This is a genomic window from Quadrisphaera sp. DSM 44207 (assembly GCF_900101335.1).
In the GTDB taxonomy this organism is placed as follows: Bacteria; Actinomycetota; Actinomycetes; order Actinomycetales; family Quadrisphaeraceae; genus DSM-44207.
Map to the genome: position 1 here is coordinate 110,566 of NZ_FNKA01000004.1, position 112,527 is coordinate 223,092.

The 112,527-nt window shown below is 76.9% G+C and carries 104 protein-coding genes, 4 tRNA genes, 2 pseudogenes and 1 riboswitch (2 of these 111 cut by a window edge); of the genes and pseudogenes, 39 read left to right on the top strand and 71 right to left on the bottom strand.

The genetic code is table 11. From position 1 onward, the window contains the following. Positions 1–286, bottom strand: the 5' portion of a protein-coding gene (locus BLS82_RS14485; protein WP_092867300.1) for an aldo/keto reductase. It extends 575 nt beyond the left edge of the window; 286 of the gene's 861 nt are visible here — the first part of the coding sequence; its start codon is at positions 284–286; its stop codon lies off the left edge, out of view. Positions 287–415: 129 nt separating this feature from the next. Here BLS82_RS14485 and BLS82_RS14490 point away from each other — a divergent pair. The 3 genes from BLS82_RS14490 (at position 416) to BLS82_RS14500 (ending at position 699) form a co-directional block, all read left to right on the top strand. After that, a tRNA-Glu gene (locus BLS82_RS14490) sits at positions 416–488 on the top strand. Positions 489–525: 37 nt separating this feature from the next. Further along, positions 526–599 (top strand) — tRNA-Asp (locus BLS82_RS14495). 24 nt (positions 600–623) lie between these two features. Next, positions 624–699 (top strand) — tRNA-Phe (locus BLS82_RS14500). 131 nt (positions 700–830) lie between these two features. Here the strand turns inward: BLS82_RS14500 and BLS82_RS15455 are convergent. Beyond that, positions 831–1,166, bottom strand: coding sequence for a site-specific integrase (locus BLS82_RS15455; RefSeq protein ID WP_143028876.1), 336 nt, complete (start codon positions 1,164–1,166; stop codon positions 831–833). A 552-nt stretch (positions 1,167–1,718) separates the two neighbouring features. Further along, a complete protein-coding gene (locus tag BLS82_RS14510; protein ID WP_092867304.1) occupies positions 1,719–3,236 on the bottom strand; it encodes a carboxylesterase/lipase family protein in 1,518 nt (505 codons plus the stop codon). Between the two features lie 106 nt (positions 3,237–3,342). Between BLS82_RS14510 and BLS82_RS14515 the strand changes: the two genes are divergently transcribed. Continuing rightward, entirely contained in the window at positions 3,343–3,945 is a 603-nt protein-coding gene (locus BLS82_RS14515; RefSeq protein ID WP_092867306.1) for a TetR family transcriptional regulator, read from the top strand. Between the two features lie 122 nt (positions 3,946–4,067). Beyond that, on the top strand, positions 4,068–5,276 hold the full coding sequence (locus tag BLS82_RS14520) for a cytochrome P450 (RefSeq protein ID WP_092867308.1): 1,209 nt from the start codon (positions 4,068–4,070) through the stop codon (positions 5,274–5,276). A 32-nt stretch (positions 5,277–5,308) separates the two neighbouring features. On the opposite strand, the gene BLS82_RS14525 is transcribed toward BLS82_RS14520, so the two are convergent. Then, entirely contained in the window at positions 5,309–6,277 is a 969-nt protein-coding gene (locus BLS82_RS14525; protein ID WP_092867310.1) for a GlxA family transcriptional regulator, read from the bottom strand. 190 nt (positions 6,278–6,467) lie between these two features. Here BLS82_RS14525 and BLS82_RS14530 point away from each other — a divergent pair, with 190 nt between their 5' ends. Both BLS82_RS14530 and BLS82_RS14535 read left to right on the top strand, forming a co-directional pair. Beyond that, positions 6,468–7,136, top strand: a complete 669-nt coding sequence (locus BLS82_RS14530; protein WP_092867506.1) for a DJ-1/PfpI family protein — start codon at positions 6,468–6,470, stop codon at positions 7,134–7,136. Continuing rightward, a complete protein-coding gene (locus BLS82_RS14535; RefSeq protein ID WP_218123975.1) occupies positions 7,133–7,477 on the top strand; it encodes a hypothetical protein in 345 nt (114 codons plus the stop codon). The genes BLS82_RS14530 and BLS82_RS14535 overlap by 4 nt, the downstream gene beginning before the upstream one ends. A 287-nt stretch (positions 7,478–7,764) precedes the next feature. Here the strand turns inward: BLS82_RS14535 and BLS82_RS14540 are convergent, their stop codons facing one another. After that, entirely contained in the window at positions 7,765–9,258 is a 1,494-nt protein-coding gene (locus BLS82_RS14540) for a M1 family metallopeptidase (RefSeq protein WP_092867314.1), read from the bottom strand. Positions 9,259–9,510: 252 nt separating this feature from the next. On the opposite strand from BLS82_RS14540, the gene BLS82_RS14545 reads away from it, so the two are divergent. Then, complete coding sequence (locus BLS82_RS14545) at positions 9,511–10,809, top strand: PP2C family protein-serine/threonine phosphatase (protein WP_092867316.1); 1,299 nt, start codon at positions 9,511–9,513, stop codon at positions 10,807–10,809. Here the strand turns inward: BLS82_RS14545 and bldC are convergent. Then, positions 10,740–10,955: a developmental transcriptional regulator BldC gene (bldC, locus tag BLS82_RS14550; RefSeq protein WP_092867318.1), complete on the bottom strand. Its 216-nt coding sequence runs from the start codon at positions 10,953–10,955 to the stop codon at positions 10,740–10,742. The two genes, BLS82_RS14545 and bldC, sit on opposite strands and share 70 nt — an antisense overlap. Before the next feature lie 346 nt (positions 10,956–11,301). Between bldC and BLS82_RS14555 the strand changes: the two genes are divergently transcribed. Beyond that, complete coding sequence (locus tag BLS82_RS14555) at positions 11,302–11,502, top strand: DUF3073 domain-containing protein (protein ID WP_092867320.1); 201 nt, start codon at positions 11,302–11,304, stop codon at positions 11,500–11,502. Positions 11,503–11,526: 24 nt separating this feature from the next. Here BLS82_RS14555 and purM read toward each other — a convergent pair whose 3' ends face one another. The 11 genes from purM to BLS82_RS14610 all read right to left on the bottom strand — a co-directional run bounded on the left by purM (position 11,527) and on the right by BLS82_RS14610 (position 21,542). Next, positions 11,527–12,657, bottom strand: a complete 1,131-nt coding sequence (gene purM / locus BLS82_RS14560) for a phosphoribosylformylglycinamidine cyclo-ligase (protein WP_092867322.1) — start codon at positions 12,655–12,657, stop codon at positions 11,527–11,529. Continuing rightward, positions 12,654–14,204 (bottom strand): amidophosphoribosyltransferase, encoded by a 1,551-nt coding sequence (gene purF / locus BLS82_RS14565; RefSeq protein WP_092867324.1) that lies wholly within the window; start codon positions 14,202–14,204, stop codon positions 12,654–12,656. Before purF ends, purM begins: the two co-directional genes overlap by 4 nt. Positions 14,205–14,236: 32 nt before the next feature. Continuing rightward, the gene (locus tag BLS82_RS14570) at positions 14,237–14,503 is read right to left on the bottom strand and encodes a hypothetical protein (RefSeq protein WP_092867326.1); all 267 of its coding nucleotides are present in this window, start codon (positions 14,501–14,503) and stop codon (positions 14,237–14,239) included. Next, on the bottom strand, positions 14,484–14,894 hold the full coding sequence (locus tag BLS82_RS14575; protein WP_092867328.1) for a sterol carrier family protein: 411 nt from the start codon (positions 14,892–14,894) through the stop codon (positions 14,484–14,486). The genes BLS82_RS14570 and BLS82_RS14575 overlap by 20 nt, the downstream gene beginning before the upstream one ends. Positions 14,895–14,908: 14 nt before the next feature. Then, on the bottom strand, positions 14,909–15,712 hold the full coding sequence (locus BLS82_RS14580; protein ID WP_176819129.1) for a MerR family transcriptional regulator: 804 nt from the start codon (positions 15,710–15,712) through the stop codon (positions 14,909–14,911). A 329-nt stretch (positions 15,713–16,041) separates the two neighbouring features. Then, a complete protein-coding gene (purL, locus tag BLS82_RS14585; RefSeq protein WP_092867508.1) occupies positions 16,042–18,363 on the bottom strand; it encodes a phosphoribosylformylglycinamidine synthase subunit PurL in 2,322 nt (773 codons plus the stop codon). 41 nt (positions 18,364–18,404) lie between these two features. Beyond that, on the bottom strand, positions 18,405–18,947 hold the full coding sequence (locus BLS82_RS14590; protein WP_255378367.1) for a SigE family RNA polymerase sigma factor: 543 nt from the start codon (positions 18,945–18,947) through the stop codon (positions 18,405–18,407). Further along, on the bottom strand, positions 18,944–19,843 hold the full coding sequence (locus BLS82_RS14595) for a hypothetical protein (protein ID WP_092867332.1): 900 nt from the start codon (positions 19,841–19,843) through the stop codon (positions 18,944–18,946). Before BLS82_RS14595 ends, BLS82_RS14590 begins: the two co-directional genes overlap by 4 nt. Positions 19,844–19,899: 56 nt before the next feature. Beyond that, positions 19,900–20,457, bottom strand: a complete 558-nt coding sequence (locus BLS82_RS14600; protein ID WP_092867334.1) for an AMIN-like domain-containing (lipo)protein — start codon at positions 20,455–20,457, stop codon at positions 19,900–19,902. A gap of 102 nt (positions 20,458–20,559) precedes the next feature. Next, positions 20,560–21,255 (bottom strand): phosphoribosylformylglycinamidine synthase subunit PurQ, encoded by a 696-nt coding sequence (purQ, locus tag BLS82_RS14605; RefSeq protein ID WP_092867336.1) that lies wholly within the window; start codon positions 21,253–21,255, stop codon positions 20,560–20,562. Beyond that, complete coding sequence (locus tag BLS82_RS14610) at positions 21,255–21,542, bottom strand: phosphoribosylformylglycinamidine synthase subunit PurS (protein ID WP_092867338.1); 288 nt, start codon at positions 21,540–21,542, stop codon at positions 21,255–21,257. The genes purQ and BLS82_RS14610 overlap by 1 nt, the downstream gene beginning before the upstream one ends. Here BLS82_RS14610 and BLS82_RS14615 point away from each other — a divergent pair. Then, positions 21,541–21,822 carry a helix-turn-helix domain-containing protein gene (locus tag BLS82_RS14615; protein WP_092867340.1) on the top strand — a complete coding sequence of 94 codons (282 nt, stop codon included), beginning with the start codon at positions 21,541–21,543 and terminating at the stop codon, positions 21,820–21,822. The genes BLS82_RS14610 and BLS82_RS14615 overlap by 2 nt on opposite strands. Positions 21,823–21,836: 14 nt before the next feature. On the opposite strand, the gene BLS82_RS14620 is transcribed toward BLS82_RS14615, so the two are convergent. From BLS82_RS14620 to BLS82_RS14630, 3 genes are read right to left on the bottom strand one after another with little or no spacing between them, the layout of a single operon-like run. Next, positions 21,837–22,694: an ABC transporter ATP-binding protein gene (locus BLS82_RS14620; protein WP_092867512.1), complete on the bottom strand. Its 858-nt coding sequence runs from the start codon at positions 22,692–22,694 to the stop codon at positions 21,837–21,839. After that, positions 22,691–23,737 (bottom strand): FecCD family ABC transporter permease, encoded by a 1,047-nt coding sequence (locus BLS82_RS14625; protein ID WP_092867342.1) that lies wholly within the window; start codon positions 23,735–23,737, stop codon positions 22,691–22,693. The genes BLS82_RS14620 and BLS82_RS14625 overlap by 4 nt, the downstream gene beginning before the upstream one ends. Next, positions 23,734–24,840, bottom strand: coding sequence for a FecCD family ABC transporter permease (locus BLS82_RS14630; RefSeq protein ID WP_092867344.1), 1,107 nt, complete (start codon positions 24,838–24,840; stop codon positions 23,734–23,736). The genes BLS82_RS14625 and BLS82_RS14630 overlap by 4 nt, the downstream gene beginning before the upstream one ends. Positions 24,841–25,025: 185 nt before the next feature. Here BLS82_RS14630 and BLS82_RS14635 point away from each other — a divergent pair, with 185 nt between their 5' ends. Beyond that, on the top strand, positions 25,026–25,694 hold the full coding sequence (locus BLS82_RS14635; protein WP_092867346.1) for an MBL fold metallo-hydrolase: 669 nt from the start codon (positions 25,026–25,028) through the stop codon (positions 25,692–25,694). Positions 25,695–25,896: 202 nt separating this feature from the next. Then, the gene (locus BLS82_RS14640) at positions 25,897–26,112 is read left to right on the top strand and encodes a hypothetical protein (RefSeq protein ID WP_092867348.1); all 216 of its coding nucleotides are present in this window, start codon (positions 25,897–25,899) and stop codon (positions 26,110–26,112) included. Here BLS82_RS14640 and BLS82_RS14645 read toward each other — a convergent pair. The 4 genes from BLS82_RS14645 to BLS82_RS14660 are packed head-to-tail and all read right to left on the bottom strand — an operon-like array spanning position 26,100 to position 31,132. Next, positions 26,100–27,581, bottom strand: coding sequence for a dihydrolipoyl dehydrogenase family protein (locus BLS82_RS14645; protein ID WP_092867350.1), 1,482 nt, complete (start codon positions 27,579–27,581; stop codon positions 26,100–26,102). The genes BLS82_RS14640 and BLS82_RS14645 overlap by 13 nt on opposite strands. Positions 27,582–27,612: 31 nt before the next feature. Next, on the bottom strand, positions 27,613–28,533 hold the full coding sequence (locus BLS82_RS14650) for a phosphoribosylaminoimidazolesuccinocarboxamide synthase (protein WP_092867352.1): 921 nt from the start codon (positions 28,531–28,533) through the stop codon (positions 27,613–27,615). Then, positions 28,530–29,834 carry a phosphoribosylamine--glycine ligase gene (purD, locus tag BLS82_RS14655; RefSeq protein ID WP_092867514.1) on the bottom strand — a complete coding sequence of 435 codons (1,305 nt, stop codon included), beginning with the start codon at positions 29,832–29,834 and terminating at the stop codon, positions 28,530–28,532. The genes BLS82_RS14650 and purD overlap by 4 nt, the downstream gene beginning before the upstream one ends. Positions 29,835–29,842: 8 nt before the next feature. Further along, positions 29,843–31,132: an adenylosuccinate synthase gene (locus BLS82_RS14660; protein ID WP_092867516.1), complete on the bottom strand. Its 1,290-nt coding sequence runs from the start codon at positions 31,130–31,132 to the stop codon at positions 29,843–29,845. A 138-nt stretch (positions 31,133–31,270) separates the two neighbouring features. Between BLS82_RS14660 and BLS82_RS14665 the strand changes: the two genes are divergently transcribed. After that, entirely contained in the window at positions 31,271–32,182 is a 912-nt protein-coding gene (locus tag BLS82_RS14665; protein ID WP_176819130.1) for a diacylglycerol/lipid kinase family protein, read from the top strand. 152 nt (positions 32,183–32,334) lie between these two features. Here the strand turns inward: BLS82_RS14665 and BLS82_RS14670 are convergent, their stop codons facing one another. Together BLS82_RS14670 and BLS82_RS14675 are read right to left on the bottom strand one after the other, a co-directional pair. After that, a complete protein-coding gene (locus tag BLS82_RS14670) occupies positions 32,335–34,854 on the bottom strand; it encodes an ABC transporter permease (protein ID WP_092867354.1) in 2,520 nt (839 codons plus the stop codon). Between the two features lie 3 nt (positions 34,855–34,857). Further along, a complete protein-coding gene (locus BLS82_RS14675) occupies positions 34,858–35,604 on the bottom strand; it encodes an ABC transporter ATP-binding protein (protein ID WP_092867520.1) in 747 nt (248 codons plus the stop codon). 357 nt (positions 35,605–35,961) lie between these two features. Between BLS82_RS14675 and BLS82_RS14680 the strand changes: the two genes are divergently transcribed. Next, the gene (locus tag BLS82_RS14680) at positions 35,962–36,651 is read left to right on the top strand and encodes a GOLPH3/VPS74 family protein (protein WP_092867356.1); all 690 of its coding nucleotides are present in this window, start codon (positions 35,962–35,964) and stop codon (positions 36,649–36,651) included. A gap of 136 nt (positions 36,652–36,787) precedes the next feature. Here the strand turns inward: BLS82_RS14680 and BLS82_RS14685 are convergent, their stop codons facing one another. Further along, on the bottom strand, positions 36,788–37,744 hold the full coding sequence (locus BLS82_RS14685; protein ID WP_092867358.1) for an EamA family transporter: 957 nt from the start codon (positions 37,742–37,744) through the stop codon (positions 36,788–36,790). A gap of 83 nt (positions 37,745–37,827) precedes the next feature. Here BLS82_RS14685 and BLS82_RS14690 point away from each other — a divergent pair, with 83 nt between their 5' ends. Then, positions 37,828–38,370, top strand: coding sequence for a CGNR zinc finger domain-containing protein (locus tag BLS82_RS14690; RefSeq protein ID WP_092867360.1), 543 nt, complete (start codon positions 37,828–37,830; stop codon positions 38,368–38,370). 145 nt (positions 38,371–38,515) lie between these two features. Then, positions 38,516–38,689, top strand: a pseudogene (locus tag BLS82_RS16855) (GNAT family N-acetyltransferase); the annotation flags it as partial. A 162-nt stretch (positions 38,690–38,851) separates the two neighbouring features. Here the strand turns inward: BLS82_RS16855 and BLS82_RS14695 are convergent. From BLS82_RS14695 to BLS82_RS14710, 4 genes are all read right to left on the bottom strand, one after another. Continuing rightward, on the bottom strand, positions 38,852–39,472 hold the full coding sequence (locus BLS82_RS14695; RefSeq protein WP_176819131.1) for a dihydrofolate reductase family protein: 621 nt from the start codon (positions 39,470–39,472) through the stop codon (positions 38,852–38,854). 157 nt (positions 39,473–39,629) lie between these two features. Beyond that, a complete protein-coding gene (locus tag BLS82_RS14700) occupies positions 39,630–40,631 on the bottom strand; it encodes an NAD(P)/FAD-dependent oxidoreductase (protein WP_092867364.1) in 1,002 nt (333 codons plus the stop codon). 19 nt (positions 40,632–40,650) lie between these two features. Next, positions 40,651–41,100: a DUF3151 domain-containing protein gene (locus BLS82_RS14705; RefSeq protein ID WP_255378370.1), complete on the bottom strand. Its 450-nt coding sequence runs from the start codon at positions 41,098–41,100 to the stop codon at positions 40,651–40,653. 19 nt (positions 41,101–41,119) lie between these two features. Next, entirely contained in the window at positions 41,120–42,688 is a 1,569-nt protein-coding gene (locus BLS82_RS14710) for a DEAD/DEAH box helicase (protein WP_255378371.1), read from the bottom strand. Positions 42,689–42,939: 251 nt separating this feature from the next. Between BLS82_RS14710 and BLS82_RS14715 the strand changes: the two genes are divergently transcribed. Then, positions 42,940–43,311: an STAS domain-containing protein gene (locus BLS82_RS14715; protein ID WP_092867370.1), complete on the top strand. Its 372-nt coding sequence runs from the start codon at positions 42,940–42,942 to the stop codon at positions 43,309–43,311. A gap of 40 nt (positions 43,312–43,351) precedes the next feature. Here BLS82_RS14715 and BLS82_RS14720 read toward each other — a convergent pair whose 3' ends face one another. Further along, positions 43,352–45,910: a SpoIIE family protein phosphatase gene (locus BLS82_RS14720; RefSeq protein WP_255378386.1), complete on the bottom strand. Its 2,559-nt coding sequence runs from the start codon at positions 45,908–45,910 to the stop codon at positions 43,352–43,354. 107 nt (positions 45,911–46,017) lie between these two features. Between BLS82_RS14720 and BLS82_RS14725 the strand changes: the two genes are divergently transcribed. Further along, positions 46,018–46,437 carry an STAS domain-containing protein gene (locus BLS82_RS14725; RefSeq protein WP_218123976.1) on the top strand — a complete coding sequence of 140 codons (420 nt, stop codon included), beginning with the start codon at positions 46,018–46,020 and terminating at the stop codon, positions 46,435–46,437. A 39-nt stretch (positions 46,438–46,476) separates the two neighbouring features. Here BLS82_RS14725 and fbaA read toward each other — a convergent pair whose 3' ends face one another. From fbaA to BLS82_RS14745, 4 genes and pseudogenes are all read right to left on the bottom strand, one after another. Beyond that, positions 46,477–47,499: a class II fructose-bisphosphate aldolase gene (gene fbaA, locus BLS82_RS14730; protein WP_092867374.1), complete on the bottom strand. Its 1,023-nt coding sequence runs from the start codon at positions 47,497–47,499 to the stop codon at positions 46,477–46,479. Positions 47,500–47,712: 213 nt separating this feature from the next. Further along, positions 47,713–48,317 (bottom strand): annotated as a pseudogene (locus BLS82_RS14735) (TrmH family RNA methyltransferase). Positions 48,318–48,472: 155 nt separating this feature from the next. After that, the gene (locus BLS82_RS14740) at positions 48,473–48,691 is read right to left on the bottom strand and encodes a DUF2283 domain-containing protein (RefSeq protein WP_255378387.1); all 219 of its coding nucleotides are present in this window, start codon (positions 48,689–48,691) and stop codon (positions 48,473–48,475) included. Between the two features lie 16 nt (positions 48,692–48,707). Further along, entirely contained in the window at positions 48,708–49,418 is a 711-nt protein-coding gene (locus tag BLS82_RS14745) for a DUF4258 domain-containing protein (RefSeq protein WP_092867380.1), read from the bottom strand. A gap of 462 nt (positions 49,419–49,880) precedes the next feature. Here BLS82_RS14745 and BLS82_RS14750 point away from each other — a divergent pair, with 462 nt between their 5' ends. After that, a complete protein-coding gene (locus tag BLS82_RS14750; protein WP_092867524.1) occupies positions 49,881–50,621 on the top strand; it encodes an HAD-IIA family hydrolase in 741 nt (246 codons plus the stop codon). 33 nt (positions 50,622–50,654) lie between these two features. Continuing rightward, positions 50,655–51,308 (top strand): DedA family protein, encoded by a 654-nt coding sequence (locus BLS82_RS14755; protein ID WP_218123977.1) that lies wholly within the window; start codon positions 50,655–50,657, stop codon positions 51,306–51,308. A gap of 95 nt (positions 51,309–51,403) precedes the next feature. Here BLS82_RS14755 and pyrE read toward each other — a convergent pair whose 3' ends face one another. Further along, on the bottom strand, positions 51,404–51,958 hold the full coding sequence (pyrE, locus tag BLS82_RS14760) for an orotate phosphoribosyltransferase (protein ID WP_092867382.1): 555 nt from the start codon (positions 51,956–51,958) through the stop codon (positions 51,404–51,406). Positions 51,959–52,157: 199 nt separating this feature from the next. Here pyrE and BLS82_RS14765 point away from each other — a divergent pair, with 199 nt between their 5' ends. Beyond that, positions 52,158–53,432, top strand: a complete 1,275-nt coding sequence (locus BLS82_RS14765) for a multidrug effflux MFS transporter (protein WP_176819132.1) — start codon at positions 52,158–52,160, stop codon at positions 53,430–53,432. A 9-nt stretch (positions 53,433–53,441) separates the two neighbouring features. Here the strand turns inward: BLS82_RS14765 and BLS82_RS14770 are convergent, their stop codons facing one another. Both BLS82_RS14770 and BLS82_RS14775 read right to left on the bottom strand, forming a co-directional pair. Beyond that, entirely contained in the window at positions 53,442–54,263 is an 822-nt protein-coding gene (locus tag BLS82_RS14770) for an SDR family NAD(P)-dependent oxidoreductase (RefSeq protein WP_255378374.1), read from the bottom strand. A gap of 62 nt (positions 54,264–54,325) precedes the next feature. Then, positions 54,326–56,809 (bottom strand): aminotransferase class I/II-fold pyridoxal phosphate-dependent enzyme, encoded by a 2,484-nt coding sequence (locus tag BLS82_RS14775; protein WP_092867385.1) that lies wholly within the window; start codon positions 56,807–56,809, stop codon positions 54,326–54,328. Positions 56,810–56,919: 110 nt separating this feature from the next. Here BLS82_RS14775 and BLS82_RS14780 point away from each other — a divergent pair, with 110 nt between their 5' ends. The 4 genes from BLS82_RS14780 (at position 56,920) to BLS82_RS14795 (ending at position 63,255) form a co-directional block, all read left to right on the top strand. Further along, complete coding sequence (locus BLS82_RS14780) at positions 56,920–59,910, top strand: ATP-binding protein (RefSeq protein WP_092867387.1); 2,991 nt, start codon at positions 56,920–56,922, stop codon at positions 59,908–59,910. Further along, on the top strand, positions 59,907–61,460 hold the full coding sequence (locus BLS82_RS14785) for a response regulator (RefSeq protein ID WP_092867389.1): 1,554 nt from the start codon (positions 59,907–59,909) through the stop codon (positions 61,458–61,460). Before BLS82_RS14780 ends, BLS82_RS14785 begins: the two co-directional genes overlap by 4 nt. A 74-nt stretch (positions 61,461–61,534) precedes the next feature. Beyond that, complete coding sequence (locus BLS82_RS14790; protein WP_092867391.1) at positions 61,535–62,323, top strand: exodeoxyribonuclease III; 789 nt, start codon at positions 61,535–61,537, stop codon at positions 62,321–62,323. A gap of 5 nt (positions 62,324–62,328) precedes the next feature. Continuing rightward, positions 62,329–63,255 (top strand): alpha/beta fold hydrolase, encoded by a 927-nt coding sequence (locus BLS82_RS14795; RefSeq protein ID WP_176819133.1) that lies wholly within the window; start codon positions 62,329–62,331, stop codon positions 63,253–63,255. Here the strand turns inward: BLS82_RS14795 and BLS82_RS14800 are convergent. From BLS82_RS14800 to gndA, 7 genes are all read right to left on the bottom strand, one after another. Then, positions 63,240–64,136: an SDR family oxidoreductase gene (locus BLS82_RS14800; protein WP_255378375.1), complete on the bottom strand. Its 897-nt coding sequence runs from the start codon at positions 64,134–64,136 to the stop codon at positions 63,240–63,242. The two genes, BLS82_RS14795 and BLS82_RS14800, sit on opposite strands and share 16 nt — an antisense overlap. Positions 64,137–64,339: 203 nt before the next feature. Further along, on the bottom strand, positions 64,340–66,958 hold the full coding sequence (gene clpB / locus BLS82_RS14805) for an ATP-dependent chaperone ClpB (protein ID WP_092867395.1): 2,619 nt from the start codon (positions 66,956–66,958) through the stop codon (positions 64,340–64,342). A gap of 119 nt (positions 66,959–67,077) precedes the next feature. Beyond that, a complete protein-coding gene (locus BLS82_RS14810) occupies positions 67,078–68,583 on the bottom strand; it encodes a carboxyl transferase domain-containing protein (protein WP_092867532.1) in 1,506 nt (501 codons plus the stop codon). Between the two features lie 32 nt (positions 68,584–68,615). Then, positions 68,616–69,794, bottom strand: a complete 1,179-nt coding sequence (locus BLS82_RS14815; RefSeq protein WP_092867397.1) for a CaiB/BaiF CoA transferase family protein — start codon at positions 69,792–69,794, stop codon at positions 68,616–68,618. An 11-nt stretch (positions 69,795–69,805) separates the two neighbouring features. Then, positions 69,806–71,260, bottom strand: coding sequence for an SLC13 family permease (locus BLS82_RS14820; protein WP_092867399.1), 1,455 nt, complete (start codon positions 71,258–71,260; stop codon positions 69,806–69,808). Between the two features lie 89 nt (positions 71,261–71,349). Continuing rightward, complete coding sequence (locus tag BLS82_RS14825; protein WP_092867401.1) at positions 71,350–73,341, bottom strand: 3-oxoacyl-[acyl-carrier-protein] synthase III C-terminal domain-containing protein; 1,992 nt, start codon at positions 73,339–73,341, stop codon at positions 71,350–71,352. A 732-nt stretch (positions 73,342–74,073) separates the two neighbouring features. Then, positions 74,074–75,582 (bottom strand): NADP-dependent phosphogluconate dehydrogenase, encoded by a 1,509-nt coding sequence (gndA, locus tag BLS82_RS14830; protein WP_092867403.1) that lies wholly within the window; start codon positions 75,580–75,582, stop codon positions 74,074–74,076. Positions 75,583–75,733: 151 nt separating this feature from the next. Here gndA and BLS82_RS14835 point away from each other — a divergent pair, with 151 nt between their 5' ends. Further along, the gene (locus BLS82_RS14835; protein ID WP_092867405.1) at positions 75,734–76,030 is read left to right on the top strand and encodes a hypothetical protein; all 297 of its coding nucleotides are present in this window, start codon (positions 75,734–75,736) and stop codon (positions 76,028–76,030) included. A gap of 153 nt (positions 76,031–76,183) precedes the next feature. Here BLS82_RS14835 and BLS82_RS14840 read toward each other — a convergent pair whose 3' ends face one another. The 12 genes from BLS82_RS14840 to BLS82_RS14895 all read right to left on the bottom strand — a co-directional run bounded on the left by BLS82_RS14840 (position 76,184) and on the right by BLS82_RS14895 (position 86,851). Then, positions 76,184–76,816 (bottom strand): PKD domain-containing protein, encoded by a 633-nt coding sequence (locus BLS82_RS14840; RefSeq protein WP_255378388.1) that lies wholly within the window; start codon positions 76,814–76,816, stop codon positions 76,184–76,186. A 206-nt stretch (positions 76,817–77,022) separates the two neighbouring features. After that, on the bottom strand, positions 77,023–77,601 hold the full coding sequence (locus BLS82_RS14845; RefSeq protein ID WP_143028878.1) for a DUF6318 family protein: 579 nt from the start codon (positions 77,599–77,601) through the stop codon (positions 77,023–77,025). Positions 77,602–77,743: 142 nt separating this feature from the next. Further along, on the bottom strand, positions 77,744–78,109 hold the full coding sequence (locus BLS82_RS14850; protein ID WP_092867411.1) for a type II toxin-antitoxin system VapC family toxin: 366 nt from the start codon (positions 78,107–78,109) through the stop codon (positions 77,744–77,746). Beyond that, positions 78,106–78,390, bottom strand: a complete 285-nt coding sequence (locus BLS82_RS14855) for an AbrB/MazE/SpoVT family DNA-binding domain-containing protein (protein ID WP_092867413.1) — start codon at positions 78,388–78,390, stop codon at positions 78,106–78,108. The genes BLS82_RS14850 and BLS82_RS14855 overlap by 4 nt, the downstream gene beginning before the upstream one ends. 61 nt (positions 78,391–78,451) lie before the next feature. Then, positions 78,452–78,961 (bottom strand): heat shock protein transcriptional repressor HspR, encoded by a 510-nt coding sequence (locus BLS82_RS14860; RefSeq protein WP_092867415.1) that lies wholly within the window; start codon positions 78,959–78,961, stop codon positions 78,452–78,454. Next, positions 78,958–80,001 carry a DnaJ C-terminal domain-containing protein gene (locus BLS82_RS14865; RefSeq protein ID WP_092867417.1) on the bottom strand — a complete coding sequence of 348 codons (1,044 nt, stop codon included), beginning with the start codon at positions 79,999–80,001 and terminating at the stop codon, positions 78,958–78,960. The genes BLS82_RS14860 and BLS82_RS14865 overlap by 4 nt, the downstream gene beginning before the upstream one ends. 163 nt (positions 80,002–80,164) lie before the next feature. After that, entirely contained in the window at positions 80,165–80,833 is a 669-nt protein-coding gene (gene grpE, locus BLS82_RS14870) for a nucleotide exchange factor GrpE (protein WP_092867419.1), read from the bottom strand. After that, entirely contained in the window at positions 80,830–82,719 is a 1,890-nt protein-coding gene (gene dnaK / locus BLS82_RS14875; RefSeq protein ID WP_092867421.1) for a molecular chaperone DnaK, read from the bottom strand. Before dnaK ends, grpE begins: the two co-directional genes overlap by 4 nt. Before the next feature lie 144 nt (positions 82,720–82,863). After that, on the bottom strand, positions 82,864–83,568 hold the full coding sequence (locus BLS82_RS14880) for a GNAT family N-acetyltransferase (RefSeq protein WP_092867423.1): 705 nt from the start codon (positions 83,566–83,568) through the stop codon (positions 82,864–82,866). Positions 83,569–83,662: 94 nt separating this feature from the next. Next, entirely contained in the window at positions 83,663–84,463 is an 801-nt protein-coding gene (locus BLS82_RS14885) for an energy-coupling factor transporter transmembrane component T family protein (RefSeq protein WP_218123978.1), read from the bottom strand. Between the two features lie 28 nt (positions 84,464–84,491). Further along, a complete protein-coding gene (locus BLS82_RS14890; protein ID WP_255378377.1) occupies positions 84,492–86,042 on the bottom strand; it encodes an ABC transporter ATP-binding protein in 1,551 nt (516 codons plus the stop codon). A gap of 8 nt (positions 86,043–86,050) precedes the next feature. Further along, positions 86,051–86,851, bottom strand: coding sequence for an ECF transporter S component (locus BLS82_RS14895; RefSeq protein ID WP_092867425.1), 801 nt, complete (start codon positions 86,849–86,851; stop codon positions 86,051–86,053). 61 nt (positions 86,852–86,912) lie between these two features. Then, positions 86,913–87,018: riboswitch (TPP riboswitch) on the bottom strand. Between the two features lie 112 nt (positions 87,019–87,130). Between BLS82_RS14895 and BLS82_RS14900 the strand changes: the two genes are divergently transcribed. From BLS82_RS14900 to BLS82_RS14915, 4 genes are all read left to right on the top strand, one after another. Further along, positions 87,131–87,409, top strand: coding sequence for a DUF4235 domain-containing protein (locus BLS82_RS14900; RefSeq protein ID WP_092867427.1), 279 nt, complete (start codon positions 87,131–87,133; stop codon positions 87,407–87,409). A 74-nt stretch (positions 87,410–87,483) separates the two neighbouring features. Then, positions 87,484–87,630, top strand: a complete 147-nt coding sequence (locus tag BLS82_RS15885; RefSeq protein ID WP_176819134.1) for a hypothetical protein — start codon at positions 87,484–87,486, stop codon at positions 87,628–87,630. 106 nt (positions 87,631–87,736) lie between these two features. Further along, entirely contained in the window at positions 87,737–89,035 is a 1,299-nt protein-coding gene (locus BLS82_RS14910; protein WP_092867431.1) for a hypothetical protein, read from the top strand. A gap of 1 nt (position 89,036) precedes the next feature. Beyond that, positions 89,037–89,732 carry a class F sortase gene (locus tag BLS82_RS14915; RefSeq protein WP_218123979.1) on the top strand — a complete coding sequence of 232 codons (696 nt, stop codon included), beginning with the start codon at positions 89,037–89,039 and terminating at the stop codon, positions 89,730–89,732. Between the two features lie 22 nt (positions 89,733–89,754). On the opposite strand, the gene BLS82_RS14920 is transcribed toward BLS82_RS14915, so the two are convergent. Next, a complete protein-coding gene (locus BLS82_RS14920) occupies positions 89,755–90,771 on the bottom strand; it encodes a hypothetical protein (RefSeq protein ID WP_092867432.1) in 1,017 nt (338 codons plus the stop codon). A gap of 9 nt (positions 90,772–90,780) precedes the next feature. Continuing rightward, positions 90,781–91,359, bottom strand: coding sequence for a dCTP deaminase (gene dcd / locus BLS82_RS14925; protein ID WP_092867434.1), 579 nt, complete (start codon positions 91,357–91,359; stop codon positions 90,781–90,783). Positions 91,360–91,462: 103 nt separating this feature from the next. Here dcd and BLS82_RS14930 point away from each other — a divergent pair. Next, positions 91,463–91,533, top strand: a tRNA-Gly gene (locus BLS82_RS14930). A gap of 10 nt (positions 91,534–91,543) precedes the next feature. Here the strand turns inward: BLS82_RS14930 and BLS82_RS14935 are convergent. Beyond that, positions 91,544–92,284: a hypothetical protein gene (locus BLS82_RS14935; RefSeq protein ID WP_092867436.1), complete on the bottom strand. Its 741-nt coding sequence runs from the start codon at positions 92,282–92,284 to the stop codon at positions 91,544–91,546. 88 nt (positions 92,285–92,372) lie between these two features. Between BLS82_RS14935 and BLS82_RS14940 the strand changes: the two genes are divergently transcribed. Then, on the top strand, positions 92,373–93,422 hold the full coding sequence (locus BLS82_RS14940) for a YihY/virulence factor BrkB family protein (protein WP_092867438.1): 1,050 nt from the start codon (positions 92,373–92,375) through the stop codon (positions 93,420–93,422). A 101-nt stretch (positions 93,423–93,523) separates the two neighbouring features. On the opposite strand, the gene BLS82_RS14945 is transcribed toward BLS82_RS14940, so the two are convergent. From BLS82_RS14945 to BLS82_RS14960, 4 genes are all read right to left on the bottom strand, one after another. Next, on the bottom strand, positions 93,524–94,612 hold the full coding sequence (locus BLS82_RS14945) for a DNA polymerase domain-containing protein (RefSeq protein WP_092867440.1): 1,089 nt from the start codon (positions 94,610–94,612) through the stop codon (positions 93,524–93,526). Between the two features lie 148 nt (positions 94,613–94,760). Continuing rightward, complete coding sequence (locus tag BLS82_RS14950) at positions 94,761–96,731, bottom strand: NHL domain-containing thioredoxin family protein (RefSeq protein ID WP_092867442.1); 1,971 nt, start codon at positions 96,729–96,731, stop codon at positions 94,761–94,763. Then, on the bottom strand, positions 96,728–98,779 hold the full coding sequence (locus tag BLS82_RS14955; RefSeq protein ID WP_218123980.1) for a bifunctional copper resistance protein CopD/cytochrome c oxidase assembly protein: 2,052 nt from the start codon (positions 98,777–98,779) through the stop codon (positions 96,728–96,730). The genes BLS82_RS14950 and BLS82_RS14955 overlap by 4 nt, the downstream gene beginning before the upstream one ends. Before the next feature lie 36 nt (positions 98,780–98,815). Then, positions 98,816–99,670 (bottom strand): nitrilase-related carbon-nitrogen hydrolase, encoded by an 855-nt coding sequence (locus tag BLS82_RS14960; protein ID WP_092867444.1) that lies wholly within the window; start codon positions 99,668–99,670, stop codon positions 98,816–98,818. Between the two features lie 20 nt (positions 99,671–99,690). Here BLS82_RS14960 and aroQ point away from each other — a divergent pair, with 20 nt between their 5' ends. Next, entirely contained in the window at positions 99,691–100,128 is a 438-nt protein-coding gene (gene aroQ, locus BLS82_RS14965; protein ID WP_092867446.1) for a type II 3-dehydroquinate dehydratase, read from the top strand. Between the two features lie 12 nt (positions 100,129–100,140). Here the strand turns inward: aroQ and BLS82_RS14970 are convergent, their stop codons facing one another. From BLS82_RS14970 to BLS82_RS14985, 4 genes are all read right to left on the bottom strand, one after another. Further along, positions 100,141–101,637: a dihydrolipoamide acetyltransferase family protein gene (locus tag BLS82_RS14970; protein WP_092867448.1), complete on the bottom strand. Its 1,497-nt coding sequence runs from the start codon at positions 101,635–101,637 to the stop codon at positions 100,141–100,143. A 48-nt stretch (positions 101,638–101,685) separates the two neighbouring features. Next, the gene (locus BLS82_RS14975; protein ID WP_092867450.1) at positions 101,686–102,720 is read right to left on the bottom strand and encodes an alpha-ketoacid dehydrogenase subunit beta; all 1,035 of its coding nucleotides are present in this window, start codon (positions 102,718–102,720) and stop codon (positions 101,686–101,688) included. Beyond that, positions 102,717–103,877: a pyruvate dehydrogenase (acetyl-transferring) E1 component subunit alpha gene (pdhA, locus tag BLS82_RS14980; RefSeq protein WP_255378378.1), complete on the bottom strand. Its 1,161-nt coding sequence runs from the start codon at positions 103,875–103,877 to the stop codon at positions 102,717–102,719. The genes BLS82_RS14975 and pdhA overlap by 4 nt, the downstream gene beginning before the upstream one ends. Before the next feature lie 165 nt (positions 103,878–104,042). Beyond that, complete coding sequence (locus tag BLS82_RS14985; protein WP_092867453.1) at positions 104,043–105,155, bottom strand: histidinol-phosphate transaminase; 1,113 nt, start codon at positions 105,153–105,155, stop codon at positions 104,043–104,045. Positions 105,156–105,213: 58 nt separating this feature from the next. On the opposite strand from BLS82_RS14985, the gene BLS82_RS14990 reads away from it, so the two are divergent. Further along, complete coding sequence (locus BLS82_RS14990) at positions 105,214–106,689, top strand: sugar porter family MFS transporter (protein WP_092867455.1); 1,476 nt, start codon at positions 105,214–105,216, stop codon at positions 106,687–106,689. Positions 106,690–106,724: 35 nt separating this feature from the next. Here BLS82_RS14990 and BLS82_RS15890 read toward each other — a convergent pair whose 3' ends face one another. Further along, positions 106,725–108,308: an alpha/beta hydrolase family protein gene (locus BLS82_RS15890; protein ID WP_176819135.1), complete on the bottom strand. Its 1,584-nt coding sequence runs from the start codon at positions 108,306–108,308 to the stop codon at positions 106,725–106,727. Next, positions 108,305–108,598 carry a hypothetical protein gene (locus BLS82_RS15000; protein ID WP_143028880.1) on the bottom strand — a complete coding sequence of 98 codons (294 nt, stop codon included), beginning with the start codon at positions 108,596–108,598 and terminating at the stop codon, positions 108,305–108,307. Before BLS82_RS15000 ends, BLS82_RS15890 begins: the two co-directional genes overlap by 4 nt. A gap of 191 nt (positions 108,599–108,789) precedes the next feature. Between BLS82_RS15000 and BLS82_RS15005 the strand changes: the two genes are divergently transcribed. From BLS82_RS15005 to BLS82_RS15025, 5 genes are all read left to right on the top strand, one after another. Beyond that, complete coding sequence (locus BLS82_RS15005; RefSeq protein ID WP_143028881.1) at positions 108,790–109,278, top strand: hypothetical protein; 489 nt, start codon at positions 108,790–108,792, stop codon at positions 109,276–109,278. Further along, the gene (locus tag BLS82_RS15010; protein ID WP_255378379.1) at positions 109,275–109,895 is read left to right on the top strand and encodes a molybdenum cofactor biosysynthesis protein; all 621 of its coding nucleotides are present in this window, start codon (positions 109,275–109,277) and stop codon (positions 109,893–109,895) included. Before BLS82_RS15005 ends, BLS82_RS15010 begins: the two co-directional genes overlap by 4 nt. A 308-nt stretch (positions 109,896–110,203) precedes the next feature. Then, complete coding sequence (gene purB / locus BLS82_RS15015) at positions 110,204–111,601, top strand: adenylosuccinate lyase (protein WP_092867461.1); 1,398 nt, start codon at positions 110,204–110,206, stop codon at positions 111,599–111,601. After that, entirely contained in the window at positions 111,598–112,158 is a 561-nt protein-coding gene (locus BLS82_RS15020) for a low molecular weight protein-tyrosine-phosphatase (protein ID WP_092867463.1), read from the top strand. The genes purB and BLS82_RS15020 overlap by 4 nt, the downstream gene beginning before the upstream one ends. After that, positions 112,155–112,527, top strand: the beginning of a protein-coding gene (locus BLS82_RS15025) for a CPBP family intramembrane glutamic endopeptidase (RefSeq protein WP_255378380.1). 419 nt of this gene lie beyond the right edge of the window; the window shows 373 of its 792 coding nt (coding positions 1–373); it begins with the start codon at positions 112,155–112,157; the stop codon falls past the right edge of the window. The genes BLS82_RS15020 and BLS82_RS15025 overlap by 4 nt, the downstream gene beginning before the upstream one ends.

The window sequence follows — 112,527 nt, forward strand, 5'->3', positions numbered from 1 at the left end:
ACCCGTCGCCGGGCCGCAGGTGCCCGCCCTTGGTCGCCACCAGCACCGCGGAGGCGTCCCCGCCCCAGGTGCGCAGGGCCTCGGCGACCAGCTCCTCGTTGTGCCCGACCTCGTCGGCGTGCAGGTGGTACGCGTCCGCGGTGTCGATCAGCGTCACCCCCGCGTCCAGGGAGGCGTGGATCGTCGCGATCGACCGCTCGCGGTCCGGGCGGCCCTCGATCGACATGGGCATCGCGCCCAGCCCGACGGCCGAGACGGTGGTGTCACCGATGGTGCGGGTCCTCATGGTGGGTGCTCCTCGGGATGGGGGGAGGTCTGCTCGGGCCTGTTGCCGCTACCCGCCCGAACACCCGCTATGCTCGTGCCCGTCCTCGACGGTCCGACGTCCCGGGCCCGCTCGCCAGGGGGCGTCCCAGCCCCCATCGTCTAGCGGCCTAGGACACCGCCCTTTCAAGGCGGCAGCGCGGGTTCGAATCCCGTTGGGGGTACGGCACCACCGGTCACGCTGGGCTCACGCCCTCGCAAGGCCCCGTAGCGCAGTTGGTTAGCGCGCCGCCCTGTCACGGCGGAGGTCGCGGGTTCAAGTCCCGTCGGGGTCGCTCCGCACGCCTCGTGCTCCACGAGGCCAGGTAGCTCAGCTGGCAGAGCGTCCGACTGAAAATCGGAAGGTCGGCGGTTCGATCCCGCCCCTGGCCACCACAGCGCGTGACGCTGACCGGCGGGGATGGCACTCCGTGAGCGGCAGTGCCCGCCCCATCGGGCCCAGGTGCAGCAACGGGTGCAGCCACCGCTCGGCACGGATCGACTGCTGAGGCGCCCCTCGAGCCGGTTCAGCGCCGTCCGCTGCTCGTCGAGGACGACGGAGGCGTGGATCTCCGTCGTACCGTGGTGGTGAAGACCAGGCCGCAGCCCGGGGTGCCGGCGGCGAGCAGCTCTGCGGCCTGGTGGGCCCGATGGGCCTCGAGGGCTCGGACGCAGACACCGGGCAAGGGCACCTGCCGGTCGGAGGCCCGCGACTCGGTCGGCACCGGCTGCAGCTCGGCGTTGACCCGCTGGAGGCTCTGGCGGACCTCGAGGACCCCGCGGTCGAGGTCGACGGCGTCCCAGGACAGCCCCAGCAGCTCCGTGCGGCGCAGACCGGGGTGGAGCGCGAGGACGTACAGCACCTCGAGTCGGTCACCCTCGGCGTGGTGGAGCAGGTGCCGGCTCCGCCCGATGCTCAGGCCCCGGTCGACCTGGTAGCGAGGGCCCGGGAGGCGGTCCTCCGGCTCGATGAAGTGGCCAGCGTCATCGTGAGGTCCGTGCCCTGACCTGGGCCGGGCAGCTGTGCGGGCCCCCGGCGCGTCCGACGGGCACCGCGAGGAGGGTCCCCGCAAGCATCGGCGACTCCTCGGCGACCTCGGCCCGGCGGACGGCATCGACTGGGGTTGGTTCTGCTCAGCGGCGCCGGCCCGCCCCTGCCCGCTCAGCACACCGGCTGCCGTGGTGTCGACGACTGACGTGCCCGGGGCCTGTCATCGTTGATCCTCAACACCACTCGTCGACGCGCCTGACCTGTGCCGACGCGGTCGCCGCCGTGAGCGTCGGCGACCCGTCGTCTTCCACCGCAGACGAGGGTCGCCGGAGCACGTCCTGGCGAGCCGCCACCCCTGCCCCCCACAGTCGCTGCGCGCGCGAGGCGGCGGTCGACGACGGCTCGACGCGAGGCCTCGCCGAGGTCATACCTGCTGGAGGTGAGGTGCGGCCGGTGTGAAGGCGGCTGCTGGCATGATCGGCTCGCGCCGGATCGCCCGCGCTGAGAGGTGGTAGACGCCGCGGGCGTCGCGGTCGAACTCGGGCCAGGGCAGTGTGCCGTCGGTGGCGTAGGAGACCCAGAGGCCGTGGACGTGGTCGGCCAGGTCCTGGGGCGGGGCGGTGCCGGTCAGGCCGCGGGGTCCGGTGGTGGTGTGCAGGGTGTCGAAGACGAACGGCAGGTCGACCCCGTGCGCCGCGCCGAGCCGCCCACCGGCTGCGGGCGACCTCCAGTCGAGCTCGTAGACGTGGGTGCGGCCCTGGTGCGCCTCGGCGTACTGGCGTGACGGCCAGCGGAAGGCCATGTCGGTCAGGACGCGGGCGAGGACCTCCCCGCCGCGCTCGCCGGGCCCGCCGGGCCCGTGGTCGGCGTAGGCGGCGAACAGGGCGCGGGAGCGGGGGGCCACGCGCCCGAGCAGCCACCGCGCGGCCCACCGCGGCAGGAGGTCGAGGCGGGTGGGGGCGAACCAGGAGTTCGCCTCCTGCGCCGTCGTCCCGATCAGGACATCGACGTCGGCGCCCGCTCCCGCCGCCAGGGCTTCGAGCGGGTGGCGGGGGAGGACGTCGTCGCCGACCACGGGGTTGACCACGCCGAGGCCGAAGGAGGGGTCGACGCCGTCCTCGTCCCGCAGGTCCACCCGCCCCGGGCGTGACACCCGGCTCAGCGCGGCCACGCAGCGCTCGGCGTCCGCGGAGCCGAAGCCCTCGACGTCGGCGGGCACACCCAGCACCCGGGCGACCGCGGCGACGGTGCGGCGCGCCACGTGCAGGGAGTAGACCGCCGATCCGTGCCCGCTCTGGATGACGGCGCGCCGGAAGAGCTCGGTGGTCAGGGGGCTGGTGACCAGGCAGGCGACGGCGATCCCACCGCCGGACTCCCCGAAGACGGTGACGTTGGCCGGGTCGCCGCCGAAGGCTGCGATGTCGTCCTGGACCCAGGTGAAGGCGGCGATCGTGTCGCGCAGCCCCAGGTTGGTCGGCGCACCGGGGATGGGCAGGAACCCCTCGACGCCGAGGCGGTAGTTGAGGCCCACGGCCACCACGCCGTCGCGCGCGAAGGCGGTGCCGTCGTACGCCGGCGCGTCCTTCGTGCCCAGCACCAGGCCGCCACCGTGGACGTAGACCACCACCGGGCGCGACCGGCTCCCGGTCGGCGCCCACACGTTGAGGGTCAGGAAGTCGTCCCCGCGCCGCCACCGAGCCCCCGAGACCGGGAAGACGTCGAGGCTTGCGAGGGAGGTGCTGGCCCGCTGCGGTGCGCTCGGCCCGGGCTCGAGCGCCTCGCGCACCCCCGACCACGCCGGCACCGGTCGGGGCTCGGCGAAGCGCAAGGCACCGACCGGTGGCGCGGCGTACGGCACCCCCAGGAAGGTCGCGACGCCGTTCGTGGACCTCCCCCGCACGATGCCCGAGCTCAGCGCGACGTCGATCGGTGTCCTGCCCATGGTGATCGCCTCATTCCGATGGAGTGCTGAATCCAGGCACTCCGCGCCAAGGTGGCACTTGGTATCAAGACGGTGCTGAGTGCCAGTGCGACGGTAGGGTGATCGCATGAGCGAGCAGGTGGTCGCGGGCGGCCGCCTGTGGGACCGCACCCGGCGTGCGGTGCAGGAGCAGGTGGTGGAGGTCGCGCTGTCGCTGTTCGCCGATCAGGGCTTCGACGCCACGACGATCGACCAGATCGCCCGCGCCGCGGGGATCTCCCGCCGCACCTTCTTCCGCTACTTCGGCACCAAGGAGGACCTCGTCCTCGGCGACACCGACGAGCAGCGCCGGGTGCTGGCCGCGGCCCTGGAGGCCAGGCCACCGCACGAGGACCCCTGGACCGCCCTGCGGCGCGCCGCCGAGGCGCTGCCCGAGGCGCAGGTGCCTCCGGCACGGGCCCTCGCCGTCGCCCAGCTGGTCGTCACCAGCGCGTCGTTGGAGGCGAGGCACCTGCAGAAGCACGCGGCGTGGCAGGAGGTGCTGGCCCCACTGGTCGCCCGCCGCATGGGCCTCGACACCTCGCCGGCCCCCGACGTGCGCGCCACGGCCGTCGTCGCCGCCGCGCTGGCCTGCCTCGACGTCGCCACGCGCGCGTGGCTGGGCAGCGGGGGTCGCCGCTCGCTCGAGGACCTCTACGCCGATGCCGTCGACGCTGTCAGGGGCAGCTGACGCCAGCCGAGCAGACGTTGCAGGCACGACTCGGAGATCCCGAAGCGCGGGCGGACGACCGTGGACTCGCACTAATGCAAGACCTCTTGCATTCCGGCTCGTCTCGCTCGTAGGTTCAGCTCATGACGGACGTGGTGGAGAGTTCCGAGGTCTCGGTCCTGCTCGACGAGCTGACGCGGGCGGCCGGCAGGGAGGACCCGTACTCCCGCTACTCCCGGCTCCGCGAGATCGCGCCCGTCGTCCGCGCCGACGACGGCACGCTGGTGGTCACCGGGTACGCCGGCTGCGTCGCGGTCACGCGCGATCCCCGGTTCGGCAACCCGCCGTCGCAGGCGATGGAGTTCATCGCTCCCGGCTGGGAGGACCACCCGGCCACGAGGCTGCTGTTCACCAGCATGCTGATGACGAACCCGCCTGATCACACCCGCCTGCGCCGCCTGGTCAGCTCCTCCTTCACCGCCCGCCGGGTGCAGGCCCTGCAGCCTCGCATCGCCGAGATGGTCGAGGACCGCCTGGACCACGTGGACGGCGAGATCGACTTCGTCGAGGCGTTCGCCCTGCCCTTCCCGGTCGACGTCATCAGCGAGCTGGTCGGCGTTCCCGAGGCTGACCGGGCCCGGTTCCGGGGCCTGGTCCGCGACTGGGGCCGCATCCTCGAGGCGGTCACGCCCGAGGCGCTGCAGAAGGCCGACCCGGCCGCGGCCGCGATCCGCGACTACCTGGCGGACCTGGCGCAGGAACGCCGTGAGGAACCGGGCGAGGACCTCATCAGCGCCCTCGTCGCCGTCGAGGAGGGCGAGCAGCTCACCGAGGACGAGCTGGTGACCATGGTGGCCCTGCTCTTCGCCGCGGGCTTCGCGACCACCACGAACCTGCTCGCCAACAGCCTCGTCTGCCTGCTGCGCGATCCTGACCAGCTCGCCCGCCTGCGCGCCGACCCCGCTCTGGCGCCGTCCGCGGTGGAAGAGCTCCTGCGGTACGACAGCCCGGTGCAACTGGTCAGGCGCATGGCCCTCGAGGACACCGAGATCTCCGGCGCACGGATCCGCGCCGGAGAGCGCGTCGTCGCCCACCTCGGCGCCGGCAACCGCGACCCGCAGCGCTTCGCCGACCCCGACCGCCTGGACCTCACTCGCGCGGACAACGCGCCGCTGTCCTTCGGTGGTGGCATCCACTACTGCCTGGGTGCGCCGCTGGCCCGCTTGGAGGCCCAGACCGCGATCCCGGCGCTGGTGACGCGCTTCCCGAACCTGCAGCTGACCGGTGCGCCCGCACGGCGCGACAGCCTGGTCATCCGCGGCTACACCGCCCTGCCGATCAGCGTGGGCTGACCCTCGAGGCAGGTGAGAGGGGCGTGGCCTGATCAGGAGGCCGCGTGCTGGTGCGGGGTGGAGAACGCGCGCCGGTAGGCGGCCGGGCTGGTGCCGACGACGGCAGCGAAGCGCTCCCGGAAGGTGGTCGCCGAGGCGAAGCCGACCTCGGTGGCGATGCGCTCGATCGGGTGGGCGGTGGTCTCCAGCAGGTGCTGGGCGCGGTGGATGCGGGCGCGGTGCAGCCAGGCCAGGGGAGTGGTGCCGGTCTGCTCGGCGAAGCGGCGCGAGAGGGTGCGGGTGCTCATCCGCGCCTGGGCGGCGATCGCGGCCAGGTCCAGGTCATCGGCGTGGTGCTCCTCCACCCACGCCAGCAGCGGGGCCAGGGACGAGCCCTCGGGGGCGGGTGGGGCGTGGGTGATGAACTGCGCCTGGCCGCCGGCGCGCTCCAGCGGCATCACCGACAGGCGGGCGACCTCGGCGGCGACGGCCGCGCCGTGGTCGCGGCGGACCAGGTGCAGGCACAGGTCCAGGCCGGCGGCGGCACCGGCGGAGGTCAGCAGCTGGCCGTTGTCGACGTAGAGCACGTCCGGGTCGACCTCGACCTGCGGATGGCGACGGGCCAGCGCGTCGGCGCCGGCCCAGTGGGTGGTGGCGCGGGTGCCGTCCAGCAGGCCGGTGGCGGCCAGGGTGAAGGCGCCGGCGCAGATGGAGGCGATGCGGGTGCCGGCGGCCGCGGCCTGGCGCAGGGCCGCCAGCACGTCCGGGTCGACGGGCGCGGTGGGGTCGGCCACACCGGGGACGATGACCGTGTCCGCCTCGACCAGGGCGTCCAGGCCCCGCTGCGGGCGCAGCCGGAAGGCGCCGGCGTCGACGTCGCGGTCCGGGCCGCTCGCCGCGGCGGTCAGCACGCGGTAGGCGCTGGTCCCGTCGGGCAGTCGGGTGCGCCCGAAGGTCTCCAGCGGCACCGCCAGGTCGAAGGCGATGACGCCGTCCAGTGCGAGGACGACCACCGTGTGCACCGCATGACACTACCCCCGCCCTGGCGAGATGCCGTCGCTCGTTGGCGTTCTCGCCACTGCCGGGACGCCGGTCGTCCTGCCTGGCCTGCGAGGCATGGACCTCGTGCCGCCGAACTCGCCCGCCCTGCCGGATCCGTCCACGTCGCCCGACCCGACCGACCCGTTCGCCGCATCCACTGCTGCGCGGCCCCTGCGGACGCAGGTGGTCCTCTTCGACGGCTTCGACCTGCTGGACGTCATCGCCCCGTTCGAGGTGCTGCACGCCGGCGGGGAGGCCGCCGGGAGTGCGCTGGTCGTCGAGCTGGCCAGCGCCGAGGGCCCGCGCGAGGTCCTCAGCGGCACCGGCGGAGTGAGCCTGCGCGCTACTGCTGCCCTGGACCCGGGCGCGGACGTCCTCGTCGTGCCCGGCGCCTCCGGCCCGGTGGACGACCCGCAGGAGCTGGGCCTGGAGACCATCCCGGTGCTGCTTTCGCGGACCTCGGACACCCCGCTGCCGGCCCTGGTGGGCCAGGCGATGGCTCGGGAGGGGACCGTGGTGGCCACCGTGTGCGGCGGCTCCCTGGCGCTGGCGATGGCCGGGCTGCTGGTCGGGCGGCGCGCGGTGACCCACCACCTGGGCATGGACGTCCTGGAGGCCACCGGCGCGCTCCGGGTGCGCGCCCGCGTCGTGGAGGACGGGCGGCTGATCAGCGCCGGCGGGGTCACCTCTGGCCTCGCCCTCGGCCTGCACCTGCTCGAGCGCCTGCTCGACCCGCAGGTGACCTTGGACGTGGCGGAGCTCTTCGAGCACGAGCGGCGCGGCACCACCTGGCGCGCGCCCACCCCGGCAGCTCCCGCCGGTCCGGGGCCCAGGGCATGAGCGGCATGAGCGGGGCGGGTGGTGCCAGCCGCGCCGAGGGCTCGTGGCAGCTGGTCATCCGCACCCCGGTCGGCCGCCAGGACGTCGTGCTGGACCTCGCCCAGGACGAGGCCGGTGGCCTGGGGGGCACGGCCCGCAGCAAGGACGAGACCGTCTCCTCGGAGCGCGTGCACCTGGACGGCGACCGGTTGACCTGGTCGCAGTCGATCACACGGCCGATGCGCCTGCGGCTGGACTTCGAGGTCGTCCTGGACGGGGACCGGCTGCACGGGCACTCCCGCGCCGGGCGGTTGCCGCGCTCGAGCGTCACCGGTCAGCGCACCAGCCACCCAGGAGCATGAACGCACCGCTGGCAGCCTGGACGTGCCGGTCGACTCCTCGGGTCGCGTTCCTGAAGTCGGTGCTCGAGCGCTTCGCGGAGCACGCGTTCTGAGCGGGTCCTCTGCTCGAGGTGGGCTCGATGCCGTCCTGCCCAGGGCGGCATCGGCGATGAGCGCGTCTTCGAGGTCGGCGTCCTGCTCCTCACGGCCGAGAGGACCGCCCAGGCTGGTGGTGGGCAGTGCGGGCGGGCCAGGCCCTTGGCGATCGCTCCGGTGATGCCCAGGTAGCGGCCGAAGTCGCTGGCGACTCAGGGGAGCTCCGACGTCCAGTCCGGGTGCCCGGGCATGGGGGGCGTCGTGCTGCCGTACACCCAGCTGTCGACGTAGGGCTGCAGGTCGCGTCCTGCCACCTCGCTCGCGACCCTGGTGAAGTCCGCCGTGCTCGCCGAGCGTCCCCGGTGCTCGGCGAAGAAGGCCTGCTCGATGCGCGCGAAGACGTCGGGCCCGACCAGCTCGCGCAGCCCGTACAGCGTCAGGGCGCCGGGGGCGTTGGTGTCGAAGAGCACGCCGAGCGACGACGTGAGCCGGCCGGGGGGTCCGCTCTGCTGGCGCTGGGCCGCGTCGGCGGCGTACACCTCCCGCATCGTCGCGTCCAGGTCCTGCCCGCCGTGCTCGGAGGCCCACAGCCACTGGTAGTAGGTCGCGTGCCCCTCGCTGAGCCACATGTCGTCCCAGGTGCGCACCGAGACGGCGTTGCCGAACCACTGGTGGACCAGCTCGTGCACCATGGTCGGGGCCTCCTGGTCCCCGGGCAGCCCCAGCTCGGCGGCGGAGAGCGTCGAGAGGGTCGCCGTCTCCAGCGCGACGCCGTTGTAGTCGCTGTCGACGGCCAGGACGCCGTAGCTGTCGAAGGGGTACTCCACCCCCAGCGCGGACTCCACCCACTGCAGCTGCTCCGCGGTGTCGTCGGCCGACGCCGCCAGCTCGGGCCGGTCCGCCGGGATCCAGCTGGTGATCGGCAGCCCGCGCGGACCCTCCTGGGCCACCGGCCGGAAGCGCCCCACCGCGACCTGCACGACGTGGGTGGGGATGTCGTCGTCGGTGCGGTAGGTGACCGTCCGCGTGCCGGGTCCTTCCGGTGCCTCGGAGACCAGGGTGCCGTTGGCGACCACCTGCAGGTCCGAGGGCGCCGTGACGCGGAAGGTCGTGCGCGCCTTGTCGCCGGGCACGTCGTTGCAGGGGAAGAACAGGTGCGCCCGGTCCGGCTGGCCCATCAGGGCGAACCCGTCCGGGGTCTCGATCCAGCTCTGCCAGGGCCAGTCCGTCCCCGCCGGCAGGTCCAGGGCCGGTGACGGCGGGTTCGCCGCGCGGTCCGCGGTGAAGTCGACGCGGGTGGTGAAGGTGCGCCCGGGCGGCAGGGGGTGCTCGGGCGTGACGACCAGCTTCTCGGTCCCCGGCAGCAGCCGGAAGCCGGCCGGGTGCCCGTCGACGACGACCGCCGAGACCTCGCGCGCAGCGGCGTCCAGGCTGAACTCGGTCAGCTGCTGCTGCGCGACCGCCGTGACCAGGACGGAGCTGGTCATCGTCGTCGCGTCCGGGCGGTAGTCGTAGCTGACGTCGTAGGCCGTGGCGTCGTACCCCGTGGTGCCCAGGGCGGGGAACAGCCGCTCCCCGGCGCCGGGCTCCTCCTGCGCGGCGGTCGCCTGGCCGGCGCACGAGGTCGCGCCCAGCAGCAGCGCGGTCGCGGTCGACGCCGCCGCGGTGCGCCACGACGCGCTCGCAGGTGGGGTCCTGAAGGCCATGGTGTCCAGCTCCCTCGGTCGTGACGTCGGTCCCTCGACGCTAGGGAGCGTCGCCGCGCGGCCGCATCGCCCATTGGTCGGAGCCGTTCGGAGCCGTTCGGTGCCCGGCTCGTCGGCGTCGCCGCAGGCAGTCCGCGCGGTCCTCCCGGGGGTGGCGTGCTCAGCGGGACCCCGCGCGCCGCGGCGTGCGACTTCGGGCGGACCCGAGGTGGCGGAGTTGGTGGGGCGGCCCCGCGCCTCTACCCTCCCCGAGTGCGCCGGCCGTGGATCCTCGCTGCGCTGCTCGCCCTCCCCGCGCTGGCCACGGTCGCCCAGGCGGCGGTCGGGACCCGCTTCCTGTCCCTGTCGGTCTACGCCTTCGCCCCGCTCGTGGCCAGCATGCTGTTCCGCTGGCGGCTCACCGCGGTCTGCTGCGCGTACGTGCTGGCCCTGGCGGTGCCGATGACGCTCGCCGACGACACGTTCTCCCCGCTGGTCGACCTCGCCCGCGTCACCTCCGTGGTGCCGCTGCTGGTGCTCGCCGTCGTCAACGCCGTCCTCCGCGAGCGGCGCGAGGCGCGGCTGCGCGACGTGACCGCCGTGGCGCGCGTCGCCCAGGACGCGATCCTGCGCGAGCTGCCGCCGGTGGTCGCCGGCGTGCCGCTGGCGGCCCGGTACCGCTCGGCGGCCGCCGAGTCGCGGGTGGGCGGCGACCTGTACGAGGCGGTCGCCGCGCCGGCCGGGCTGCGCCTGGTCGTCGGCGACGTGCGCGGCAAGGGCCTGGAGGCGGTGCGCACCGCCGCGCACACCGTGGCGGCCTTCCGCGAGGCGGCGCACGCGCCGGGCGCCTCCCTGCCGGACGTCGTCGCCGCCGTGGACGCCAGCACCTCGCGCCACCTGGGCGAGGAGGACTTCGTCACCGCCGTAGTCGCCGAGCTCACCGACGCCGGGGTGCTGCGCCTGGCCAACTGCGGCCACCCGGCCCCGGTGGTCCTCACCCCGGACGGGCGGGCCGCGGAGCTGGCCCCGGCGCGCCCGACCACGCCGCTGGGGCTGGGCCCGCGCCCGGTGGTGGAGGAGCACCAGCTGGCGCCCGGGACCCGGGTGCTCTTCTACAGCGACGGGCTGATCGAGGCCCGCGACCGCGCGGGCGCGTTCTTCTCCCTCGACCAGCACGTCGGCGTCCTCGCCGGCGGCAGCCTCACCAGCGCCCTGGACCGCCTGCTGGCGGAGCACGCGTCCTTCTCCCGCTCCCTGGCCGACGACCTGGTCGTGCTGGTCCTGGAGGTGCCGGCGGTCCTGCCCCAGCCCCGGCCCGGCCGGGCGGGCGCGCAGCGGGCGGGCGCCTGGCCCGTGCCGCCGCGCACCATCACGATCCGGCTCCCGCGCGGCGGCCGGCCGTCGGCGAGGGCGTGGGGCCCGGCCGACGACGCCGCGGTCGCCGCCGGGAGCGGCGCGAGAGCCGGCCAGACCTCCCAGACCTCCCGGAGCCCTCGGACCTCTCAGACCTCCTCGTCGGGGCCCTGCCCGGGGATTCCGGCCAGCAGCGCGCGCACCTCCGACTCGCGGTAGCGCCGGTGCCCGCCCAGCGTGCGGATCGACGTCAGCTTGCCCGCCTTGGCCCAGCGAGTGACGGTCTTGGGGTCCACGCGGAAGAGGGCGGCGACCTCGGCCGGGGTCAGCAGAGTCTCGGCCTGGGGTGCCTGCACGGTGCTCATCGCGTCTCCTCCTGTGCCGCGTGCGCACCACGGCGTGGTGCGGGCGGGCGCTCGCGTCGGGTCGACCGCCCGGCCGGAGCGGATGCCCGCTCCGGCCGTCTGGACGATTCGGGAGAATGGTGACCCACCGTGGTCGTCCATGTGCGGAGACTCGCCGAACTGGTGCCGCTGATCGCGTGTCGCCGGGGTGTCGCCGCGCCGCCGGGGACGATGGGGCTGCGCCGATCGCGCGGCTGCGGTGATGGAACGAGCGGTGAGCCTGTATCGTTCAGTCCCTGGAGAGCCAACCGCTCCGGGGCCGCCCCACGGGCCTGTCCCGGCCACGACGCATGAGGGGGTCGACGCCATGGGGCGCGGCCGTCAGAAAGCCAAGCAGACGAAGGTCGCCCGGCAGCTGAAGTACTACAGCCCGGAGACCGACTACAACGCTCTGCAGCGCGAACTCGGCGGTGGAGGGTCCGCGTACGTCGAGCACGACGCACCCGCGGACACCGACACCGGGGACGACGCCGACCCCTACGAGGACTGGAACCGCCGCTCCGGCTGACGCGGGCGGCGCTGGCGCCGGGCGTCAGGCGGGGTGGGTCCCCACCAGCCGGACGCCGCCGCCGTCCACGCCCTTGGCCCCGCGCACCGCGCCGTCCGGCGACCCGGTGCTCCTGCTCGCCGTCACGCGCCCGGCGACCCACGCCGGGACGCCGGCGGCGCTGAGGGAGCGCAGGACGGCGTCCACGCCGTCCGGCGCGACGACGGCGACCATGCCGACGCCCTGGTTCAGGGTGCGCTCGACGTCCTCGGGCGGCACGCGCCCCAGGTCGCGCACGAGCGAGAACACCGGCGGCGGGGTCCACGTGGCGCGGTCGACCTCGGCGTCCAGCCCCGGCGGCAGCACGCGCGCGAGGTTGGCGGCCAGCCCGCCGCCCGTCACGTGCGAGAACGCGCGCACGCCGCACCGGGGGTCGCGCGCGAGCGCCAGGCAGGGGCGGGCGTACAGGCGCGTGGGCTCGAGGAGCTCCTCGCCGAGGGCGCGCCCGAGCTCGGGCACGTGCCGCTCCAGCGACCACCCGGCGTCGGCGACCACGCGGCGCACGAGCGAGTAGCCGTTGGAGTGCAGCCCGGAGGACGCCAGCGCGACCACGGCGTCCCCGTCGCGCACGCGGTCGGGCCCGAGGAGGTCGTCCGCCTCCACGACGCCCGTCGCGGCGCCGGCGACGTCGTACTCGTCGGGGCCCAGCAGCCCCGGGTGCTCGGCGGTCTCGCCGCCGACGAGCGCCGCGCCGACCTCGGTGCAGGCGCGGGCGATCCCGGCGACGACCGCGGCGATGCGCTCGGGCACCACGCGCCCGCACGCGACGTAGTCGGTCATGAACAGCGGCTCGGCGCCGCACACGACGAGGTCGTCGACGACCATGGCGACGAGGTCCTGCCCGATGGTGCCGTGCTCGTCCATGGCCCGGGCGATCGCGACCTTGGTGCCCACGCCGTCGGTGCTGGTGGCCAGGAGCGGGCGGCGCAGGCCCAGCAGCCGCGAGGCGTCGTAGAGGCCGGCGAACCCCCCGATGCCGCCGAGCACCTGCGGGCCGTGGGTGGCCGCGACGGCCGCCCGCATCAGCGCGACCGCCCGGTCGCCCGCCTCGACGTCGACGCCCGCGGCCGCGTAGGTGGTGGGCGGTGCGGCGTCCTGGCCCGCCGCGCCGCTCACAGGGCGGACGGCGCAGGGACGGACGGCGCAGGGACGGACGGCGCAGGGACGGACGGCGCGGGGACGTCCAGCTCCAGCTGGCCCTGCTGCGCGCCGGCCGCCTGGCCGGTGAGGCGGACGTCGTCCGGCAGCCCGGCGGGGTAGGAGCCGGTGAAGCACGCGGTGCACAGGCGCTCGCGCGGCTGCGCGGCGGCCTCGACCATGCCGTCCAGGGAGATGTGGCCGAGGGAGTCGGCGCCGATGCTCGCGCACACCTCCCGCACGGCCAGGCCGGAGGCGACGAGCTCCGCGCGGCTGGCGAAGTCGATGCCGTAGAAGCACGGCCACTTCACGGGCGGCGAGGAGATGCGCACGTGCACCTCGGCGGCGCCGGCCTCGCGCAGCATCCGCACCAGCGCCCGCTGGGTGTTGCCGCGCACGATCGAGTCGTCGACCACGACGAGGCGCTTGCCGGCGATGACGGAGCGCAGCGGGTTCAGCTTCAGCCGGATCCCCAGCTGCCGGATCGTCTGGCTCGGCTGGATGAACGTGCGGCCGACGTAGGAGTTCTTCACCAGGCCCTGGCCGTACGGGATGCCCGAGGCGTCGGCGTAGCCGATCGCCGCCGGCGTGCCGGACTCTGGCACGGGGATCACGAGGTCGGCCTCGACGGGGTGCTCCCGGGCCAGGCGCCGGCCCATCTCCACGCGCGCCTCGTGCACGGGGCGGCCCGCGATCGTGGTGTCGGGGCGCGCGAGGTAGACGTACTCGAAGACGCAGCCGGTCGGCGTCGCGGGCGCGAAGCGGGAGACGCGCAGGCCGTCGGCGTCGATGGCGACGAGCTCGCCGGGCTCGACCTCGCGCACGGAGCTGGCGCCGACGATGTCCAGGGCCGTCGTCTCGCTCGCGACGACCCAGCCGCGCTCGAGGCGCCCGAGGACCAGCGGGCGCACGCCGTGCGGGTCGCGGGCCGCGTACAGGGTGCTCTCGTCCATGAAGACGAGGCTGAAGGCGCCGCACAGCAGGGGCAGCACCTCCATCGCCGTGGCCTCGAGCGTGTGGTCGAGGTCGCCGGTCAGCAGGGCCGTGACGAGCGCGGTGTCCGTGGTGTTGCCGCGCGCGATCTCCGCGCCGGCGGCGGCGCCGTAGCGCTCGGCCACCAGGCGCCGCAGGTGGGCCGTGTTCGTCAGGTTGCCGTTGTGCGCCAGCGCCACCGTGCCCGCGGCGGTCGCGCCCAGCGTCGGCTGGGCGTTCTCCCACTGGCTGGCGCCGGTCGTGGAGTAGCGGGTGTGGCCGATCGCCACGTGGCCCCTCAGCCCCTGCAGCGACGCCTCGTCGAAGACCTGGGAGACCAGGCCCATGTCCTTGTAGACGAGGATCTGCTCCCCGGTGCTGGCGGCGATGCCCGCCGACTCCTGCCCCCGGTGCTGGAGGGCGTAGAGCCCGAAGTAGGCGAGCCGGGCGACCTCCTCGCCCGGCGCCCAGACCCCGAAGACGCCGCAGGCGTCCTGGGGGGCCTTCTCGCCCGGCATCAGGTCGTGGCTGAGTCGTCCGTCCGCGCGGGCCACGCGACCATGGTGGCACAGCCGGGCGGGTGGGCTCAGCGCCGCCGGGCCGCGAGCACCGCCGCCAGGGCCCCCAGCAGGCCGCCGCCGAGCCCCAGGACGACGCACAGGTAGCCGAGCACGGTGCCGTAGCTGTACTCCCCCTCCGGCTGGGAGAAGGTCAGCACCAGCGCGGCCAGCAGGCCGGCGAGCACGCCCACGGCGACGAACCGGCCGTAGCGGGGCTCCCGGCGGATCCGGCCCCGGCGCACCGGCTCGCCCGGACGCGGGCCCGCGGGCTGCTCACCCTCCGGCTGGCTCACCCGACGACCGTACCGGCGGCTCGGCGGGCGCCGTCAGCGGCAGCCACGGCGACAGGTCCGCGCGCTGCCCGCTGGCGCGCACGCGCCCCTGGGCGAGCGCGTCGGACCACGCCAGGTCGCCCGCGGCCAGGGCCAGCCAGGTCGCCGCGTCGGCCTCGACGACGTTGGGCGGGGTGCCGCGCGTGTGCCGCGGGCCCGGGACGCACTGGACCACCCCGAACGGGGCGACGCGCACCTCGACGGTGTGCCCGGGCGCGCGCAGCGCGAGGTCCTCCAGCGTCGAGCGCACGGCCGTGGCCGTGGTGGTGCGGTCGGCGGCCGTCGGGTCCGCGCGCCAGGCTGCGAGCGCGGCCCGGCCGGCGACCGGGTCGGTGCGGCGTCGGGCGGGCACGCTCCCACTGTGCCTCACCACGGCGAGAACAGGACGGCGAGGTGGGCCTGCGCCAGGGACGCGTCGAGGAGGACGGCGAAGCCGACGGCGAACCCGCCGTCCGGCGCGGCGAGCCTGTCCCGCAGCACCTCGGCGGCACCCGCGGGCGAGCCGTCGACGACGGCTGCGAGCTCGGCGTCCGCCAGCGGGACGGCGGCGCGGTGCCCGCCCCGGCGATCGCAGCGAGTCCACCCGGGCGGCACGGGCTCGCCCGGGTCCCACGGCAGCGCAGCGGTGCGCAGGGCGAAGCTGCCCTCGCCCGCGCGGGACAGCTCCACCCACGGACCGTCCGCCGGGTGCCCGCACGCGGCGCGCGGGAGCGCGGACACCGCGAGCCCGAGCTGCCGCGCCAGGCGGGCGCGCGCTCCCCGCAGCTGGTCGACGAGGCCCGCCCCGGGCACCAGAGGCACCTGCAGGCCGACGACGTCGCGCTCCCGGACCGCGACGACGCGCTCCGCGCCGTCGACCGGCAGGTGGTCGCGCAGGCGCTGCAGCAGCTCCTCGACGCGGGCGATGTGAGCGATCACCGCCGACCGGTCGCCGGAGGCGACGACGCCGGCGGCCCGCCCCAGGCCCATGCCCGTCGCGCGCAGGGCGTGCAGGAGGCGGCCCGCGCCGATCTGCCCCGGCGCGTACCGCCGCCACCCCGTCCCCGGGTCGACCTCCGCCGGCGTGAGCAGGCCGCGCTCGTCGTAGCGGCGCAGCAGGTGCACCGGGATGCCGGTCCGCAGCGAGAAGACGGCCGGCGTCAGGCCAGGGTGCGGCAGGAGGGAGGACACGTCCGCAGGGTGGCAGCCGGCGCGCCTTCGGCGTCCCCACCCGGCCGGTCCTGTGGACGAGCGCACCCGACCCCGTGCACGAGCGCACGGAGCGGGGGTGTTCTCCTCGAGCGAGCCTGACGGGAGGTGAGGCTCCCGGAGCGTTCCTGTGGACAGCCGTGCGGTGTCCACAGGATGAGGACCGCGAACCTCACCCGCGGTGAGGCTCGCTGGAGGAGAACACCACCTCCGCGCGGCCTCCACGGGCGTCCCGCGTCAGCCGGCGGGTGCGGCCGGTCGCGCGCGATCGGTCAGCGCGACCGGTCAGCGCGATCGGTCAGCGTGATCGGTCAGGCGGGGGCGGGGACGCCCGCGAAGGCCCGGGGCAGCGGCGCCGCGTGCACCTCGCGCAGCTCGGCCAGGGGCACGGTGAAGAGCTCCTGGACGTCGAGCGCGGCGTCGTCCCCGGTGCCGTCGGTGACGCCGATGCGCAGGTGCGGCACGCGGCGGGCGGTGCACATGTCGGTGAAGCGCACCTCCTCGCTGCGGGGCACCGCGACGAGCACGCGCCCGGTGGACTCGGCGAACAGGGCGCTGGCCAGGTCGACGCCGTCGCGCTCGCGCAGCTCGCCCAGCCACACGCGGGCGCCGACGCCGGAGCGCAGGCAGGCCTCGACGAGCGCCTGGGCCAGCCCGCCCTCGGACAGGTCGTGCGCGGCGTCCACGAGGCCGTCGCGGGAGGCGTTGACGAGCACGTCGGCGAGGACGCGCTCGGCCTGGAGGTCCAGGGACGGCGGCAGCCCGCCGAGGTGGCCGTGCACCACGGCGGCCCACTCGGACCCGGACAGCTCCTCGCGCGTGGTGCCGAGCAGGTGCAGGTTGAGGCCCTCCTCCCGCCAGCCGGACGGCGTGCGGCGCGAGACGTCGTCCAGGACGCCGAGGACGCCGACGACGGGAGTGGGGTGGATGGGCTCGTGGCCGGTCTGGTTGTAGAAGCTGACGTTGCCGCCGGTGACCGGGACGCCGAGCTCGGCGCAGGCGTCGGCGAGGCCGGTGACGGCCTCGGCGAACTGCCACATCACGCCCGGGTCCTCGGGGGAGCCGAAGTTCAGGCAGTCGGTGACGGCCAGCGGCGTCGCACCGGCGGTGGCGACGTTGCGGTGCGCCTCGGCGAGGGCCAGCTGCGCGCCCGCGCGGGGGTCCAGGCGGCAGTAGCGGCCGTTGGCGTCCAGCGACAGGGCGACGCCGAGCCCGGTCTCCTCGTCGACGCGCACCACGCCGGCGTCGTCGGGCGCGGCCATGGCGGTGTTGCCGAGCACGTAGCGGTCGTACTGGTCGGTCACCCACGCCCGGCTGCACAGGTTCGGCGAGCCGGCGAGGGCGAGCAGCTGCTCGCGCAGCTGCTCCGCGGTGGTCGGGCGGGGCAGGTCCTCGGCGCGGTCGGCCTGCAGCACGTCGAGCTCGGCGGGGCGGGCCGTCGGGCGGCGGTACACCGGCCCCTGGTGCGCGACCGTGCGCGGGGGCACGTCGACGACGGTCTCGCCGTGCCAGGTGATCCGCAGCCGCCCGGTGCCGGTGACCTCCCCGACCACGGTGGCCTCCACGTCCCACCGGCGGGTGATCGCCAGGAACGCGTCGAGGTCGGCGGGCCGGACGACCGCCATCATCCGCTCCTGGGACTCGCTCATCAGCACCTCCTCCGGCCGCAGGGAGGGGTCGCGCAGCGGGACGGCGTCCAGGCGCACGGCCATGCCGCCGTCCCCGGCGCTGGCCAGCTCGGCGGTGGCGCAGGACAGGCCGGCGCCGCCGAGGTCCTGCACGCCCGCGACGACGCCGGCGCGGAAGAGCTCGAGGGAGCACTCGATGAGCAGCTTCTCCTCGAACGGGTCGCCGACCTGCACGGCGGGGCGCTTGCTGGGCCCGCCGCCGCCCTCGAAGGCCTCGGAGGCGAGCACGGACACGCCGCCGATGCCGTCCCCGCCCGTGCGGGCGCCGTACAGGACGACGAGGTTGCCCTCGCCGGTGGCGCTGGCGAGGTGGATGTCCTCGTGGCGCATCACGCCGACGCACAGGGCGTTGACGAGGGGGTTGCCCTGGTAGACGGCGTCGAAGACGACCTCGCCGCCGACGTTCGGCAGGCCCAGGCAGTTGCCGTAGCCGCCGACGCCGGCGACCACGCCGGGCGCGACGCGGGCGGTGTCGGGGTGCTCCAGCGCGCCGAAGCGCAGGGAGTCCATCACCGCGACCGGGCGGGCGCCCATGGCGAGGACGTCGCGCACGATGCCGCCGACGCCCGTGGCCGCGCCCTGGTGCGGCTCGACGAAGCTGGGGTGGTTGTGGCTCTCGACCTTGAACGTCACGGCCCACCCGTCGCCGACGTCCACCACGCCGGCGTTCTCGCCGATGCCGACGAGCAGGGAGCGCCGCATCGCCTCGGTGGTCTTCTCCCCGAACTGGCGCAGGTGCACCTTGGAGGACTTGTAGGAGCAGTGCTCGCTCCACATCACCGAGTACATCGCGAGCTCGCTCGCCGTCGGGCGGCGGCCGAGGATCTCGCGGATCCGGGCGTACTCCTCCTCGCGCAGCCCCAGCTCGCCGTAGGGCAGCGCCGCGTCGGGCGTGCCGGCGGCGTGCTCGACGGTGTCCACGCCCGTGTTCGCGCCGGTGTCCACGCCGGTGTCCACGCCGGTGCTGCGGGCCGTGCTCGCGAGGCTCACACCGGAAGGCTACCGGCGGGCGCCTCCCCCTCCAGCGCACCGGCGCGGCGCAGCGCGAGCAGGCCGCGGTGGGCGCAGCTGCGCACGGTCGGCAGGGCGACGTCCAGCAGCTGCGCGATCTCGGCGTCGGGCAGCCCCTCGTAGTAGCGCAGCACGAGGACGGCGCGGTGGCGGGCCGGCAGGCGGCGCAGCGCGGCCAGCAGGGCGTCGCGGTCGCCGCTGGCGGCGTTCGGGTCGCCGACGGCGGCCTCGGGCATCGCCTCGGCCTCGGTGGGCTGCTCGCGCCGGGCGCCGCGGCGCCACCAGGACGTCGCGGCGTTGACGAGCATCCGGTTCACGTACGCGGCGGGGTCGTCCGCGGCGCTGACCCGGTCCCACTTCAGCAGCGCGGTGGCGAGGACGTCCTGGACGAGGTCCTCGGCGTCCTGCTCGCGGCGCACCAGGCCGCGCGCCATCGCCAGCATCGGGCCGCTGCGGGCGGCGACGAGCTCCTCGAAGCCCGGCGCGGTCTCGACCCGAGGAGCCCGCAGCCAGCTCACGACCGCACCGCCCGCTCCAGGGCGACGTCCAGCAGGCCGTCGACCGCGACCGCGGCGGCGGCGAGGTCGGTCGCGGGGACCACCGCCGACAGGGACACGACCGTCGTCGCCTCGGCGCCGACCGCGCGGACCTGCAACGTGCCGGCCGCGTCCGCGACCGCGCCGAGCAGGTGCTCGCCGTCCTCGTCCGCGGGACTCTCCAGGACGGTCCAGGTGCCCGTCTCCGGCGGTGGTGAGGCCGGGTCGGTGCACGAGGGCACCTGGGCCGCCAGCGCCGCCAGGTAGGCCCGCGCGCTCGCCTCGTCGTCCCAGCGGAGCACCTCCTCGCTGACGGCCGGCCTGAGCGCGACGTCGTCCGAGGGCGGTTCCGCGTCCCACACCCCGACGACGGCGTCCGCGGGCATCGGGACGTCGCTGAGCTGCTGGTCGGTGCACAGGCCGGCGACCAGCGGCTCGGGCAGGTCCTGCTCGACGTCGAGCACGGTGGGCGCCTGCAGCACCTGGGCGTCGGCCAGGACCGTCCGCACCTGCTCCAGGTCCAGCACCGACGCCTCGGTCAGCGCCCCCGGGGCGGTGGTCGTCGGCGCCGGGGCGGTTGTCGTCGGCCCCGGGGCGGGCTCGGACGGCGCCGGGGCGGCGGGGACCACCGGAGGCGCCGGCGCGCTCTGCGGCGACCCCAGCGGCACGAGGACCGCGACGCCGGCCACCGCCAGGCCCGCGACCGCCGCCCGGCGGGCGACCCGCCGCCGGTGGCGGCGGGTCGCCCGCTGCTGGACGGCGCCCAGCAGGTCCGGACCGGGTCGCGGCTGCCCGAGCGCCGCCCGCACGGCCGTGGCGACCGCGCGCTCGGCGGGGTCGTCCGGGCCGCGCGCGCTGAGGTCGGTGGTGTCGTCCACGCCGCTACGACGCACGGGCCGGTCGATCCGTCGCGGTCCGCGTCGCGCCCGGCCGGCTACCAGCTGTGGGCGACGTCGACGACGAGGCGCTGGTCGTGGTCGCCCGGCCCGTCGAGGGCGAGCACCCGGAACGGCAGCCGCGCGCGGGTGCCCAGGACGTACAGGACGTCGTCCACCTCGTCGTCCGGGTCGTGCTCGAAGAGCATGGGCGTGGCGTCGCGGAAGGTCCGGAAGCCGCCGACCCGGGCGGCGACGCCCGAGACGTCCTCCATCTCGCTCCACGTGGCGTCCTCGACCTGGATCCGCAGCGCCGCCCCGCCGCCGACGTCGAGGGCCTCCGGGTCACCGGCGGGCACGTAGCGCACGGTGGTGTCCGGGACGGGCCCGGCAAAGTCGAGGACGAACCGGTCGAAGCAGGCGTGCTGCCCCGCGCGGACGCCGACCACCGCGGCGACCTCGTCGGGGCCGCCGAGGTCCACCTGCTCCGGCGTGGAGCCCCAGCCGGTCGGGCACAGCGCCGCCGCCGCGCTCGGGGCGGTCGCGGCGGCACCGCCGACGATGAGGGCGGCGACGGCCGCGGCCCTGGTGCGGGACGAGGCGGAACGGGTGCGCATCTCAGACCTCCGGGGTGCGAGCGGAGGTCGCGCCGAGCGGCGCGTCCTCGTCAGGAGGACGCGCGATCGACCGATCGCGTTGCAGTGCGGAACCACCCGACCTCAGGCGGTCACCAGCGAGGTGAGCACCGAGGTGAAGACGCGCAGGCCGTCCGTGCCGCTGCCGGTCTGCGGGCCGAAGCCCGGCTCGGTGGCGTGCTCGGGGTGCGGCATGAGGCCGACGACGTTGCCGCGCGCGTTCGCGACGCCCGCGATGCCGCGCAGCGAGCCGTTCGGGTCGGCCCCGAGGTAGCGGAAGACCACGCGGCCCTCGGCCTCGAGCTCGTCGAGCACGCGCTGCTCGGCGACGTAGCCGCCCTCGCCGTTCTTCAGCGGGACGACGACCTCCTCGCCGGGGGCGAAGCCGGACGTCCACGCGGTGGACGCGTTCTCCACGCGCAGGCGCTGGTCGCGGCAGACGAAGGTGCGGGTGGCGTTGCGGCGCAGCGCCCCGGGCAGCACGTGGGCCTCGCACAGCACCTGGAAGCCGTTGCAGATGCCGAGCACCGGCAGGCCGCCCTCGGCCGCGCGCAGCACCTCGCCCATCACGGGCGAGAAGCGGGCGATGGCCCCGGCGCGCAGGTAGTCGCCGTAGGAGAACCCGCCCGGCAGCACCACGGCGTCGACGCCGTGCAGGTCGGCGTCCGCGTGCCAGAGCGCGACGGCCCGCCCGCCGGCGAGGCGCACGGCGCGCGCGGCGTCCCGGTCGTCGAGGCTGCCGGGGAAGGTGACGACGCCGATCCGAGGGGCCGCGCCCATCAGTAGCGCACCTCGTGCTGGTCGGTGACGAGGGACTCGTCGTCGGCGTCCACGACGCGGACGACGTCCTCGAGGACGGGGTTGGACAGCAGGGTCTCGGCGGCGCGCTGCGCGGCGGCCAGGACGTCGGGCGTGACGTCGCCGTCGACCTCGAGCTCGAACCGCTTGCCCTGGCGGACGCCGGTGAAGGCGGCGACGCCCAGGCGCGGCAGCGCGGCGGCGACCGCCTGCCCCTGCGGGTCGAGGATCTCCGGCTTCGGCATGACGTCGACGACGACCCGTCCCATGCCCGCAAGGGTAGTGGCGCGCCCTCGCGCCCGGGCTCACCGCCGAGGTCCCCCCGAGGCGCACCGGGTCTCCTGCCACCTCGACCGGCTGCTGGCGGCGCGCGGCATGACGCTGACCGAGCTGGCCGAGCGCGTGGGCGTCAGCGTGGTGAACCTGTCCGTGCTGAAGAACGACCGGGCCCGCGCGGTGCGGTTCTCGACGCTGACCGCGATCTGCGACGCGCTGGACTACCAGCCCGGGGACGTCCTGTCCGTGGCTCCGCGCCCGCCCGCGGCCTGAGGGCGGGCCGGGCGTCAGCGGGGCGTGCGCGCGCGCCGGGCGGCCGGGACGACGAGCGGCGTGCCGGTCTCCGGGTCCGGCACCACGCGGCAGCGCAGCCCGAACACCGCCTCGACCACCTCGGCCGTGACGACCTCCTCCGCGCGGCCCTGCGCGACGACGCGCCCCGCGCGCAGGGCCACCAGGTGCGTGGCGTAGCGCGCGGCGTGGTTGAGGTCGTGGAGCACGGCCACGAGCGTGCGCCCTCCGGCCGCGTGCAGGTCGGCGAGCAGGTCCATCACCTCCACCTGGTGGGCGATGTCGAGGTACGTCGTCGGCTCGTCGAGCAGCAGCAGCGGCGTCTGCTGCGCGAGCGCCATGGCCAGCCACACCCGCTGGCGCTGGCCGCCGGAGAGCTCGTCCACCATCCGCGGCGCGAGGTCCGTGACGCCGGTGGCGGCCATGGCCTCCGCGACGGCCGCCTCGTCGGCCGCCGACCAGCGGCGCAGCAGCCCCTGGTGCGGGTAGCGGCCGCGCCCGACGAGGTCCTTCACCGTCATCCCGTCCGGCGCGGTGGGGCTCTGCGGCAGCACGCCCAGGCGCCGCGCGACCTCCTTGGGCGGCAGGGTCGCGACCTCCTGCCCGTCGAGCAGCACGCTGCCGCCGCGAGGGCGCAGCACGCGCGCCAGGCCGCGCAGCAGCGTCGACTTCCCGCAGGCGTTCGGCCCGACGAGCACGGTGAACGAGCCGTCGGGCACGGAGAGGTCGAGCCCGTCGAGGACGGTGCGGTCGTCGTAGCCCAGCTGCAGGCCCGCCGCGCGCAGCCGCGACGGCGCGCCCGCCCCCACGGCGCCCGCCCCCACGGCGCTCGCCGTGCTCCCGGCGCCGCTCATGCCGCGCGCCACCTCCACTCCCTGCTGAGCAGCCACGCCAGGTAGGCCCCGCCGAGCAGCCCCGTGACCACCCCGACCGGCACCTGCGCCGGCGCGAGCACGCGCTGCGCGAGCCAGTCGGCCGCCAGCAGCAGCGTCGCGCCCACCAGCGCCGAGGCCAGCAGCTGCGGGCCGGGCGAGCGCACGAGCCGGGCGGCCACCTGGGGGGCCGCGAGCGCGACGAACGCCACGGGCCCGGCGGCCGCGACCGCGAGGGCGGCGAGCACCACGCCGACGGCCCCGACGAGCAGCTGCGTGCGCTGCACCCGCACGCCGAGCCCGACGGCGGCGTCGTCCCCGAGCGCGAGCATCCCCAGGGGCCGCACGAGCAGCGCCGCGCACGGCAGCAGGACGGCGAGCGCGACCGCGAGCGGCACCACCTGCTCCCAGCTGCGCCCGTTGAGGCTGCCGGTCAGCCACACGACGGCCTGCTGGGCGTCCTGGACCTGCCCGCGCACGAGCAGCCACGAGACCACCGCGGTGGCCAGCGCCTGCACGGCCACCCCGACCAGCACGAGCCGGTACCCGGCCGTGCCGTGCCCGGCCCGCCAGGCCAGGGCGTAGACGGCGGCCGCGGTCGCCGTCCCGCCGAGCACCGCGGACGCCGGCACGCCCCAGCCCGTGGCGCCGCCCAGGACGAGGGCGGCCACGGCGCCCGCGGAGGCGCCCATCGTGAAGCCGACGACGTCGGGGCTGCCCAGCGGGTTGCGCGTGAGCGCCTGGAACAGCGCGCCGCTGACCGCCAGGGCGACGCCCACCCCGACCGCGACGAGCACGCGCGGCAGGCGCAGCTGGAGCACGACGAAGTCCGTGCCGGGCTCGCCGGCGCCGAGCAGCGAGCGGACGACGTCCACCGGGGCGAGCGGGAACTCGCCCGTGGTCATCGCGAGGACGGCGACGGCGGCGCCGACAGCGGCCGTCGCGGCGCACACCGCGAGCGTGCGGGGCGGCAGCAGGGCCGAGCGGGCGGGGCGGCGGGCCCGCGCCCCGGTGGGCGCGCTCACCGCAGGCCGCCCACGCGGCCGCGGCGCACGAGCGCGACCAGCACCGGCGCGCCGACCGCGGCCGTGAGCACGCCGACCTGCAGCTCCCCGGGCCGGGCGAGGAGGCGGCCGAGGACGTCGGCGGCGACGAGCAGCAGCGCCCCCAGCACGGCCGCGTACGGCAGCAGCCACCGCTGCGCGGGCCCGACGAGCAGGCGCGCGGCGTGGGGGGCGGCGAGCCCGACGAACGCGATCGGCCCGACGGCCGCGGTGCCCGCGCCGCACAGCAGCGTCACCGCCACCACGGTCAGGACCCGCGTGGTGGCGACGCGGGCGCCGAGGGCTCGGCCGAGGTCCTCGCCGAGGGCCAGGGCGTCCAGCGGGCGCGCCAGCACCGCGGCGAGCACGGCGCCGGCGAGCAGGAACGGCGCGGCGTCGGCCAGCGGCTCCCAGCCGCGGGCGGCGAGGGAGCCGACGGCCCACAGGCGCCAGGCGTCGAAGGTGGCCCGGTCGGCGAGGGTGACGGCCGTGACGAGCGACTGCAGCACCGCGGTGACGGCCACCCCGGCCAGCGCCAGGCGCACGGGTGCGGTCGCCGAGCGCCCGACCGCGCCGAGCGCCGTGACGACGAGCATGGCCAGCGCCGCGCCGCCCAGCGCGAGCAGCGTCGAGCCGCGCCCGGCCACGCCGAGGGCGAGCCCGGCGACCACGGCGGCCGCGGCCCCGGCGTTGACGCCCAGCAGGCCCGGGTCGCCGAGGGGGTTGCGGGTCAGCGCCTGCAGCAGCGCCCCGGCGACGCCGAGGGCGGCGCCCACGGCCAGGCCGAGCAGGGTGCGCGGCACGCGCAGGTCGCGCACGACGATCTGGTCCTCGGAGGCCGGGTCCGCGGCCGTCAGCGCCTCCCAGACCACCGCCGGCGGCACCGCCCGCACGCCCAGCGCCAGGCTCGCCGCCGCGACCGCGACCAGGGCCAGGACGCCGAGGACCAGGCCGAGCGCCCGGCGGGCGCGGGCCGCGGGGGGCAGCAGCCCGGACGGCGCGGAGGCGGCCTCGGAGACGGCCCCGGACGCCGCCCCGGCCCCCGGCGCGGCCCGCACGGCGGGCGCGGCGGGGGTCGGGGGCACGCGCCATCCTGACCCACGGCGATCCGGTGGAGCAAGGTGAGCCTTACCTGCCTCGCCGTGGGTGTCGCCGGGGTGCCGCCGGGCGTCGACCGGGTGCCGCCGGGGTGCCGCCGGGCGTCGACCGGGTGCCGCCCGGGTGCCGCCCGGGTGTTGCCCGGGGCGCAGGGGCGGAGCAGGGTGGCCGCATGCGGATCACCCACCTCGGCCACGCCTGCCTGCTCGTCGAGGCCGGCGGCGCGCGCGTGCTGCTGGACCCCGGGGTCTTCTCCACCGGCTGGGAGGCGCTGACCGACCTGGACGCCGTCCTCGTCACCCACGCCCACCAGGACCACCTCGACAGCGAGAAGCTGCCCCAGCTGCTCGAGGCCAACGACGGCGCGCTGCTGCGCACGGAGCCGGAGCTGGCCGCCGACCTGCGCAGCACCGGCTTCGACGAGGCCGCGCTCGGGGTCCTGGCGCCGCTGCACCCGGGCGAGCACCTCGACCTCGGCGGCCTGCGCGTGCGCGCGGTCGGCGGCCAGCACGCCCTGATCCACCCCGACGTGCCGCGCGTCGGCAACGTCGGCTTCGTGCTCTCCGCCGCCGGCGAGCCCGTCCTGCTCCACCCCGGGGACTCCTACGGCACGGTCGTCGAGGACGTCGACGTCCTCGCGCTGCCCGTCAGCGCGCCGTGGGCCGCCAGCCGGGAGACGGTCGACTTCCTGCGGGAGGTCTCCCCGCGGGTCGCGATCCCCGTGCACGACGCGCTGCTGTCGGCGGCGGGCCGCCAGGTCTACCTCGGCAACCTCACCCGGCTGCTGCCCGAGGGCACCCGCCTGCACGACACGGGCGGCTCCGGCGTCGTGGAGGTGTGAGCGGTGCTGCATGCACAGCACGAGGAGAGTCTGGGCTGCTCCTCCTCGGACCCGACGACCGCGGCATCGAGCTCGAGATCGTCGTGGTGGTGTCTCCAGGTGCCCTGACCGTCATCTCCGTCATGCCCACGCACCACCGGAGCTGACCACCTGCTCCACCACGCCGACAGCGACCGGCGCCCCGGACCGCCAGGAGCACACCATGACCGAGAAGACCGTCATCAACACCGCGGACGGCCAGAGCATCGAGGCCGTCAGCGGCACCGAGGTCGACCTCGACGCCCACCCGATCACCCTGCCCACGGGCAGGGTGATCGACGAGGCGGGCGCCGCGCCGAGCGCTCGAGGAGCACCTGCAGTCCCGTTGACCGGACCGGACCGGACCGGCCGGCCGGACCTGGGCGGTCAGAGGCCGTAGCCCTCGAGCAGGCGCAGCCAGATCTCGCTGATCGTGGGGAAGGACGGCACCGCGTGCCACAGCCGCTCCAGCGGCACCTCCCCCACGACGGCGACCGTCGCGGAGTGCAGCAGCTCCGCGACGTCCTGGCCGACGAAGGTGGCGCCGACGACGACGCGGCGGTCCTCGTCGACGACGATCCGGGCCCACCCGGTGTACCCCTCGGCCTGGATCGAGGAGCCGGCGACGGCCAGGTCGAGGTCCACGCAGCGCACCCGCACGCCCGCCTCCTCCGCCTCCGCGGCCGTGGGCCCCACCGAGGCGACCTCGGGGTCGGTGAAGACCACCTGCGGGACGGCGCGCTGCTGCGCCGTCGCGGCGTGCTCGCCCCACGCGCCGTCGCGCACGGGCCGGCCGGCCGCTCGGGCGGCGACCGCGTCGCCGGTAGCCCGCGCGGAGTACTTGCCCATGTGGGTCAGGGGCGCCTGGCCGGTGACGTCGCCGGCGGCGGACAGCCACGCGCCGGGCACCCCCCGCACCAGGCCGCTGGGGTCGACCGCGAGCGGCTCCCCGGCGCTCAGGCCGACGGTCTCCAGGCCCAGGTCGCCGGTGTTCGGGCGGCGCCCGGTGGCGACGAGCAGCTCGTCCGCGACGATCCGCGCGCCGTCCTCGGTGGTCAGGGTGACCGGCCCGTCGGCGCCGGCGCGCTCGACCCGCGCCGGCGTCGTGCCGGTGCGCACGTCGACGCCCGCGGCGCGCAGGCCGTCGGCGACGAGCTCGCCGGCGCGCTCCTCGAACCGGCTCAGGACCCGCGAGTGCGCCAGCAGCACCACCTGCGACCCCAACCCCGCGAAGGCCGCGGACATCTCCACCCCGACGACGCCGCCGCCGACCACGGCCAGGCGCGCCGGGACCTCCTTCGCCGACGTCGCCTCGCGGCTGCCCCAGTGCGCCACGGCGTCCAGGCCCTCGACCGGCGGCGTGCGCGGCGTGGAGCCGGTCGCCACGACGACGGCGGAGCGGGCGGTGATGGTGGCCGTGCTGCCGTCGCGCGCCGTGACCTCCACCCGCCGCTGTCCGGCCAGGCGGCCCCAGCCGCGCACGACGGCGATGCCGGCGCCCTCGGCCCACTCCACCTGGTGCCCGTCGTCCCAGCCGGAGGTGAAGGCGTCGCGGTAGCGCAGCGCGGCGGGCACGTCGAGCTCGCCCGTGACGGCCTCGCGGGCGCCGGGCACGCGGCGCGCGGCGGCCAGGGCGTGCACCGGGCGCAGCAGCGCCTTGGACGGCATGCACGCCCAGTACGAGCACTCCCCGCCCAGCAGGTCCGCCTCGACGAGCACGGCGCTCAGCCCACCCCGCACGGCGCGGGCGGCGACGTTCTCGCCGGTGGGCCCGCCGCCGAGGACGACGACGTCGACCTCGCCGACGTCCGCCGCGCGCACCGTGCGCTGCTCGGAGAGGTGGCGCTCGTGGACGTGGGTGGCGGTCATCGCTGCATCACCCCCGCATGCTCGCGCAGCCTCAGCCCCACGTCCTGCCGGTGAGGCGCTCGTAGGCCTGCACGTAGCGCTCACGGGTGCGCTCGACGACGTCGGGGGGCAGGGGCGGCGGGGGCTCGGCGTCCCCGGGGTGCCAGCCCGTGGCGTCGGAGGTCAGCCAGTCGCGCACGTACTGCTTGTCGAAGCCGGGCTGCGCGCGCCCGGGCTCCCAGGCCTCCGCGGGCCAGAACCGGGAGGAGTCGGGCGTGAGGACCTCGTCGCCGAGGACGAGCACCTCCCGCCCGTCGGGAGCCGGGGCCAGGCCGAGCTCGAGCTTGGTGTCGGCGATGATCACACCGCGCTCGGCGGCGAGGGCGGCGGCCCGCTCGTAGACGCCCAGGGTGGCCGCGCGCAGCTGCGAGGCGAGGTCCTCGCCCACCAGCTCCGCGACGGCGGCGAGGTTGACGTTCTCGTCGTGCGAGCCGACGTCGGCCTTCGTGGACGGCGTGAACAGCGGCACCCGCAGCCGGTCGCCGTCGCGCAGGCCGTCGGGCAGCTCCACGCCCCCGACCGCGCCGGTGGCGCGGTAGTCGGCCAGCGCCGAGCCGGTCAGGTACCCGCGGGCGATGCACTCCACGGGCAGCATGCGCAGGTGCCGGCACACCATGGCCCGGCCCGCGACGGCGTCCGGCACGGGCTCGCCGAGCAGGGCGTGATGGGGCAGGTCGAGGTCCCACTCGTCCAGGCGCTCGGACCACCACAGGCTCAGGGCGGTGAGGATCGCGCCCTTGTCCGGGACCGGGGTGGGCAGGACGCGGTCGTACGCGCTGATCCGGTCGGTGGCGACGACGAGCACGCGGCTCTCGTCGGCCTCGTCGACGTACAGCTCGCGCACCTTGCCCGCGTGCAGGGGGCGCCACCCCGGCAGGTCGGTGCTGGGCCGGGGCGGGTGCGGGGAGCTCACGCGCTCGATCCTCGCAGGGCGGCGGCGGCGATGTCGGTGCGGGAGTGCGAGCCGGGCAGGTGCACGCGCGCCACGCCGGCGTAGGCGGCCGCGCGCGCGGCGGCGAGGTCGGGGCCGGTGCCCACGACGGAGAGCACCCGGCCGCCGGCGGAGACGAGGCGCCCCGCGCCGTCCAGCGCCGTGCCGGCGTGCAGCGCGTACGGCGCGCCGGGCGCCGCGGGCACGGCCTCCAGCCCGGTGACCGGGTCCCCGGTGCGCACCCGCCCGGGGTAGCCGGCCGCGGCGACGACGACCGTGACGGCGGCGTCGCGGCTCCAGCGCAGCGGCGGGACGTCGTCCAGCACCCCGGTCGCGGCCGCGTGCAGCAGCCCGCCCAGCGGCGTGCGCAGGCGGGCGAGGACGACCTGGGTCTCCGGGTCCCCGAAGCGGGCGTTGAACTCGACCACGCGCACGCCGCGGGAGGTCAGGGCGAGCCCGCAGTACAGGACCCCGGCGAACGGGGCGCCGCGGCGGTCCATCTCGTCGACGACCGGCTGCGCCACGCGCGCGACGACCTCGTCGACGAGCCCGGGCGGCGCCCACGGCAGCGGCGAGTACGCGCCCATGCCGCCCGTGTTGGGCCCGGTGTCGCCGTCGTGCGCGCGCTTGGCGTCCTGCGCGGGCGCCAGCGGCACCACGGTGCGGCCGTCGGTGAGGCAGAAGACGGAGACCTCGGGGCCGTCGAGGAACTCCTCGACGACCACGGCGCCCGTGCCGCCGCCCGTGCCGCCGCCCGTGCGGCCCAGGCAGGCGGCGGCGTGCGCGAGCGCGTCGGCGCGGTCGTCGGTGACGACCACGCCCTTGCCGGCGGCCAGGCCGTCGTCCTTGACGACGTGCGGGGCGCCGAACTCCTCCAGCGCCGCGGCGACCTGCTCGGTGGTGGTGCAGGCGCGCGCGGCGGCCGTGGGCACGCCGGCGGCGGCCATGACCTCCTTGGCGAACGCCTTGCTGCCCTCCAGGCGCGCGGCCTGCGCGGAGGGGCCGAAGCAGGCGGTGCCGGCCTGGCGCACGGCGTCCGCGACGCCCGCCACCAGCGGGGCCTCGGGACCGACGACGACGAGCTCGGCGTCGAGCTCGGCGGCCAGCGCGACCACGGCCGCCGGGTCCAGCGGGTCGAGCGGGCGGCACCCCGCCGCGCCGGGCTCGGCGGCGATCCCGGGGTTGCCGGGGGCGGCCCACACCCGCGCGACCTGCTCGTCCGCGGCCAGCGCGCGCACCAGGGCGTGCTCGCGGGCGCCGGAGCCGACGACGAGCACGCGCAGGCTCACGCTCAGCCCTCCAGGAGGTCGTGGCGGACGACGATCTCCTCGCGGTCCGGCCCCACGCCGATCGCGGAGATCCGGGCCCCGGACAGCTCCTCCAGGCGCAGCACGTACTCGCGCGCCGCGCGCGGCAGGTCCTCGAAGCGCCGGACGCCGGAGAGGTCCTCGCTCCAGCCGGGCAGCTCCTCGTAGACCGGCACGGCGTGGTGGAAGTCGGTCTGCGTCATCGGCATCTCGTCGTGGCGCACCCCGTCGACCTCGTAGGCGACGCAGACGGGGATCCGCTCGTAGCCGGTGAGGACGTCGAGCTTGGTGAGCACGAAGTCGGTGACGCCGTTGACGCGCGCGGAGTAGCGGGCGACCAGGGCGTCGTACCAGCCGGTGCGCCGCGGGCGGCCCGTCGTCGTCCCGAACTCCCCGCCGGCGCGGCGCAGGCCCTCGCCGACCTCGTCGGTCAGCTCGGTGGGGAACGGGCCCTCGCCCACGCGCGTGGTGTACGCCTTGACGACGGCGACGACGCGGTCGATGCGGTTCGGCGGCACCCCCGAGCCCGTGCAGGCGCCGCCGGCGGTGGCGTTGGACGACGTCACGAAGGGGTAGGTGCCGTGATCGACGTCCAGCAGGGTCGCCTGGCCGCCCTCGAAGACGACCGTCTTGCCCGCGTCGAGCGCGCGGGTGAGCACCAGGCCGGTGTCGGCGACCATGGGGGCGAGGCGGTCCGCGTACGAGAGCAGCTCGTCGACGACCTCGTCAGCTGTGATCGCGCGCCGGTTGTAGACCTTGACGAGCAGCTGGTTCTTGCCCTCCAGCGCCCCCTCGACCTTCTGCTGGAGGATCTTCTCGTCGAAGAGGTCCTGCACGCGCAGCCCGACGCGGTTGATCTTGTCGGCGTAGGCGGGGCCGATGCCGCGCCCGGTGGTGCCGATGCGCCGCGAGCCGAGGAAGCGCTCGGTGACCTTGTCCAGGGTGCGGTGGTACGGGGTGATCAGGTGCGCGCTCGCGGAGACCACCAGCCGCGAGCAGTCCACGCCGCGCGCGCTCAGGCCCTCGATCTCCTCGAAGAGCACCGAGAGGTCCACGACGACGCCGTTGCCGATCACGGGCGTGCAGCCGGGCGTGAGGATGCCGGACGGCAGCAGGTGCAGCGCGTACTTCTCGTCGCCGACCACGACGGTGTGGCCGGCGTTGTTGCCGCCGTTGTACTTGACGACGTGGTCGACGCGGGAGCCGAGGACGTCGGTGGCCTTGCCCTTGCCCTCGTCGCCCCACTGCGCGCCGACGAGCACGATGGCGGGCATGGAGCCTCCTGCGTCGGCGGGCGCTCCCAGGTGCCGCCCAGGAGCACCTGGGAGCATCGGAGCGCGGACGCCCTCCCCGGCGTCCGCGGCGAGGCTACCGGAGGTCCCGTGCACCGAAGAGCACCCGACGACGCACCCGTGCCCGCCCCCGGGCCGGAGGCGGGGGTGCTGGCGGTGGTCAACGGCTCCGCCGGCTCCGCGCGGCCCCTGCCCGTCGCGCGGGCGATGTCGGTGCTGCGCGCCACCGGCGACGTCGAGCTGGTCGCCACCGGCGATCGCACCGAGCTGGCCGACGCGCTGGCGTCCCTGCACGGCCGCCGGCTCGTGGTGATGGGCGGCGACGGGTCGCTGCACGCCGTCGTCCAGGCGCTCCAGCGCGCCGGGACGCTGCGCGAGGCCGGCCCCGTCGGCGTCGTCCCCCTCGGCACGGGCAACGACCTCGCCCGCTCCCTGGGCCTGCCCCTCGACGACCCGGAGGCGGCCGCGCGCGCGGCCCTGCACGGACGGGCGGCCGACATGGAGCTGATGGTCGAGGACGGCGGGGGCGTGGTCGTCAACGCCGTGCACGCCGGCATCGGGGTGGCCGCCACGCAGCGGGCCGCGCGCGCCAAGCCGCTGCTGGGCCGGGGCGCGTACCCGGCCGGGGCGCTCGCGGCCGGCGTGGTGCGCCCGTGGCACCTGCGGGTCACCGTGGACGGGCGGGTGGTGCACGACGGGCGCTCGCCGGTGCTGATGGTCGCCGCCAGCATCGGCACGACGATCGGCGGCGGAGCACCCGTCTCGCCCGGCTCGATCCCGCACGACGGCGTCGTCGACGTGATCGTCTCCACGTCGACGGGCCCGCTCGCCCGGATCGGGTACGCGAGCACGCTGCTGCGCGGGCGGCACGTGGAGCGCCGCGACGTCGCCACCACGCGCGGCGGGCGCGTCGTCCTCGAGGCCGTCGACGGGCGCCCGTTCGCGACGAACGCGGACGGCGAGACGAGCGAGCGGCGCCTGCGCTGGGGATGGCGCACGGTCGCCGACGCCTGGCAGGTCGTGCTGCCCTGAGGCGCCTGCGCCCCGGCACTCACGAGCCCCCTTGACCGCATTTGGGCGCACAACAGCGGCCCACGAGCCCGCGCCACCGCATGTGGGTGCACAACAGCGGCCCGTGGCCTGCCGCGCCCGCCGCCCCGCGCCCGTGACGAGGTCCCCCGACCTCACGGCAGCGGGGGCGTGCGGGTCGCGCGGCGCGCGGGGAGCGCGGTGGCCGCGAGCGCGATCGCGACGGTCCCCAGGGCGGTCACGGGCAGCAGCCACCCCGGTCCGGACGGCCAGGGCCGCCCGAGGAACCCGACGCCGAGCGAGGCGAGGGGGACGGCGGACAGCAGCACGCCGGCGACGACGGCGAGGGCGGCCAGGAGGAGCGCCTCGCGGCGCACGAGGCCGGTCACCTGGCGCGGCGTGGCGCCGAGGAGGCGCAGCGCGGCGAACTCGCGACGGCGCCGGGCCGTGCCGGCGACCAGGGTGTTGGCGACGCCGAGGAGCACGTAGCCGAGGAGCACGAGGCTGGCGGCGAGGTTCACCCAGACCTCCGGCGGCGCCGAGCCCAGGCCGGTGCCGCCGGCGTCCGCGCGGGCGAGCACCAGCCCGGGCCGGGAGGCCACGAGCTCGGCCAGGCGGTCCTGGGCAGCCGCGGTGCCGTCGGTGCGCACGAGGACGCTGGAGGCCAGGGGCGTGGTGGTGTGGCCGGCCGCGAGGTCCGCGGAGAGCACGAACGGCCCGAAGCCGAGGCTGCGGTCGTAGACGGCGACGACCCGGGCTCGCACGCTGGCGCCGTCGCCCAGGACCAGGGCCACCTCGCTGCCCACCTGCGCCGAGCGCCGGCGCGCGACGTCGCTGCCGAGGGCCACGGTGGCGCCGGTGAGGTCGGACAGGCTGCCGGAGCGGACGCCGAGGTCGAGCACGTCGACCGCGGCGGGGGCCAGCACGAGCGCGGGCTGGGGCTGGACGATGGTCTCGTCGAGCACGCGGGAGGGCCAGACGACGGTGGTGCTGCTCGAGGCGACGGCGGCGCGCACCCCGGGGACCGCGGCCGCGGCCGCGACGGCGTCGGGCCCCACCCCGCCGAGGGCGGGCGCGCTGATGCTCGTCGTGGCCAGGGTGCCGGCCCGCGCCTCGCGGGAGGCGGCCGCCATCACGGTGGTGTGGGTCAGGACGTCGGTGAGGACGAGGACGACGACCAGCGCGAGGGTGGCCACCGCTCCGGCACCGCGCAGCGCGCCGCCGCCCAGGTTCCTCGCGGCCAGCCACGACGGCGCCGACGCGCCGGCCGGCACCCGCGCCGCCACGGCCCTGCCGGCCCAGGACAGCACGGCCGGTGCCGCCACGGCCAGGCCGACCGCCGCGACGAGACCGGACATCGGGGCCGCCACCGCGGCCTCCAGCGTGCGGGAGACGGCGGGGACCAGGGCCATCGGGAGCGCGGAGGCGATGAGCAGCAGGCCGACGGCGGTCCTCGCCCGGGACGGGGCGCGGGGTCCGGGAACCGACTCGGCGACGGCCTCGGTCGCCGGTGCCCGCGAGGTGCGCCGGGCGGCGGCGCGGCCGGAGACGCGCACCACGGCCAGCACCAGCAGCGCCGCGACCAGCGCGGGCAGCGGGCTCCAGCTCAGCGGCAGGTCGGCTGGCACGACCCCGGTGCGCACCAGCAGGACGCGGAACGCCGCGGCCAGCGGGTAGCCGAGGCCCACGCCGACCAGCAGGGCCGGGACGGCCGCGGCCGTGGCCTGCCCTGCGGCCAGCCGGCGCACCTGCCGCGGGGTCGCCCCGACGGCGCGCAGCAGGGCCAGGTCCTGCCGCTGCGCGGCGACCACGACGCCCATCGCCCCGGCGACGATGAAGCCGACGACGAGCAGGACGGTGCCGGACAGCGAGCTGGCGAGCAGCGCCAGCTCGCCGCGGGCCGCGGCGGCGCCGACGGAGGCGGTGTCGCCCCGGGCCGCGCCGGTGGCCACGACGAGGGAGGTGCCGGACAGCTCCGCGCGCACCGCCTCGGCGAGGGCGTCGGCGCGCCCCGGCTCGGCGCGCAGGCCGACCAGGTCCACCGAGCCCGCGCGCGGACCGGCGTCGCGGCCGGCCAGCTGCGCGGCCGTGGGGTCGGCGAACAGCACGCCGGCCGGCGCGCCGGAGACGACGGCCGTCAGGTGGTACGTCGCGGGCCGGCCGCCGGCGACCACCCGCACCCGGTCGCCGGGCCGCACGTGCGCGGCGCTCGCCGTGGCGGCGTCCACGGCGACCTCGCCGGCGCCGGTGGGCGCCGCGCCCTGCACCTGCGCGCCGGCCAGCAGCTCGGTCGAGCTCCAGCCGTGCCCGGCCAGCGCGTCGTCCCCGGAGCGCACGACCCGCCCGTCGGCGGCGACGAGGGCCGCGGGGAAGGCGACGTCGCCGACCGCGGCGGCCACCCCGGGCAGGGCGGCGAGCTGGTCCACCAGGTCCGCCGGGACGGTGCGGCGCTCGGGCAGGGCGACCGCGAGGTCCTCGGCGGGGTGCAGGGACTGGTCGGCGGTGACGACGACGTCGGCGCCGGCGAGCCGCCCGGGCGCCGCGTGCGAGCGCAGGCCGGACTCCGCCAGGACGCCGTTGGCGGTGACGAGGGCGGCGCCGCCGAGGACGGCGCACACGACCGCCACCAGCGCGGCCACCCGGGTGCGCGCGGTGCGCAGCGCGAGGTACCACACGCCTCACTCACCCCCCAGGGCGAGCAGGCGGGCCGACACGCCGGCGGCGGTGGGCGCCTCGAGCACGTCCACGACGCGGCCGTCGGCCATCACGAGCGCGCGGTCGGCGCGGGCGGCGGTGCTGGGGTCGTGGGTGACCACGACGACGGTCTGGCCGAGGTCGTCGACGGCGCCGCGCAGCAGGTCGAGCACCTCGTGGGCGGTGCGCAGGTCGAGCGCGCCGGTCGGCTCGTCGGCGAAGACGACGGCCGGGCGGGCGACGAGGGCCCGCGCGATCGCCGCGCGCTGCTGCTGGCCGCCGGACAGCTCGGCCGGGCGGTGGCCCATCCACTCGCCCAGGCCCAGGCGCTCGACCAGGGTGCTCAGCCAGGCGGGGTCCGCCGGGACGCCGGCCAGGCGCAGCGGGAGGGTGATGTTGTCCGCGACGCTCAGGGCCGGCATCAGGTTGTAGGCCTGGAAGACGAACCCGGTGCGGGTGCGGCGCAGCTCGGTGCGGCGGGTCTCGTCCAGGGCGCCGACGTCGACGCCGTCGATGCGGGCGGTGCCGGTGGTCGGGACGTCGAGACCGGCCGCGCAGTGCATCAGCGTGCTCTTGCCGGACCCCGAGGGGCCGACCACAGCGGTGAAGGTGCCCGGCCGCACCGTCACGGACACGCCGTCCAGGGCCCGCACGCCACCCGGGTAGGTCCTGGTGACGTCGCGCAGCTCCACGGCCGGCGCGCCCGCGGCGCCGGGGCGCTGGGCGGGCACCGCCGCCTCCGGCGGGACGTGCACCACCGCGCGGGACCTCCCGCGCGCCAGCAGGGCGCGGACTCCGCCGCGGTCGAGGGATGAGGGCGTGTGCACGGGACTGCTCCGATCACCGAGGTCGACGGCTGGCGACGGGCCCGCCCGGCGTCGACCGGTGCCCGTGGCGTTCAGCACACCAGCCGCAGGGGGGTCGGGTCCCTCCCGCAGACGGGCCGGAGCAGGTGGTGCAGGCACTACTCCCCCGCTGCGTCGCGGGCGCGTCGCGGGTCTGCCGGGGTCCGGAGCGCCCGCGGGAGGGCGGCCGGCGAGGGCCGGAGGGCCCTGCCGCGGGCGGGAGGGCGCGGCTAGCGTGGCGGGGTGCTCGTCGCCGAGGACCTCCTGCTGCTGCTCACCGACGACGACAGCGGCAGGCTGGTGCTGGCGGGTGACCAGGTCGACGCGGCGCTGGCGGGCGCGCTGCTCGTCGAGCTGGTCCTGGGTGAGCGGGTCGACCTCACCGGCGCCGCGGACGCGGGCAGGTCGGGCCGCGTCGTGGTGCGCGACGCCTCGCCCACGGGCGACCCGCTGCTGGACGAGGCGCTGGCGCGGATCGGGGAGCGCGAGGGCAGGAGGCCGGCCGCGGTGATCGGCCCGCTGGGGAAGGGCGTGCGGGAGCGGCTGTACCAGCGCCTGGTCGCCGCCGGCGTCCTGCGCGCGGAGCACGGCACGGTGCTGGGCGTCTTCCCGCGGCGCAGCTGGCCGACGGCGGCGGCCGAGCACGAGCGCCAGCTGCGCCGGCGCCTCCTCGACGCGCTGGCGGGCGTCGAGGGCGACGACGCGCGCGTCCCGGCGCTGCTGTCCCTGCTGCACGCGCTCAAGGCGGTGGCGAAGGTCCTGGACACCGCGGCCGTGGGGCTGGACGGGCGGGGGGTCCGCCGGCGCGGCGAGGAGGTCGCCGCGGGCAGCTGGGCGTCCGCGGCGGTGCGCCGGGCCCTCGACGAGGCGATGGCCGCGGTCGTGGCCGCCACCACAGCGGCGACCGCTGCCGCCACCGCCGGCGGCAGCTGAGGACCGCCCCGCGTCCGGGTGCTGGCCTCCGCCCGCGCGCAGGACCAGGGCGTCACCGGGTGGGCGTCACCGGGTGGGCGTCACCGGGTGGGCGTCACCGGGTGGGCGTCACCGGGTGGGCGTCACCGGGTGGGCGTCACCGGGTGGGCGCCGCCTCCGGCGCCCCGGGGAGCGGGGCGGGCTCGCGCCGGCGCAGCTCGTCGAGGCGCACGAGCGCCACGCCGGCCAGGACGAGCGCGCCGCCGAGGAGCTGGACGGACGCGGGCACCTGCCCCAGCAGCAGCCAGGCGAAGAGCACGGCGAAGAGGACCTCGGTCAGGCCCACGAACGCGGCCAGGCGGGCCCCCAGCGAGCGGGCCGCGCGAACGCCGGCGACGTAGGCGAGCGCCGCCGCGACCAGGGCCAGGGCGAGCACCGGCACCAGCCAGCTCACCCGCGCCCCCAGGAGCACCACGTCGGTGAGCGGGGCGCGCACCGCGAGCGCCCCGGTGGCCGCGGCCGCCAGGAGCGCGAGCGCGCCGGTGCCCAGCCCGCCCCAGACCAGCACCAGCGGCGGCAGGGGGTCCTCCGCGGCCGCGGCGAGCACGAAGTAGACGGCGAGCCCGACGGCCGCGCCGAGCCCCCACAGCACCCCGACCGGGTCCAGTCGGGCGTCGCCGCTGAGGTCGAGGACGAGGATCAGGCCGACCACGGCGAGCAGGGCGCCGCCGAGGGTCAGGCGCCGGGGGCGCTGGCCGTGGCGCACCCACAGCCAGGCGACGACGAGCAGGGCGCCGGAGTACTCCAGCAGCAGGGCCACGCCGACCGGGACGCGGGCGACGGCGTTGAAGTAGCACAGCTGGCAGCCGGCCACGGCGACGAGCCCGTACACCACCACCGCCCGGGCGCCGCGGCGCGGCGCCGCCCGGCGGCCCCGCAGCTGCAGCAGCGCGAGCGGGGTGAGCACGAGGGCGGCGAGAGCGACCCGGGCGGTGACGGCGGCTCCCGCGCTCCACCCGGCGTCCAGCAGCACCGCCGCGAGGGCGCCGGAGGTGCCGAAGGCGGCGGCGGAGACCAGCGCCAGGCCGAGCCCGGCGCCGCGCGGAGCGAGCACGCAACCCCCTGGGTAAGTGGTGAGCGGACGTAGGATCCTTACAGGTAGCGACGCTAGGGCACCGCGCGAAAGGGGTCAACCGGGTGTTCGCCCATGACACGGAGGTGGCGCTGGCGGCGGCGGCGGCGCTGGTGAACACCGACCGCCCCGGGGCCGACGCCCTGGCCGACACCGCCGCCCTGGACGCCTTCGTGCGCGCGTGGGACTGGACCGGGTCGCGCCGAGGCGACGACGCCGAGCTCGCCCAGGTGCGGGCGCTGCGGGCGCGGCTGCGCCGGCTGTGGCACCTGGACGAGGACGGGCTCGTGGAGGAGGTCAACCGGGTGCTCCGCGACGCCGGCGCGCTGCCCCAGCTGGTCGCGCACGGGAACTGGGGCTACCACCTGCACGCCACGAGCCCGCGGGCGCCGCTCGCGGACCGGATGGCGGTCGAGGCGGCGATGGCCTTCGCCGACCTGGTGCGCGCCGGTGAGCTGCGGCGCGTGCAGGTGTGCGCCGCGGCCGGGTGCGCCGACGTGCTGGTGGACCTGTCGAAGAACCGCTCGCGGCGCTTCTGCAGCACCTCGTGCGCGAACCGCACCAACGTCGCCGCCTTCCGCGCCCGCCGAGCCGCCCACCCCGGGTGAGCGGCGCCGGGTCGTGGACGTCCGCACGGTCCTCCCCGCCCTCGACGAGGAGCTGGCGCACGCCCTGGTGGACCTGCAGCAAGCGGCGTGCGCGGTCGAGGCCGTCCTCGTCGGGGACGACCGCATCCCCGCGCTGCACGAGGACGTGCAGGACCTGCGCCGGGCTCCGTCGCAGTGGCTGGGCGCCTTCACCGGCCAGGACCTGGCCGGTGCCCTCGCCTTCACGCAGGGCCACCTCGTCGAGATCGACCGGCTCGTGGTCGCCCTGCGCGCGCACCGGCGCGGAGTCGGCACCGCGCTGGTGCGCGCGGTGCTCGAACGCGCCGGCACCCGGCCCACCGCGGTGGCCACCGGCGGGAGAACGCCCCGGCCAGATCGCTCTACGAGCGGCTCGGCTTCGCCGACCGCGGGGACGAGGAGGTCCTGCCCGGGTTGTGGACCACCCACCTCGTCCACGCGCCGCGGCTGCGCGGCCCGGGGGTCAGCGCTCCCGGTCGTAGACCGTCGCGACGGCCCCGGTGTCGGAGACGGCGCTGCTGACCAGGCTCCAGCGCGAGCGGGGCAGGCCGTCGTCGAAGAGGCGCTCGCCGCTGCCGAGCACCTCGGGGCACCAGAGGACCGCGAGCCGGTCCAGGGCGTCGACGGCCAGCAGGCCGCGCACGAGGGCGCCCCCCAGGACCAGGACGTCCCCGCCGCGCTGGCGGCGCAGCTGGTTGGTGACCTGGGTCGGGGAGACCCCCAGCACCCAGGCGTTGCGCCATCCCGGCTCGGTCAGCGAGGGCGAGACGACGATCTTCTCCACCTCGTCCAGCCAGCGGGCGAAGGCGCGGTCGCGCAGGTCGGCGGCGGCAGCGGCGGAGCCGTCCGCGGAGTCCTCGGCCAGCGGCTGCCACGCCTCGCGCAGGCCCTCGTAGTCCTCACCACCCACCAGCACGGTCGTCGCCGACCCGGACAGCTGCTCCCGGAGCTCCCGCGCCGCGTCGCTGAGCACGTGCGGCACCGCCCAGTCCGCGTCCAGGTCACCACCAGGACCGGGCGTCCGCCCGTCCAGCGCCACGCAGACGCTGCCGACCACGGTCCTGCCCGTCCTGACCTCCGCCACGCCGCTCATCATGGGTGGCCCGCCCCTGGTGCCGCGACACGGCGCCCGCGCAGGAGGCGGCGTGGGTGCGGTCGTCCAGGTACGCGACCGGACCTGAAGGCCCCAGGGCGTGAGAGGGAACTGGAGGCGGACGCCCGTCCACCCCTCAGTCCTCTGCTCAGGCCGCGCGCTCGAGCAGCGCCCGCCCGAGGTCGCGCCCGGAGCGCCACGCCTGCTCCACGCGCGGCCTGCCGCCCCAGCCGTCGCCGCAGACCCCCAGCAGGCCGGTCGCGACCCCGCCGACCCAGCACGGCTCCTCGTGCGGCTCGGTCGGTGACGCGAAGGACCAGCGCTGCACCCCCACCTGCAGCGGCGCCGGTGGGCGCGGCGTGCCGAGGACGTCGCCCAGGTGCTCCAGCACCGGCTCGACCAGGGCCTCGGGCCGGTGCAGGTGCGGCTGCGCGGCCTCCCCCGTGGAGTGGGCGACGAGCACGGGCGCGCCGTCCCCGCGGCGCCGGCCGTCGTCGGCGACCAGGGACAGCACCGGGTCGTCGTTGACGAAGGCGGCGTCCAGCTCCGGCCACCACCGCTGCTCCCACGCGCCCCAGACGGTGACCACCGGGCTCCACGGTCGGCTCAGCACGCGCCGGGCGCTCGCCAGGCCGTCCGCGGCCGCGACGTCGAGCAGCCGCCCCGCCTGCGGGTCCGGCATGGCCAGCACCACGGCCTCGGCGGGCTCGCCGTCCACCGCCGGACGCCCGTCGACCACGCCGACCGAGCGCGCGGTCCTCCCCGAGGCGACGTCCAGCCCGGTAGCGAGGTGGTCGACCAGGCCGCGCAGGCCGCCCGGCGCCGCCCACCGCTGCGGGCCCGCGGTGGTGCCGCGCAGCCCGCCGGGACCGGCCACGGCGAGGGTGTCGGTCCACGGGCGGGCCAGACCGGCGTCCGACCAGCCCGAGACGACGGCGGCGAAGTCCGGGTCGCTGACGGTGAAGTAGGCGGCGCCGGTGTCGACGACGTGCCGCCCGCCCCCGGGCAGCTCCACGGCGCGCGCGCCCATCCGTCCGCCGGGGCGGTGCCCGCGGTCGAGCACGCGCACCTGCACCCCGCCGGCGCGCAGGACCTGGGCGCAGGCGACGCCGGAGATGCCGGCGCCGACGACGACCGCGCTCGGGCTCACGCGGGACGCACCCGGGACGTCACTCGCGGTACCCGCTGCCGGCGAGGCGGTCGACCGCGGCCGGGTCGCACTCGGCGAGCAGCTGCGCGCACCGGGCGGCCTCGTCGTCCTCGTCGAGCGCTGCGGCGGCGCGGCCGAGGATCGCGATCGAGCGCAGGACGCCGCGGTTGGGCTCGTGGTGCCACGGCACCGGCCCGGTGCCGCGCCAGCCGGCGCGGCGCAGCGCGTCCAGGCCGCGGTGGTAGCCGGTGCGGGCGAAGGCGTACGCGTCGACGAACCGGCCGGCGGCGAACGCCTCGTCGGCCAGCACCGCCCACGCCAGGCTGGACGCCGGGTGGCGGGCGGCGAGCTCCTCGGACGCGACGCGCTCGCGCAGCAGCCGGGCGACGACCGTGTCGGGGTGGTCCTCGGGCAGCAGCGTTGGCGGCGGGCCGCTCGTGGCCCCGGGCATCGGCAGGGAGTCGGGCATGCCGCTCATCCTGCCGCCGTCAGCTCCGCGACGCCCGACCGGCGGAGCGGGAGGGACGGCGCCCCGACGACGGCCCCGTCGGCGCGCCCGAGCCGGCGCCGGGCGTGCTGGTGCTGTAGACGCTGCCGTGCCCGCCCGTGCGGCCCCCGGCGCTGCCGCCCGTGCCGCCGCTCGTGCCGCCCCCGCCACCGCCGCGGCGCCGAGAGCGCGACGCACCACCGGACGCACGGGCCGTCGTGCCGCCGGTCGCACGGGCCGTCGCGCGGGCCGGGGTCGCCGGCGCGGGAGCGGCCGGGGGCGCGGGCTCCACGTGCGCCGCCCGCTCCCCGCGCAGCTCGGCGACGACGGGCGAGTCCGCCGTCACCGCGTGCTGCGTGGCCGTGATGCGGGCCTGGCGCATGAGGGAGCGCACGTCCCCGGCCTCGTCCGGCGTCATGACGGTGACGACGTCCCCCCCGGAGCCGGCGCGCGCCGTGCGGCCCGAGCGGTGCAGGTACGCCTTGTGCTCGGTCGGCGGGTCGACGTGCACGACGAGCTCGACCTCGTCGACGTGGATGCCGCGGGCGGCGATGTCGGTGGCGACGAGCACCTTCACGTCGCCGGAGGAGAACGCGGCGAGGTTGCGCTGCCGCGCGTTCTGCGACAGGTTGCCGTGCAGGTCGACGGCGGGGACGCCGGCGGCCGTCAGCTGCTTCGCGAGCTTCTTCGCCTGGTGCTTGGTGCGCAGGAACAGCACGCGCCGTCCGGTGCCCTGCGCGAGCGCGCGCACCACGGCGGTCTTCGCGTCCGGGGTGGGCACGGCGAGCACGTGGTGGGTCATGGCCGGCACCGGCGAGGCGGCGGGGTCGACGGCGTGCGCGAGCGGGCGCGACAGGTACCGCGTGACGAGGACGTCCACGCCGTTGTCGAGCGTGGCGGAGAACAGCAGGCGCTGGCCGCCGCGCGGGGTGGCGTCGAGGATGCGGCGCACGCCGGGGAGGAACCCGAGGTCGGCCATGTGGTCGGCCTCGTCGAGCACCGTGACCTCGACGGCGTCGAGGACGACCTCCCGCTGGCGCATCAGGTCCTCGAGCCGGCCCGGGCAGGCGATGACGACGTCCACGCCGCCCCGCAGCGCCGTGACCTGCCGGCCCTGCGGCACGCCGCCGAAGACCACGGTGGTCCTCAGCCCGGCCGCCGCGGCCAGCGGCTCGACCGTCGCGGCGATCTGGGTGGCCAGCTCGCGCGTGGGGGCCAGGACGAGGCCGCGCGGGCGCTGAGGGGCGCGGCGGGTGCCGGACGCCGCGAGGCGGGCGACCAGGGGGAGCGCGAACGCGAGGGTCTTGCCGGAGCCGGTCTTGCCCCGCCCGAGCACGTCGCGCCCGGCGAGCGTGTCCGGCAGCGTCGCGGCCTGGATCGGGAAGGGGCTGGTCAGGCCGCGGCGGGCCAGGTCGGCGACGAGGGCGTCCGGCACGCCGAGGCCGGCGAAGGTGGCGCCCTCGAGCGGCGCGGCGCTCGCGGGCGGCGAGGCGGGCGCGGTCCGCGCGGCGGGCGCGGCGGGGCGCGCCGACGCGGACGGGCGCGGGCGGGGCAGGGCGGTGCTGGGCACGGGTGGTCGCCTCTCAGGCGGTCGGGTGCGCATCGCGGGGCGATGGCGGCGGCTCTCGGCGGGTCGCGGCTGCGGGCAGCCTGGACCGGCGCGGCACGAGGAGCACGGGGGTGTCGGCGCTCCCGGCCGCTGGCCGGGCGCTGCCGCGCACACCCATTGTGGCGCATCGCCCGCCTCGCCGGGGGACCGCCGGACGATCGGTGTGTCATCACCGAGCGTGCACCGTCAGTTGCAGTTAGTGTGGGGCGGTCATGATCGAGCTGTCCACCACGCCCACGACGGCCACCGTGACCGTCACCGGCGACCTCGACCTCGCCGAGCGGGGCTCCTTCCCGGAGATCGCCGCGCGGGTGGCGGGGCTGCGCCGCCAGCTGCTCGTGGCGGACCTGTGCGCGACGACGTTCCTGGACTCCAGCGGCGCGGCGTTCCTGATCTCCCTCGCCGAGTCCGCGCGGCGCCGGGGCGGGGTGGTGGTGCTGCGCGGGGCCAGCGAGCGCGAGCTGTTCGTCCTGGAGGTCTGCGGGGCGCTCGAGAGCTTCCGCGTCGACGCCCGGCACCGGTGCGCCGGCGCGCAGGAGGCGCCCGGCCCGTGGCGCCGGCACCCGGACCCCGCCGCCGGCTGAGCCCGCCGGGGCGGTGGGGAGCGCACGGCCGCCGCGGGGGTCAGGACGGGTCGCCCGCGGGCAGGGCCGGCAGCAGCGCCCAGACCGTCTTGCCCGCCCCGGAGCGGCGCCAGCCCCACTCCGCCAGCCGCTCGACCACCTGCAGCCCGTACCCGCCCGTCCCGGGCGCCTCGCCGCCGCGCGGCTGCGGCGGCGCCGGGTTCGCGTCGTCCACCTCCACGAGCAGCCCTCGGCCGGTGTGGCGCACCCGCAGCCCGACGGGCCCCCACCCGTGCAGCACCGCGTTGGCGACGAGCTCGGAGACCACGAGCTCGGCCTCGGGCCCGGCCTGCAGCCGCCAGGCCGCGCACGTGGTGAGCACGTGCCGGCGGGCGCGCCCGATCGACGACGGGTCACCCGGCAGCTGCCAGCGCCGCTGGCGCGGGGTGCCCTCGGGCTCCTGCACGAGCTCCCCGGCCCGCGGCACCCGCACCACGACGACGGCCAGGTCGTCCTCGGGGTCGTCCCCCAGCGCGGCCAGCAGCTGCTCCCCCACCCCGGCGGCGTCGCTCGGCGCCAGCACCGCGCAGACCTCCCGCAGCCGCTCCAGGCCCGCCGCGAGCGGGCGCGAGCGCCGCTCGACCAGCCCGTCGGTGTAGAGCACGAGCACGTCGCCCGGCCCCAGGACGACGGACGCCGTCGAGCGCGGCCGGTCCCCCACGCCCACCAGGGTGCCGCCGCGCTCGTCCAGCAGCTGCACGCCGGCCACGCGCCCGTCGCCGCCGGCGCGCACCAGCACGGGCGGCAGGTGGCCCGCGCGGGTCCAGTCCAGCTCCCACGCGCTGCCGCCGGCCCCGCCCGGCGGCCCGAGGGGGCGCAGGCGCCCGTAGACCATGCTCGCGGAGCGGGAGATGCGCATGCCGTTGACCAGCTGGTCCACGCGCATGACGACCGTGCCGGGCTCCTCCTGCTCGAAGGCGTAGGCCCGCACCACCGAGCGCAGCTGCCCCATGGACGCCGCGGCCTCCACGTCGTGGCCCACGACGTCCCCGACGACGAGGCCGACCGCGCCGCCGCCGAGCGGCAGGACGTCGTACCAGTCGCCCCCCACCTGCGCGTGCTCGGCGCTCGGGGCGTAGTAGGACCACAGGTCCAGGCCCGGCACGGCCAGGTGCTCGGGCAGCATGCTGCGCTGCAGCGTCTCGGCGAGGGCGTGCTCGCGCGCGTAGAGGCGCACGTTCTCCAGCGACAGCCCCACGCGCCGGGCCACCTCGCCGAGCAGCGCCGCGGCGTCCTCGCCCGGCGGGGCGTCCGCGCCGAGCAGCAGCAGCGCCAGCGCGCCGCGCCGGCCGGGCACCGCGATCGCGGTGAAGGCGTCCTGGCGCGCGGCCCCCAGCTCGCCCGCCACCCAGCGCGTCAGCGTCCCCGGCGCCCAGCGCTCGCGCAGCGACGCCGCGACGGGACCGGCGGTGGTGCCCGCGAGCAGGCCGCCGAGCGGGTCGTGCTCGCCGCCCGGGAAGCCGCCGCGCGGCACCGGGAAGGAGCTGCGGCTGACGCCGTCCTCCACGCCCACGGCGGCCACGACCCGCACGCCGCCGTCGACGAGCAGCACCGCGGACCACTGCGCGCGCCAGCCGCTGTCGCGGCTGGCGACCAGCACCTCCGCGACCTCGCGCAGCGCGGAGGGGGAGTCGAGCTCGGCGACCGCGTCGGCGACGTCGGCGAGCAGGGCCAGGCGCGAGCGCGCCTCGCGCTCCGCGGCGAGCGCGGCCATGCGCTCCTGCTGCACGAGCACGCGCGGGGTGACGTCGGCCTGGACCCCGACGTAGCTGACGAGGCGGCCGCCGGCGTCGAAGACCGGTGAGAGGGACAGCTCGTTCCAGAAGGCCGTGCCGTCGGCGCGGTAGTTCAGCAGGGTCTCCACGACCCCCTCCTCGCGCTCGAGCGCCCGCCGGATGCGGCCCACGGCGGCGGGGTCGGTGTCCGGGCCCTGCAGGAAGCGGCAGTTGCGCCCCAGCGCCTGCTCGGGCGGGTACCCGGTCGTCGCCGTGAACGCCGGGTTCACCCACACCAGCGGCAGGTCCTCCTGGGAGGGGTCGCTGATGGTGAACGCCAGGCCCGTGGCCACCAGCGCCCGCTCGCGCAGCTCGTGCAGCCCTCCGGACGCCGCGCCGGCCGGGACCGGCGCCGCGACGGGCACGAGCAGGACGAGGGCGGTGTCCTCCAGGCCCGGCGGCGCCGCCAGCGGCAGCGGCTCCAGGGCGCCCAGCGGCAGGCCGGTCACCCACAGCGGCCCCGCCAGCCGCGACGGCCCGGCGCTGCGGCGCGGGTCGCGGTGCACCAGCTCCCCCGCCACCGGCTCCCCGAGCGCCGAGCGCGCCACCGGGCCGGCGGCGGAGGACAGGGCCTGCCCGGACGGCGCCGGGTGCCCCGACGGGGTCGACAGGCCGGCGCGGCGCGCCCACTCCTGCGCTGCCAGCGGCAGGGACTGCGGGCCCGCCAGGGCGGTCGCGGCGCGGTTGGCGTGCAGCACGGCGCCGGTCGTCAGGTCCACCAGCAGGACGGCGACACCGGCCTCGTGCGCCAGGCGCGACAGGGCGCGCGCAGGGGGCTCCTGCACCTGGCTCAACGGCGCATCTCCTGATCTCCTATGGTCTACCCGGCCCGCGCGGCGCGCACGGCCGGACGGAGCACCCGACGGAGCACCCGCGGTCACGAGGAGGCACGGTGGACGACGGAGGCCTGAGCGGCGCCGCGGGGGCGCCCGCCGAGCCCGGGTCGGTGCACGTCATCCTGGGCAGCCGCAAGACCCGCGTCGTCCTCACCGGCGAGATCGACGCCGAGCTGGGCCCCGACCTGCTGGAGGCCTCCGCGGACGCCGAGGAGGCGGGCCGGCCGGTCGAGGTCGACGTCCAGCACGTGACCTTCATGGACTCCACCGGCGTGGCCTTCCTCGCCCGCCTCGCCTCCCGCTCCCCCCAGCAGCTCGTGCTCATCAAGCCGCCGGACCTGGTGCGCTTCCTCATCCAGGTCACGAGCATCAGCGAGGTGCTGCGGGTGGTCGAGCAGGACCCGGGCGTGGACAGCACGCTGCCCGACCGCCCGGACGGTCCCGACGGCGATGACCACCCCGACCTCATCGCCTGAGCGGGCCGGGGCGGCCGCCGCGCGCGCCACCGCCGGGCCTCAGCGCATCCGGGTGCCGGCCGAGCGCAGGTGCTGGCAGGCCTCGGCGACCCGGGCGGCCATGCCCGTCTCCGCGGCCTTGCCCCACGTGCGCGGGTCGTAGGCCTTCTTGTTGCCGACCTCCCCGTCGATCCTCAGCACGCCGTCGTAGTTCTTGAGCACGTGGTCCACGACGGGCCGGGTGAAGGCGTACTGGGTGTCGGTGTCGATGTTCATCTTCACGACGCCGTGGTCGACGGCCTGGCCGATCTCCTCCGCGGTGGAGCCGGAGCCGCCGTGGAAGACGAGCGCGAAGGGCTTCTCCTTCCCGACCCGCTCGCCCACCGCGTCCTGGGCGGCCTCGAGCACCTCGGGGCGCAGCTTGACGTTGCCCGGCTTGTAGACGCCGTGCACGTTGCCGAAGGTCAGCGCCGTCAGGTAGCGGCCCTTCTCGCCGGTGCCGAGCGCCTCGGCGGTGGCCAGGGCGTCCTCCGGGGTGGAGTACAGCTTGTCGTTGATCTCGTTGGCGACGCCGTCCTCCTCGCCGCCGACGACGCCGACCTCGATCTCCAGGACCACCTTCGCCGCCGCGCACCGCTCGAGCAGCTCGGCCGCGATGGACAGGTTCTCCTCCAGCGGCACCGCCGAGCCGTCCCACATGTGGGACTGGAACAGGGGGTCGCGGCCCTCCTTCACGCGCTGCTCGCTGATCGCGAGCAGCGGGCGCACGTAGGTGTCGAGCTTGTCCTTCGGGCAGTGGTCGGTGTGCAGGGCGATGTTGACGCCGTAGTTCCTCGCCACGTGGGTCGCGAACTCCGCGAGCGCCTGGGCGCCGGTGACCATGTCCTTCACGGTCGAGCCGGAGGCGTACTCCGCGCCGCCGGTGGAGACCTGGACGATGCCGTCGCTCTCCGCCTCGGCGAAGCCGCGGATCGCGGCGATGACGGTCTGCGAGCTCGTGACGTTGATCGCCGGGTAGGCGAACCTGCCCTCCTTCGCGCGGTCGAGCATCTCGACGTAGACCTCGGGGGTCGCGATGGGCATGCCGTTCTCTCCTCGTGATCCGGTGGCGCGCGGTGGGTGCGGTGGGGCGTGCTCGGCTGTCGGTGCCGCTGATCCTTCCACGGCGGCCCGCCCGAGCAGAACGGACGCCGACCCGCGCTCTCCCGGGGAAGTGCGGCTCCCAGCGGCGTCGCTGCCGCACCTTCCCGGGGAAGTGCGGGAGCAGGGGAGGAGCGGGGGCGCTCGGGACGGCCCTCAGGGGCGCTGGCCGAAGCGGTGGCGCCGCACCCAGGCGTGCAGGGCGATCGCGGCGGCCGCGCCCGCGTTGAGGGAGCGGGTGGAGCCGGACTGGTCGATGGACAGCACCGCGTCGCACCCGGCCAGCAGCGTCGCCGACAGGCCCGCGCCCTCGGAGCCGAACGCCATCACGCACGCGAGCGGCAGGTCGGTGGTCTCCAGCGGCACGGCGCCGGGCGCGTTGTCGACGCCGAGCACCGGCAGCCCCGCCCCGTGCGCCCACGCGAGCAGCGCCTCGGCGTCCGGGTGGTGGTGCACGTGCAGGTACCGGTCGGTGACCATCGCGCCCCGCCGGTTCCAGCGCCGGCGGCCGACCACGTGCACGCCGGCGGCATTGACGGCGTTCGCCGTGCGCACCACCGAGCCGATGTTCAGGTCGTGCGCGAAGTCCTCCACCGCCACGTGCAGCGGGGCCCGGCGGGTGTCGAGGTCCGCGACGACCGCCTCCACCGTCCAGTACCGGTAGCGGTCGACGACGTTGCGCCGGTCGCCCTCGGCGAGCAGCACCGGGTCGTAGAGCGGTCGTCGTCCGGCCACGGCCCCTCCCACGGGCCGACGCCCACCGCCGGCGCGCCGGGCGGCGCCCCGACCGGGGCACCGACCTGCCGGTGTCCGCCGTCCTCCTCGGGTGCTGGGTCCTCGTGCGACACGCCGGGAGTGTCGCGCAGCGACCCCGCACCCGGTGAGCCGCTCGGGTGTGGGCGGTGGTTGATCGCCGCTACGGCGGCTCCGCGCGGTCCAGCACCTCTTGGGGGAGCGCGCGCCCCGCGCCCAGCACCTCTACACCCAGGAGGCGGCCGTCAGCATTGAAGTCGAGGATGACCTCGCTGTGCCCTCCGGGCAGGGAGATGGAAGGCAACTGCGCGGCAGCTTCACCATCGGCGATCCGGTCGACCAAGAAAACATAAGCGGCGTCGGCGTCCGGGTCGTAGGTCATTCGCACGGTGGTCCTCCTAGCCTCTGGTCACTGTAATGATGTCGCCCGTCCTGTTGTCCACGATGGCGCGGATGCGACTTGCACCCTTGCCTTGGGTGAACACAGACGTCCACTTAGTACCAGCTGTCCGGACGCCGTTCTGCACGACCTCGCGGATGAGTGCCTGGCTGACGCCGCGAGCTGCAGCTTGAGCGATAGCATGACGCGTGAGATGACCCATGACCATCAGGGCTGGAACCCAAAAGGGGTCAGCCACTACAGGGAAGGCGGTGGAGCTGCTGACCTGGAGGCGTTGTACCAATGTCGTGCCTTCGATGACGTATTCCGTGGGAACGGCCGCCCCTGCTGCATCGACGGCCCAAGGCGGGCTGAAGGTTCCGATGAGGTCACCCCCAGCATCTCGCACCACCACACCTCCGTCCTCGAGCGGGAGCAGTTCGGCTCCTTCCGGCAGCTCGAGCTTGAAGTCATACGTCTCCGGCGCTTCGGAGTTCGGCACGTGCACCAGCGCCCGAAACGCTCCCGCACCCTCGTCAACCACCGCGGCGCTGAAGTCCTGGCTCTCGCCAGAGAAAACCGTCATGTCCTCAACCTGCGTGACCTCGTCCGCAGACGCGCCACCCGGCAGCTGCATTCCGATCGTCTCACCGCCAGCCACCGTCGGCACGGTCACGACACCCGCCTGTTCGTCGATGATGGCGGCCGGCGCGTCGATGAGGTCGAGCATCGGAGAGACCTCGTCTACGGGCACCTAGGCGTCTTCGATGTCCTCGGCGACAACCGCTGAAGATTCCTCGGCGTGTGCGCCTGAACCTGAGGCAACGAGTGCCGCGCTCATGACGAGACTGGTGAGTAGAGGCGCTTTGCGCACCCCTTCACTTCCTCGTGGCTCGAGCGGACACTGATGTGGTGATCCTCTTGATGACCGTGAGTGGCGTCAAGGGTCCACGGCAGACCACTTCCCGGGTCTAGGACCGTCCAGCTCCTCGTCGGACCATCCGGCGTCCTTGTTGCTATGAGCTGGCCACCGATGATGCTCTGCCTCGCCCGCCTCCTGCATGCCGCGATCCGCACCATCCGCGTTCGCGTGACGCGACCAGCGCCGCCTTCGGGTCGTGCGCAGGCGTCTGGCCCCTACGCTGCCCCCGTGATCGAGGAGCAGGAGACGCCCAGGGCCTGGCTGACGGACATGGACGGCGTCCTCGTGCACGAGGGTCACGCGATCCCCGGCGCGGCGGAGTTCCTGCAGCGCCTGGAGCAGCGGCAGCGCTCGTTCCTGGTGCTCACCAACAACTCCATCTACACCCCCCGGGACCTGCGGGCGCGGCTGGAGGCCTCGGGCCTGCGCGTGCCGGAGGAGCGGATCTGGACGTCGGCGCTGGCCACGGCGCAGTTCCTCTCCGACCAGATGCCCGAGGGGTCCGCGTACTGCATCGGCGAGGCGGGCCTGACCACCGCCCTGCACGAGGCCGGGTACACCCTGACCGAGACGAACCCGGACTACGTCGTGCTGGGCGAGACGCGCACCTACTCCTTCGAGTCGATCACCCGCGCGGTGCGGCTGATCGAGGGCGGCGCCCGCTTCATCGCCACCAACCCCGACGCCTCCGGGCCCTCCCTGGAGGGCAAGCTGCCCGCCACCGGCGCGGTCGCCGCGCTGATCACGCGCGTCACCGGCCGCACCCCGTACTACATCGGCAAGCCGAACCCGATGATGTTCCGCTCGGCGCTCAACGCGATCGACACCCACTCGGAGGGCACCGTGATGATCGGCGACCGGATGGACACCGACGTCGTCGCCGGCATCGAGGCGGGCCTGGAGACGGTGCTCGTGCTCACCGGGTCCACGACCCGCGAGGAGGTCGAGCGCTTCCCGTTCCGCCCCAGCCGCATCGTCGACTCCATCGCGGACGTCGTCGACCTGGTCTGAGCGCCCGCGCTCGGGTCCGGGGCAGGAGGCGCGGTGTCGCAGTGGCTGGAGTCCCTGCTCGACCCCGACCTGGCGTCGCTGACGGCGGGCGCCCTCTACGCGGCCGTGTGGTCGCTGGTCTTCGTCGAGTCCGGCGTCCTCGTCGCCTTCTGGCTCCCGGGCGACACCGTGCTGTTCACCGCGGGGCTGCTCACGGCCCGTCCCGGCTCGGGCGTGTCGCTGCCGCTGCTCGCCGCCGGCACGGCCGCGGCGGCCGTGGTCGGCAACGCCGTCGGGTACTGGACGGGCCGGCACCTGGGACGCCCGTGGCTGGAGCGGCGCTCGGCGCGCGTGCAGCACCACCTCGCGCGCGCGGAGGCGTTCTACGACCGGTACGGGGCGCTGGCCCTGGTCTGCGCGCGCTTCATCCCGTGGGCGCGCACGTTCGTGCCCGTGCTCGCGGGCGTCTCGCGGATGCCGTACTGGCGCTTCACCGCCGCGAACCTCCTCGGGGCGGTGGTGTGGGGCAGCGGCCTGATCGTCCTCGGGTACGCGGCGGCGTCCGTGCCGTGGCTGCGCACGGCCGCCTACGTCGTCGCCGGGGTCGCGGTCGCCTCCTCGGTCGTCGTGCCCGTGGTCGCGAGGGTGCGCGCCGCCCGCCGCCCGCGCGCGCCGGAGCCGGCTCCCCAGCCCGAGCCCGAGCGCTGAGCCGCGCGGAGGCCGTCGACGCCGTCCGGTCCTGACCCGCGGCCGCACTCCGCCCGCGCAGTGCGCTCGGGGAGAGCGCGCTCGGGGAGCGGGTCTCAGGCCAGGCCGAGGTCGGCCTTCGTGTACGCCGCCAGGTACGGCAGCCCCGCGGCCTCGACGCGCTCGCGCGCGCCGGTGTCGCGGTCGAGCACCACCGCGACGGCCACCACGTCGGCCCCGGCCTCGCGCAGCGCCTCGACCGCGGTCATCACCGACCCCCCGGTGGTGGAGGTGTCCTCGACGGCGACGACGCGCCGCCCGGCGACGTCCGGGCCCTCGATGCGCCGCTGCAGCCCGTGCGCCTTGGCCTCCTTGCGGACGACGAAGGCGTCGACGGCGCGCCCGCGCGCGGCGGCGGCGTGCAGCACCGCGGCGGCCACCGGGTCGGCGCCCATGGTCAGGCCCCCCACGGCGTCGGGGGCGAGGCCGGCGCCGTCGAGCAGGTCCAGCAGCACCTGGCCGACCAGCGGGGCGGCCTGCGCGTGCAGGGTGACGCGGCGCAGGTCGACGTAGTAGTCGGCCGGCGCGCCGCTGGAGAGCACGACGCGGCCGTGGACGACGGCGAGGTCGCCGACCAGCTGCTGCAGGCGCTCGCGGGCGGGCACGGTCATGCGCGGGGCTCCTCGGGACGCGGGCGCGGACGGCGCGGGCGCGCCGGGGAATGCCCAGCGTCCCACGGACGCTGGCGGAGTCCTGGGGCAACCAAAAACGTGCGACGCAGAGTCACGACTGGCACCATGGAGTCGTCGTCGGCTGCGGGAACGGCCCCGTGGACGAACACCCGAGCAGCACCCACGAGGACGAGGCCCCATGACGACGAGCGACACGCTCCTGCCTGCGCGCACCCGCGCGGCGATCCCGCCCGACCGCGACTTCTCCGCCCTGCCCCTGGGCCGGCGCGTCGGCTGGGTGGTGCTGCTGGGCTCCCTCACGGCGCTCGGGGCCTTCACCATCGACCTGTACCTGCCCGCCTTCCCGGTGCTGCAGGCGGAGCTGTCGACGTCCGCGAGCGCGGTGCAGCTGACCCTGACCGGCACGCTGGTCGGCCTCGCGCTCGGCCAGCTGGTCCTGGGGCCGCTCTCCGACGCCCTCGGCCGCAAGCGCCCGCTCCTGGCGGGCCTGGCGCTGCACGCGCTGGCCTCCCTCGCCGCCGTCGCGGCGCCCACGGTGACCGTCCTCGGCATCACCCGCGTGCTGCAGGGCGTCGGCACCGCCGCGGCGTCCGTGGTGGCCATGGCCGTCGTCCGCGACCTGTTCGACGGCAGCGGGGCCGCGCGCCTGATCTCCCGGCTGATGCTCGTCATCGGCGTCGCGCCCGTCTTCGCCCCGACCGTCGGCAGCGCGCTGATGGAGGTGACGAGCTGGCGGGGGATCTTCGCCGTCCTCGCCGGGCTGAGCCTGGTCCTGGGCCTCGCGGTGGCGCTCGTCCTGCCCGAGACGCTGCCGGCGCACCGCCGGCGCAGCTCGGGCCTGCGCTCGACCCTCGGCGCCTACCGCGAGCTGCTGGGCGACCGCGCCATGGTCGGTCTCGTCCTCGTCGCCGGCCTGACCATGGCGGCCCTCTTCGGCTACGTGTCCGGCTCCTCCTTCGTCTTCCAGGAGCAGTACGGCATGAGCGCCCAGCAGTTCGGGCTCGTCTTCGCCGTCGGCGGCGTCGCGATCGTGGCCGGCACGCAGACCAGCGCCGCGCTCGTCGAGCGCGTCGAGCCGCAGCGCCTGCTGGCCGCCTCCCTGGCCGCCGGGGTGGTCGCCGCGCTCGTGCTGCTGGCCGGCACGAGCGGCTGGCTGGGGGTGTGGGGCGTCGCGGTGCCGCTGTGGACGGCGCTGTTCTTCGTCGGCCTCGGCTTCCCCAGCGCCCCGGCGCTGGCGCTGGCCCGCCACGGGCGCGCGGCCGGCACGGCGGCGGCGATGCTCGGCGCGGTCCAGTTCGGCGTCGGCGCCGTCTCGGCGCCGCTGGTGGGCCTGCTCGGCGGCTCCCCGGCCCTGGGCATGGCGCTGGTGGTGGTCACCGGGCTCGCGCTGGCGCTCGCGGTGCTCCTGGTCGTCGTGCTCCCGGCGCTGCGGCGGCCCGCGCCCGCGGCCTGACCCGCGCCGTCAGCTCCCGGCGGCGCGGGGGCCGCGGTCGCGGCCCATCGGCCAGGGCGCGCGCCGGGCGCCCACGCCCCCCGAGGCGGCGCGCACCAGCGGCCGGGGCGCCAGCCGCAGCCCCAGCGCGGCGAGCGCGTAGCGCCGGCTCGGGACGCTGACCACCGCGCCGCGCCCGGCGTCGGCGAGCGCCTGCTCCACCACGGCGTCGGCGTCCAGCCACGCCCACGCCGGGCTGCCGCTGGTGTCCTCGCCCATGCGCGCGTGGAACTCGGTGCGCACGAAGCCCGGGCACAGGGCCGTCGCGCTCACCCCGGTGCCGCGCAGCTCCCCCGCCAGGCCCTCGGTGAACGTCGTCGTCCACGCCTTGGCCGCGGCGTAGGTGCCCATCGCCGTCCAGCCGGCGACGCTGGAGACGTTGACGACGGCGCCGCGGCCGCGCTCGCGCATGGCCGTGGCCGCGGCGGCGCTGAGCACGAGCACCGCCCGGCACATCACGTCCAGCGCGCGCTCGTGCTCGCGCACGTCGCCGCCGACCACGGGCTGGCGCAGGCCGAAGCCGGCGTTGTTGACGAGCAGGTCCACGGGCCGCGACGCCGACCCGGCCCGCTCGGCCACCGCCGCCAGGGCCTCCCGGTCGGCGAGGTCGGCGGGCAGCACCTGCACCGCCGCCCCGTGCTGCGCGCGCAGGTCGGCCGCCAGGGCCTCCAGGCGGGCGGCGTCGCGCGCGACGAGGACCAGGTCGTGCCCGCGCGCGGCCAGGGCGCGCGCGAACGCGAGGCCGAGGCCGGCGCTGGCGCCGGTGACGAGGGCGGTGGGGGCGTCGTCCACGGCCGCGACCCTACGCACCGCCCGGCTCGGCGGGGCGCGGCGGCTCGGCGGGGCGCGGCGGCTCAACGGGGCGCGGCGGCCACGGTCTGCGCCAGGCGGGCGAGGACGTCGCTGTTGTACGTGTCGGTGGCCTGCACGTACGCCCATCGCTCCTCCGGCACGGCCCCGAAGCGGGCCTTGTGCAGGCCCGCCGACAGGCCGTAGAGCACGCGCGCGGCCCCGTGCCGCTGCCCCGAGCGCAGCGCCTGCCACAGCACCTGCTGGTAGGCGTGGTGGTCGGCCACGTAGTCGTAGTCGAGCCCGAGGAAGAGCGGCTGGACGTGCTCAGCGCCGACCTGGGTGGCGCAGAACGCCACGGGCCGCCCCGGGCCGCCCTCGCGCAGGGACAGCGTGACCACCTCCCAGCCGGGGGAGGCCAGCACCGCGTCGAGGGTGCGCCGCGGCAGGGGGAAGACGTTGAGGTCGAGGCCGCGCGCGTGCACGCGGCGGTACAGGTCGTGCAGGTGGTCGACCTCCGCCGGGGCCGGGGCCGGGGCCGCGCCGGGCCCGCCGGCCAGGACGTCGACGCGGTAGCGCGCCTCCCACGGCAGCACCCGGGCCCGCACGTGCTGGCGGGCCTTCTTGCGCAGCGAGGCGAGGAAGCCGTCGTCGCCGTCGAAGTCCAGGTGGCGGGTCCAGGCCCGGCCGACCGGCACGCGCGCGAAGCCCTCGCCCACGAGCAGCTCGTGCAGCTCCTCGTCGCCGTCGGGCAGGTCGCGCAGGACGAGGGCGGAGGCGCCCGCGCGGTCCTCCTCGGCGCGCGCGGCGTCGAGGAGGACGCGCAGCGCGCCCCGCCAGTCCGCCGAGCGGTCCAGCCACAGGTGCTCGCCCTCGGTGAGCAGCGAGCCGGTCGCGAGCACGCGCGAGGTGAGGAAGTAGGGGTCGCCGCGCTCGGCGCGCAGCCGCTCGACCTCCGCGGACAGCGCCGCGGAGGAGAGCATGTCGTCCTTCCACAGGGCGGTGGTGAAGAAGGTCGCGGCCACCGGGGCACCGCCCCGGGCGTCGTCGCGCACGATCCAGTACGAGAAGTCCCAGCGGTCCTCCGGAGGAGCGTCGTCGCCGCCGCGGGCGAAGACGGCCTCCAGCACGCGCAGCGCGGCGACGTCGAAGGCGCCGCGCCCGCCGAGCAGGGCGTCCCACTCGGCCGGGTCGAGCCGGTCGACGCTGTCGGCCCGCTCCAGCCGCAGGCCCGGGCGGCGCTGGACGGGGACGGCGGCCGGGACCTCGGCCGGCGCGGCGCGCCCGCGGCGCAGCTGCCGGGCGAAGCGCTGGTGCACCACCGCCAGCGAGCTGCCGCCCTCGGCGAGGGCGGCCGGCAGGGCCTGCGCGAGGGCCTCGACGACGGCGGTGACGTCGTCCGGGGTGTGGTGGGCGGTCAGGGTCAGCCGCGCGCCGGAGCGCTTGGCCGACACGGCGGGGAAGACGGCGGTGTCGGCGAAGGCGCCGGCCGCGCGCAGGCGGGCGACCAGGGCGTGGGCGACCGCGGGGTCGCCCGCGCCGATGCAGCGGATGGGTGCCTCGCTGTCGGAGACCAGCGGCAGGCCGGCCTCGTCGGCGAGGGCGTTGAACTGCCGCACCAGGCGCAGCAGGTGCCGCTGGCGCTCGGCGACCTCGGGCCCGCGGTGCAGCGCGAACGAGGCCAGCAGGGCGCCGAGCATCGGCGGCTGGACCGGCCCGGAGAAGATCATCGGCCCGCCGACGGTGGAGACGCGCCGCCGCGTCTCGGCGTCCGGGAAGGAGAACGCGCCGCCGGCGGCGGCGAAGGACTTGTTGAGCGAGCCGGCGACGACCGCGCGCTCGAGCGTGGCGGGAGCGGCGTGCTCGAGGACGTGGCCGCGGCCCTGGGAGCCGGTCCAGGAGAAGCCGTGCGCGTCGTCCAGGTACAGCCACAGCTGCGGGTGGCGCGCGAGCAGCTCGTCGAGCCCGGCCAGGGGCGCGAAGTCCGCGTACATCGAGTACAGCCCGTCGGCGGCGTACCAGACGCGCCGCGCGCGCCGGGAGAGCTCGACGACGCGGCGCTCGAGCACCTCGAGGTCGTTGTGCGGCACGAGCTCCACCGCGCTGCCCTGCGCCCGCACGTGCGTGGCGGCGCTCTGGACGCTCGTGTGCACCTGGTGGTCCAGCAGCAGCGCGTCGCGCGGGCCCACCACGGTCGGCAGCGTCGCCAGGTGCCCGAGCGTCGTGCTCGGGGCCACGAAGGCGGGGCGCCGCAGCAGCTGCGACAGCTCCTCCTCCACCCGCGCGTAGGGCGGGGCGGAGACGTAGGCGCGCGAGGAGGAGAACTGCGTGCCGTAGCGGACGACGGCGTCCACCACCCCGGCGCGCATGGCCGGGTGGGTCTCCAGGCCCAGGTACGAGCAGGAGCCGAAGTTCACCAGGCGCCGGCCCTGCAGGGTGATGGTCCGCCCGTCGAGGACGTCGTCCTCCGCGACGGCGTGCAGGTGCCCCCGCCGCACGCCGTGCGTGATGGCCTCGTCCACGGCCCGCTGCAGATCCTCGGCGTCCATCGTTCGCTCCTCCGCCCGTCGTGCTGCTGGGCGCCCATCGTCGCTGGCCCGAGCGGGCTACGCGTCCGCTTCGCGGTACAGGCCCCTCGGCGCGGCGTCGATGCCCGGGCATGACGACGCCCGCCGCCGAACCGCTCGCGCTGCTCGCCGCCGCCGACCCGCGCACCGCGGCCGGGCTGTGCGAGCTGGCCTGCGACGCGCTCGGCGCGGCCGCGGCGGCGGTGACGTCCTGCGGGCCCGCCGGCGCCGCGGTGCTGGCCGCCGTCGAGCGCCGCGGAGCGGGCCGGCTGCCGGGCCTGCCGCCGGGCTCCTACGCCGACGCGGCGGCCCGCGGGGCCGCGGGGCTGGCCGGGCACGTGCGCGTGCCGCTGCGCGGCCGCGACGGCGAGCCGCTGGGCGCCCTGGACGCCGTCGCCGCCGAGCCGCTCGCCGTCGGGCCCGGCGCGCTGCGCCTGCTCGACCTGGCCGCCGCGGCGCTGGCGCGCGACCTGGAGGTCGACGCGCTGCGCGCGGCCGCAGCGCGCCGGGCGCGGCTGCAGGTCGGCCTGGCCGACCTGCGCCGCCGCAGCGCCGCGGGCGCGCGCGTCGAGGAGGTCCTCGCCGGCGGCGCCCGGCTCGTCGCGGAGGCGCTCGGGGCCGACGGGTGGCAGGTGCTGCAGCTGGTGGGGTGGGCCCCGCAGCGCACCGCCGTCCGCCCGTGGCCCGGCGTGACCGCCCCCGTGCGCCGGGGCCCCGGCGCCTGGAGCAGGGACCTCACCGCCCGGGCGCTCGCCTGCGGCGGGGTCCTGGAGCCCGGCCGCCCCGAGGAGCCCTCGCTCGTCGTCGTGCTGGCCTCCCCGCAGGGGCCGGTGGGCCTGCTCGCGCTGCACCGGGACGCGCCGCGCTCGAGCACCCCCGAGGAGCTGCAGCTGGCGGCGTCCGTCGGGGAGCTGCTCGGGTCCTCGGTCGCGCTGCGCGAGAGCGAGGACGGCCTGGAGCGGCGCGAGGAGCTCAAGCGCCTCCTGCTCGACCTCGCCACCCGGTTCACCAGCCTGGCGCCCGACGACGTGCACCGCTCCATCGACCGCGCCCTCGCGGACGTCGGCGCCCACCTCGGGTGCGCCCTCGTCGCCCTGCACCGCGTGAGCGGGGACGGCGCGGCGGTGCGCCCGACCCACCGCTGGGCCGCTCCCGACGCCGACACCGACGCGCAGGTGCCCGTGGAGGACCCTGAGTGGCTCGAGGCGGTGCTCACCGGGCGGTCGGTGGTGCTGCGCGCGTCCCCGGCGCGCCCGCACCCGCTGCTCGTCGTCCCCCTGCGCGTCGACGGGCGCGCGACCGGTGCCGTGACCCTCGTGCGGGACGCCCTCAGCTCCCCCTGGCAGGAGGACATCCCGGCCCGGCTGCTGCCCCTCGGCGCCGCGCTCGCCGGCGCCACCGCCCGGATGCACGCCGTCAACGCCCTGCACGAGTCCGAGCGGCGCTACCGCGACGTGGTCGACAGCGTCGCGGACATCATCGTGCACGCCGGCCCCGACGGGCAGGTGGCCTTCATCAACCGCGCGTGGACGGAGTTCACCGGGCTCTCCCTGGAGGAGACCGTCGGCGGCGACCCGCTGCGCCGCATCCACCCCGACGACAAGGCCGTCGCCGCGGCCCATCTGCACGCCGCGATCACGGGCACGGACGACGGCAGCGCCCGCGAGGTGCGGATGTACGCCCACGACGGCTCCGTGCGGTGGATGGAGGTCAAGGGCCGCGCCCTGCGCGACGACGAGGGCGCGCTCGCCGGCTTCTCCGGCATCGTCCACGACGTCACGGAGCGCCGCGAGGCCGAGGCGCGGGTGCGCCGCGCCGCGGAGCAGGCGGAGCAGGCCCGCCGGGAGGCCGAGCAGGCCCGCGACGAGGCGGAGCAGGCCCGCGACGAGGCCGAGCGCGCCCGCGACGAGGCCGAGCGCTCGAGCCGGGCCAAGAGCGAGTTCCTCTCCCGGATGTCGCACGAGCTGCGCACGCCCCTGAACGCCATCCTCGGCTTCGGGCAGCTGCTGCAGCTGGCGGACCTGGCCGAGGAGGACGGCGAGAACGTCGACCAGATCCTGCGCGCCGGGCGCCACCTGCTCGACCTCATCAACGAGGTCCTCGACGTCGTGCGGATCGAGTCCGGCGCGCTGACGCTCTCGATCGAGGCCGTCGACGTCGGCGACGTCGTCGCGGAGAGCCTGGACCTCGTGCGCACGGCCGCGGGCGCGCGCGGGATCACCCTGCGCGCCCCCGCGCGCCGCTGCGGCCTGCTCGCCCTCGCCGACCGGCAGCGGCTCAAGCAGGTGCTCATCAACCTGCTCTCCAACACCGTCAAGTACGGCAGGGACGACGGGGAGTCCGTCGTGCGGTGCGAGGTGCTGCCGCCCGACCGGGCCCCGCAGGACCTGGCGGACCCCGGCTTCGGGTGGCTGCGCCTGAGCGTGGCGGACGACGGGCGGGGCATCCCCGCCGACCGGATCAAGGACGTCTTCACGCCCTTCGAGCGCCTGGGCGCGGAGACCACGTCCATCGAGGGCAGCGGGGTCGGCCTGTCGGTCACCCGCACCCTCGTGGAGGCGCTCGGCGGGCGCGTGGACCTGTGCAGCGAGCAGGGCCGGGGCACGACGTTCTGGGTGGACCTGCCCCTGGCGGAGGCGCCGACGTCCTGCCCCGTGCCTGCGGGCGCGGGCGCGGTCGGGGACGCCGCGGGCGCGCCCGGGCCCCGGCGCACCGTCCTGTACGTCGAGGACAACCCCTCCAACGTCATGCTCGTGCGCCGCGTGCTCAGCCGCCGGCCGCACCTGCACCTCGTCGTCGCGCACGACGGCGCCGACGGGCTGGAGGAGGCCGCGCGCTCGGCGCCCGACCTGGTCCTGCTGGACCTGCACCTGCCGTCCGTGCCGGGCCAGGAGGTGCTGGCGGCCCTGCGCGAGCACGCGGACCCGGCGCTGCGCGAGGTGCCCGTGGTCGTGGTCAGCGCCGACGTCAGCGCCGGCACCGAGGCGCGGGTCCTGGCGGCCGGCGCGACGGCGTTCCTGCCCAAGCCCCTCGACGTCCGGCACCTGCTGGAGGTCCTCGACGAGCGGGTCCCGGTCTCGTGAGCGCGCCGACCGCGCGGCCCGGCACCGACCTCGACCCGGCTCTGGGCGACCTGCTCGCCCAGAGCCTGAGCCGGGGCGTGCGCACGCCGCTGCACAGCCTCCTCGGCTTCCTGGAGCTCCTCGCGACGAGCGGCGTGGACGCCGAGCAGCGCCGCCTCGTCGATCAGCTGGTCACCAGCTCCGAGGAGCTGGTGACCAGCGGCGACCGCCTGGTGTGGCTGCTGCGGGTCCTCGGCGGCGCGCCCGCGCCGCCGCCGCAGCCCGTGCGGGTCGCGGACCTGCTCGACGAGCTGGCCGGCCTGACCGGCGCGCCCGTCGTCACGTCCACCGGCCCCGGCGCGCCCCGGGGCCTGACCACCGACGTGCCCGCCCTCTCCCAGCTGCTCAGCGAGCTGCTGGGCAACGCCGTCCTGCACGGCGGCGCCCCCGTCGTCCTCGCGGTGGCGCAGGGCGCCGCGCCGGGGCGGGTGCGCCTCAGCGTCGCGGACGCCGGGCCGGGCCTGCCCGAGCCCGCGCAGCGCGCGCTGCTCGCGGCGCCGGGCCCCCTGAGCGGGGCGACGCCCGTGGGGCTGCTGCTCGTGCGCCGCCTCGCCGACCGCCTCGGCGGGCGCCTGGACGTCGCGAGCAGCCGCGCGGGCACGCGCATCACCGTGGACCTGCCCGTCGACCCGTCCCTCGACCCGCCCGTCGACCCGCCCGTCGACCCGCCGGCGCGCCCGGCCGCGCGCCCGACCGTGCCCGGCGGTGCGGGGGGCGCCCCGCTGCGGGTGCTGCTCGTGGAGGACAACGCCACGAACCGGCTGCTCGCGCAGCGGCAGCTGCAGCGCCTCGGGCACGAGCTGACCGCCGTGGCCACCGGCGAGGAGGGCGTGCGCGCGGCGCTGGCGGGCGGCGCGGACGTCGTCCTCATGGACCTGCACCTGCCCGACGTGGACGGCGCCGAGGCCACCCGCCGGATCCGGGCCGCCGAGGCGGACGCCGGCCCGGGCGTGCGGCGGCTGCCCGTGGTGGCCGTCACCGCCGACGCGACCCCCGCGGCGCGCGAGGCGTGCCTGGCCGCCGGCGTCGACGCGATCGTGCACAAGCCGGTCGACCTGGAGGAGCTCGGCGCCGTCCTGCGCCGCGTGGCCGGGCCGGCCGCCAGCAGCGGCCCGGCAGCGGCCGCGGGCCCCTCGCGGCCCGTCCCGCCGGTCGTGCGCCGCCTCGCCGGCCGCGTGGACGGCGACCCGGACGCCGTCGCGCAGTTCGTCACCACCTACCTGGGGGAGCTGCCGGGGCGGCGGCTGCGGATCCAGGCCTCGCTGCGCCGCGCCGAGCCGCGGGCGGTGCTGGCGGCGGCGGAGTCGCTGCGCGCCTCCAGCGAGACCATGGGCGCGGCCGCCCTGGCCGGCGCGTGCGCCGCGCTGGGCGCCGCCGTGCGCGGGGAGGACCTCGACACCGCTCGCGCCTTCCTGCCGTCGCTGCTGCTGCAGTGCCAGCAGCTGCAGGAGGACCTCGCGCCCTACACCGAGCCCGGTCGCGTCGCCGCCGCGCTCGCCGTCCTCGCCTGAGCCGCGCCTGAGCCGCGCCGTCCTCGCCCGAGAGGGCCGGTGGCGCCGTCGGGGGCGGTCGGTAGCGTCGGGGGGTGCGACTGGCGACCTGGAACGTCAACTCCATCCGCGCCCGCGTCGACCGCGTGGCCGCCTGGCTGCAGCGCAGCGACGTCGACGTCCTCGCGGTGCAGGAGACCAAGTGCCGGGACGACCAGTTCCCGACCGAGCGCTTCGCCGAGCTCGGCTACGAGGTCGCGCACGCGGGCCTGAGCCAGTGGAACGGCGTGGCGGTGCTCTCGCGGGTCGGGCTGGACGACGTCGAGGTCGGCTTCCCGGGCCAGCCGTGCTGGGCGGAGCAGACCGAGGTCGAGGCCCGGGCGCTCGGCGCCACGTGCGGCGGGGTGCGCGTGTGGAGCCTGTACGTGCCCAACGGGCGCGCGCTCGGCGACCCGCACCTGGACTACAAGCTCGACTGGCTCGCCGCCCTGCGCGAGACCGGCGCGCGCTGGCTGGCGCAGGACCCGCAGGCCCCGGTCGCCCTGTGCGGCGACTGGAACGTCGCCCCCACCGACGAGGACGTGTGGGACGTCGCCGTCTTCACCGACTCCACCCACGTCTCCCCCGCCGAGCGCGCCGCGTTCGCCGCCGTGGTCGACGCCGGCTACGCCGACCTCGTGCGCCCGCACGCGCCGGGCCCGGGCGTGTACACGTACTGGGACTACAAGCAGCTGCGCTTCCCGCGCCGCGAGGGCATGCGGATCGACTTCGTGCTCGGCTCGCCCGCCCTGGCCGCCCGCGTCGAGGGCGCGTTCGTCGACCGCGAGGAGCGCAAGGGCAAGGGCGCCAGCGACCACGCGCCGGTCGTCGTCGACCTGCGCTGACCGCCGTGGTCGTGCGCTCCTCGCCGCCCGACGCCTGGGTCGCCACGGACGACGGCGCGCGCCTCGCCGTGCTCGTCGACGAGCCGGAGCCCGCCGCCGGCTCGGCGAGCGCGACGGTCGTGCTCGTGCACGGGTGGACCCTCGCCGCGCGCGTGTGGGACCGCGCGGGAGAGCAGCTGCGCGCCGCGCGCCCCGACGTGCGCGTGGTGCGCTACGACCAGCGCGGGCACGGCGCGTCCCGGGCGCCGGCGACCGCGGGCGCCGAGGCCACCATCGGCCGCCTCGGGCTCGACCTCGCCGCGGTGCTCGACGCGGTGGCGCCGTGCGGCCCGCTGGTGCTGGCCGGGCACTCCATGGGCGGCATGGCGGTGATGGCCCTCGCCGGGCGGGCGCCGGCGCTGCTGGCGGAGCGGGTGGCCGGCGTCCTGCTGTGCAGCACCTCCGCCGGCGGGCTCGCGGCGACGGGCCGGGCGCTGGCGCCGCTCATGGCGGCGCTCGCGGCGCTGCCCGAGGGCGTGCGGGTGCCCCGCGTGCCGGCGGTGCTCAACCGGCGCGCGAACTACGGACCGGGCACGGCCCTGCGGCTGGTCGCGCGGACCAGCCGGGCGCTGGGGCCGGTCTCGGGGCGCACCACGGGCACGTGGTTCGCGGCGCTGATGGCGCACGACGAGAGCCGGGCGCTGCCGGTGCTCGCGGCGAGCGGGGTGCCCGTGCGCATCGTCGTGGGGCAGGCCGACCGCCTCACGCCGCTGCCGCACGCGCGGGCCCTGGCCGACGCCCTGCCGCGGGCCCGGTTCGACGTCGTCCCCGGCGCGGGGCACATGCTGCTGGTGGAGCGGCCCGACGTCGTCGCCGGCGCCCTGGCGCAGCTGCTGCCAGGGCGCCGGGACGGCGCGGGGGCTCGGGGCAGCGGAGGTCAGGGCAGCGGCTGACCGCCGGTGACGCCGAGGCGGTCGCCGGTGATGTAGCTGGACTCCTGGGAGGCGAAGAACACGTACGCCGGAGCGAGCTCGGCGGGCTGGCCGGGGCGGCCCAGCGGGCTCTGGGCGCCGAAGCTCTCCACCTGCTCCTCCGGCATGGTCGCCGGGATCAGCGGGGTCCAGATCGGGCCCGGCGCGACGGTGTTGACGCGGATGCCCTTGGGCGCCAGCTCCTGGGCCAGGCCCTTGGTGAGGTTGACCAGCGCGCCCTTGGTCGAGGCGTAGTCGAGCAGGGACGGCGAGGGCTGGTAGGCCTGCACCGAGGTGGTGATGATGATGCTCGAGCCCGGCTGCAGGTGGCGCACCGCCGCCTTGACCAGCCAGAACGTCGCGAAGACGTTGGTGGTGTAGGTGCGCAGCAGCTGCTCGGTGCTCAGGTCCTCGATGCCCTCGACCGCCATCTGGTAGGCGGCGTTGGAGACCAGGACGTCGAGGCCGCCGAGCTCGGCGACGGTGCGCTCGACGACCTCGGAGCAGAAGGACTCCTCGCGCAGGTCGCCGGGCAGGGTGACGATCTCGCGGCCGGCCTCGCGGACGACGCGGGCGGTCTCCTGCGCGTCCTGCTCCTCCTCGGGCAGGTAGACGATGGCCACGTCGGCGCCCTCGCGGGCGAACGCGAGCGCCACCGCGCGGCCGATGCCGGAGTCGCCGCCGGTGATCAGGGCGCGCCTGCCCTCCAGGCGGCCGCTGCCGCGGTAGGTCTCCTCGCCGTAGTCCGGCGCCGAGCGCATGTCGGACTCCAGGCCGGGGTGGTCGATCTTCTGCGTCTCCAGGTCGTCGGCCTGGGCGTACTGGCTCGTGGGGTCCTGGGGGGTGGTCTGGTCCTGGCTCACGGGGCCTCCTCGGTGCGGGACGGGTCCTCCCGCCGTGCCCGGACCGGCGCGCGATCATGCGCGCCGGAGCCCCGACTCATCGCCCCGTCCCCTCCTGGTCGTGCCCGTCCCGCCCGAGGGCGTGCGGGACGGGCACGACCACGGCGAAGGGGGTGGCCACCCGCGCGGGTGGCCACCCCCTTCGCCGTGGGCGGTCGGGGCCGTCAGGCCGCGGGAGCGGGCTCCTCGGCGCGGCGGACGAGCAGCCCGCTCGCGCCGCCGTCCTCGGCGGTGCGGTCGACGAGGACCGTGTCGCCGTCCCGGACCTCGCCCGAGAGCAGGGCCCAGGCCAGCTGGTCGCCGATCTCGCGCTGGACCAGCCGGCGCAGCGGCCGGGCGCCGTAGGCCGGGTCCCAGCCCTCGAGGGCCAGCCACTCGCGCGCGGCGTCGGTCACCTGCAGCCGCAGGCGCCGCTCGGCCAGGCGCCCGGCCATGCGCGCCACCTGCAGGTCGACGATCCGGCCGAGCTCGCCGGTGCCGAGCGCGTCGAAGACGACGACCTCGTCCAGGCGGTTGAGGAACTCCGGCTTGAAGGTGCGCCGGACGACGTCCATCACCGCGGCCCGCTGGGACTCCTTGTCGAGGGTGAGGTCGACGAGGAACTGCGAGCCGAGGTTGGAGGTCAGGATGAGGATGGTGTTGCGGAAGTCCACCGTCCGCCCCTGCCCGTCGGTCAGGCGCCCGTCGTCGAGCACCTGCAGGAGGACGTCGAAGACCTCCGGGTGCGCCTTCTCCACCTCGTCGAGCAGCACGACGCTGTAGGGGCGGCGCCGCACGGCCTCGGTCAGCTGGCCGCCGGCCTCGTACCCGACGTACCCGGGCGGGGCGCCGACGAGGCGGGCGACGGAGTGCTTCTCCCCGTACTCGCTCATGTCGATGCGGATCATGGCCCGCTCGTCGTCGAAGAGGAAGTCGGCCAGGGCCTTGGCCAGCTCCGTCTTCCCGACGCCGGTGGGGCCGAGGAAGAGGAAGGAGCCGGTGGGCCGGTCGGGGTCGGACACGCCCGCCCGCGAGCGCCGCACGGCGTCGGAGACGGCGCGCACGGCCTCGGCCTGCCCGACCAGGCGCTCGCCGAGCACCTCCTCCATGCGCAGCAGCTTGCCGGTCTCGCCCTCCATCAGCCGCCCGACGGGGATGCCCGTCCAGGCGGAGACGACCTCGGCGATGTCGTCGGGCCCGACCCGCTCGGCGACCATGCGGTCATCGGACGGCGAGGCCTGGGCCTCGGCGGCCTGCGCCTGCTCCAGCTGGCGCTCGAGGTCGGCGATCTCGCCGTACTGGATGCGCGAGGCGGTCTCGTAGTCGGTGTCGCGCACCGCCCGCTCGTAGCGCACGCGGGCGTCGTCCAGGGCCGCCTTCAGCTCGCCGACCCGGTTCAGGCCGGCCTTCTGCTGCTCCCAGCGGGCCATCAGGCCGGCGAGGCGCTCGGTGCGGTCGGCCAGGTCGGCGCGCAGGCGCTGCAGGCGCTCGCGGGAGGCCTCGTCCTCCTCCTGCTCCAGGGCCAGCTCCTCCATGCGCAGCCGGTCGACGCTGCGGCGCAGCTCGTCGATCTCCACGGGCGAGGAGTCGATCTCCATGCGCAGGCGCGAGGCGGCCTCGTCGACGAGGTCGATCGCCTTGTCGGGCAGCTGGCGGCCGCTGATGTAGCGGGACGACAGCGTCGCGGCGGCGACCAGGGCGGCGTCGGTGATCTCCACCTTGTGGTGGGCCTCGTAGCGCTCGTTGAGACCGCGCAGGATCGCGACGGTGTCCTCCACGCTCGGCTCGCCGACGAAGACCTGCTGGAAGCGGCGCTCCAGGGCCGGGTCCTTCTCGATCCGCTCGCGGTACTCGTCCAGCGTGGTCGCGCCGACCAGGCGCAGCTCGCCGCGCGCCAGCATGGGCTTGAGCATGTTGCCCGCGTCGAGCGAGGAGTCCCCGCCCGCACCCGCGCCGACGACGGTGTGCAGCTCGTCGATGAAGGTGATGACCTGGCCCTGCGAGCCGCGGATCTCCTCCAGGACGGCCTTGAGGCGCTCCTCGAACTCGCCGCGGTACTTCGCGCCGGCGACCATCGCGCCCAGGTCGAGGGAGACCAGGCGCTTGCCGCGCAGCGACTCGGGGACGTCGCCGTCCACGATGCGCTGCGCCAGGCCCTCGACGACGGCGGTCTTGCCGACGCCGGGCTCGCCGATGAGGACCGGGTTGTTCTTGGTGCGCCGGGAGAGCACCTGCACGACGCGGCGGATCTCGGCGTCGCGGCCGATCACCGGGTCGATCGCGCCCTCGCGGGCGCGGGCGGTCAGGTCGACGCCGTACTGCTCGAGGGCGTTGAAGGTGCCCTCGGGGTCGGCCGAGGTGACCTTCGCGCCGCCGCGCACGGTCGGCAGGGCCTCGCGCAGCGCCTCCGGGGTCGCGCCGGCGGCGCGCAGCGCCTCGCCGGTCGCGCCCTGGTCGGCGGCCAGGCCGAGGACCAGGTGGTCGGCGGAGACGAACGCGTCGCCCATCGCCTCGGACTCGGTGCGCGCCGTCGTCAGCGCGGTCAGCGCGGGCCGCGACAGCTGCGGGGCCGCCACCGAGGAGCCGGAGGCCGACGGCAGCGCGGCCAGCAGGGCGTCGGCGCGCGGGCGCAGGGCGGCGGGGTCGGCCCCGACGGCCTGCAGCAGGGCGGTGGCGACGCCGCCCTGCTGCAGCAGGGCGGCCAGCAGGTGGGCGGGCTCGACCTGCGGGTGGCCGGCCTGCACGGCGCGGCTCGCGGCGGCGGCCATCGCCTCCTGGCTCTTGGTGGTGAGCTTGAGCTCCACGGGACCTCCGAACGGTGCTGGTTCAGTCTTGAGTCGGGATGACTCAACTGTGGTGTGCAACACCGCAGGGGCGCTCCTCCTTCCCGCCGCGGCGGGCCGGTCGGGATCAGCGGCCGGGGTCAGCGGCCGATGCGCCGGTAGCGCTGCAGGCGCGCCGTCGTCCGCTCGCCCGGCTCGCGCCCGCGCAGCGCGACGAGCTCGGCCTCGAGCACGCGGCCGAGGCGGGCGCAGAACTCCTCCGGCTCGGCCGCGGCGTCGGGGCGCTCCGGCACGACGGCGTCGACCAGGCCGGCCCGCACGAGGTCCACCGACCGCACGCCCTGCTGCGCGGCCATCTGGGGAGCGTGGTCGACGTCGCGGTGCACGATCGCGCTGGCGCCCTCCGGCGGCAGCGGCGAGAGCCAGCCGTGCTGGGCGGCCACGACGCGGTCGGCGGGCAGGAGCGCCAGCGCGGCCCCGCCGGCGCCGGAGCCGAGCAGCACCGCCAGCGTGGGCGCCGGCAGCGTGATGAGCTCGGCGAGGCAGCGGGCGATCTCCCCCGCGAGCCCGCCCTCCTCCGCCTCCACGGACAGCGCCGCGCCGGGGGTGTCGATGACGGTGACCAGCGGCAGGCGCAGCTCGCGCGCGAGGTTCATGCCGCGCCGGGCGGCGCGCAGGGCCGCGGGCCCCAGCCGCGTGCGGGTGGTCTGGCCCACGCGGTCCTGGCCGAGGAGCACGCACGAGGCCCCGCCGAAGCGGGCGAGGGCGAGCAGGAGGCCGGGCTCGGCCTCCCCGGCGCCCGTGCCCTGCAGGGGCAGGACGTCGGCGGCCGCGGAGCGCAGCAGCGCGCGCACGTCGGGGCGCTCGGGATCGCGCGAGCGCTCCACCGACGTCCACGCGGGCACGTCCGGCAGCCCCTGCCCGGACCCGCCGGCGTCCAGCACGTCGCCGGGCCGCGGCGCCGGCGCGGGAACGGGCGGGGCGAGGAGGATCCCGAGGGCCCGGGCGGCGACGTCGCGCACCTGCTCGGGCGGCACGACGGCGTCCACGAGGCCGTGGCGCACGAGGTTCTCCGCCCGCTGCACGCCCTCGGGGAAGGGCTCCCCGTGCAGGGCCTCGTAGACGCGGGGGCCGAGGAAGCCGATCAGCGCCCCCGGCTCGGCGACCGTGACGTGCCCGAGGGAGCCCCAGGAGGCGAAGACGCCGCCGGTGGTGGGGTGGCGCAGGTGGACGAGGTAGGGCAGGCCCGCGGCGCGGTGCGCGGCGACGGCCGCGGAGACCTTGACCATCTGCAGGAAGGCCACGGTGCCCTCCTGCATGCGCGTGCCCCCGGACGCCGGGGCGACGAGCAGCGGCAGGCCCTCCGCCGTCGCCCGCTCCACGGCGCCCACGAGGCGCTCGGCGGCGGCGACGCCGATGGACCCGCCGAGGAAGGCGAACTCCGAGGCGGCGACCGCCACGCGCCGCCCGTGCACGAGCCCCTCGCCCGTGAGCACCGCCTCGTCCGCGCCGGAGCGCTGCGCCGCCCGCTCCAGGGCGGCGCGGTACTCGGGCGAGGCCGGCGGCTGCTGCGGCGGGACGTCCCAGGAGCGCAGCGTGCCCGGGTCGACGACGAGCTCGAGCAGGTCCCGGGCGCCCGCGCTCACCGGCTCACCCACCGGCTCACCGGCTCACCCGCTCACTCGCCGTCCAGCCAGGCGCGCACCGCCGCGCCGTCGGCGTCGAGCACCGGCGGGGCGACGTGCTCGCGGCGCGTGGTCTCCGCGCCGTCCTGGCCGAAGAAGCGCAGCGGCGGGCCCGGCAGGGAGATCCGGCCCAGCGTGGCGTGCTCGACGTCGACGACCAGCCCCTGGCTGAGGGTCTGCTCCCACCCGTAGACCTCCGAGAGGTCGCGCACCCTCCCCGCCGGCACGCCGACCTCGTCGAGGCGGGCGAGGAGGCGCTCGGCGGGCCAGGAGGCGAACGCCTCCTCCACCCGCGCGATCACCTCCTCGCGGTGGGCGACGCGCTCGCCGTTGGTGGCCATGCCCTCGGTGGCGGGGTCGACGTCGAAGGCCGCGCAGAAGCGCTGCCACAGCCCCTCGCTGCCGACGGCGATCTGCACCGACCCGTCGGCGCACCGGAACAGCCCGTAGGGGGCGATGGAGGGGTGGTGGTTGCCCTGCGCCCGCCCGACCTCGCCGGCCACCGTCCAGCGGGTGCCCTGGAAGGCGTGGACGCCGACGATCGCGGCGAGCAGCGACGTCCGCACGAGCTGCCCGCGCCCGGTGCGCTCGCGCTCGAGCAGCGCGGCGAGGACGCCGTAGGCGCCGTACATGCCCGCGAGCAGGTCGCCGATGGGCACGCCGACGCGCTGCGGGTCCTCCGGCGACGGCCCGGTGATCGACATCAGGCCCGCCTCGCCCTGGGCGATCTGGTCGTAGCCCGCGCGCCCGCCCTCGGGCCCGTCGTGGCCGAAGCCGCTGATCGACAGGACGACCAGGCGCGGGTTGAGCGCGAACAGGCGCTCGGCGCCGAAGCCGAGGCGCTCCAGGACGCCGGGGCGGAAGTTCTCCAGCAGCACGTCCGCCCGCTCGAGCAGCCGCGCGAGCACCCCGCGGCCGTCGTCGGACTTCAGGTCCAGGGCGAGGGACTCCTTGTTGCGGTTGCACGAGAGGAAGTACGTCGACTCCCGGCCCGCGCCCTCCGCGTCCGGCTGCACGAACGGCGGGCCCCAGCCGCGGGTGTCGTCACCCGCGCCGGGGGTCTCCACCTTGACCACGCGGGCGCCGAGGTCGCCCAGCATCATCCCGGCGTGCGGGCCGGCGAGGGCGCGGGTGAGGTCGACGACGAGGACGCCGTCCAGGGGGCCCGGCACGGGGATCTCCTTCACAGCAGGACGACGAAGACGAGCCAGAGCAGGACCGGCGCGGCGACGGTGACCAGGGCGCCGTAGGACAGCAGCTGGCGGAAGAAGACGTCTCGGTCGACGCCGCGGGCGTTGGCCAGCACGAGCGCGCCGTTGGTGGAGAACGGGCTGACGTCGACGATGGTCGAGGAGACGGCCAGGGCGGCGATGAAGGTGACGGCGCCGACGCCGGTGCCCTCCTGCAGGAACGGCACGGCGAGCGGGATGATCGAGCCCAGCACGGCGGTGGAGGAGGCGAACGCGGAGACCACCGCGCCGATGAAGCACAGCAGCAGCGCCGCCAGCAGCGGGGACGCCAGGCCCGCGACGCTGTTGCCGACGTAGTCGATCGTGCCCATCTCCTGCAGCACGGCGACGTACGTGCTCACCCCGGTGATGAGGACGATCTCCGGCCAGGTCACCTGCCCCAGGGCGCCCTTCTGGGTGCGCGGGGAGACCAGGGAGAGCACGAGCCCGATGGTGATGGCCACGAACCCGATCTCCAGGTCGAAGACGAGGACCAGGACGGCGAGGGCGAGGATGCCGAGCACCGTCAGCACCTGGTAGGGGCGGCTGTGATCGGCCGCCGGGGTCTGCGCGCGCGCGAAGTTCGCCTCCCGGCGCAGCTCCTCGGTCAGGGCCTCGTCCTCGGCGTCCCCGAACGCCTGCGGGCCGGACTGCCCGGAGACCGCGCTGCCGGTCGGGGCCGCGGGGGAGGCGGGAGACGCGCCGGCCGCGGCGGCCCCGGCGCCGCCGCCCGCCGCGCGGGCGCCCACGAGCCCGGGCGCCCCGGCGCCGTCCCCGGCCCCGGTCGCGGGCGCCGTGCGCTGGCGCATGAGCTTGCGGCCCCCCAGGAGGAGGAAGAGCACCGCGGCCACGAGGGTGTTCACGGCGAGGCTGGCGAGGAACGTGACGGTCTCGTTCAGCGGCAGCCCCGCCTCCTCGACCACGCCGTTGGTGATGGTGCCGTAGATGCTGATCGGCGAGAACCCGCCCGCCTGCGCCCCGTGGATGACCATGAGGCCCATCAGCAGCGGGCTGATGCCGTGCTGCACGGCGAAGCCGAGCGCGATCGGGGCGATGATCGCGACCGCCCCGGGGCTGACCGCCCCGACCGCGGTGAGCACCGCCGCGAGCGCGAACATGATCCACGGGATGGTGGCCACGCGCCCGCGCACCGCCCGCACCGCCAGGGAGACGAGCCAGTCGATGGTGCCGTTGTTCTGGGCGATGGCGAACAGGTACGTGATGCCGACGAGGGTCAGGAACAGGCCCGCGGGGAAGCCGCCGAGGATCCCGTCCGCGTCCAGGCCCGCCACCAGGGTCCCGACGAGGAAGGCGCCGACGAAGGCCAGCACGCCCATGTTGATCGGCAGCACGGTGGCGACGACGAACATCACCACCAGGACGAGGATCGACAGGAGTTCTGGGGACACGGTCTCCTCCTCGAGACGCAGCCGGTGTGCGGTGTGGTGGCGCGGGGTGGCGCGGGTGGCGCGGTGCGGGGTGGCGCCGGTGGCGCGGGTCAGCCGCCGAACGCCAGCGCGGCGTCGTCCGCGCTGCTCCCCGCGGCCGTGGGGTCGGCGGTGGCCCCGGCGGCCCGGTCCGCGCCGGCGTCCGCGGCGTCCTCGGCGAGCGCCGCGGCGGTGCTGTCGCGGCTGACGACGGCGGGGTCGACGCGCAGCACCGCGTAGCCCCCGACCGCCCCGGCGCCGAACCCGGGCGCGAACACCCGCACCGGCCGGTCGATCACCCCGTCGCGCACCGCGTCGGCCACGGCGATCGGGATGCTCGCGGCGGAGACGTTGCCGACCTCGGCGATGTCGAAGTAGAGGGCCTCCGCGGGCAGGCCGGCGGAGGTCGCCAGCTTCGTCACCATCGTCTTGTTGGCCTGGTGGGGGACGACGAGCTCGATGCTGTCGAGCAGGGTGTCCGCGGCGCCGTCCGGGTCGGGCAGGGTCCTCAGCTCCTCGATCATCTGCCGCAGGTAGCGCCCGGCCAGGGAGCGCACCTCCGGCCCGTAGACGGTGATGCTGTTCGCGAACGCCGGGTTGGGCCAGACGATGGAGTTCACCTCGCTGACCGGGCCGCTCGCGTACGTCTGCAGCACCTCGATGTCCGGTGCCGCGCCCTCCGGCGCGGGCCCGACGACGACCGCCGCCGCGCCGTCACCGAAGATCATCCGCGAGGGGCGCACCGTGCCGATCTTGTCGGAGAACTTCTCCCCGCACACGACGAGCACCGGGCGGCGCACCTCCTGCAGCAGCCGCGTCGCCTCCGCCAGCCCGTAGGGGAACCCGGCGCAGGCCGCGACGAGGTCGACCGAGGCGTGCGTCTGGTGCATCCCGAGCTGCCCCGACAGCCACGTGGCGGTGGAGGGCATCAGCCGGGTGCTCGTGCAGGTGCAGAACAGGACGGCGCCGATCTCCTCCGGCTCCCGCCCCGCCACGGCCAGCGCCCGCTGCGCCGCCTCCAGCGCGAGGTCCTCCAGCGGGCGCGCGGTGTAGAGCCGCTGCTCGATCCCGGTCTTGTCCGTGATCTCCTGCGCCGTCATCGGCGACCAGCTGTAGGCGGCGTTGCGGATCAGGTCCACGTTCGTGCACGGCTGCTCGCCCTTGACGACGGCGAGGGCCTCCAGACGCGGCATCACCGCCACGTCGCGGCGCACCTGCACGGCCGGGTAGGGCTGCACCGGGGGCCGCGCCTGCGGTGCCGCGGCCGGCCTCGTGCGCGGCGCCTGCTGCCCGGTGCGCACCCGGCGCAGGAAGTCCAGGACGTCGCGGTCGCGGGGGTGGAACAGGACCACGTGGTCCTCGTCACGCAGGGAGGCGACCTCGACGAGCTCGGTCTGCGAGCGCTCCCACGGGTACTGGTTGTGCAGCACCATCGCCCAGCGGTGCAGCGCCTCCAGCTCGGGCACGTCCTCGGCGCAGTCGACGATCTGCTGGTGGCTGAAGACCGGGTAGTCCGGGTCGTAGGCCCGCAGGCGCCAGGTGCGGTTGCCCGGGTCCGCCACGGCCTCGGCCACCGTCGGCTTGACCGCCGGCAGCTCCGTCGCGTGGTGCCGCTTGTGCCGGTAGAGGTCGAAGAGGACCTCGAAGATGCGGTCCTCCGACTCCGCGCCCGGACCGGGCGGCAGGCTCGGGTACAGGCCCTCGACCGCCGCGATCTTGCGGTCGGCGTCCTGCCACGGCTCCAGCACCGGGAGGAAGACGTCCTCGCGCGAGCGGGGCACGTCTCCCCAGCGCGTGGGCAGCAGGTCGTACATCGTCACGGCGAACCGGTTGGCCCAGAACAGGTGCAGCGCCAGGTCGCGCAGCAGCTCGTAGCGCGTCGCGTAGGAGCCCGCCTCGACGCGGCGCAGGATCTCGGTGCCGCTGGGGGCCTTGGTCTCGAAGTCGCGCCGGACGACGTCGTCGAGCTCCTCCAGGCTCTCGATGCCGGAGAAGTCGAGCTCCGGGGTGTAGCTGGAGGGCAGGACCAGACGCCCTGCGCGGTCCAGGACGAACGAGCGCATCGCACTCCCCTTCCGGCGGCACTGCCAGCGGCACCCGGCCCGCGCGCCGGGACGGCGCGGCGCGGGTCGAGCAGGACGCCGATCCTCGCGCACTCCGCCGCGATGCACACCCGGGGGCGCCGGTCCCGGTGCCCGCCGACCGCGCACCGCCTCGGGGCCTCTCCGCATCGCGGCGTCGCAGCGCGGGCGCGGGCGCTCGGGCGCGGATGCACGGGCGCGGGCGCTCGGGCGCGAATGCACGGGCGCGGGCGCTCGGGCGCGAATGCACGGGCGCGGGCGCTCGGGCGCGAATGCACGGGCGCGGCGTTGCTGCTGGGATGCCGCGCTGCTGCTGGGATGCCGCGCCGGAGGGGCCCGCACGGCCGTGCGCCGCGGCATCCGGAGCGCATCGCCGCGCCCGAGCGGCAACACGGCGCCCGAGCGGCAACACGGCGCCCGAGCGGCAACACGGCGCCCGAGCCGCCGAGCGGCGTCCGACCTGCGCGCAGGAACGGGCGGGTACGGGCGGGTACGGGCGGGCCCGGCCACATGCGGGCAGGTGCGGTCACTGGGCGGTGCTGTGCTCGTCCCGGATGAGCACGGGGTGGCCCCGTGCCCGTTGGACGGGCACTGGGTGGCCCCGTGCTCACGACGGGCGGGGCGATGGGCCCGCGCAGCCGGACCCGCACGGACGAGCTCGGGCGGCCGCGCAGCCGGGCCCGCGCGCCGTCGAGCGCGCGGGCCCGGCGCCGCTCAGTGCGGGTTCGTCGTCTGCGCGGCCGCGCCGTCCATGCGCACCTCGCGGCCGTCCTCGCTCCACAGCGTGTGGAAGACGCCCTCGCGGTCGACGCGGCCGTAGGTGTGGGCACCGAACAGGTCGCGCAGCCCCTGCACCAGCGCCGCCGGCAGGCGGTCGCGGCGCAGCCCGTCGTAGTAGGCCAGGGCGCTGGCGAAGCCGGGCACCGGCACGCCGAGCTGCACCGCGGCGACGACCACGCGCCGCCACGCGTCCTGGGAGCGGCCCACGACGTCGGAGAAGTAGTCGTCGACGAGCAGGGTGGGCAGGTTCGGGTCGCGGTCGTAGGCCTGCTTGATCCGGTCGAGGAACTTCGCGCGGATGATGCAGCCGCCGCGCCAGATGGTAGCCATCGCCCCCTCGTCCACGCCCCAGCCGTAGGTCTGGCTGGCCACCCGGATCTGGTCGAAGCCCTGGGCGTAGGCGACCAGCTTGGAGGCGTACAGCGCCTGGCGGACGTCGTCCACGAAGGCCTGCGCCCGCTCGGGCGTCACGTCCTCCAGCGCCGTCCCGACGGGCCCGGCGAGGACGCCGCGGGCGGGCCCGCGCTGCTCGGCGTGCCCGGACAGCGCGCGGGCGAAGACCGCCTCGGCGATGCCGGAGACGGGCACGCCGAGCTCCAGGGCCGACTGCACCGTCCAGCGGCCGGTGCCCTTCTGCTCGGCCTGGTCGACGACGACGTCCACGAGCGGCTGGCCGGTCTCGGCGTCCACCTGCCGCAGCACGCGGGTGGTGATCTCGATGAGGAAGGAGTCCAGGTCGCCCCGGTTCCACTCCTCGAAGACGTCGGCGAGCTCCGCGGGGCTGAGGCGCAGGCCCTGGCGCAGCAGGTCGTACGCCTCGGCGATGAGCTGCATGTCGGCGTACTCGATGCCGTTGTGCACCATCTTCACGAAGTGCCCGGCGCCGTCGGAGCCGACGTAGGTGCAGCACGGGGTGCCCTCGACGACCGCGGCGATCGACTCGAGGATCGGTCCGAGCGCCTCGTAGGACTCCCTCGACCCGCCCGGCATGATCGACGGCCCGTTCAGGGCGCCCTCCTCGCCGCCGGAGACGCCCGTGCCGACGAAGTGCAGGCCGTGCTCGCGCAGGCGCGCCTCGCGGCGGCGGGTGTCCTCGAAGTGCGCGTTGCCGCCGTCGACGACGATGTCGCCCTCCTCCAGCAGCGGCACGAGCTCGTCGATGACGGCGTCGGTGGGCGCACCCGCCTTGACCATGATCATGACGCGGCGGGGCCGCTTGAGGGAGGCCACGAAGGCCGCGGTGTCGTCGCTGGGCACGAAGTCGCCCTCGGCGCCGAACTGGCTGACCAGGTCGGCGGTGCGGGCGGGCGTGCGGTTGTGGACGGCGACCACGTGGCCGTGCCGGGCGAAGTTGCGGGCGAGGTTGCGGCCCATCACGGCGAGGCCGGTCACGCCGATGTCGGCGCGCGCGTCGGTCGCGGGGCTCGGGTCCTGTGCGCTCATGGCCCGCCATCCTGCCGATGCCGCGCAGGAGGCGCCATCACACCGGGTGCTGCACGGCGACCGGCCCGCCGGGGTGCGTCAGCAGCGGCGCGTGAGATCGGCGGGTGCTGGGTAGGAGCGGGGCACCCCATCCGATCGACGAGGGAGATCCATGAGCGAGAGCAGCGCAGGACAGGGCCCGGGCCAGAGCGACCTCGGCAGGAGCGTCATCAAGACCCGCAAGGTGACGTCCTGGCAGCCCAACTGGTCGGCCTCGGGCAGCGGCCAGCCGGGCACGTACATCTTCCAGCTCATCCTGGACGACGGCGCCTCCGAGGTCGTCCTCTCGGTCACCGAGGGCGACGCGGACAACCTCTTCGACTGGCTGTCCGCCAGCGACGACGTCCACTACGACCTGGAGCGCGAGGTGCTCGTCTTCGGCACCCGCCGGACGGGCTCCAGCGGCTGAGCACTGCTGGTCAGCTCTGACGTCCCCGGCGGGGGCGCCCGTCGCGGGCGCTCCCGCCGGAGACGGACCGATCCTCTCCGGCACCACCGGACGCCAGGTGTCAGCACGACGGCGTGCTCGGGCGCGTCCTGGTGCTGACAGCTGACGGGCGCGTCAATCCAGCTCGGTGCCGGCGACGAGGGCGTTGCGCCCGGCGAGCGCCTGGACCGCCACGGGGGCAGAGGAGACCTGCGCCTCGCCGTCGACGGGCAGCCACGGCCCGCCGGCAACGGCGTACTGCCCGGTGTAGTGAGTGGTCAGGACGACCTCGTACGCACCCGCAGCGGTGTAGGTGTGCGTCAGGCGCAGGTCGGGGTACGCGGCGCCGGGGTCGCTGGTCGGGCCCAGGGTGGCGCCGTCCCCGAAGCTCCAGCTGTAGCGAGCCGGCGTGGCCCGCACCCGCACCGGGAAGCCGACCACGTCGACGTCCAGCTCCACCGGCTCAGCGGTGGCGTAGACGTTGGTCGGCACGTTCAGCAGCGCGTACCCGGTGTCCGGCTGGACCGAGGCGTCGGCCGCCGGGAGGGGCAGGCGGCGGAAGTCGGCCAGGGTGAACCCCGGGAAGGTCGCGACGGCCGCCTCGGCCTCGGCGTAGCAGCCGGCCCCGGTCAGCTCCCACAGCGGCGGTTCGAGCCCGACGGGCGAGCGGTAGGTCCAGTAGCGGAACTCCCCCGGCGGGCAGGACGCGTCGGCGAGACCGCAGGTGATGTCCGGTTCGGGCGCGTCGGAAGCGACGTCGTCGCACATGCGCACGAAGCGAGTCTGGTATTCCGGAGCGGTCGACGCCTGCTGCGGCACCGGCGCCATGCCGGATGGCGCCTTCGACCTTTTGCCCCTTACCTCCACCACTTTTTCGAGCATCTGCGCTCGAGGAGCGTGGTCTACAGGTCCCTGAGCAGCCGTTACTGCGAGAGTGGCGCTCAAGAAAACGGACACCACCGCACCGGACGTAGTCACATCCCGTCCTTGGCTATGCCAAAAGCAAGCCATCGGTCATCTAGCCACTCAACGCCGATGAGGACTTGGTAGGGGCTCTCAGCTGGCACTTCGCCGCGGACGGATCCTGACGGAGCGATCTCTTGGGTCGCTGCAGCTGAGAACGTCAGACTGACAAGGGTCCCGAAATCTTCCATCGGAGCCGCGATCGGCGCCACGACGGAAAGGTCCGCCCCGCGGATCGAGCCGCCGTCGCCATACTGAGACTCGATGATGTCCACGAAGTTCTGGCACTCGGTGCAGTCAGGGGCGGAGGCTACCTCAACCAGCGTCGTGTCACCGGTGCGGTAGCCGTACTCCAAGGCGTCGAACCAGTAGCTGGCGAAGGCGGCCGCACCGGCCTCTGTGCGGTCCCGAGCCTCCGGTGGCAGGACGGGCGGAGTCTCGATCGGCGTCGGCGTCTCGGTCGGTGTCCGTGTCTCCGTCGGCGTCACCACGGCGGGCGCGGCACTGCGTGCGGGCTCGGCCGTCGTCCCGGCGTCCGAGCACCCCGTGATCAGCGCGACAGCGGCGAAGACCCCGACGACCGGTCGCACGCGGAGGACGCTCGCAGCAGGGATGACCGGCACAGTCGGTGACCATAGCCAGGCCGGTGGGACCCACCAAGGATCTCGACCGGGGGTCTGTGGACAGCCGCGCCACCCGGGTGACGCGCTGACCGTCCGCCACGGGCGAGCGTCAACGGATCAGCTGCACCTCGGCAGGACCGCCCACCCGCTCCCACGCCGAGTCAGCCGTGAGCACGGACGAGGACAGGGTGTCTGCGAGCGCGAGGCAGCACCGATCACCCAGCGAGAGTCCTGGTAGCCGGTAGCGCACCGAGGCGCGAGCGTGCTCCAGCGTCAGCGGCACGACGTCCACCAGCGCCAGGTACCCCTCCGGGTCCTTTCCCCGGCGCGCTGCGACGTCGAGCACCTCGCACCAGTTGACGCTGGACATGAGCGGTCGCCGCAGGAGAGCAGCTTCCACCGCATCGGCTCCCGGCTCCTCGTGGAAGTGGGCGAGGAGGGCAGAGCTGTCGAGGACGACGCTGTCCTCGCTCACCCCTCGGATCCCGTGCCGGCGGAAGGGTCGAGGGGCGGACCCGCCAGCTCGTCCTCGCGAGCTGCCTCCTCGCGTCGCCGGGCGATCAGCTCGTCGACGGCTCCGGGCTCGCCCCCGCTGCCGCGCAGCTCGGCGATCAGGGCCCGCCGCGAGACGAGCCTGGCGCCGCCCCGGTCGTCGAGGGTGAAGACGACGTCCTCGCCAGGAGCCAGGCGCAGCGCAGCTCGGACGTCAGGGGGGACGGTGAGGCGCCAACGCCCGTCGACCTGTGCGTGCGACACGCGCCCAGCATGACGACTCGCCCTCAGAACCGCAAGTGAGGGCGACCCGTGCGCTGTGCCCTCAGGCCTGCGGGCGCCAGATGACGAGCGAGCCCCCGGCGCCGAACGCCGACCCGCCCGAGCGGCCCGGACGGCGGCCGCGCTCGACCGCGACGACGTCCCCGGACGGGCCGGCGGCGAAGACCCGCCGGGTGCGCTGCAGCGCGGCCAGGGCGTCGGAGAGCTCCTCGGACAGGTCGCGCACCTGCGCGCGCAGCCGGTCCGTCTCGGCCTCCAGCTCGAGGATGCGCTTGATGCCCGCGAGGTTGACGCCGTCCTCCTGCGAGAGGCGCTGGACCTCCCGCAGCAGGACGACGTCGCGCGGGGAGTAGCGGCGGCCGCGCCCGACGGCGCGCGAGGGGGAGACGAGCCCGAGCCGGTCGTACTGGCGCAGCGTCTGCGGGTGCATGCCGGCCAGCTGCGCCGCCACGGAGATGACGAAGACCGGCGCGTCGGCGGCGACGCCGCCCGCCTGCGCGTGCGCGCGCTCCCCGACGTCGCCCCGGCGCGGGGTCCCGTCGGAGGCGCTCATCGCGCGCCTCCTCCCGGGGCGCCCGCGCGGGCGCGGGCGAGCAGCTCGGCGCGCGGGTCGCCGTCCGCGGTGGCGTCGCGGAACGCCTCCACGGCCTTGCGCGCGTCGGGGTCCAGCCGCTGGGGGACGACGACCTGCGTGGTGACCAGCAGGTCCCCGGTGCGCCCGCCGGCGCTGACGCCGCGCCCGCGCACGCGCAGGGTGCGCCCGGACGGCGTGCCCGGGGCGATGCGCAGGCGCACCGTCGAGCCGTCGAGGGTCGGCACGTCGACGTCCGCGCCGAGGGCCGCCTCGGGGAAGGTGACCGGCAGGACGACCTTGAGGTCGTCGCCCTCGCGCGTGAACACCGGGTGCGGCTGCACGCGCACGGCGACGAGCAGGTCGCCGGGCTCGCCGCCGCGCGGGGAGGGGCGGCCCTGGCCGCGCAGGCGCACCTTCTGCCCGTCGCGCACGCCGGCCGGGATGCGGGCGGTGACCGTGCGGCCCTCCACGCGCAGCGTCACGGTCGTGCCCGTGACGGCGTCGGCGAAGGGCAGGGGCGCCTCGGCCTCGAGGTCCGCGCCGCGGGTCGGCACCCGGAAGCCCGTCGCGGTGCCCCCGGCCGGCCCGCCCACCCCGGCGCCGGCGCCGGAGAACAGGCCGCCGAGCAGGTCCTCGAAACCCGGCGGCACGCCGCCGGGGCCGCCCGCCGTCTCGTAGCGCACGCGGGGGCCGCCCGCCCCGGCGCCGAACAGGCCGCCGAGCAGGTCCTCGAACCCGTCGGCCCCGTGCCCGGGACCGGCGGCGGTGAACCGCGCCCGGCCGCCGGCCATGGCGCGCACGGCGTCGTACTGCTGGCGCTGCTCGGGGTCGGAGAGGACCGCGTAGGCCTCCCCGACCTCCTTGAAGCGCGCCTCGGCGCTCGCGTCGCCGGGGTTGGCGTCGGGGTGCAGGGTGCGGGCCAGCTTGCGGTAGGCCTTCTTCACCTCGTCGGCCGACGCGTCCTTGCTCACGCCCAGCACGGCGTAGAAGTCCTTCTCCAGCCAGTCCTGACCTGTCACGACGCCTCCTTCCTCGTCCTCAGGATCGCTCCTGCGCGCACTCTCCCGGCAGAGTGCGGCATCAGGGACCCCCCAGGGCGCACCTTCCGTGGAAGGTGCGCCCTGGGGGGCGCGGGTACCGCACCTTCCGGGGAAGGTGCGGTACCCGGGTGGTGCGGGCGGCTCAGGCGGGGCCGGTGACGGCGACCCGCGCGGGCCGCAGCACCCTCTCCCCCACCCGGTAGCCCGGCTGCAGCACGGTCGTCACGGTCGTCGACGTCGCCGCCTCGTCCGTGCCGTGCATGAGGGCCTCGTGGACGGCGGGGTCGAACTCCTCGCCCGCCTCGCCGTAGCGGGCCAGGCCGAAGCGCCCGAGGACCGCCTCGAGCTTGTCGGCGATGGCCGCGAACGGGCCGCCCTGGAGGTCGCCGTGCTGGCGGGCCAGGTGGACGTCGTCCAGCACCGGCAGCAGGGCCTCCAGGACGCCGGACGTCGCCGACTCGCGGGCGACGTCGCGGTCGCGGTCCACGCGCCGCCGGTAGTTGACGTACTCCGCCTGCAGCCGCTGCAGGTCGCCCAGGCGCTCCTCGGCGATCTGCAGGGCCGCGGACAGCTCGGCGGTGACGTCCCCCTCCGCCTCGGCCTCGACCTCGTCGAACCCGCCGGCGCCCGCGGCCTCCGCCGCCGGAGCCGACGAGGCCGAGGGAGCCGACGGGGCAGACGGGGCCGAGGAGCTGGGGGCGGTGCGGACCTGGCCGGTCTCGGGGTCCAGCCGCCGCCGGTCCCGGACGACGGGGGCGCCGGGGCCCTCGCCGTCCGGGCCGGGGACGGCCTGCGCGTCGGTCTGGCTCACCGGCGCTCGTCCTCGTCCACGACCTCGGCGTCCACGACGTCGTCCTGGCCGGTGGCCGACCCGGTCGCGCCGGTGCCGCCGGCCGCGCCGGCCGGCGCGCCGGTGGTGGCGCCGTCGGCGGAGGCCTCGGACTGCTGCGCGTACAGCGCGGAGCCGAGCTCCTGGCTGGCGGTCGCCAGCGCCTCCTGCTTGGCCTTGACGGCCTCGACGTCGTCGCCCTCGAGCGCGGTGCGCAGCTCGGAGATCGCCGTGCGGACGCGGGTCACGCCGTCCTCGGGCAGCTTGTCGGTGTTGTCCGCGACGAACTTCTCGGTCGAGTAGACGAGCTGCTCGGCGGAGTTGCGGGTCTCGGCCTCCTCACGGCGGCGGCGGTCCTCCTCGGCGTGCGCCTCGGCGTCCTTGACCATCCGCTCGATGTCCTCCTTCGACAGCGCGCTGCCGCCGGAGATGGTCATCGACTGCTCCTTGCCGGTGCCGCGGTCCTTGGCGGAGACGTGCACGATGCCGTTGGCGTCGATGTCGAACGTGACCTCGATCTGCGGCACGCCGCGCGGGGCGGGCGCGATGCCGGTCAGGTCGAAGGTGCCCAGCGGCTTGTTGTCGCGCACCAGCTGCCGCTCGCCCTGGTAGACCTGGATGAGCACGCTGGGCTGGTTGTCGTCGGCAGTGGTGAAGACCTCCGAGCGCTTGGTCGGGATCGCGGTGTTCCGCTCGATCAGCTTGGTCATGATCCCGCCCTTGGTCTCGATGCCGAGGGACAGCGGGGTCACGTCGATGAGCAGGACGTCCTTGCGCTCGCCCTTGAGGACGCCGGCCTGCAGGGCGGCGCCGACGGCGACGACCTCGTCCGGGTTCACGCCGCGGTTGGGCTCCTTGCCGCCGGTCAGCTCGCGCACGACCTCGGCGACGGCGGGCATGCGGGTGGAGCCGCCGACCAGGACGACGTGGTCGATGTCGCCGAGCTTGACGTCGGCGTCCTTGATGACCTGGTGGAACGGCGCCTTGGTGCGCTCGAGCAGGTCGCGGGTCATGTCCTCGAACTGGGCCCGGGTGAGCTTCTCGTCCAGGTGGACGGGGCCGTTCTCGGTCATCGACAGGTACTGCAGGCTGATCGAGGTGCTCGTCGCGCTGGAGAGCTCCTTCTTGGCCTGCTCGGCGGCCTCGCGCAGCCGCTGCATGGCGATCTTGTCCTTGGACAGGTCGACGCCCGCGGTGTTCTTCACCCGGCCGACCAGCCAGTCGACGATCTTCGCGTCCCAGTCGTCGCCGCCGAGGTGGTTGTCACCGGACGTGGCGCGCACCTGGATGGTGGAGAAGCCGTCCTCCGGGTCCTTGCCGACCTCGAGGAGGGAGACGTCGAAGGTGCCGCCGCCGAGGTCGAAGACGAGGATGAGCTCGTCCTCCTTGCCCTTGTCCAGGCCGTAGGCCAGGGCCGCCGCGGTCGGCTCGTTGATGATGCGCAGGACGTTCAGGCCGGCGATCTCCCCGGCCTCCTTCGTCGCCTGGCGCTGGGCGTCGTTGAAGTACGCCGGCACGGTGACCACGGCGTCGGTGACCGGCTCGCCCAGGTAGGTCTCGGCGTCCCGCTTGAGCTTCTGCAGGATGCGCGCGGAGATCTCCTGCGGCGTGTACCTCTTGTCGTCGATCGTGACGTTCCAGTCGCTGCCCATGTGGCGCTTGACGGACGTGATCGTGCGCTCGACGTTGGTGACGGCCTGGCGCTTGGCGATCTCGCCGACCAGCGGCTCACCGGACTTCGCGAACGCGACGACGGACGGCGTGGTGCGACCGCCCTCGGCGTTGGCGATGACGGTGGGCTCGCCGCCCTCCAGGACGGCGACGACGGAGTTGGTCGTGCCCAGGTCGATGCCGACCGCTCGAGCCATGGTGGTTCCTCGCTCCCTGTGTGAGTCTCTGCCGCTCAAGTGTGCTCCGGGCCCGGGGAGTGTCAAACCCGGACGCGGAGGACTTGAGTCTGCCGTGCTCAACCTGCGGGGTGCGGCGGATGTTCCCGGGCGGTCAGCGAGGGCTCACGCGGACGCCGCGCGGCGCAGCGGCCCCAGCCCCGCCAGCGCCGCGCGCGGCACGTGCACGCGCGGGCACCGGCCGTGGGGGTGCCGCTGCAGGCGGGCGCGGCCGCCGAGCGCGGCGAGCAGGGCGTCGGCGGCCGGCTGCGTCAGCCCCGGGCGCACCTGCAGCTCGCTGCGGCCCAGCAGGTGCAGGGCGCCGGCGAAGTGCTCCACCAGCGCCGACCCGACGCCGCACCGCTGCCACGCGTCCTGCACGAGCACCTCCACGGCGCCGGCGATCGGGTCCTCCTCCCCGGTGCACACCGCCGGGCGCAGGGCGCCCAGGGCCACCAGCTCGCCGGGCGCCCGCTCGACGACGACGCCGCCGGGCCGGCGCAGCCACGCCTCCTGCTGCACGAGCGGCAGCACGGCGCCGCCGCGCCCGGACCAGCCCAGCCGGGTGCCCGGCGTGCAGCGGGCGAGCAGGCGGGCCAGCTGCGGCAGGTCCGCGGGGCGGGCACCGCGCACGACCAGCCGGGTGCCGCGGGCGGTCAGCGGCCAGGGCCGGGCGATCAGGGCGCGCGGGTCGCCGCCGAGCTCCAGCGGCGGCACGAGCGGCGCGTCCTGCGGCGCGGAGGGCGCCTGGCGCGGCACGCGCGGGGACGGGGACGCGGCCGGGGCCAGGGCCGGGGCCGGTGCCGGCGCGGGGAGGGTCGAGGTGCTCACCGGCGCAGCGTGCGACGCGGAACGTCACCGCGTGTTGCCCGTTCGTGTCGTCCAGGTGTCGCCACCGGAGCTCCCCGGGTGCGCGGTCGGCGTGTCAGGACAGGAGCAGCTCCCACGTGCCGGCGGCCACCCCGGCGGCGGTGGCGGCGCCCGCGAGGCCCGCGCCGCCGAGGACGACGAGCCAGTCGCCCGCGCGCACCCGGCTGGTGCGGGCCCAGGTGCGCTGCGGCGACGCCCCGAAGCCGCGCGCCTCCATCGCGGTCGCCAGCACGGCAGCGCGGCGCACGGCGAGCACGAGCAGCGCGAAGACCTGTCCGGTCGCGCGCCGCGCGCCGGCGAGCAGGCCGTCGTCCCCCAGCCCGCGCGCCCGCCGGGCCAGCCCCAGCTGGGTCCACTCCTCGGCGAGGACGTCGACGAGGCGCAGCGCGGCCAGCGCCGCGAGGACGAACCGGTGCGGCAGCCGCACCACCTGCGCCAGGGCGTCCCCGAGGTCCGTGGGGTCGGTGCTGGCGAGCAGGACGACGCCGGGCAGCCCGATGGCGCAGACGCGCGCGAAGACCGCGGCGGCCGCCAGCAGCGACCCGGTCGTCACGGTGACCGGTCCCGCGCCGAGCAGCACCGCGCCCTCGTCCGCGCCGACGAGGGCGGTCAGGACGGCGGCGGGGACGGCGCCGAGCAGCACGACCGCCGCGCGCCGCGCCAGGGCCCGGGCGGACAGGCCCGCCCGCGGCAGCACCAGCAGCTCCAGCAGCAGCGCCGTGCCGGCGGTGACGGGGTCGACCGTGAGCAGCAGGGCGACCGAGACCAGGAGCGCCACCGCCAGCTTGGCGACGGGGTTGGCGCGCGCGAGCGCGGTCGGCCGCACCGCGCCCGCGTCGAGCAGGCCGAGGCTCACGGCGCCGCTGCTCCGGATCGCCGCGGGCTCACCGCGCCGCTCCCGCCGGCAGCCGGGTGCGCACCCGCCCGTCCGCCACGGCCCACACCTCGTCGGCGAGCGCCGCGGTGAGGTCCGCGTCGTGCGTGGCGGCCACGACCGCCGCGCCCTCGTCGCGCACCTCGCGCAGGAGCCGCACCAGCTGCGCCCACGTCCGGGCGTCCTGGCCGAAGGTCGGCTCGTCGAGCACGAGCAGCCGCGGGCGGGTGGCCAGCGCGGTCGCCACCGACAGCCGCCGCTGCTCCCCGCCCGAGAGCGTGAAGGGGTGGGCGCGGGCCAGGTGCTGCAGGTGCAGCCGCTCGAGCAGGGCGGCGACGCGCGCGGCGACGTCCGCCTCGGGCGCCCCGGCCCGGCGCGGCCCGACCGCGAGCTCCTCGGCGACGGTGCCGGCGACGAACTGGTGGCGCGGGTCCTGGAAGACCGACCCGATCCGGGTGACCAGCTGGCGCGCGCGCCACCGCACCGGCTCCTCGCCGGCACCGGCGGCGAGGGCGGGCGTCGCGCGCACGCGCCCGGACACCGGCGCCACCAGACCGGCCAGGGCGAGCGCGAGCGTCGACTTGCCGGCCCCGTTGGGACCGCGCACGGCCACGACCCGGCCCGCCGTCACGCCGGCGTCGACGCCGCTGAGCACGGGAGCGCCGCCCCGGCGTCCCACGGCGACCTCCTCCAGGGCCAGCAGCGGCTCCTCGGGCGGCGTTGCGCGCACCTGGGCCGGCGAGGCAGCACCCGGCGACGCGGTGGGCCGCAGGGGCGCCGCGGACCTGCCGGGCAGCCACACGCCGGCCGCCGCCAGCTCGGCGGCGCGCTCGGCCAGCACCCGTTCGGGCGGGCCGTCGGCGAGCGCGCCGCCGCCGGGCGCGAGGACGACGACGCGGTCGACGAGGTCCAGCCACAGGTCGACCCGGTGCTCGACGAGCAGGCAGCCGCCGCCGGTGGCGCGCAGCTGCTCTCCGACCACCGCGCGCAGGCGGCGGGCGCCGTCCGGGTCGAGCATCGCGGTCGGCTCGTCGAGCAGCAGCAGGCCGGGGCGCAGCGCCAGCACGCCCGCGAGGGCCAGCCGCTGGCGCTGTCCTCCGGACAGGCGGGACGTCGGGTGGCGTCGCGGCAGCGGCAGGTCCACGGCCGCCAGCGCGCCGTCCACCCGCGGCCAGATCGCCTCCGGCGGCACGCGGTGGTTCTCCAGGCCGAACGCGACGTCGTCCCCCACGCGGGCGAGCACCGTCTGCGCCTGCGGGTCCTGCAGCAGCAGCCCCGTGCGCGCCTCGCCCGCGCGCCCTGCGACGGCGTCCAGCCGGGCGCGGCCGGCCGGCGCGCCGTCCAGGAGCAGCTGGCCCTCCTGCTCCCCGGAGCCGTCCTCCCCGGCGTCGAGGAGGCCGGCGACGCCCGCGAGCAGCGTGGACTTGCCGGCACCGCTCGGGCCGAGCAGCAGCACCCGCTCACCGGGCGCGACGTCGAGGTCGAGCCCGCGCACGGCCCACGCCCGCCGCCCGTTCCAGCGCCAGCCCCAGCCGCGGGCGGCGATGCGCGGCGCGTGCACCGCCGGGGTCAGACCCGGCTGGCGCCGCGCCCGGAGGCGAGCGGCGCCAGGGCGCCCGTGGCGGCCAGCGCGCGGGTCAGCGCCCAGGCCCCCGCCCCGGCGACGACCACCCCGGAGACCACGGCGAAGGCGACGTAGACCGCCTTCAGCTCGGCGGGGAGCTCCGGGTAGTACACGAGGCTGTCGAGGAGGCCGACCACCACGCCCGCACCCGCCCCCGCGGCCAGCGCCGCGGGCAGGCCCCAGCGCCGGTAGAGCATCAGGGCGAGGACCACCTCGGCGCCGAGGCCCTCGAGCAGGCCGTACCAGACGGTCGCGAAGCCCCACTGGTTGCCCACGAGCGCGCTGAGGACGGCGGCGACGAGCTCGGTGTAGACGGCGGCACCGGGACGGCGGACGACGAGGCCGCCGAGCACCCCGGGCAGGAGCCACACGCCGGCGACGAGCGCCGACGCGGGCGGGAAGAAGGCGAGGGCCGCGCTCACCGGCCCGTAGGCCGCGACGTTCCACACCACCAGGAGCAGCCCGCCGGCGACACCGAGGACGCTCGCGACGACGATGTCGACCACGCGCCAGCGCGGATGGTGCGAGGAGGTCCACCCCGCCAGCCACGACCCGGCGAGGGCGAGGAGGACCGCGAGCGGGACGGTCAGGTCCGTCTCGAACAGCGTGGGGCGGCCGAGCAGCCCCGACCCGACGGCGGCGGCGAGCAGGAGGCCCGCGGCGGCGAGCGCGAGCGGACGGCGCCCGGTCGGCACCGGCGCGGTGGCGCCGTCGGCGCCGCGGGTGGAGCGGTGGGTGGTGCTCATGGTGGTCCTCCTCCGTCGGTGGAAGGAGGGGATGCCGCGCGCCCGCCCCCAGGCGGGTGCGCGGCCGAGATGCCCGACTCCCTACGCCGGTGTGACCCGGATCAGGTTCGAGGGTCTGCGGTCGCCCGCACTCTCAGCGCCCTGGTGGCGCTCCCCTGTCGTTCACCGCGCATCGTACTGCGGCCGGACGGGGGTGCTCAGGTGGCCCCGCGTCCCCGGGAGCGGCAGGGTGGCGCCGGGCCCGCGCGGTCGGCGCGGACGGCGCGAGAGGAGCAGGCGGTGGGCGGTCTGGTGTGGAGCGTGATGTCGCTGGGGTCGAAGGTCGTCGGCCGGTCGGTCACGAACACGGCGGCGAGCCGCGTCTGGAAGGCCGCCACGCGCCGCAACCCCCCGATGAACCCGATGAGCCCGGCGACGTCGTGGGGCGAGGCGACGGCGTGGTCGATGGTCACGGGCGCGATCAGCGGCTTCGTCGTCATGCTCCTGACGCGGCAGGCGGCGAAGTTCTACCGGACGTCCGCAGGCCACCTGCCCCGCAAGGTCGCCCAGGACGGCTGACGCCGACCGCCGCCGGCGCGGCCGCACGGGTGCTCGGGCGCCCCGACCGGCCGCGGGCGTGGCACCCTCGGGGGGTGCTGCTCAGCTCGCTGCGCGAACCCGGGACGGGGCGCCCCTCGCCGCTGGCCAAGCTCCTGGCCGTGCTCGTCGTCGCGGGCATGCTCGCCTCGATCTCGCCCGTGCTGGTGCCCGTGCTGCGCTGGTTCGCCGCCCCCTTCTGAGCCGGCGCAGCCCTCCGGCCTGAACATCGACAGGCCGTGAGCACTCGTCGCTCTCTGTAGACTCTTCGCGCGGCTGCCGTCGGGGCGCCCGCTCGAGGAGGGCCCGATGCACCGCACCGCCGTGGCCCCGGCCTGCGCGGTCCTCGCCCTCGCCGCCGGCCTCGCGCTCGCCGCTCCCGCGGCCGCCGCTCCCGGCGCCGCGACCACCGCGAGCGCGACCACCGCCGGCCCTCCCCCTGCCGCCGCGCGCGTCGTCCTCGACCCGGCGCAGGTGTCGGTGCGCCTCGTGCTGGACGACGCCCGGACGGCGCCCGCTCCGAGCGGGGACGCCGCCCGCGGCGCGCAGGCGGCGCCCGCGGCCCCCGGCGCGCGGCTGAGCATCGACCTGCCCGACGTGGTCGACGCCTCGGACGCGCGGGCCGCGCTGCGCGTGGACGGCGCCGAGCGGGCGGTGCCGGTGGAGCTCTCGCTGCACGACGGGCGCCTGCACCTGGAGCTGCCCTCCGCCGACGAGCTCGACCAACGCGGGAGCGACCGCGGCGAGGACGCCGCGGCGCTCGCGCAGGGCGGGGCGGCCCCCGCCGACCAGCTCGGGGCGGCCCTCGGGCAGGGCGGGGCCGGCGCACCGGTCGTGCTCGAGCTCGACGGGCTGGCCCTGGACGACGCCCCGCCGGGGTACCGCGTCGAGCCCGCCGCGGCCCTGCCCCTCCGCCTCGCCGAGGACGCACCCGCGTCGGTCGAGCTCGGCCTCGGCGTCGCCGCCACCGCCGACGTCGGTGCGGCCGGGGCCGGTGGCGGGGCCGCTGACGCGCCCGGTGGCGGCGTGGCGGCGGGCGCGGACGTCGAGGTCGAGCTGCCCGCCACCTCGGCGCTCGGGCTCCTCGGGCACGAGGCGCTCGGTGCGCCCCCCGCCTCGCGCGGCGCCCCCGCGGAGGCGCCCTTCGTGCTGCGGGCGCTGGACCCTCGGGGCAGGCCCGTGGCCGGCGCGCCCGCTGTGCAGCCGGACGCCGCGACCTCCGGCGACGGCCGCCGCGCGAGGGTCGAGCTGCCGGCGGACCTGCCGGCCGGCTCCTGGGCGCTGACCGCCGTGCTCGTCGCCGAGGACGTCCCCGCCCGCACCGTCGTCACCGCGCGCCTGCAGGTGCGGGCGGCGGAGGCCGCGGTCGAGGTCGCGGCCGAGGCGGCGACGGCGACCTCGACGTCGGGAACCGCGACGGACGCCGCGACGCCGTCCCCGACCGCGCGCCGCCTGAACCCCGGCCTCAGCTCCGCCACCGGGGTCGAGGAGCCGACCGCACCGGGGTCGGCCACCGGTCGGGCCCTCGTCGGGGCGGGTGCGCTCGCCGCCGCCGGCGCCCTGGCCGCCGCCGCCCTGCGCCCGGCCCGCCGACGGACGGAGGGCTGACGTGCCCGCGCCCTCCCTGCACCGGCGCTCCGCGGGCCTGCCCACGCTGCGGACGACGGCCCTGGCCGGCGCCGTGGTCCTGGCCGCCTCCGGCGCCGTCACCCTGGGCACCGCGATCGCCAGCCGCGACGGCGCCGGCACGACCGCTCTGCCCGCCCTGCCCCCGGCCGCCGCCGACGAGGTGCTCGCGGTCCCCGGCGCCGCGCAGCCCGCGCGCGCCGCTCCCGGCCCGGTCGGCTCCTCCGTGCGCCTGCAGGTGCCCGAGGTCGGCCTCGACGTCCCGGTGCTGCCGCTCGCGCCCGCGGACGGCGCGCTGAACCCGCCGACGATCGGCGAGGCGTACTGGGTGCAGCCCTACGGCGACCCGGTCGGGGACGCCGAGCAGGCCGACAACACCCTGTACATCGCCGCCCACTCCTCCAGCGGCGGCGGCGCCGCCTTCGACCCGCTGCTGGACCGCCGGCGCCAGCGCGGCGCGCTCGAGCCCGGCGACGTCGTCACCGTGCGCACCCCGCAGGGTTCGGTCGACTACACCGTGCAGCGCACGCAGCGGTACGCCACGGACGAGCTGGCCGGCGCCGAGGAGGTCTGGGAGGCCTCCCCCGGCCGCCTCGTGCTCATCACCTGCTTCCAGCGCGGCGACGGGCGGCCGTCGACGGAGAACCTCGTCGTCGTCGCCGGGTCCTCGGGCGCCTGAGCGGTCCTCGGGCGCTGGGCGCTCAGCGGACCGGGAAGCCCTCGGCGTCCACCACGAGGCCCCCGCACGCCTCCGCCAGCGCGGCCGCCAGGCGCTCGACCACCGCGGCCGCCTCCGCGCGCGCCCGGCAGAACTCCTCCGCCGGGTGCTCGGTCTCGGCCTCGTGCTCCTCCGCCGGCCACCACACGACCCGGTAGCTGACGGCGGAGGCGGCCCACGGCTGCGCGGCCACCGAGGGCGGCAGCTCCTCCGCGCCGCCCACGAGCACCTCCACCACGCCCTCCTCCGCATCCGCCTCCTCCGGGCCCATCCGGACGACGAGGGCGTAGGCGTCGAGCGCGTCCGGCTCGGCCATCGCCGCGGCGTCGCGGCGGTCCGCGGCCAGGTGCAGGCCCTCGCGCTGGGCGTCGGTCAGGCCCACCCCGGCGCCGGGCGCCTCCAGCGCCCGCACCGCCGAGAAGCTCAGTCCCTGCCACACCTGGCCGTCCATGGCGAGCTCCGCCGACGGCACGGCGGCGGCCGCCGCCTCCAGCGCCGCCTCGGGGGGCAGCCAGTAGCGGCTGTGGACGGTGCGGTCGATCCACGCGTCGCGGTCGGGCTGCAGCAGCGCACCCGACGGCGCGACCCGCACGGCGCCGCCCAGGCGGCGGGCCAGGGCGAGGCCCAGCTCGACGGCCCGCCGCTCGTCGTCCACGGGCAGCCCGTCGGGGAAGGCGCGGTGCAGCCCGTCCCGGTCCGTGGCCCCGGGCAGGGGCGGGGTGCCGCGCTCGCGCGGGCAGGTCAGCGCCCACGCGGTGCGCCACGGCGGCGGCACGGCCGCGGTCGCCGCCGCTCCGGCGTCCAGCCGCAGCGGGCCCCGCAGCGCGGCGTAGCGGCCCGTGCGCAGCACCACCACGTCGCCCTCGTCCTCCCGCGCGGCGCCCGGGGAGCGCTGCAGCACCAGGTCGGCGACGGCGTCCGGCGCCGTGCCGTCGGGCAGCAGCAGCAGGTGCGCCTGCGCCAGGGCCCGCCCGGCCTCCCGCCCGCTCACGTCGCCCACGACGGCCCCCTACGAGACCCGGGTGCGGGAGAAGGACAGGTGCGAGCGGCTCGCCGTCGGGCCGCGCTGGCCCTGGTAGCGCGAGCCGTAGCGGGCGCTGCCGTAGGGGTGCTCGGCCGGGCTGGTGAGCCGGAAGAAGCACAGCTGCCCGATCTTCATGCCGGGCCACAGGCTGATCGGCAGGGTCGCCACGTTCGACAGCTCCAGCGTCACGTGCCCGGAGAAGCCCGGGTCGATGAACCCCGCCGTCGAGTGCGTGAGCAGCCCGAGCCTGCCGAGGCTCGACTTGCCCTCCAGCCTCGCGGCCAGGTCGTCGGGCAGGGTCACCTGCTCGAACGTCGAGCCCAGGACGAACTCGCCCGGGTGGAGCATGAACGGCTCGTCCGCGGCGACCTCCACGGGCCGCGTCAGCTCCGGCTGGTCCTGCGCCGGGTCGATGAGCGCGTACTTGTGGTTGTCGAAGAGCCGGAAGAAGCGGTCGAGCCGCACGTCCACGCTGGACGGCTGCACCATCGCCTCGTCGTGCGGGTCGAGCACGACGCGCTCGGCGGCCAGCTCGGCGCGGATGTCGCGGTCGGAGAGCAGCACGGGATCACCGTAGTGGTGCCGCGGCCGCGGGACGCCGACGCGATGGCCGGTCGCCGCGGCGGCCTGGGTATGCTGCTGCGCGGGTGCTCGCCCCAGCACCCGTGCGGGTGTAGTTCAGTGGCAGAACTTCAGCTTCCCAAGCTGATAGCGCGGGTTCGATTCCCGTCACCCGCTCCCAGCGCCCTCAGACGACGTCGCCGAAGTCGCCCCCGAAGTCACCGCCGCCGAAGTCGCCCGCGCTGCCGAGGTCGCCGACGTAGTCACCGCCCCCGCCGGCGTCCGCGGCGTCGGTGTAGTCGCCGCCGTAGTCGCCGCCCTCGCCCCCGAGGTCGCCCCCGTCGCCGGCGAGGTCCTGGCCGGAGTCGTCGAAGTCGAACATCGCGTCGGCGATGGCCGTCCCGACGAAGGCGCCCGCGATGCTCGTCAGCAGGCTCCCGGCGATCAGCCCACCCATGCCGATCCCGCCGCCCATGCCCGTGCCGCCGCGGCTGAAGCTGCGCTCCAGCGTGCCGGGCGAGCGCATCTCGGCGCGCGTCGCCATGCGGGCGAGCGCGCGCGGGTCGTCGCTGGTGGTGCGCTCGTGCGGCGGGACCTGCGAGCTCAGCTCGGCCAGCACCTGGCGGCGCTGCTCCGGGGTCAGCTGCGCGAAGGCCTCGGCGTGGGCCTGCTCGATCTGCTCGGGCGGGGCGGTGCGCAGCAGGTAGCGGTAGCGCTCGATGGCCTGCTGGTCGCTCGAGGCGCCACGGCCCCCGGCGGGCGGCTGACCGTGCCCCGGGACCGGCGCCCCGTAGCCCTGCGGGGGCGCGTAGCCCCGCCCGTGGCCCTGCGGGGGCGCGTAGCCCTGCCCGTAGCCCTGGCCGTCGTCCTGCCCGTGGCCCTGGGCGGTGCTCCGCCTGCGCCCGAAGAGCCTGTCCAGGAGTCCCATGACGCCGTCCTCATCGGTTCCGGGCGTGGCCGATCGGCCACGCCGCTCCAGCGGTTAGCATCGCCCCCTACCCGGGTACCGTCGGATCATGAGCACTCCCGACAGCATCCGGCGCCGCAGCGAGGAGCAGGGTGGTCCCGCGGCGGGGCGCACCGCCGCGTCCCAGGACGACGTCGCGGACGAGCACGCCGAGCAGCAGGCCGCGCGCGTCCCCGGCGGCACGGCGGACAAGCCGCAGGAGATCCCCGTCAAGGGCTGGTTCCAGATCGCCAAGCGCGGGTGGAAGGAGGCGCAGCAGGACAACGTGCCGCTCATGGCGGCCGGGGTCGCCTTCTACGCCTTCCTCTCGATCTTCCCCGCGCTCCTGGCGGTCATCTCCATCTACGGCCTCGTGTCCACCCCCGAGGACGTCACCGCGCAGATCGAGTCCATCGGCGCCGCCCTGCCCGAGTCGGCCCGCGCCCTGCTGGAGCAGCAGCTGACGCAGCTGGTGACCGCGAGCTCGAGCGGCCTGGGCTGGAGCCTGGCGCTGTCCGTCGCCCTGGCCCTGTACAGCGCCTCCAACGGCGTCGGCAACCTCATCACGGCGGTGAACATCGCCTACGACGAGCACGACGACCGCGGCTTCATCAAGCGCAAGGCGCTGGCCCTGGTGCTCACCCTCGGCGCGATCATCGTCGTCGTCGTGGCCCTGGCGCTCCTGGCCGTCCTGCCCGGCGTGCTGAACGCCCTGAACCTGTCCGGCCTCGCCACCTTCGGCATCCAGGTGGCGCGCTGGGTGGGCCTGCTGATCCTCATCACCGTCGCGCTCGCGGTCATCTACCGGGTGGCCCCGGACCGCGACGCCCCGAAGATGCGCTGGGTGTCGGTGGGCGCCGGCATCGCCACCGCGCTGTGGCTCATCGTGTCGGTCGGCTTCACGCTCTACGCCAACATCTTCGGCTACGGCAGCACCTACGGCGCCCTCGCCGGCGTCGTCGTCCTGCTGATGTGGCTGTGGCTGAGCTCCTACGCCGTCCTCCTCGGCGCGGAGATCAACGCCGAGAGCGAGCAGCAGACCGTCAAGGACACCACCAAGGGCGCTCCCCAGCCGATCGGGGAGCGCAACGCGGTCAAGGCCGACACCGTGCCCGCCTGAGCGGGCTCGCGACCGACGCCGTGCCCGGCTGAGCCGGCCCTCTCCGACGGACGCCGTCCGCACTCCTCGGTGGGGTGCGGGCGGCGTCCGCGCGTGAGGGGTCAGTCCTCCGGTGCGGCCTGCGGAGCAGCTCCCGGACGGCGGTCGCGGTCGCGGCTGGGCTGCACGCGCTTCGGCTCGCCCGGCATCTTCGGGTGGTTGGGCGGGTACGGCAGCTCCCCGGCGCCGGCGGCCTCGTCGCGCTCGGCCATCTCCAGCAGCGGGGAGAGGTCGTGCGCGACGTCGTCCAGCGCGGCCATCGGGTCCCCGCGCCGCGCCAGCAGCCCGGGCACGGTGGCGATGGTGAGGTCGTCCGGGTCGGCGTCCACGAGCTCGGCCCACGTCAGCGGCGTCGAGACCGTGGCCCGCGGGGTGCGGCGCGCGGAGTAGGCGCTGGCGATGGTGTGGTCGCGGGCGTTCTGGTTGTAGTCGACGAGGATCGCCGAGGTGCGCTGCTCCTTCCACCACGCGGTCGTCACCCGGCCCCCGGCGCGGCGCTCGACCTCGCGGGCGAGGGCGACGGCGGCCCGGCGCACGGTCGTGATCTCCCAGCGCGGCTCGATGCGCACGTAGACGTGGATCCCGCGCCCGCCGCTGGTCTTGGGGTGCCCGCGGTGGCCGAGCTCGTCGAGCAGCGGGGCGAGCACCTGCAGGGCGACCCAGCGGGCGTCCTCGAAGCCCGTGCCGGGCTGGGGGTCGAGGTCGATGCGCAGCTCGTCGGGGCGCTCGACGTCCGGGCACCGGGTGGGCCAGGGGTGGAAGGTGACGGTCGCCATCTGCGCCGCCCACACCAGGGGCGCGGCGGCGTCGGCGCGCAGCGCGTCGGCGGAGCGGCCGGAGGGGAACGTCACCCGGCAGGTGCGCACGTACGGCGGGGCGTGCGCGGGGACCCGCTTCTGGTAGACCTCCTCGCCCTCGACCCCGTCGGGGAAGCGCTGCAGGTAGGTGGGGCGGTCGCGCAGCGCGCGCAGCAGCGGGCCGGGCCCGCCGTCCGGGGTGCGGGTGGCGACGGAGCGGTAGTACTCGACGAGGTGGCGCTTGGTGCCGCCGTCCGCACCGAGCGCGGGGAAGACGACGCGGTCGGGGCTGGTCAGGCGGACGGCGACCCCGTCGACGTCGAGCTCCTCGGCGGGCGCCTCGGCGGCGGTCACGGCGCGGTTCCGCTGTCGATCATCCGGCCACTGTCCCGCGCCGGGCGGGCTCCGGCATCCCTCCGCACCGCACGTTCCGCCAGACGTGCGGTGTGGAGGGTCCCTGGCGTCGCACTTCCGGCGGAAAGAGCGATCAGGACGTGCGCGCTCAGACGCCGCGCAGGTCCAGGTCGAGGGTGCTGGCGCCGTCCGGGGACGTGCGCACCGGGATGCCCCAGTCCTGCTGGTACAGGTGGCACGCGGCGTGCTCGGGCACCTCGCCCGTCTGCGGGTCGCCGTCGCACGCGGCGGCCTGCACGGACACGTGCAGCACGCCCTCGGGGACGTCGCCGGAGACCACCAGGTCGCGCACGAGGCCCGTCGCGTCGCCGGCGCCGGCGACGAGCAGCTCCGGCGGGGACGCCGAGACGACCAGCCGCGTGGGGTCGCCCCACCGGTCGTCGAGCTCCTGCCCCGTCGGCGGGGTGAACGCGACGCGCAGGGCCACCGGACCGGGCGCGACCTGCGTGGGCGGGCGGCGCACCTGCTGCGCCGCGCCGTCCACGCGCTGGGCGGCGGCCGGCACGGGCAGGCGCACGAGGCGGTGGGCGGCGGACTCGACCACGACGAGCGTCGCGCCGCCGTCCTCGACGAGCAGCGCCGCGGGCTCGGCGAGGTCGCGCGCCAGCGTGCCCACCGAGCCCATCGCGGGGTCGTAGCGGCGCACGGCGCCGTTGTAGGTGTCGGCGACCGCCACCGACCCGTCGGGCAGCACCGCCACGCCGAGCGGGTGCTGCAGCAGCGCCTGCGCGGCGTCGCCGTCGCGGAAGCCGAAGTCGAACAGGCCGGTGCCGACGGCGGTGCCCACCTCGTAGCCGGGCAGCGCGATCGGGAGCACGTTGGCCATCCGCTCGTCCTCGACGAGCGGCACCGAGCGGTCGGGGAGCGCACGATCACGGCTCGGGTCTCGGCGCAGGTGGCGCAGGGCCGAGGTCTCGGCGTCCGCGAGCCACAGCACCTCGCCGTCGGGCCCGCTCGCGACGGCGAGCCCGGAGGTCTGCGCGAACCACGCCTGCTCGGCGGCGCCGTCGCGCAGCCCCTCGGCGGTGGTGCCGGCGAGCACGCGCACGACGCCGCCGGCGGGGTCGGCGGCCGGGTCGAGCGCCCACAGCTGGTGCACCCCCGCCATGGCGATCACCAGCTGCCCGTCGAACCACGCCACGGCCATCGGCGTCGACAGCTCCTGCGCCAGGGCGGGGCCACCGCCCTCGCGCCGGCGCAGCTGCTCGCCCGTGCCGGCGACGGTGACGACCGCGCCGTCGGCCAGGCGCACCCCGCGCACGGCGTGGGCGGCGCTGTCGGCGACGGCGACGTCCCAGCCGACGCGCGCCGCGACGTCCGGCGGCAGCAGCGCGAGCCCGGCCGGCTCGGCGAAGCGCGCCCGCCGCGGGCCGCCGTCGGCCAGGCCCCGCTGCCCGGTGCCGATGCGGTACCGCTCGGTCTCCAGGTCGTCCTCGAGGAGCACGAGCTGGTGGTGGGCGGTGTCGGAGACGAGCAGGCCCCCGCCGGCCTGCGCGGGCAGGGCCAGGACGGCGCCCGGGAAGCTCAGCGCGCTGGTGGGCGCCGGTGGCGGGGTGTACGGGCCGGTGCCCGAGCGCAGCGCGCCCTTCGCCCCGTGCTCGGCGACGAGCTCCCTGATCAGCACCGCGAGCCCGTGCGCGTGGCCCTCCCCCGACAGGGACGCGACGACGTACCCCTCGGGGTCGACGACGACGAGGGTCGGCCAGGCGCGGGCGGCGTAGGCCTGCCAGGTGACCAGCTGCGGGTCGTCGAGGACGGGGTGGCGCACGTCGTAGCGCTGCACCGCGGCGTCGACGGCCTGGGGCGTGCCCTCGTGGGCGAACTTCGGCGAGTGCACCCCGACGACGACGAGGACGTCGGAGAACTCCTCCTCCAGCGGGCGCAGCTCGTCGAGCACGTGCAGGCAGTTCACGCAGCAGCTGGTCCAGAAGTCGAGCAGCACGACCTTCCCGCGCAGGGCCGCGAGGTCCAGGTCGCGCCCGCCCGTGCCGAGCCAGCGCCGCCCGGACAGCTGCGGGGCCCGCACCCGCGCGCGGCGGGCGGTGGCCGGGCTGGTCATCGGGGTCCTCCGGGGGTGCGGTGGTGCGCGTGGTCCTGCTCGCGGTCGCGCTGGGCGATGCCGGCGAGCATCGCGTTGTAGCGCGTCAGGTCCGCGTCGTCGTCCCGGCCGGCGGCCCGGTCGCGGCGGCGAGCCTCGCGGGTGTCGCTGCGCGCCCACTGGGCGGCCAGCACGACCGCGAGCAGGAGGGTGGGCAGCTCGCCGATGCTCCACGCGATGCCGCCGCCGGTGCGCTGGTCGGCGAGCGCGTCGACGCCCGTGCCCAGGGAGGAGAACCACGTCGCCTGCAGGAGGTCCTCGCTGGTCAGCAGCGCGACGCCGAAGAAGGCGTGGAACGCCATGGTCGCGAGCAGCAGCAGCAGCCGCAGCGGGTACGGCGGGCGGGAGGGCCCCGGGTCGACGCCGACGAGCGCGTTGGCGAACAGGTAGCCGGAGGCGAGGAAGTGCACCTGCATCAGCTCGTGGCCCAGGTGCGTGCTCAGGGCCAGGCCGAACAGCGGCGTGTAGTAGAAGGCGACGAGGCTGCCGGCGAAGACGACCGCCGCGACGACCGGGTGCGAGAGGAACCGCGCGTAGCGGGAGTGCACCGCGGTGAGCAGCCACTCGCGCGGCCCCCGGGTGCCGTCGGTGCGGCGCGGCAGCGCGCGCACGGCCAGCGTGACCGGCGCGCCGACGACGAGCAGCGGCGGCACGACCATGGTCAGGACCATGTGGGCGACCATGTGGGCGCTGAAGAGGACCTCGGCGTACGCGGTCGGCCCGACCGACGTCACCCATGCCAGGACGGCGCAGCCGGCGACCCAGCTGAGGGTGCGCCCGAGCGGCCAGCCGTCCCCCCGCCGGCGCAGCCGCGCCACCCCCGCCAGGTAGCCGGCGAGCAGGGCCGCGACGACGAGCAGCCAGAGCAGGTCCGGGCGCGCCTCGGTGACGAAGCGGGCCGGCGTCAGGGGCAGCGGCGGCAGGGGCTCGCCGGTGGCGACCTCCGCCGGGGTCGCGGCCTCGACCGCCCCGCCCGGCAGCGGGGGGCCGGTGCGGGCCAGCGCCACGGCGACGCCGGTCGTCGCGGCCATGACGAGGACCTCGCCGGCCACGAGGCGCCAGAAGGAGCGGGCCCGCCCGGCGTCGAGCGCGCCCAGGGCGCGGCGGCGGTGCAGCCACCCGGCGACGCCGAGCCCGGCGGTGGCGAGCGCCTTGACGAGCAGCAGGGCGCCGTACGGGCTGGCGAGGGCCCCGAGCGAGCCCAGCTGCACCCAGCCGTTGGCGAGCCCGGAGACGACGACGAGCACGAACGCGCCGAGCGCGAGCGCGGAGTAGCGGCGGGCCACCGCGGACAGCTGCGGGCCGAGCAGGCCGCCCACCAGCGCCAGCGCCACGAGGCCGCCGACCCAGGCGCCCACCCCGACCCCGTGCAGCCACCAGGCGGTCACCGCCGTGCGGTGGCCGCCGTCGCCGCTGCCGTGCCCGGCCAGCGCCAGCGGCACCAGCGCCGCCGCGGTCAGGCCGGCGCCCCACGCGGCCGCGGTGGGCGTGGCGGTGCCCACCGCCGGCAGCGTGGCCGCGAGCACCGCGAGGGCGACGGCGAGCCCGAGCAGGCGGCCGGGCTCGACCTCGGCGACGTAGAAGCCGAGCTCGCCGCCGAAGCCGGGCGCGGTCAGGGGGCGGCCGGAGACGTCCGCGTAGCTGAGCACCAGCGCGGCGACCGAGGCGAGCACCCACGCGACGGCGCAGGCCGAGGCCACCCGGGCGGCGCGCGCCCACGCCGGGGTGCCCGGGGACAGCGCCACCGCGAGCAGCAGCAGGGCGCCGAGCACGACCGAGACGGACAGGTCGCGCAGGCCGAGCACCACGGGCAGGCCCCAGCGGACGGCGGCGCCCGGGTCGCCGAGGTCGCGCGGCGCGGCGCCGCCGGTGGCCAGCAGGCTGCTCAGCAGGGCGACGAGCAGGGCCGGGACGGCGAGGAGCAGGGCGAGCCGCGCCGCGCCCGGACCCCGCTCGCGCGCGGCGGGGGGGAGCGGTGCCGGGGCGGCCAGGGGCGGCGCGCTGCTCACCCTCCCAGGGTAGGCGCGCGCCCCGACGGCGGGGGCTCAGCGCGCGGTGACCTGCGCGACAGGTCGCGCCACGGGCGGCGCCGGGAGGCGGCGGTCGGCGAGCACGGGGAACTCCTCGCGCCAGCGCGCCGCGTCGGCGAGGTCGACGTCGACGGCGAGGACCTGCTCGTCGTCCCCGGCCTCGGCGAGCACGCGGCCGCGCGCGTCGACGACGGCGCTGCGCCCGCCCATGCGGTGCCCGGCGTGGGTGCCCGCGGTGTTCGCGGCGACCAGGACCACCTGGTCCTCCACCGCGCGGGCCCGCGCCAGCAGGCTCCACTGCTCCACCCGCGCGGCCGGCCACGCCGCCGGCACGAGCACCAGCTGCGCGCCGCGGTCGACGAGGGCGCGGAACAGCTCGGGGAAGCGCAGGTCGTAGCAGGTCGCCAGCCCGGTCGTGACGTCCCCGGACGGCGCGGGCAGGCGCGCGGTGACGACGTCCTCGCCCGCCTCCAGGAGCAGCGGCTCGCCCGCGCCGAAGCCGAAGCGGTGCACCTTGCGGTAGGTGGCGAGCAGGGCGCCGTCCGGGCCGAGGACGAGGGAGGTGTTCCACAGGCCGCGGCCGTCGGGGCCGGAGGGCTCCCCGGGCGCAGCGCGCTCGACGATCGAGCCGCCGTGGACGACGGCGCCGGCGGCGCGCGCGGCGTCCGCGAGAGCGCGCAGCGTGGGCCCGTCGACGGGCTCGGCGCGCTCGGGCCAGTGCCGGTAGGCGAACCCGCCGGGCGCCCACAGCTCGGGCAGGACGACCAGGTCCGCGCCGCGCTGCGCGGCGACCAGGGCGGCGACGCGCTCGCGGCGCGCCGGGACGGGCTCGTCGTCGCCGTAGCCGACCTGCAGCACGTGCACCCGCATGCGTGGCAGCCTAGGCCGCCGTGGACGTGCACCTGCTCAACGGGCCCAACCTCTCCCGCCTGGGGCGGCGCGAGCCGCAGCTGTACGGGACGATGACGCTGGCCGAGCTCGAGGAGTCCTGCCGCGCCACCGCGCAGCAGCTGGGGCTGGGGCTGCTGGCGCGGCAGACCGACGCCGAGGCGCAGATGATCGGCTGGCTGCACGAGGCGGCCGACGCGGGCGCCGCGGTCGTGCTCAACCCCGCCGGGTGGACGCACACCTCCGTGGCGCTGCGCGACGCGTGCGCGATGCTGACCGGCCCGCTCGTGGAGGTGCACCTGTCGAACGTGCACGCGCGCGAGGAGTTCCGGCGCCACTCCTACGTCTCGCCGGTGGCGTCCGCGGTGGTCGCCGGGATGGGCGTGGAGGGCTACCTGGCCGCGCTGCGCTGGATCGCCGCGACGGCCGCCCCCTCCTGAGCGGTGCGCGCCTCAGGCCCAGAGGAGGGCGCGGTCCGGGCGCTCGAGGACGGCGGCCACGTCGGCGAGGAAGCGGGAGCCCAGGTCGCCGTCGACGAGCCGGTGGTCGAAGGAGACCGACAGCTCGGCGACCCAGCGCGGGCGCACCCGGCCCTTGTGCACCCACGGCCGCTGCCGCACCGCGCCCACGCACACGATCGCGGCCTCGCCGGGGTTGAGGATCGGGGTGCCGGTGTCCACGCCGAAGACCCCGATGTTGGTGATCGAGATCGTGCCGCCGGTCAGGTCGGCGGGGGTGCTGCGCCCGTCGCGCGCGGTGCGCACCAGCTGCGTGAGGGCGGTGGCCAGGTCCAGCAGCGCCAGGTCGCCGGCGTCCTTGACGTTCGGCACGAGCAGGCCGCGGCGCGTGGCGACCGCGATGCCGAGGTTGACGTAGTGCTTGAGCACGATCTCCTGGGCGTCCTCGTCCCAGCTGGCGTTGATGCCGGGGTTGCGGCCGACGGCCAGGCAGATCGCGCGGGCGAGCACGAGCAGCGGCGAGAGGTGCACGCCGGCGAACTCGCGGTCCTCGCGCAGGCGGTCGAGCAGCTTCATCGTGCGCGTGACGTCGACCGTGACGAACGCCGTGGCCTGCGGCGCGGTGAAGGCGCTGGCGACCATCTGCTGCGCGGTGGCCTTGCGCACGCCCCGGACCGGCACCCGGGTCTCGCGGCCCTCGCGCACGGTCTGGGCGTCGGGGGCGTGCTCGAGCAGGTCCTCGCGGGTGACGGTGCCGCCCGTGCCGGTGCCGCGCACGGAGCCGAGGTCCACCCCGAGGGTGCGCGCGAGGGCGCGCACGGGCGGCTTGGCGAGCACGCGGGAGATGCCGGCGGCCACGCCCGTGGCCTGCGGGGGCGCGCTCTCGGGCGCCTCCGGCGCGGGGGACGACCCGGGGGACGGTGCGGGGGACGGCGCGGCCGCGGCGGGCTCGGGCGCCGGAGCCGACGCGGACGCCGGCGCGCCGGCCGGGGCGGGCGCGGCGGGCGGAGGAGCGGCGGCCTGCCGGGCGGCGGCGGCAGCGGCAGCGGCGCCCCGGCGCCGGCGCAGCGGCCCGCCCGTGCGCGGCCCGTACCCGACCAGCACCGAGGAGCGGGCGCCCTCGGCCTGCTCGGGCGAGGCCTCGAGGCCGGCCTGCGCGGACGGCGCGACCTCGGCGGGCTCCGCGGACGGCGCCGCCTGCGCCTGCGCGGCCGCCGCCTCGTCCGTGGTGGGCAGGTCGCCCTCCTCGGGCACGGACACGGCGATCAGCGGCGTGCCGACGTCCACCGTGCGCCCCTCGGAGACCAGCAGCTCCTGCACCACCCCCGCCCACGGCGACGGCAGCTCCACCACCGACTTCGCGGTCTCGACCTCCACGACGGGGGCGTTGACCTCCACGGCGTCGCCGACCTGCACGAGCCAGCGGACGACCTCGGCCTCCGTCAGGCCCTCCCCGACGTCCGGCAGGGCGAACTGCTGCGTCTGCGCCACCGCGCTGTCCCTCCTCGAGCCCTCAGCGGGGCGGCTGTGCGCGCCGGCTCAGTACGCCAGCGAGCGGTCGACCGCGTCCAGCACGCGGTCGACGTCCGGCAGGTAGTGCTCCTCGATCCGCGCCGCCGGGTACGGGACGGCGAAGCCGCCCACCCGCAGCACCGGGGCCTCGAGCGCGTAGAAGCAGCGCTCGGTGATGCGCGCCGCGAGCTCGGCGCCCAGGCCCAGGAAGGTCGGCGCCTCGTGGACGACGACGAGCCGGCCGGTGCGCAGCACCGAGGCCTGCACGGTGTCGACGTCGAGGGGGGAGACGCTGCGCAGGTCGACGACCTCGATGCTCGTGCCCTCCTCCTCCGCGGCGGCCGCGGCGTCCAGGGCCACCCGCACGGTCGGCCCGTAGCCGACCACGGTCACCTGGTGGCCGGCCCGGGCCACGCGCGCGCGGTGCAGCGGGGGCGCGGGAGCGTCGGGGTCGACCTCGCCCTTGTCCCAGTAGCGGCGCTTGGGCTCGAACAGCATCACCGGGTCGGGGCTGGCGATCGCCTGGCGCACCATCCAGTACGCGTCCTGCGGGGTGGCGGGCGTGACCACGCGCAGGCCGGCGGTGTGCGCGAAGTACGCCTCCGGCGACTCGCTGTGGTGCTCGACGGCGCCGATGCCGCCGCCGTAGGGCACCCGCAGCACCACCGGCAGGCGCGTGGCCCCCGCCGAGCGGGCCCCGATCTTCGCCAGCTGGGTGACGATCTCGCTGTAGGCGGGGTAGATGAAGCCGTCGAACTGGATCTCGCACACCGGCCGGTAGCCGCGCATGGCCATCCCGATGGCGGTGCCGACGATCCCGGCCTCCGAGAGCGGGGTGTCGACGACGCGGTCCTCGCCGAAGTCCTTCTGCAGGCCGTCGGTGACGCGGAAGACCCCGCCGAGGCGCCCGATGTCCTCGCCCAGGAGGACGACGCGGCGGTCGTCCTCCATCGAGCGGCGCAGCGCCGCGCCGACCGCCCGCGCCAGCGTGAGGGTCTGCACCGCCGAGCGCCCGCGCGACGGTGCGCCCGGGCGGGCGGTGCGGGTGGCCTGCCTGCTCATCGCGCCTCCTCGCCGTCCTCGTCCAGCCACTGCTCCAGCCAGGCGCGCTCCTCGTCGACGAGCGGGTGCTGCTCGGCGTAGACGTGCTCGAACATCGACGCCGGCTCCGGGTCGGCCAGGGCGCGGCAGCCGCGGCGCACCCGCTCCCCGAGCGCGTCCGCCTCCGCGCGCACGGCGGCGAAGAAGGCGTCGTCCGCGCCGCCGGTGGCGCGCAGGTGCGCCTCGAGGCGGGCGAGGGGGTCGCGGGCGCGCCAGACCTCCTCCTCCGCGGAGCTGCGGTAGCGCGTGGTGTCGTCCGAGGTGGTGTGCGCGGCCATCCGGTAGGTGTAGGCCTCGACGAGCGTGGGGCCCTCCCCCGAGCGGGCGCGCTCGGCGGCGGCGCGCACCACGGCCTCGACGGCGAGGACGTCGTTGCCGTCCACGCGCACGCCGGGGAAGCCGAACCCGGCCGCCCGCTGGTGCAGGGGGGCGCGCATCTGCCGCTCGTTGGGCTCGGAGATCGCGAACTGGTTGTTCTGGCAGAAGAAGACGACGGGCGCGTTGAAGACCCCGGCCCACACGAACGCCTCGTTGACCTCCCCCTGCGCGCTGGCGCCGTCCCCGAAGCAGGCCAGGACGGCGGTGTCGCGCTCGGGGTCGCCCGTGCCGACCGCGCCGTCGCGCTGCACGCCCATCGCGTAGCCGGTGGCGTGCAGGGTCTGCGCGCCGATGACGAGGGTGTAGAGGTGGAAGCCGTTCGCGTCGGCCGGGTCCCAGCCGCCGTGCGTGGTGCCGCGGTACAGCTGCAGCAGCGTGACCGGGTCCAGGCCGCGCGTCCAGGCGACCCCGTGCTCGCGGTAGGTCGGGAAGACGTGGTCCTGCGGGCGCAGCGCGCGCCCGGCGCCGACCTGCGCCGCCTCCTGGCCCGAGCAGCTGGCCCACAGGGCCAGCTCGCCCTGGCGCTGCAGGGACGTCGCCTCGGTGTCGAAGCGGCGCACCACGGCCATGTCGCGGTAGCGCCCGCGCAGCTGCTCGGCGCCCAGGTGCGCGACCAGCGAGGCGTGCGCGTCGTCGTCCACCCGCTCGCCCTCCGGCGTCAGCAGCTGGACCATCGGCTCCGCACCGGGTGCCGGCGCGGCGTCGAGCGCCCCGGGCGAGGGCGAGCCGCTCCGGACCACGCGAGCTCCTTCGGACGACGGGAGGGCGGCGGGGTGGGTGCCGCCGGCGGTGCGGGGCACCGAACCCTACGCAACCGTAGCCCACGCGTCGAGGAGCGTCCCTCCGTCGGAGCGCGCGGGCTCCCGCGCAGGTCAGGGGCCGATCAGCAGCCGGTCAGCGCTCCGTCACGAGGCGTGTTCGGCCCGCCACCGGGCGGCGACCCCGAGCAGCCGGTCCCCCGCCTGCGGCTCGGCGACCGTGGCGCGCACGCCCTCCCCGGGGAACGGCCGCACCGACAGGCCGGCGGCCTCGCAGGCGGCGGCGAAGGCCTCGGCGCCCTCCCCCAGCGGCAGCCACAGGAAGTTCGCCTCCGAGCGGGGCAGCGCCCACCCCTGGGCGGCGAGGGCGCCGGCCACCCGCTCGCGCTCTGCGACGAGGGCCGCCACGCGGGCCATCAGCTCCTCCCGCACGGCGAGGGAGGCGACGGCGGCCAGCGAGGCGATCGAGGAGACCCCGAACGGCACCGCCGTCTTGCGCAGCGCCTCGGCCACCGGCGGGTGCGCGACGGCGTAGCCCACGCGCAGCCCCGCGAGGCCGTACGCCTTGGAGAACGTGCGCAGGACGGCGAGGTTCGGGCGGTGGCGGTAGGCGCGCAGGCCGTCGGCCGCCGCGGGGTCGCGCACGAACTCCGCGTACGCCTCGTCGAGCAGCACGAGGACGTCGTCGGGCACGCGGTCGAGCAGCTCCTCGAGCTCATCGGCACCCACGGCGGGGCCGGTCGGGTTGTTGGGCGAGCAGACGATGACCAGGCGGGTGCGCTCGGTGACGGCGTCCGCCATCGCGCGCAGGTCGTGGCGGCCGCCGGCGCCCAGGGGCACCCCCACCGCCGTGCCCCCCGACAGCGCCACGACGATCGGGTAGGCCTCGAAGGACCGCCAGGCGTGGACCACCTCGTCGCCCGGGCCGCACACCGCCTGCAGCACCTGCCCGAGGACGGCCACGCTGCCGGGGCCGACGACGACGTGCTCGCGCGGGACGTCGAGGGCGCGCGCCAGGGCGTCGACGAGGTCCGCGGACGTCAGGTCCGGGTAGCGGTTGAGCTGGGCGGCCGCCGCCTGCACCACCTCGAGCACCGCGGGCAGCGGCGGGTACGGGTTCTCGTTCGAGGAGATCTTGTAGGAGGCGCCGTCCGGGCCCGTGGGCGCCGGGCGCCCGGGCCGGTAGCCGGGCAGCGCCGCGAGCGCCTCGCGCAGGCGCGGCGAGGTGGACGGCGGGGCGGCGGTCGGGCGGGCGGCCATGGGCGGCCAGCGTAGGCGCGCCCGCGCGCACCCGGGCGCGGCGGAGCAGGATGGTCGCATGGCAGCGGACAACACCGGTCCGGCGACCGCGGCCGGGCTCGACGCGGGCGACGAGCGCACCACGCGCAAGGCCGTCGCCATCTCCGTGGTCGCCGCCGTGGGCGGCTTCCTCTTCGGCTTCGACAGCTCCGTCATCAACGGCGCGGTCGACGCCATCACCGGCCAGTTCTCCCTCTCGCCCCTGCTGAGCGGGTTCGCGGTCTCCTGCGCCCTGCTCGGCGCGGCGGTGGGCGCCTGGTTCGCCGGCCCGCTGTCGGACCGCTACGGGCGCATCCGGGTCATGGTGCTGGCCGCGGTCGTCTTCGCGGTCAGCGCGATCGGCTCCGGCTTCGCCTTCGCCGTGTGGGACCTCATCCTCTGGCGCGTCGTCGGCGGCCTCGGCATCGGCGCCGCCTCCGTGATCGCCCCGGCGTACATCGCCGAGGTCGCGCCGAGCCACGTGCGCGGGCGCCTGGGCTCGCTGCAGCAGCTCGCCATCACCGTCGGCATCCTCGCCGCGCTGCTGTCGGACGCGTGGATCGCGACCGTCGCCGGCGGCGCGGCCGAGGAGACCTGGCTGGGCCTGGAGGCGTGGCGGTGGATGTTCCTCGTCGGCGTGCTCCCGGCCGTGGTGTGGGGCGCCCTCGCCCTCGCCGTGCCCGAGTCCCCGCGCTACCTCGTGGCCAAGGGCGAGGAGGAGCGGGCCGGCACGGTGCTGCGCGACGTCCTCGGGCTGCGCGACCGCGACGCCGTGCGCCGCAAGGTCGCCGACATCGCCTCCAGCCTGCGCCGCGAGCACGACCCGTCGCTGCGCGACCTGCGCGGCCCGGCCCTCGGCCTGCTGCCGGTGGTGTGGGTCGGCATCCTGCTGTCGGTCTTCCAGCAGGCCGTCGGCATCAACGTGATCTTCTACTACTCCACGTCGCTGTGGGCCTCGGTCGGCTTCAGCGAGAGCGAGGCCGCGACCTTCTCCGTCATCACCGCCGTGACGAACGTGCTCATCACCCTCGTCGCCATCGCCATCGTCGACCGCGTGGGGCGCCGCCCCATGCTGCTGGCCGGCTCCCTGGGCATGGCGGCCTCGCTGGCCGTGATGACGGTGGCCTTCACGCAGGCCACCGGGTCCGGGGAGGAGATCAGCCTGCCCGAGCCGTGGGGCCTGGTCGCCCTGGTCGGCGCCAACGCCTTCATCGTCGCCTTCGGCGCCACCTGGGGCCCGGTGGTGTGGGTGCTGCTCGGGGAGATGTTCCCCAACCGCATCCGCGCCGCGGCGCTCGCCGTGGCCGCCGCCGCGCAGTGGGTCGCCAACTTCGCCATCTCCACGAGCTTCCCGTCGCTGGCCGGGCTCGGGCTGCCGTACGCCTACGGGCTGTACACCGTGCTCGCGGCCCTGTCCTTCGTCTTCGTGCTGCGCGCCGTGCGCGAGACCAAGGGCCGCTCCCTGGAGGACATGGACACCCTCGCCGACACCCCCGTGCGCGCCCGCCGCTCCTGAGCGCCCCGGACGCCGCCCGCGCGGGCCCGCCCGCGTCACGGCACCCGCCGCGCGACCCACTCGGTCGCCACCGCGCTCGTCGCCCCGCCCGGGCCGCCGGCCTCCGGCGCGCCGTCGAGGAAGGGGGCGGCGGCGTGCCGCCAGGCCACGAGCGAGGGGTGGTCGCTGGCGTCGACGAGGGCGCCCGTGGCCGCGTACCCGGACGCCGCGTGCGCCGGGCCCGCGGTGTCCGCCCGCACCGTCGTCCACGTCGCGGTGTCGGGGTTCGAGGCGCCCTCGAGCGCGGGGACGACGTCGTCCGCGTGCTCGAGGGAGAGCACCGCGACGTCGCGCGGCACGGCCGCGCCCGCGACCGGCGACCCGGCCGTGAGCACGGCGACGGGCTCGAACTCGGCCCGGAAGGCGGGATCGGCGGCCAGCAGCGCCACGGACATGCCGCCCTGGCTGTGGCCGACGAGCATCACGGGCTCCCCGCGCCGCACCCCCGCCGCCCGCAGGGCCCGCACGACGGCGTCCGTGGCGGCGGTGCGCCCGCCGGCGACCGAGCGCACGTTGGTGCCGCCGTCCATGGGCACCGAGCCGTGCAGGCTCCAGTCCTGGGTGCCGGGCACGTAGACGACGGCGCCCGCCGGCCGCCCGGCGCGCCGCAGGCGCTCGACCCGCACCCGGCCGGCGGGGCCGCCGCGGGCGGGGCTGAGGGCGTCGACGCGGCGCAGCAGCTCCGCGGCGCCCCGGGGCGGGCGCACCACTGCCGTTCCCGCCGGGGACACCGCGGTGCGGGTACCGCCGAGCAGGCCCGCGCCCGCGCCTGCCGCGACGAGCAGCGACGCCACCTCCCCCGCGCTGCTCCCGGCGGGCGCGCCCGAGGGCGAGGGGACCGCGGCGGCGACGAGGGCCACGGCCTCCTGCGCGACGGCGGGCGGCAGCACCTCCGGCAGGTGCACCTCCGGCAGGTGCACCTCCGGCAGGCGCACCGCCGCCAGCGCCCTGCGGCCGAGGACGACGACCACGTCGGTCCACCCGAGGGTCGGAGGGCTCGCGCCCGGCTGCGCCGGCGAGGCCGGCTCCGGCTCGTCGGGCGCCAGGTGCGGGCGCAGCGCCCTGCCCGCCGCCGCGGCCAGCCCCGGCAGGGCGGGCGGCGGCAGGGCGGGCGGCAGCGACGGCGCGGGCAGCAGCCGCAGGGGCGGCGGCAGCAGGAGCGTCAGGGCCGCGTCGGCGAGGGCGCCGCGCAGCCCGGCCCAGACGGCCGCGGTCGCGGCGTCCACCGACCGGTACGCCGCCACGGCGGCCATCACGGACCCGGAGAGCACGGCCGCCTCGGCCGCCGCGGCCAGGGCCCCGCGCCGGCCGAGCGCCGGCGCCAGGGCGGCCCCGACGTCGGCCGCGCCCGCCGGGTCGAGCACGGCGGTGCCCAGCCGCACCGGCGCGCCGGCGAGGCCGGCGACCGCCGCACCGACGTCCAGCAGGTCGCGCGAGCAGCAGGCGAGCGTCCTGGCGAGCACCTCGAGGCGGTCGAGCTCCGCGGCGGTGCCGCCCACGCCCCCGCGCACCTGCAGCGCCGGGGCCGGCGTCGGCGCCGCGGGGGCGTCCGCCCCTGCGCCGCCCGCGCCCGCCGTCACCGCCCCACCGCGGCCGCAGCCGCTCCCGCCCCCACGGCCGCGGCCGCCGCCGTGGCGCGGGCCGCCGCTCGCAGCACGTGCGCCCGCAGGAGGGGCTCGGTCGCCTCCAGGGACGCCGCCACGGCCGCCACCTCCACCGCCAGCTGCTCGACGCGCCCGCGGGCCGCGTCCGCCGCCGGGCCGTGCCAGGGCAGCTGCGCCACGGCGCGCAGCGTCGCCGCCACGGCGCGCGACCGCTCCGCCGCCTCCCGCGCCGCCGCCACCTGCGCACCCGTCGTCCCGTGCTCCACGCCGTCCCCGATCCCGCGTCCCGGGCGCCCCGGCGGTCGCCCGGGCCGACGCTAGGCAGCGCGGCCCCGACCGACCTCGCCGCGCGCGGCCGCTGTGGACGGCGTGGCGCCCCGCCGGTGCTGTGGGCGGGTCGTGGCGCAGCCCGCGGGCCGTGGCGGCGAGCACCGTCGCGCGCCGTAGCGTGATCGCTGTGGAGAACCGCCCCGAGGTCCAGGCGACGTGGGCCTGCGCCCCGCCGGCGCCCGTCGTCGTGCACTTCGACCCGGGCTCCGGCGTGGACCCGCAGCAGCTGCCCCTGGTCGCCGAGCCGGTCGTGCGCGGCAGCGTCGACCTCGTGCTCGGCCACCGCCGTCCCGGCACCCGGCCCCCCGGGGCCCGGGTGCTGCGGGCCCTGGCCGGCGCCCGGCTGCGGCAGCGCACGGGCACCGCCCTGCCGGACCCCGCCGTCCCGGCCTGGGCGGGACGGCGCGAGGCGCTGGCGTCGCTGGGCGCCGGCCGCGCCCCCGGGTCGGCGCGGGGCGCGCAGACCGGGCTGACCGCGCTCGCCGCCGCCGCGGGCGCGGGCTGGCGCGTGGCGGAGGTGCCGCTGCGGTGCCTGCCGGACCGGCGCCCGCGCTGGAGCGGCACCCTCGCGACCGCGCGCAGCGCCCTGGCCGCGCGCCGGACCCTGCCCCGGTGAGCGCCTCCCGGACGGCGGCGCCCGGCCTGGCGGCGGCGCCCGAGCCGCTGGTGCACCGCTACGACGTCGAGGTGCTGCACCTGCTGGTCTCGCCCGTGCACCGCTACTTCGGGCGCCCCAAGGACGGGCCGCTGACGGGCGAGGACCCGCAGCCGCAGACCGCCGAGGTCGTCGCCGGCAAGGGCCTGGTCGGCGACCGCTTCTTCGGCAAGGCGGCGCACCTGGACGCCGCGGTCACGCTGCTCGCGGTCGAGGCGCTGGAGGCCGTGGCCGCGCAGCTGGGCACCGGCCCCTTCGACCCGCTGCTCGCCCGGCGCAACGCCGTCCTGCGCGGCGCCGAGCTGGAGCCGCTGCGCGGCCGGGTCTTCGCGCTCGACGGCGGCTCGGGGCCCGTGCTGCTGGCGGGCCGCCGCCAGGCCAGCCCGTGCGCCTGGATGGACCGCGTGCTCGCCCCCGGCGCCCACGCGGCGCTGCGCGGGCGCGGCGGGCTGCGCTGCGAGCCCCTGGGCTCCGGGCGGCTGCACCGCGGGCCGGCGGTGCTGCTCTCGCCCGTGCCGCTGGACCCGGCGCGCGCCGGGGACGCCGTCCTGCCCCGCCGAGGGCACCCGCTGCCGTGACCGCCCGCTGGTGCTCCCGCGGCGGGCCGCTGCTGCAGCGGCGGGTCGTGCGGGGCGGAGGGGGCGGAGGGCGGGGGTGTGCTCGCCGGGCGAGCCTGACGCGCGGGGAGGTTCGCGGGCCGTCCCCTGTGGACGGGCGCGGCCGTCCACAGGCAGCGGCGGTGGAACCTGACGGTCGGTGAGGGTCCGCGCGCGAGAACACCTCGTCCCCGCGTGCGGACACCTGCCCGCGCGCGAAGCGGCGCGGCAGGCGCGAGGAGCGGCGCCGGGGCGCACGAGCACGCACGAGCACCTGGGACGATGGGCCGGTGACGTCCTCGACACCGCTCGCCGACGCCGGCGCGGCCCTGAGCCCCCTGGACGGCCGCTACCGGCCGGTCGTGGCGCCGCTGGTCGAGCACCTGTCCGAGGCGGCCCTGAACCGCGAGCGGCTGCGCGTGGAGGTCGAGTGGCTCGTGCACCTGTGCGCCACGGGCGCCGTGCCGGGCGCGCGGGTCCTCGGCGCCGAGGAGGTGCAGCGCCTGCGCGGCCTCGTCGCGCGGTTCGGCCCGGACGACGTCGCGGAGCTGGCGGCGATCGAGCGCGAGACGGTGCACGACGTCAAGGCGGTGGAGTACTACCTGCGCCGCCGCCTGGCCGGCACGCCGACGGCCGACGTCGCGGAGCTCGTGCACTTCTGCCTGACCAGCGAGGACGTCAACAACCTCGCCCACGCCCTCATGCTGCGCGGCGGCGTGCAGCGGGTGTGGCTGCCCGCGGCGCGGGCGCTGCACGCCGACCTCGTCGCCATGGCCCGCGAGCACGCGCACCTGCCGATGCTGGCCCGCACGCACGGGCAGCCGGCCACCCCCACCACCCTCGGCAAGGAGCTCGCCGTCTTCGCGGCGCGCCTGGACCGGCAGCTGCGGCGGGTCGAGGGGGCCGAGCACCTGGGCAAGCTCAACGGCGCCACGGGCACCTACGCCGCCCACGCGGTCGCCGTCCCCGGCACCGACTGGCAGGAGGTCTCGCGCACCTTCGTCGAGGGCCTGGGGCTGACGTGGAACCCGCTGACCACGCAGATCGAGCCGCACGACTGGCAGGCCGAGCTCTACAGCGACCTCGCGCGCGCCAACCGGGTGCTGCACGACCTGTGCACCGACACCTGGGCCTACATCTCCCTCGGCTACTTCGTGCAGGTGCGGGGCCAGGGCAGCGTCGGGTCGAGCACCATGCCGCACAAGGTCAACCCGATCCGCTTCGAGAACGCCGAGGCGAACCTCGAGGTCTCCACCGCCCTGCTCGACGTGCTGGCGGCCACGCTCGTCACCTCCCGGCTGCAGCGGGACCTGTCCGACTCCTCGATGCAGCGCAACGCGGGCACCGCGATCGGGCACTCGCTCCTGGCCGTCGACAACACCCGCCGCGGCCTGGCGGGCCTGGACGCCGACCCGGCGGCGCTCGCCGCGGACCTCGACGCGAACTGGGAGGTCCTCGGGGAGGCGGTGCAGTCGGTGATGCGGGCCGCGGCCGTGGCGGGGGCGCCCGGGATGGCGAACCCCTACGAGCGCCTCAAGGACCTCACGCGCGGCCGGCGCGTCGACGCCGAGGGCCTGCGCGCCTTCGTCACGGGCCTGGGCCTGCCGGACGACGCCGAGCGGCGGCTGCTGGCGCTGACCCCCGCCGGGTACACCGGCTACGCCGAGCGGCTGGTCGGGCACCTGTGACGACGGGAGCGGAGCGGTACCGGGTCACGTTCGTGTGCACCGGGAACCTCTGCCGCTCCCCGATCGCGGAGGCGGTGGTGCGCGCGGCGGTCGAGCACGAGGGCCTGGCCGACCGCGTCGAGGTCGACTCGGCCGGCACGGACCCGTGGAGCGTGATGGGCGATCCCGCCGACTCGCGCGCGGTCGCCCTGCTCGAGCGCCACGGGTACGACGCGAGCACGCACGTGGCGCGGGTGCTCGACCGCTCGGCGATCCGCCGCACGGACCTCGTCGTCGCCATGGCGCGCAACCACGAGGAGGTGCTGCGCGGCTGGGCCGGCGAGGACGACGACCCCGGGCGGATCCGGCTCATGCGCTCCTTCGACCCCGGAGCCGTCGCGAAGGACAAGCTCGACGTCCTCGACCCCTTCTACGGCAAGAAGAAGGACTTCGAGCGGGTGCTGCGCCAGGTCGAGGCCGCCGTGCCGGGTCTGGTGGCCCACGTGCGCGACGGCCTGGCCGTGAAGGAGCGGACGGCGCAGGAGCGGACGGCGCAGGAGCGGGAGCGCCCGGCGTGACCGCCGTGCGAGGACCGGCCAGCGCGCCCACCGCGCCGCTGGAGCCCGCCGCCCGCCGCCGCCTCGGCGCCGAGGTGCTCATCGTCCTGGGCCTGAGCATCGGCCAGTCGGCGGTCTACGCCGCGGTGCGCCTCGTCGCGATCGCGACGCAGGGCCCGGTCTCGGCTGCCACGGCCACGCTCAACGCCTCGCAGAGCGAGCGCCCCTACCTGGACCTGACGTACCAGCTGCTGACGATCGCCTTCGACCTCGTGCCCGTCGCCCTGGCGCTGTTCCTGCTCGCCGAGCCCGGGCGCTCGGCGCTGCGGCGGATCGGGTTCGACGGGCGGCGCCCGCTGCGCGACCTCGGCACCGGCGTCGTCCTCGCCG

What these genes read in the sequence shown, in the direction of transcription:
- BLS82_RS14510 (WP_092867304.1), bottom strand. Translation starts at nt 3,236, where the DNA reads ATGGGCAGGACACCGATCGACGTCGCGCTGAGCTCGGGCATCGTGCGG.
- BLS82_RS14515 (WP_092867306.1), top strand. Translation starts at nt 3,343, where the DNA reads ATGAGCGAGCAGGTGGTCGCGGGCGGCCGCCTGTGGGACCGCACCCGG.
- BLS82_RS14520 (WP_092867308.1), top strand. Translation starts at nt 4,068, where the DNA reads ATGACGGACGTGGTGGAGAGTTCCGAGGTCTCGGTCCTGCTCGACGAG.
- BLS82_RS14535 (WP_218123975.1), top strand. Translation starts at nt 7,133, where the DNA reads ATGAGCGGCATGAGCGGGGCGGGTGGTGCCAGCCGCGCCGAGGGCTCG.
- BLS82_RS14540 (WP_092867314.1), bottom strand. Translation starts at nt 9,258, where the DNA reads ATGGCCTTCAGGACCCCACCTGCGAGCGCGTCGTGGCGCACCGCGGCG.
- bldC (WP_092867318.1), bottom strand. Translation starts at nt 10,955, where the DNA reads ATGAGCACCGTGCAGGCACCCCAGGCCGAGACTCTGCTGACCCCGGCC.
- BLS82_RS14555 (WP_092867320.1), top strand. Translation starts at nt 11,302, where the DNA reads ATGGGGCGCGGCCGTCAGAAAGCCAAGCAGACGAAGGTCGCCCGGCAG.
- BLS82_RS14600 (WP_092867334.1), bottom strand. Translation starts at nt 20,457, where the DNA reads ATGCGCACCCGTTCCGCCTCGTCCCGCACCAGGGCCGCGGCCGTCGCC.
- purQ (WP_092867336.1), bottom strand. Translation starts at nt 21,255, where the DNA reads ATGGGCGCGGCCCCTCGGATCGGCGTCGTCACCTTCCCCGGCAGCCTC.
- BLS82_RS14615 (WP_092867340.1), top strand. Translation starts at nt 21,541, where the DNA reads ATGCCCGCAAGGGTAGTGGCGCGCCCTCGCGCCCGGGCTCACCGCCGA.
- BLS82_RS14610 (WP_092867338.1), bottom strand. Translation starts at nt 21,542, where the DNA reads ATGGGACGGGTCGTCGTCGACGTCATGCCGAAGCCGGAGATCCTCGAC.
- BLS82_RS14620 (WP_092867512.1), bottom strand. Translation starts at nt 22,694, where the DNA reads ATGAGCGGCGCCGGGAGCACGGCGAGCGCCGTGGGGGCGGGCGCCGTG.
- BLS82_RS14635 (WP_092867346.1), top strand. Translation starts at nt 25,026, where the DNA reads ATGCGGATCACCCACCTCGGCCACGCCTGCCTGCTCGTCGAGGCCGGC.
- BLS82_RS14640 (WP_092867348.1), top strand. Translation starts at nt 25,897, where the DNA reads ATGACCGAGAAGACCGTCATCAACACCGCGGACGGCCAGAGCATCGAG.
- BLS82_RS14645 (WP_092867350.1), bottom strand. Translation starts at nt 27,581, where the DNA reads ATGACCGCCACCCACGTCCACGAGCGCCACCTCTCCGAGCAGCGCACG.
- BLS82_RS14660 (WP_092867516.1), bottom strand. Translation starts at nt 31,132, where the DNA reads ATGCCCGCCATCGTGCTCGTCGGCGCGCAGTGGGGCGACGAGGGCAAG.
- BLS82_RS14705 (WP_255378370.1), bottom strand. Translation starts at nt 41,100, where the DNA reads ATGCCCGACTCCCTGCCGATGCCCGGGGCCACGAGCGGCCCGCCGCCA.
- BLS82_RS14715 (WP_092867370.1), top strand. Translation starts at nt 42,940, where the DNA reads ATGATCGAGCTGTCCACCACGCCCACGACGGCCACCGTGACCGTCACC.
- fbaA (WP_092867374.1), bottom strand. Translation starts at nt 47,499, where the DNA reads ATGCCCATCGCGACCCCCGAGGTCTACGTCGAGATGCTCGACCGCGCG.
- BLS82_RS14740 (WP_255378387.1), bottom strand. Translation starts at nt 48,691, where the DNA reads ATGACCTACGACCCGGACGCCGACGCCGCTTATGTTTTCTTGGTCGAC.
- BLS82_RS14745 (WP_092867380.1), bottom strand. Translation starts at nt 49,418, where the DNA reads ATGCTCGACCTCATCGACGCGCCGGCCGCCATCATCGACGAACAGGCG.
- BLS82_RS14750 (WP_092867524.1), top strand. Translation starts at nt 49,881, where the DNA reads ATGGACGGCGTCCTCGTGCACGAGGGTCACGCGATCCCCGGCGCGGCG.
- pyrE (WP_092867382.1), bottom strand. Translation starts at nt 51,958, where the DNA reads ATGACCGTGCCCGCCCGCGAGCGCCTGCAGCAGCTGGTCGGCGACCTC.
- BLS82_RS14765 (WP_176819132.1), top strand. Translation starts at nt 52,158, where the DNA reads ATGACGACGAGCGACACGCTCCTGCCTGCGCGCACCCGCGCGGCGATC.
- BLS82_RS14775 (WP_092867385.1), bottom strand. Translation starts at nt 56,809, where the DNA reads ATGGACGCCGAGGATCTGCAGCGGGCCGTGGACGAGGCCATCACGCAC.
- BLS82_RS14780 (WP_092867387.1), top strand. Translation starts at nt 56,920, where the DNA reads ATGACGACGCCCGCCGCCGAACCGCTCGCGCTGCTCGCCGCCGCCGAC.
- BLS82_RS14825 (WP_092867401.1), bottom strand. Translation starts at nt 73,341, where the DNA reads ATGCGCTCGTTCGTCCTGGACCGCGCAGGGCGTCTGGTCCTGCCCTCC.
- gndA (WP_092867403.1), bottom strand. Translation starts at nt 75,582, where the DNA reads ATGAGCGCACAGGACCCGAGCCCCGCGACCGACGCGCGCGCCGACATC.
- BLS82_RS14835 (WP_092867405.1), top strand. Translation starts at nt 75,734, where the DNA reads ATGAGCGAGAGCAGCGCAGGACAGGGCCCGGGCCAGAGCGACCTCGGC.
- BLS82_RS14840 (WP_255378388.1), bottom strand. Translation starts at nt 76,816, where the DNA reads ATGTGCGACGACGTCGCTTCCGACGCGCCCGAACCGGACATCACCTGC.
- BLS82_RS14860 (WP_092867415.1), bottom strand. Translation starts at nt 78,961, where the DNA reads ATGAGCGCCTCCGACGGGACCCCGCGCCGGGGCGACGTCGGGGAGCGC.
- dnaK (WP_092867421.1), bottom strand. Translation starts at nt 82,719, where the DNA reads ATGGCTCGAGCGGTCGGCATCGACCTGGGCACGACCAACTCCGTCGTC.
- BLS82_RS14895 (WP_092867425.1), bottom strand. Translation starts at nt 86,851, where the DNA reads ATGAGCACCACCCACCGCTCCACCCGCGGCGCCGACGGCGCCACCGCG.
- BLS82_RS14910 (WP_092867431.1), top strand. Translation starts at nt 87,737, where the DNA reads ATGCACCGCACCGCCGTGGCCCCGGCCTGCGCGGTCCTCGCCCTCGCC.
- BLS82_RS14935 (WP_092867436.1), bottom strand. Translation starts at nt 92,284, where the DNA reads ATGGGACTCCTGGACAGGCTCTTCGGGCGCAGGCGGAGCACCGCCCAG.
- BLS82_RS14940 (WP_092867438.1), top strand. Translation starts at nt 92,373, where the DNA reads ATGAGCACTCCCGACAGCATCCGGCGCCGCAGCGAGGAGCAGGGTGGT.
- BLS82_RS14950 (WP_092867442.1), bottom strand. Translation starts at nt 96,731, where the DNA reads ATGACCAGCCCGGCCACCGCCCGCCGCGCGCGGGTGCGGGCCCCGCAG.
- BLS82_RS14960 (WP_092867444.1), bottom strand. Translation starts at nt 99,670, where the DNA reads ATGCGGGTGCACGTGCTGCAGGTCGGCTACGGCGACGACGAGCCCGTC.
- BLS82_RS14975 (WP_092867450.1), bottom strand. Translation starts at nt 102,720, where the DNA reads ATGAGCAGGCAGGCCACCCGCACCGCCCGCCCGGGCGCACCGTCGCGC.
- BLS82_RS14985 (WP_092867453.1), bottom strand. Translation starts at nt 105,155, where the DNA reads ATGGCCGCCCGCCCGACCGCCGCCCCGCCGTCCACCTCGCCGCGCCTG.
- BLS82_RS14990 (WP_092867455.1), top strand. Translation starts at nt 105,214, where the DNA reads ATGGCAGCGGACAACACCGGTCCGGCGACCGCGGCCGGGCTCGACGCG.